The organism is Lacinutrix venerupis, assembly GCF_003663945.1.
Classification (GTDB): domain Bacteria; phylum Bacteroidota; class Bacteroidia; order Flavobacteriales; family Flavobacteriaceae; genus Lacinutrix; species Lacinutrix venerupis.
In genome coordinates this window covers 57,672-173,014 of record NZ_RCCH01000001.1, presented here as the reverse complement: position 1 = coordinate 173,014, position 115,343 = coordinate 57,672, and the positions used below count along the sequence as shown (strand labels likewise).

The window sequence follows — 115,343 nt, the reverse complement described above, 5'->3', positions numbered from 1 at the left end:
CCCATATTCGTTTAGACTCGTAATTATCTTTATTAAATTTACCTCCTAAAACTTCTTGTTCTTTTTTTATTGTTTTTACTTTAGTTTTAAAATTATAATCAATAACAGAACTTGGTGTGGTTAAGCCATTATAATTATAACGTAACTCTTCACTATTAAAATCTGGATTGTTACCTAAATTTGCTGTATAGGTTTCGCTATGAAATGGCAAGTAATAATCCTGATCTCCGTTCCAGCTAATAATTCTAATCTTATTGAGTCCGTTTTGTCTTTCGTTTACTACAAGATAATCCTTAAAAATCTCTATATCTTCTAATAAAACATCATTTCTATGAGGTAAAACATCTATCCAATTCTCTTTTGTTGTATTACTTTCGGCTGTTTTTTGTAACTTAAAATTAGTAGCATTGTCTTTATTTGTAACAATATAGAAACTATCATTATAGTGCGCTATAGAATATTCTAATTCACGAACACGTTCTTGGAATACTTTAAACTCTCCATCTGGATTATTTGCTTCTAAAATTCTATATTCTGAAGTTAATGTGCTCGATGAACCAATAACTATATATTTTTTAGATTTTGTTTTATATACAAATGAATTAAATGTATCATCTTTTTCATGATATACTAAAATATCTTTTGAGGTATCGGTATTTAATTGATGTTTGTATATTTTATCTGACCTTAATGTTACATCATCCTTTTTGGTATAAAACAAAGTTTTGTTATCATTTGCCCAAGTAGAACTTCCTGTGGTATTTTCAATTTTATCAGAAAACAACTCTCCAGTTTTTAGATTTTTTATTTGTATGGTATATTGCCTTCTACTTACCGTATCTACGGCAAAGCTAGCCATTGTATTATCTGGACTTATAGCAATTCCTCCTAATTTAAAATACGAATAGCCTTTAGCCATTTCATTACAATCAAAAATTATTTCTTCCTCTGCTTGTAATGAGTCTTTTTTTCTTGTGTAAATTGGATAATCTTTTCCTTTTTCAAATTTCGTAATATACCAATAACCGTTTAATTTATAAGGAACCGAGCTATCATCTTCTTTTATTCTACCTTTCATTTCCTCAAATAAATCTTTCTGAAATATTTCGGTATGTTTTAAAACTAAACTGGTATATTCATTTTCTTTATTTAGATGATTAATAACATTTTCATCTTCTCTATCATTCATCCAGAAATAATTATCTATTCTAATATCTCCGTGTTTTTCAAGAGTTTTCTCAATTTTCTTTGCTATTGGAGGATTAACTGTTATTGTTGTTTCAGACATTTTTAAATTTTGTTAAAGGAAATAACAAAAATAAGCCATATAACTAAAACTGGTGTAATAATTTTCATAATAGATAATATTTTGGTTATTATAATTTCTATTTAATAAATTTGTAAAATACAATTTAAAATAAAATTATGTTTGGAGATTTAGCAGGAATGATGGGTAAACTTAAAGAAACCCAACAAAAAGTAGAAGATACTAAAGAAAGATTAAACACTGTTTTAGTAGACGAAAAAAGTAATGACGGATTATTAAAAGTTACACTAACAGCTAATAGAACTTTAAAAACAATCGCTATAGACGACAGTTTATTAGAAGATAAAGAGCAATTAGAAGATTATTTAATAATAACTTTAAACAAAGCTATTGAAAAAGCAACAAAAATTAATGAAGCAGAATTAGCCGCAGTTGCTAAAGACGGTATGCCTAATATACCTGGAATGGATATGTTTAAATAATTTATTTTAAACAATTATTAAAGCCTCCTAAAATTATAAAATTTTAGGAGGCTTTTTAATTTATATTACAAACATAACGTATAAAACAAAAAAAGAAGCCCGAAGGCTTCTTTTTATATAAATGAAATAAGAACTTAAATCTTAGTTAGCGTCAATTACTCTAAACTCTGTTCTTCTGTTTTGTAAGTGCTCTCTTTCTGTACAAGAAACACCATCTGAACATCTGTTAGCTAATCTAGCTTCTCCATAACCATTAGAAACAATTCTTGAAGAGTTGATTCCTTTAGAGATTAAGTAGTTAGTTACAGCTTGTGCTCTTCTTTCAGATAAAGATCTGTTAGATGCAGCTGAACCTCTAGAATCTGTGTGAGAAGCAATCTCTACAGAAACACCGTTTTGTAATACTGGTAATAAAACTTTATCAATTTCAGCTTTAGCCGATGGAGTTAAAGTTGCAGAACCTAAGTTCCAGTTTATGTTAAGACTGTTGTACTCAACTAACTTACAATCAACTTCTGCCCAAGTAGTTAAACCACCTTTTTTCTGTAAAACTTCTTTTGTTACAGTTTTATTTACAGCAGGAATAGTTACTTCATCTACTCTAGCATCGCTAGCTAATACTGTAGTTTTTAAAGTAGCTGTTTTTTGTGGTACTTCAATTACTCTAGTTGTAGGAGGAGTAGTCATTACTACACGCTTCATAGTTTTTGTTACAGCAGGAATATCTACAGTTCTTGTAGTTTCTGGAGTAAGTACAGTCTTTCTAATAGTTGTAGACTTAGAAGGTATATCGATAGCTCTTGTAGTTGGAGGTGTTGCCATTACAGTACGCTTCATTGTTTTTGTTGTAGCAGGAATTTCTGTTACTCTTGTTGTAGCAGGAGTTGCTAATACAGTACGCTTCATTGTTTTAGTTACAGCAGGAATTTCAATAACTCTTGTTGTTGGAGGTGTTACCATAACAGTTCTTTTTACCTCTTTAGTTACAGCAGGAATATCAATAGCTCTTGTTGTTGGAGGTGTTACCATTACTTGTCTAGTAACCTCTTTAGTTACAGCAGGAATATCTATTACTCTTGTTGTTGCTGGAGAAACTAATACAGTTTTCTTAATTGTCTTAGTTACTGCAGGAATAGGGATAGATCTTGTAGTTGAAGGCTGAGTCATTACTGTTCTTTTAACCTCTTTAGTTACAGCAGGAATATCTATTACTCTTGTTGTTGCTGGAGTTGTAACTACTTTTCTAGTATAAGTTCCCATACCACAATCAGACTCGTTAGCATTAGCTGTATCACAACCAGGAGTTGTAATTACAGAAGCATCATTAGTTAAAACAGTAGTGTTTACAGTAATGTTTTGAGCTGGTACATTTTTATAACACCAGTATCTACAATCGTTAGGATCGCTAGAAGCACAATCTGCAGCAGGAGTATCACTCATTCCCCATTTAGCAGTTGCTGGCTTAGTTTCGATTACTTGGTAATCTGTAGAGAAACTTGCAGGAACAACTTTTAAAGTATTTCCATATTCTCTTTTCTTATAAGTTAAAGTTTCAGTTCCCCAAACAGCTGGTATAACTTCTAATCTTTGGCTAGCTTCTTTAACTACAACAGTTTCTGTTTCTGTTCCGTATTGAGCTGGTACAATTTCTATACGAGAAGATGCTGGTTGAACAACAACTTCTACATTCTCTGTTGCCCATTTAGCAGGAACAATTTCCATACGCTGTCCAGCTTCTGTAACAACAACAGTTTCTGTTCTTGTTTCATACTGTGCAGGTACAGTTTCTAATTTTTGGTAAGCTTCTTGAACAACAACAGTTTCTGTTCTTGTTTCATATTGTGCAGGTATTACTTCTAATCTCTGGCTAGCTTCTGTAACAACAACTTCAAAAGTTTCTGTTCCTAATTTTGCTGGTACTACAGATAAAGTTTGTCCTCCTTCAGAAGTTGTAACTTCAAAGTTTTCTGTTGCATACTTAGCAGGAATAACTTCTAATTCTTGGTATGCTGGCTGAATAATCATTTCCTCAGTAGTAGTCTCTGTTGAACCTGCTACTTTTTCAAGTCTTTGAGAAGGACCAGTTACAGTTACTTCAAAATTTTGAGTTTCATATTGTGCAGGTACTACTGATAATTCTTGACCAGCAGATTGAACTACTACTTCAACATTTTCAGTTCTGTACTGTGCAGGTACTACTTTTAATTTTTTGTAAGCTGGAGCAACTTGGATTGTTACATCTTGATTTACCCATACGTCTGGCGTAACACAACGCTTATAACATTTACCTGGATCAGGATTTGTTGGTAAATCTTGTGCAAAAGCGACTGTGCAGACTACAAAAGATAAGATTGTTAGTAATGCTTTTTTCATTTTTTTGATAATTTTAATGGTTATTTAAAGATTATTTTGAACTTAAAAATAATTAAGCCCACGTTCTAATTTCGGGTAAAATTAATTGTTATCAAACTTTAACTATATTTAATTATACGATTTTACACGATAATTCGACGAAATGCAAAAAACTCCGTTTAACATTTATTTAACATTTTTTTTAACATAAATAAAAGCAATAATACTGTGTGTATTAAAGGTTTAATAAAATGTTTAATAAACTCTCATGCATTTTTAAGTTATAATCTAAATGTGTTACTATCCTTAATTTACCTTGTCCCATATTGCTAATAAATACATTCTTACTTTTTAAAGTTTCTAAAAAAATATCATCTGAAAATCGATTATTTAAGGTAAATATTACAATATTAGTTTCAACCTTCTCAACCTTATCTACATAATTTACTTTATTTAAAACCAATGCTATTTCTTTTGCTTTTTTATGGTCTTCTTTAAGCAAGTTTATATTGTTGTCTAGTGCATATAATCCTGCCGCTGCAAGAAAACCAACTTGCCTCATTCCGCCTCCAAAAATTTTCCTTATTCTTATAGCCCTTTCCATTAGTTTTTTATCTCCAACTAATACGGAACCAACTGGGCATCCTAATCCTTTACTAAAGCACACAGAAATAGTATTAAAAATTTCACCATATTGTTTAGCGGTTTCATTTTTTTCTACCATAGCATTCCATAATCTAGCGCCATCTAAATGGTAACCTAAGTTATTGGTTTCACAAACTTTTTTAATTCTTTTTAACTCTTCTAAATCCCAGCAAGCTCCTCCTCCTTTATTTGTTGTATTTTCAACAGCTACTAAAGTGGTTAAAGGACTATGGTAAAAATCTGGTGGGTTTATAGCAGCTTCAACTTGTTTAGCTGTAAACATACCTCTTTCACCATCCAATAATTTACAACTTACTCCACTATTAAAAGATACTCCTCCACCTTCATAATTAAAAATATGTGCATATTTATCGCAAATTACTTGGTCTCCAGGATTGGTATGTAATTTTATAGCTGCTTGGTTTGCCATAGTACCACTTGGAAAAAATAGTGCATGAGACTTCCCAAATAATTTAGCAACTCTTTCTTCAAGTTTATTTACAGTCTCATCTTCCTTATACACATCATCTCCTACTTTAGCTTGCATCATTGCCTCTAACATGCCTTTAGATGGTTTTGTTAATGTGTCGCTTCTTAAATCAATTTTCATTATTTCTTTTTAAAAGTTTATAATAATCAATACTCAGCAAATATAGTATTGGTTTAGTCTATGTTTTAAATTTATATGTCTAAATCTATAAAATAAGTGAGCAATAATTTCTAATTCGTTGTATAAATTCTATTTTTGTTTTAAACACTTATATAATGATAACACAAGATCAAATAAAAGATCTCTCACAACGCCTAACTAAGTTAAGGCAATATCTTTGACATAGATGCTAAACTTATAGAAATTAGTAATGAAGAAGAACAAACCTTTTCTCCTGATTTCTGGAACGACTCTAAAGCAGCCGAAATTATTATGAAGTCTCTTCGAGAGAAGAAAAAATGGGTTGAAGACTATAAGTCTGCTAATACCTTTGTTGAAGATTTAGAAGTTATTTACGATTTTTTTAAAGAAAAAGAAGCCACTGCTACAGATGTAGAAAGCAGGTATACAAAAGCGCAAACCATAATTGAAGATTTAGAATTTAAAAATATGCTTTCTGAAGAAGGAGATAGTTTAAGCGCTGTGCTTCAAATTACTGCGGGAGCCGGCGGAACAGAAAGTTGCGATTGGGCACAAATGCTTATGCGTATGTATTTAATGTATGCAGAAAAAAATGGTTTTAAAGTAAAAGAACTTAACTTTCAAGAAGGTGATGTTGCAGGTATAAAAACTGTAACCATAGAAATTGAAGGCGATTATGCTTTTGGGTGGCTTAAGGGTGAAAATGGTGTACATAGGTTAGTACGTATTTCTCCTTTCGATAGTAATGCAAAGCGCCACACTAGTTTCGCTTCGGTTTACGTATATCCATTAGTAGACGACTCTATAGAAATTGAAATTAATCCAGCAGACATAGAAATTGTTACTGCTCGATCTAGTGGCGCAGGAGGACAAAATGTTAACAAAGTTGAAACCAAAGTACAATTAACACATAAACCTACAGGTATTCAAATTTCTTGTAGCGAAACTCGATCTCAGCACGATAACAGGTCGCGAGCTATGCAAATGTTAAAATCGCAATTATATGAAATAGAATTGCAAAAACAACTAGCTCAACGCGAAGACATTGAAGCTAGTAAAATGAAAATTGAATGGGGAAGCCAAATTAGAAATTACGTTATGCATCCATATAAATTGGTGAAAGATGTTCGTACTGCTCACGAAACTGGCAATGTTGATGCCGTTATGGATGGAGATATTACACCATTTTTAAAAGCATATTTAATGATGATGGGACAGCAAACAACAGAAACAGACCAACTTTAAATATTTAAAATAATGATTAAAATTTACCATAATAACCGTTGCAGTAAATCTAGAAGCGGATTAGAAATTTTAAAAAACTCGGGTAAAGATTTTCAAATTGTAAATTATTTAGAAAATACACCTACACAAGCAGAGCTTAAATCAATTATTAATTTATTAGGCATTAAACCTATAGATTTAGTTAGAAAAAATGAAGCCATCTGGAAAGCTAATTATAAAAACATAGAGCTTAACGACGATATTATAATTAATGCAATGCTTGAAAATCCTAAATTAATAGAGCGTCCAATTGTTATAAACGATAATAAAGCAGTAATTGGTAGACCACCAGAAAACATATTAAATATTATTTAAATAAACTTTAAAGACTTCATAAAAATGAAGTCTTTTTTATTTTAACAAACCTTTAACCAATCACGTTTAAACCTTACGGTATTTTTGCAATCCTATTATTAAACCATAAGATATGCGCAAAATTATTATTACCAGTTTTTTAACCATTTTTCTATCCTTTTTTGCATTTGCTCAAAAAGAATTTACCGTTTCAGGTAAAATTTTTGAAGAAGGCACAAACATTCCCTTAGAATGGGCTACAGTTGTAGTAACAAACCCATCCGATGGTAAAATTGTAAACGGTGGTACAGCCAACGAAAAAGGAGTTTTTAAATTTAACGTTAATGCTGGAACATATAATTTTTCTTTCGATTTTATAAGTTTTAAAAAGGTTACAATTAATAATAAAACCATAAGCGAAGATTTTAATTTCGGAACGATATATTTAAAAGAAGACACCACTACTTTAGAAGAAGTAGAATTAATTGCCGAAAAAACTACTGTTGAAATTAAACTTGACAAAAAAGTTTATAATATAGGTAAAGACCTAACTACAGCAGGAGGAACTGTAAGCGACGCATTAAATAACGTACCATCTGTAACTGTAGATGTTGAAGGCGCTATAAGTTTAAGAGGTAACGAAAATGTAAGAATTTTAATTAATGGAAAACCATCTGCAATGGCTGGTTTTGGAGACAGTAATATTTTAAGTCAATTACCAGCAGAAGCTATAGAACGTGTAGAGGTAATAACTTCTCCTTCTGCAAGATACGATGCAGAAGGTACTGCCGGAATATTAAATATAATTCTTAGGCAAAAAGAAACTTTAGGTTTCAATGGCTCTGTAACTTTAACAGCAGGAAACCCAGATAATGTTGGTGTTTCTGCTGCATTAAATTTTAGAAGAGAAAAATATAATTTGTTCTCAAACTTTGGATGGAGATATTTTGATGCTCCACGTACTTCTTTTTTAGATGTTAATTATTTTGATACCACAAATGATGATGGCACGATTAACGAACCTCAATTTAGAAGAATTGTAGAAAATCAAGAAGTTGAGCGATTAAATAGAAATTATAATGCTAACATTGGTATGGAGTATTTTCTAGACGATACTTCTTCTATTACCGGTAGTTTATTTTATAATTTTGGTAGCGATGCCGATGTTTCTTTAAACGAAAGTGAGCGTTTAAATAACAATGTTATTGTTGAAGAAACTTTAAGAAGAGAAAAAGAAACAGAAAAAGATAATAGTTACCAAATTGCACTTAATTATGTAAAAACATTTGGTGATGATAGAGACCATAAATTAACAGTAGATTTTCAATACGAAAACGATAATGAAGATGGATTTACTTACCTAAACGAAGATTACGTTTTTACAAGTCAAACCAATCCAGAGGCATTTCAAATTGAACAAGAGTTTACAGACGAAAAACAAAAAGAGTACTTAGTTCAAGCAGATTATGTTTTGCCATTAGGAGAAGATTCTCGTTTTGAAGCTGGTTACCGTGGCAATTTTGAAAACAGCGTTACAGATTATCAATTAGACCAAGAAAATTTACTTACTGGAGCATTAGAAATCAACGAATCTATTTCTAATATTTTTGACTATACAGAAAATGTAAACGCTATTTATACACAGTACGGTTCTAAACTTGGTAAATTTTCATTTTTATTAGGATTAAGATTAGAAAACACTCAATTAAAAGGAAAAATTGACTCTCGTTTAACAGAACAAGAATTAAATGAAAATTTTGGTTTTCCTATAGATACAGATTTCGATAACAATTATTTAGGTCTATTTCCTACTGTAAACCTTATTTATAATCTTAACACAACAGAGTCTGGAGATGAAGAGAGTATTACTCTTGGTTATAACCGTAGAATAAATCGTCCTCGTGGATGGTTTATAAATCCGTTTCCATCGCGTTCTAGTAGAACAAATATATTTCAAGGAAATCCAAATTTAAATCCTGCATTTTCTAGTACTTTTGATTTAGGATATTTAAAGCGTTGGGAAAAATTAACTTTAACTACATCTGTTTATTACCAACATGAAACCGATTCTTTCGAACGTGTTCAAGAAAATACAGGACAACAAACTACAGATGGTATTGATATTATTAGAACCATTCCTATAAACTTATCTACAAACAAACGTACTGGTGCAGAACTTGGTTTAATGTATAATCCAGAAAAGTGGTTACGTTTAAATTCTAGCGTAAACTTTTATCAGTTTGAAACCGAAGGCGAATTTAATGGTGTAGACTACGGCGCTAAAAACACAAGTTGGTTTGCTCGTTTTAGCTCTAAAATATCTTTACCTTTAGAAATAGATTGGCAAACAAGTGCTTTTTATAGAGGAGCTGTACAAGATGCACAGTCTGATACTGATGGAATCTTTTCACTGGATTTAGCATTTAGTAAAGAAATACTTAATAAAAATGCCACTTTATCTTTTAACGTTAGAGACTTATTAAATTCAAGAAAACGTAAATCTACAACAACTACAGATTTCTTTGAGCGTTATAGCGAGTTCCAATGGAGACAACGCCAAATAAACGTGTCGTTAACTTACAGGTTTAACCAAAAGAAAAAGCCACAAAGAAATGGTGGATTTGATGGTGGTGACGATGAATTTGAAGGATAATATTCTTTAGCGCAACTAAGCGACAAAGCAATAAAATGTGACCAATTTTAAAGTGTAAAATACATATTAAAATTGGTAACAATTTTTTTATTTATTAAGATGATGACAACAAAAAAGGGAAACTTAATATTAAGTTTCCCTTTTTTTATTCTTGTAAAAAGTTAATTAAGCATTACGCTTAGCCTTTTTTTCTTCTTTAATTTCGTTAAGACGTTCAATTAAACTTCCGCCAATCCAATAAGGAACTACAAAAGTTACTAAAAAAATCATTAACCAAAATCCTATGGTTAAGATAGTTAAGAATGCTAAAAAGCCTAAATATTGGTCGAATTCGAACATAATTATGTGTGTCTTGTTTTAAATATAAAGCAAATATAAGTTAAACTCTTTTTTTAAACAATATAATATTTGAAATTATTAACAGATTTATTAACCAAAATAATTTTTATAAAGCTTAAGATTTTTTCTTTTCTGCTAAATTTCTTTCTTCTAAATCTAAAATTCTATCTTTTGGATCTTTTTTTAACTTTAACGGTAAATCTTCTTGGCCACCGTACAATTTAATTTCGGTTATATTTCCTGGTAAAATAAATTTAGCTTCAATAAGTGCTTCTATTACTTTTTTAATTACTTCGCCACGCAGTACTCTAGAAGAGACTCTATAATCTACAGTATGCACCCAAAAAAATACTTTTAAATTTATGGTACTTGGTCCTAATTCGTTTTCTATAACAAAACTTTCATGCTCCTCATCTTGTACAACACCATCATGGTTTTTTAAAATATTAATTATTATTGCTTTTACTTTTGCTATATCATCTTCATAACCAATACCAACAACAAATTCATTTCTATAAAAGCCATCTGCTGTATAATTTTCTACAGGCTTTGTTAAAACATCACTATTTGGTATATAAATATCTCGTCCATCGCTAGTTTTAATGTGTGTATATCTAAAATTTAATGCGCGTACTTTACCAAAATGACTATCAATCATAATTGTATCGTTAACATTAAAAGGTCTGCTAAAAGCTAAAATAATACCAGCAAGAAAATTTTTACCTATATCTTGAAATGCAAATCCTAATACAATAGCTCCACCACCAACAGCCGTTAATAATCCTGTAGCAATACCATTAAGTCCTGCTACTTGTAAAGCAATTATTATGGCAATAGCTATTAGTGTTATTTTAATTGTTTGTGCTAGAAAACGAGCCATTAATGGATCTTCAGCTTGTTTTAAAAAACGTCTTTTGTAAAAATTTGTAATTAATTTAGATATTAAAATTCCTGCTACAATTATAAAAATTGCTAATGCTATTCTTGGTAAGGAAATTAAAAGTTTATTATAATAAGTATCTATAGAATTAATAATAACTTCTGTTGGGTTATTATCTTGGTATATTGGTAAAAGATTAAATAATAAAAACATTCTGTTTATGTATTAGTTACAGTAATTCTTTTAATATAGAATTTTTCTTTACATAAAAATAAAGATCCTCAATTAATTATTATTTAAACTCCAAATTAGGGCTTTTTCTTTAGTTGCTCTAAAAATGGTGTTATGCTTTTCGTTTGGCTCATCAGAATATTTATATATTAAGTTTTCTGGTGCATTATCTTTAAAGCTTTTGTAAATGTTTCTTGTATGTGTAGAAATATCTTCGGTGTTAGAGCCTGCAAACCAAAGTTTTATTTCTTGTTCTGGAAATTCTTTTAAAAATGAACTTGTATTTTGCTCTAAATAATGATTATTCCACCATAACGAAGGATCCATGGCTATATAAAAATTAAATGTTTCTGGTGTTAAAAAGAAAGTTTCCATAACAAATAATCCTGCTAAGGACTCTCCTATTATTCCTTTTCTATTTGTGGTTCTATATTTTGTGTTTATTTCTGGTATTAACTCATTAGTTATAAATAAGCGAAAGTCTTTTGCACCATCGGTTAACGGACAATATTGTGCATCATCTTTTACGCTAGAGAAACCTGTTAAATCTCTTCCTCTTTCTGTATTTTCTATACCGACAAGAATTATTGGCGGAATATTTTTATTGTTAATAAGCTTAGCTAAAGTATTAGCTATATGGTTAAAATCTTCTTTAATACCGCCATCTGGCATATACAAAACAGGAAAACTGTCATTACCATCTTTGTAACTTTTAGGTGTCCAAACATTAATCACTCTATCTTCATTTACCATTTTTGAAACTATTGTTAAACTATCATGTTCTGGAATAGAATCTATATTTTCAGGTGCTTTTTTACACCCTAAAAAGAAAATAGAAAATATTAAAATTAGTAGCGATTTTTTCATTTTAGATATTTTAATAGAGGATAATAAATTATTTGAACTAAGATATATTTATTTTAGGTACTATTTAAAATTCTCATAAACATTCTTAAAACTCTTTATAAATAAAATGCGTAAGTAATGTTATGAACAAACACCTAATAACACTACTTTTTTTATTTCTTACTCTAGCTTTGGCAAATGCTCAAAAAATAGACAATATGGTCTCTTTTAGAGATATTAACAGTAATTCTTATTTCAGAATTAATTACGAAAACGACTATTTTGCAGCTACCGATGAAAATTACACACAAGGCTACAATTTTGAAATGTTTTTAGACCGTTTAGAAAAAAATCCAATAAACCATCTCTTTTATACGCCAGAAAATAGCTTGACTAAATATGGCTTATCTATAGAACATATTGGTTTTACACCTAACGATTATGTAAGTGAAGACATTCAATTTGGAGACCGTCCTTTTGCCTCTGCCATTATGCTTAAAAGCATGCAAATTGCAGTTAATACAGAAAATAAAACACGATTTACTTCCTCTTTTAATTTAGGGCTTATAGGTCCTGGCGCTTTTGGTAAAGAAATGCAGGTTGGAATCCATAAATGGACCGGAAACAAAATACCTAAAGGTTGGAAAAACCAGATTAAAAATGATGTGGTTATTAATTACGAATTAGGTTTCGAAAAGCAAATTTTAAAATACAATAATTTGTTATCGTTACAACTTATTACTAATGCAAAAGCTGGTACTTTATTTACAAATGCTTCCGTAGGTTTTAATACAACTTTTGGTATTATAGATACTCCATTTGCTACAAAAGAAAATAGAAAAAGAAACTTTAAACTGTATGCCTATTTTCAGCCAATGGCTTCTGTAATTGCTTACGATGCAACATTGCAAGGCGGATTATTTAATACCAAAAGCCCATACACTATTGCTAATAATAATATTAAAAGACTAACAGCACAATACCATTACGGTATAGTACTTAAAACAAAAACTTTATATTTTGAATATTCTCGTGCAGTTATTACACGCGAATTCTCTACTGGAAGCGCTGCTAAATATGGTGGTGTAAAAATTGGATTTACTTTTTAAGAAAAATTTTCAAGTTAGCTTATCGTGTTTGTATATGGTTTGTTGCGTGGTTTAAGCACCTAATTTAGCAAATAAAAACCGAATAGAAAATCCTCGCGGATTTTCGTAAGTAGGCTAGAACTAGCAATAAATTATATACGGTGTTGGCAGTTCGTGTTTTATTATCAATAGAACTACGAGCCAGCCATAAACTCTTCAAGAGTTTTAATGTTTTTACTTACTTGTTTCATATCCATAATTTTAGAACCAATTTCTACCGCTTGCTTGTAAAATGGTAAAATTATTTTAGGAAAATTTCTCTGTTTATAACCATTCTTTTCTGCTATCATTTTTTTAAGTCGAATATCACCAAACTTGACAAGTAGGTCAGTAGCTCTATAGATTTCCGTAGGATTGTTTCTTTCGACAATTTTGTCTACTATATTTTCAAATTCTAAATCACTTCGTTTAATATCTTCTTTATTTTCATACCTAGTAAGGGAATCATTGATTTCTATTGTTTCAATATCAGCATGACTCATTCTAATATTATGGCCTGCCCACATATCATATTTCTCATCATACCATACACCAGAGTCATGCCATTTACCAAAAAAATTAACTGCATTTTTTATTCTAAATCCTTTCAATCCATCTTTAGAACCTAATATGGTAGCTTTACATGGATTTGGATAAAATGCATCAACTTCTTTATCATCTTGATAGGAATCAAAACTATCTAAATATAATTGCTTAAATGTGTCAAAAAACTGAATTACGTTTTCAATTTTTGGATATAAGAATTCTTTAACATTAAAACGATATGTTCCAACTCCATCAATTACAATTGGGTCTGAATCGTGAAGAAAATAATCTTCTTCACTTAATGAATAAGCAGAATGAAAAAACGTATTCCTTATTTCTTTAAAATGATTCTCGGTAAAAAATGAAATCATATTTTGTTTATCAGCATCTTCTAATAATTCAAGCAAGAATTCTTTTTTCTCACCAATTCCCAATAGCCTTTCGTATTTTTTAGTTTTCCAGAAAAGATATGAAGAGCCTCTGTATCCTAATTTGATTTTGCATAGACTTCCAAGAATATTATAAAAGTCGCTATTTTCAAAGAATGTCGAGTAAAGCAAAAGTCCAATTCTGGTTTTTTCTTTATTTGTTTTTGAATAATAAATTTGCTTGTAAAATTCAATAGCATCAAACCACTCATGTAGATTGGTAGAAAGTTCTTTAGCTCCCATTCCCTTATAGTTTATAAGTGTTTGGACAAATTCAAATTCTATGTTGGCTTTTGCTTCGTCAAATAATGTAGAAAGTTCGTTAATTGTGTTTTTCATTTGGGATTACTTTTCATTCGAAGCTTACATGACTGCCAATGCTTCGTTGATATGAAATCGTTTTAATGTTTTATATCAAACGATAAGCTAAGTTAGTTTTATAAAATTTTATAATCAAGTTCAACTTGCTTAAAGCTATAAAAACTTATAAACATAGGTTTAAGAAAATCAATCTAAATTTTGTAATTTTACAATCCTAAAATAAACCAAAATTTCATGGAATACAGAATAGAAAAAGATACAATGGGCGAGGTTAAAGTACCTGCTAATAAACTTTGGGGAGCACAAACCGAACGTTCAAGAAATAACTTTAAAATAGGAACGCCTGCCTCTATGCCATTAGAAGTAGTTTACGGTTTTGCATACCTTAAAAAAGCGGCTGCTTTTACTAATGCAGAATTAGGTGTTTTAGATAACGAAAAACGTGATTTAATTGCACAAGTTTGCGACGAAATTTTAGATGGCAAACACGACGACCAATTTCCATTAGTAATCTGGCAAACAGGTTCTGGAACACAGTCTAACATGAATGTAAATGAAGTTGTGGCCAACAGAGCACACCAAATTGCTGGAAAAGTTATTGGTGAAGGCGAAAAAACTATACAACCTAACGACGATGTTAACAAATCGCAATCATCTAACGATACATTTCCTACAGGTATGCACATTGCTGCCTATAAAAAAATTGTAGAAAACACAATACCTGGCGTTATAAAATTAAGAAATACACTTAACGATAAAGCGCAGGAATTTAAAGATGTAGTTAAAATTGGGCGTACGCATTTAATGGATGCTACACCACTAACTTTAGGTCAAGAGTTTTCTGGTTACGTATCGCAATTAGATCATGGTTTAAAAGCCTTAGAAAATACTTTGCCACACCTATCTGAATTAGCTTTAGGAGGAACAGCTGTTGGTACTGGTTTAAATACACCTAAAGGATACGATGTTTTAGTTGCTAAATACATTTCAAAATTTACAAACTTACCTTTTGAAACTGCCGATAATAAATTTGAAGCTTTAGCTGCACACGATGCTATTGTAGAGTCTCATGGTGCTTTAAAACAATTAGCAGTGTCTTTAAACAAAATTGCTAACGATATACGTATGATGGCTTCTGGACCACGTTCTGGAATTGGAGAAATTATTATTCCTGCAAACGAACCAGGAAGTTCTATTATGCCAGGAAAAGTAAACCCAACACAATGTGAAGCTTTAACAATGGTTTGCGCACAAGTTATGGGTAACGATGTTGCAATTACTGTTGGAGGTACACAAGGACATTACGAGCTTAATGTTTTTAAACCTATGATGGCTGCAAACATTTTACAAAGTGCACAACTAATTGGTGATGCTTGTGTAAGTTTTGAAGAGCATTGTGCTGCTGGTATACAGCCAAACCACGATGTTATAAAGGAGTTATTAAATAACTCGTTAATGTTAGTAACTGCTTTAAATACCAAAATAGGATATTATAAAGCTGCAGAAATTGCAAATACTGCGCACAAAAACGGTACAACTTTAAAAACTGAAGCTGTAAACTTAGGTTATGTTACTGCTGAAGAATACGACGAATGGGTAAAACCAGAAAATATGGTTGGTGCTTTAAAATAATTTTAACCCAAATTTTAATTAAAAAAACCGATTAGCATTACGCTAATCGGTTTTTTATTTTTAGTTAGTTATTTAAATTTTTAAGGGAATTTTTTTTAACTGATACAAGTCTAATTAAATACTTTTATAAAATCATTAACATATGTTAATACCATAAAAATAATTATTATAGCTAAAACTTTAAAGCGTAGCTCTAATTCTACTTAATTGTACCGGTGTTATACCAATTGTCGCAGCTATTTGGTATTGAGGTATAATATTATCTAAATCTGGAAGACGCTCTCTTAATAAAAGATAGCGTTCTTTTGCACTATTAGATGTAAACTCTAAAAAGCGCTCTCCTCCTTTTAATACTAAATACTCTAAAAATTTACTGTAAAATGTCATTAATTTTAAGTCCTTTTTGCAAAGGTTGTAAAATGTTTTAAAATCAATTTCAAAAACATGAGATTCTGTAAGAGTTTCGTAAATTAAATTGTTTGGTTCGTTTTTAATTAAAGCTTTAAATGGTGCAAAAAACATAAACGCATTAAATAAATTAGTAGTAACCTCTTTACCACTAGAAAGTGTAACATAAGACCTTACAACACCATGTGTAATAAAATAAATTTTTTGTGGAATAGTACCATAATCAAGAAGCTTATCTCCTTGTTTAAAGGTTTTTAACTTTGCTATATTATATAAAACATCAAACTCTTCTTCTGTGAGTTTTTGAAACGAATTTATGTACTCATGTGCTTCCTTATAGTAGGTTCTCATATAGTATTTTTAGAAAAAAGAATTGGGTATCTATTTCTGGTTCAACAATTACAGTTGAAATGTATCAATATATATTTTACGAAATTTAATTTTTCGTTATAAACATAACATTAAACGTTGTAAAACTTACAAAAAATTATTACTCAGCCTTATGCATTTTATCTATATTTGACCTATGATTTCAATATTAAACAACCCTAAAAACAATATTATTGCAGTAATTATTGTAGAAATAATTACGTTATCAATTTCATTTTCAGCAGACTACTCTGGAGCTGGAATGCTAGCTGTTATTTTAAAATGGATACCAGCTTTAATTGGTATAACTACACTTATACTCTATTTTGTATCTCGTTTACTAATAAAAAAATACAATTGGATAGTTACCATTATAGGAATAATTTCTATGTTTATTGCAGCCTATAATCTTTACATAACCGATTTTTCTCAAACAGTATAATATGCCTTTATTAATAAAAAACATTAAAGAATTACTACAAATTAGAGAACCAGATATTTTAAAGATTTCTGGTGCAGATATGAAAACTCTACCAACAATTAAAAATGCATATCTGTTAATAGAACACGATACTATTGTAGATTTTGGGAGTATGGAAAACTGCAATTATAGCGACGTCGATCAAGTTATAGATGCTACTGGAAAAATAGTATTACCAACTTGGTGCGATTCTCACACACACATTGTTTATGCTGGAAATCGTGAACAAGAATTTGTAGATAGAATAAATGGGCTGTCTTACGAGGAAATTGCAAACCGTGGTGGCGGCATTTTAAACAGCGCAAAAACCTTAGAAAATACAAATGAAGAAGACTTATATAAACAGTCTATAGAACGTGTTAAAAAGGTTATTAAGCTAGGTTCTGGAGCATTAGAAATAAAATCTGGTTATGGCTTATCTACAGAAAATGAAATTAAAATGTTACGTGTTATTAAGCGTATAAAAAAAGAATTTCCAATAAAAATAAAAGCTACATTTTTGGGAGCTCATGCTTTTCCAAAAGAGTTTAAAGATAATAAACAAGGCTATTTAGACTTGATTATTAATGATATGTTACCCAAAATTGCTAAAGAAAATCTTGCACATTATGTAGATGTTTTTTGCGAAAAAGGTTATTTCTCGTTAAATGATACCCAACAAATTCTTGAAGCTGCAAAACAGTATCACTTAACACCAAAAATACATGTTAATCAATTTAATGCATTTGGAGGAGTCGAGTTAGCTGTAAAACACAATGCTTTAAGTGTAGACCACTTAGAAATGTTAAATGAAAGCGATATTAATGCTCTTAAAAACAGTAATACTATGCCTGTTGCTTTGCCTTCGTGTTCTTACTTTTTAAGCATACCTTATACTCCTGGTAGGCAAATTATTGATGCTGGATTACCTTTGGCATTAGCTACAGATTTTAATCCTGGTTCTACGCCATCTGGTAATATGAATTTTGTGGTTAGTACCGCTTGTATAAAAATGAAATTAACTCCCGAAGAAGCTATAAATGCTGCAACTATTAATGGTGCTTATGCTATGGGAATTAGTAATCAATACGGAAGTATAACAAAAGGAAAAAAAGCAAACCTTATAATTACAAAACAAGTACCTAGCTATAATTATTTACCATATGCGTTTGGAGAAAACAATATTGATCAAGTTATTATAAACGGTACGCTATATTAATATTAACTATTTTAAAATAAAAACGCCTGAAAACTTTCGTTTTCAGGCGTTTTTAATATTGTATTATTTACAATTACTTCATAGTAAATTGAGAGCTTGTTACTAACTCGTTACCGTTAAAAACGTTTACTTTATAAGTACCTTTTTCAAAGTCGTCTTTTTTATCTTTTTTTGCAATGTATTCGCAAATTGGTAAACTTTGGTTTTCGTAGTTAAACTTACTTACTAAACTGTAGTTTAAAGTTTCTTCACCAAAAGCAACCTGCTCATTTGCTCCTAAAATATTGTTTTTTGGATCTATTACCTGAACAAATAATTCCTTATCTCCAGCTTGTACTAATTTATTTTTAGCGACTGTAAAACATACTCTAATTTTATCGCTACGTCTTGCACGTTCTGTAGGAATTAATTTTCCAGAAGTACGCTCTATAACACCAGAAACATTCATACTATTTGCAGATAATACAGCTGCGCTTTCAACAACATCTGCTAATGCTGTATTTTGTACTAAAAGAGAATCTGTAAACACAGAACGTTCTACTAATTGAATTTTTGTACTATCTAAAGTTGTAGCTAACATTTGATTTTCAACCTTAAGTTTATCATTCTCTGTTAAGATATAATCCATTTCTTTTTGTAATGATAAATACTTCTTTTTGTATCTCCATAAACTCTTAACGTTAGTTTCAGATACTTGTAAAGAATCTATTAAACCTTGAATACGTTCTTTAGCTTCAACTAAATTTTGGTTAACAATGGTATTGTCATTCATGGCAACGTCATATTGTGCCATCATTTGATTAAGCTCATCTAAAACCTTTGTTTTTTCACTTATTAATACTTTTTCATTTTCTTTTTTCTCTTTATATAAAGAAGAAGAAAATACGCCTAATCCTATAAATAAGGCGATTGCAATTCCTAGAGCTACTTTTAAGCCTGTGCTTGCTGTGTTATTTGCCATAATTGTTTATTTTTTTAGAGATTTAAATAATTTTATTTTAATTGATAAACTGTAAATTATTTACTTTTAAAACACTAATTTTAATTTTTAAACACTGTAATACACATTATGAATAAACTTATTTTAATGTCCAAATCTAAAATCGAAGAACTTGTTGCTACACGTTCTGGTGAAACTAAATTTGGTGAAAAAGTAACTTTACTTCCATCAATTACAAATATATACGAAGACTTAATAAATTTAGACGTTAAGTATGTTTTAATTGGTTTACCCGAAGCTATTGGTGTCTTTGCAAACTACGGTAAAATAGGGACTAGCAAGGCTTGGGAGGCAACAATTAAAGTTTTGTTAAATACACAAAACAGCGTTTTAAACCAAGCAAAAAAAATGTGTATTTTAGGTTATTTAGATTTTACTAAAGAAAACGAACAGCTTTTAAAATGGGATCAAAAAAATGAAAAACATATAAAAAAAGCACGAGCATTAGTTGAAGAAATAGACAAAGAAGTATCTAACCTAATATATAACATTGTAAGAGCAGGTAAAATTCCTATTATTATTGGCGGTGGTCACAATAACGCTTACGGCAATATTAAAGGTTCTTCGTTGGCTTTAGAAAATAAAATAAACGTTATTAATTTTGATGCGCATACAGATTTTAGAGTAATTGAAGGTAGGCACAGTGGTAATGGCTTTAGTTATGCATATAATGAAGGATTTCTAAACAGGTATTTTATTTTTGGAATACATAAAAATTACAATTCGGAAACCGTTTTAAACAACGCTCTTAATAGCATAGAAAATATTAAGTACAATACATTTGAAGCTGTAGAAATTGAAAAAAACTCAAAATTTAAATCTGAAATGAAAAAAGCTTTAGAGTTTGTCTCTAAAGATAATTTTGGTATTGAAATAGATTGCGATGCCATAGCAAATATACCTAGTAGTGCACAAACACCTTCTGGATTTTCTGTAAATCAAGCAAGGCAATTTGTGCACTTTATGGGAAGCCATAAACATGCTAAATACCTTCATATTTGTGAAGCTGCTCCAACCAAAAAAACAGCTACACAGGTTGGAAAACTAATCTCTTATTTAATAACCGATTTTTTAAGAGCTAATGAAAGTTAATATAATAGGTTTTGACAATAAACACTCACTAGATTTTTATAGTTTAAATATTGAATGGCTTCAAAAGTATTTTGAAGTAGAACCTTTTGATGACGAGGTTTTAAGTAAACCTGAAAACTATATTATTAATAAAGGAGGTTATATTTTCTTTGCAAAAATTAATAATACTATTGTTGGTACTTATGCTTTAATGCCATTACCCAAACAAGAAGCTTTTGAGCTTACTAAAATGGCTGTTTCACCAGATTATCGTGGACAAAAAATAGGACAAAAATTATTACAACATTGCATTAATTTTGCTAAAGCAAGTCACTTTAACAGACTACTACTCTACTCTAGCCGAAAGCTTGAAAATGCCATATATTTATATAAAAAATTTGGGTTTATGGAAATTGAAGTTGAAGATAATTGCCCTTATAAACGATGTGATATTAAAATGGAATATTTTTTAAACAAAACTCTTTAATTAGTTTAACATAACATGTTTAGATGTAAAAAAAAGCGACACTTAATTGTGTCGCCTTTTATATTATTATTTATGCAATGGCTTGTAAAGCCGCTTTCTTTTTAATTTCAAATTGATTAGAGGTATTATTTTTTCCACCTGCTTTTAATGCTTTTTCACCTGCAAAAAATGTTTTATGATCATCTCCAAGGTCAGATCCTGCCATTCTTTGGTGTTTTACACAAGCAACTCCTTTTCTAATTTCTTGACGTTGGACACCTTTTACATAAGCTAACATACCTTCATCTCCAAAATAACCTTGTGTTAAATCATTCATATGCAATGCTGTAGTATGATATGTAGGTAAAGTAATTAAATGATGAAAAATACCTGCCTCTTTTGCTCCATCCATTTGGAAAGTTTTAATTTTCTCGTCTGCTCTAAAACATAACTCGGTATTATCATATTCAGCATCCATTAAATTGTTTCTATCATAAGCTGTCATGTTTTCACCTTCTGCAAGCATTTCATCATAAGCTTGATTTCTAAAATTTAACGTCCAATTAAAAGAAGGAGAATTATTATAAACCAATTTAGCATTTGGTACAATTGCCTTTACTCTATTAACCATATGTGCTATTTGTTTCAAATTTGGTGTTGGTGTTTCTATCCAAAGTAAATCTGCTCCATTTTGTAGGCTAGTTATACAATCTAGCACCACACGATCTATATTTGTACCTTTTTTAAATTTATATAAACCGTTTGGTAGCCTTACAGGACGAACCAATTTGCCTTCTCTTTTTAAAAGCACGTCGTCTTCTTTGGCTTCATGAATTGAAATTTCTTTGGCTTCAACAAAAGCTAAATATTGCGAAGCTAAATCTCCAGGTTCTTTACTTACAGGAAGTTTTTGGGTTAAACCTGCTCCTTCAGAGTCGGTTCGTGCTACAATAATACCATCTTCAACTCCTAATTCTAAAAAGGCATATCTAACTGCATTTAATTTGGCAATAAAATCTTCATGTGGAACGGTTACTTTTCCATCTTGATGTCCACATTGTTTTGCATCCGAAACTTGATTTTCTATTTGTATTGCACAAGCTCCTGCTTGAATCATTTTTTTTGCTAATAAATACGTTGCTTCTTCATTTCCAAAACCAGCATCAATATCTGCTATAATAGGAACAATATGAGTTTCAAAATTATCTATTTCATCTTGTACGTTTTCTCCATTTTCTAATCTTCTAAACAAATCGTTTAACGCAATAGCATCTGCCTGACGTAAAAAATCATAAATCTCGGCAATTAAACTAGGTACGGCAGTTTTTTCGTGCATAGATTGATCTGGAAGCGGGCCAAATTCTGAGCGTAAAGCAGCAACCATCCATCCAGAAAGGTACAAATATCTTTTACTTGTAGTTTTGTGATGTTTCTTAACCGAAATCATTTTTTGTTGGGCTACAAAACCATGCCAGCATCCTAAAGATTGTGTGTATTTAGAATTATCAGCATCATATTCTGCCATGTCTTTGCGCATAATTGCTGCTGTATGTTTAGCTATATCTAATCCTGTATTAAAACGGTTTTGAGCAACCATTCTGGCTGCACTTTCTGGGTTTATAGCATTCCATGTATTTCCATACTTTGCTTTAAGATTTCTTACAACTTCAAGTGCAGAACCATAATTGCTTTGTGCTAAATTTTTCATAATTTTGTGTTTAATTATTAAGGTTATTCAATATTTTGATAATTAAGTCTCGCAAACTATTGCAGTAGTTGCGAGACATTTTTTTATATGTATTGGTAAGCAGGAAGCGTTAAAAACTCTTCAAATTTTTCTTGAGTTACTAATTTTTCAAATAAATTAATGGCTAGTTTAAATTTGGTATTAGAAATTTTACTTTGGCTAACTTCTGTAATTATTTTCTCAATTTCTTCATCAAAAATATCGTTAAATAATTCTCTTGTAAAATGTCTTCCGTCTTCTAATTGCACTTCATTTTTAAGCCATTGCCAAAGTTGTGTTCTCGATATTTCTGCAGTAGCAGCATCTTCCATTAAATTATACAAAGCCACCGCTCCATGACCTCTTAACCATGCTTCTGTATATAGAATCCCTACATTAATATTTTTTCTAACACCAGCTTCGGTTACTGTACCTTCCGGAATTTCTATCAAATCTTTTTCGCTAATTTGAACATCTTCACGAAGTATATTTAATTGGTTTGCTTTTGGCATATGTTTATTAAACTCTTGCATCGCTATAGCCACTAAATCTGGATGCGCAACCCAAGTACCATCGTGTCCATTTTTTACTTCTCGCTCTTTATCTTTTCGTACTTTTTCTAATGCATTTGCGTTAGCCGCTTCGTTGTTTTTTATTGGTATTTGTGCAGCCATTCCACCAATTGCAAGAATTCCTCTTTTATGACAACGTTGGATTACTAGCTTAGAATAGGCATCCATAAAAGGCGAAGTCATTGTTACTTGGTCTCGATTAGGAACTACAAAATTAGGATGGTTTCTAAATTTTTTGATGTAAGAAAATATATAATCCCAACGACCGCAGTTTAAACCAACAATGTGCTCTTTTAATTCATAAATAATTTCATCTAATTGAAAGCTTGCTGTAATAGTTTCAACTAAAACTGTTGCTTTAAAAGTGCCCTGAGGAATATTTAAATAGTCTTGCGCAAAAGCAAAAACTTCATTCCACCAGCGTGCTTCTAGGTAATGTTCTAATTTAGGTAAATAAAAGTAAGGAGCTGTGCCATTGCTTAACATTGTTTTGGTATTATGAAATACATATAAACCAAAATCAACCAAACTTGCTGAAGCTTCTTGTTCACGAATTAAAAGGTGTCTTTCATTTAAATGCAAACCTCTTGGTCTAACTAATAAAACAGCAGTTTTATGGTTTAATTTATATGATTTGTCTCTTTTAGAATCATAAAAGGAAATTGTTTTTTTATTAGCATCAATAAGGTTTTGTTGACCTTCAATAGAATTTTGCCAAGTAGGCGAATTACTATCTTCTAAATCCGCCATAAAAGTTTTCGCTCCAGAATTTAAAGCATTAATTATCATTTTCCTGTTTACTGGACCAGTTATTTCAACTCGTCTATCTTGCAGGTCTAAAGGTATTTTTCCAGCAGTCCATGAACCTTCTCTAATTTTTTTTGTTTCACTTGGGAACTGTGGAAAGTTACCAGAGTCAAAAAAAGATTGTTCCTGTTCTCGCCTTTTTAAAAGCTCTAATCTTTTAGGGTTAAATTTTTCATGCAAAGCAATTAAAAACTGTAAAGCATTATCTGATAAAACTTCTGGATAATAGTTTTTAACCTCTTTAGCAAATTGAATTTCGGTGTGATTTAATACATTGTTTTCCATGTTATTATAATTTTACACTACAATATTAAAACAAACTTTTTTAAAAAACAAGCGAACGTTCGCTAAATTTTTATTTTCGCTTATTTATAAATATTCGCAAAATTTATTATATTTGAATTTGTAATTATGGAAGAAGAATATATAAAGCTCATATTTGGCTTAAAACTTAAGCAAATACGTACAGAAAAAAATTTATCATTATTTGGTTTATCTAAACTCTCTGGATTATCTAAATCCTATTTAAACGAAATTGAAAAAGGTAAAAAATATCCAAAACCAGATAAAATAGTTATTCTATCTGAAAAATTAGATGTACCATATGACCAAATGGTTTCATTAAAACTAGACAAGAACCTAGCTCCTATTGGTGAAATTTTACAATCTAAGATACTAAAAGAGATACCGTTAGAAGTATTTGGTATAAAAGAAAGTAACTTAATAGAAATTGTAGCAAATGCTCCTGCAAAAGTAAATGCATTTATAAGTACAATTATTGAAATAGCTCAACATTACAATTTTAGTAAAGAAAGTTTTTATCTAGCCTCTTTACGATCTTTTCAAGAAGCTAATAATAATTATTTCGACGATTTAGAGTTAAAAGTGATTGCTTTTGCAAAAGCCTACCACATAGACTTAAGTAAACCAATTAATTCTCAAGACCTTGAAGAAATTTTAGTAGAAGAGTTTAATTATACGATACACAACAATGAATTAGATAAACATAAAAGTTTAGACAGTTTGCGGTCTGTTTTTGTACCAAAAAACAAAACTTTATTATTGGCAAGTGAAATAGATGATGCGCAACGCACATTTATTTACGCAAAAGAACTTGCTTATAATTATTTAGAATTAGAAGATAGGCTTTATACTTTTTCTTGGATAAAATTTGAAAATTTTGATCAAGTTTTAAATAATTTTTATGCTTCTTATTTTGCTGGAGCCATAATCTTACCTAAGGATTTAATAACAAAAAAACTTTCGAAAATATTCAAGAAAAAGACATTTGACACTTCTCTTTTTTTAGAGACAATGCAATGCTTTAACGCATCTCCAGAATCCTTTTACCAACGATTAACTAATATTTTACCTAAAGAATTTAACATTCAAAATTTATTCTTTTTAAGGTTTACACATAAAGCTGGATCAGGTAAATTTCATTTAAAAAAAGAATTACATTTATCGCATCAACATTCTCCACATTCTAACGAAACTAACGAACACTATTGTAGACGTTGGGTTTCATTAAACGTTTTAAAAGAAATTAGTACAAATAATAATAAACACGTATTTAATATGCAGGTTTCTAATTATCCAAGAGATAATATGAAGTACTTAGTATTATCTAGCGCTACTAAAGATCCTTTTAAATACAACCATTATAGAAGTATAAGTGTAGGCTTACTAATAAATAAACAGCTAGAGAAAAAACTTAATTTTATTGAAAACAACAACACTAATATACAAGATGTTGGTGTTACCTGCGAACGCTGTTCTATTAAAAATTGCCTAGAAAGAAAATCTCCTTCTGTTTTATTAGATAGATTTGCTAAAAACACTAAAATCGAAAACGTAGTAGCCTCATTAACTAAAAAATTCTCTTAATTTTATTTAATAAATTTAAAACTATAACTTTTTTTTATTTTTTATTATTAAAACCTATTTAACGTTTGTTATCATGACTACCCAAAAAAATGAATTGTAATTATTGATTGTCTTTTCTTTTATGATTTTTCAGCGTCAGGACCATTGAAATAATAACCAATACACTAGAAAAAATACTTAACCAAAAACTTTTATCGATTATATCTGTTGAAGCTATTTCAAACACTATTAATATTGCACTAGCAACTATTAAAAATACAGGTAATTTCTTTTTCATATTATAAATTTTTCAAAGAGTCTAACTCTCGTTTTAAACGTTTTATTTCTTCTTCTTTTTTAAGCTGTTTTAAAGAATCTACTTGACGTTGTAACTCTTCAACAGATAATTCTTTTTTAGTTTCCTCATCAATGGGACTTATGGTAACACTTTTTAAATCATCTCCAACCACATCAATAATTTTGGTGTCTTCAACAAAATACTCTTCAATTCCTTCGCTAGAGCGCCAAGCTTCGTTTAATTGATTGTAAACTTCTTTTTCCCAACCACTTGGATGTTTTACATCTATCCATACAACGTCACGATATTCACTATCTATTAATGCTAAATCTGGTGTTGCAGAACCATCAAAATTATCTGATCCTTCACGAATTGCAGCTATTGTTCCTAAAAAAAACAGTCGTTTTCTTCCTGCAATATTCTTAATATATGGTCTAAATTCTACTGGTTTATTTACAGACCAATCAAACTCTTTACGAGATTCAATTACTTTTAAAGGCATCGCCGAAACTCCTGCATATCCTTGTTTTTTTGCTGCGTGATCGTAGTAGTATAATTTATCTGTTCCATCTGCCGGAATAAAAACACTATAAGTTAAACTTGTACGCTCATCTCCTACTGGCTCTAAACCAAACCAATGGTATAAACCACTATAAGCATCAATTTTGGTATCTTCAAAATTAAAATCGGTTACAAATGGTTGTTGGTTTTGGTCGTCTGCTAAATCTGGAATTTTTACTGCTGTTTCCATATTCCACGGTAATGGATCGCTAAAACCACCTAAAAATTTAAGCGATTCTGCTTGAAGTCTTGACACTTTTTCGGCTAAAGTATTTTGTTTTGTTAGGTATGGATAGTTTTTCATTTCCTCTGGAGCAATATATTCTCCTTTACCAATTGTTATACGCTCTAAGTAATCGCTGGCATCATGCTCCCCATTTTCTATAACCATAACTCCTCCAAAACTTGGATACGGAAAAAAGAAACCTTTCCATTTTATTAAACTCACCACTTCAACCCATTGGCCAGTATCGTTTTTCATGTAATACGTATCGCTTGGCTCATAATTTACAAGCATCCAAGGATTAAAACGTTGTACAACGGCATTGTAAGTGTTTCTGCTAAATTTTAACGATTCACCAATAGAAAATGTTACTGGTATTCTATTTTCGTTAGAAAAACGCGGAAATGGTGTTGTACTTGAAACGGCAAAAACCTCTTCGGTATTATCGCGCATACCTTGCCAGTAGTACTTTTCGGTTGGTTGTATTGCCATAGTCCATTTATTTTCTCCATCAACTCTTACTAAATGTGGCAACGAAACATCTTTAGTTTCACCAACACTTTCGTTTCCCATAGAATGGATGTTTTTTAACGGTTGTATACGTTCGTTTTGTGTTAGTGGCAAATCGTGTATTTCAACTTTATTTAAGTCGTTAAACACGTTATAAGTTTTCATATAATCATACAATTCCATCTTCCAACCTACAAAATATAAAGCGCCAAAAAATACTGCTAGAATGGCTAGTATTAATATTCGTTTTCCTGTTTCGGCTTGCTTTCTAAATGTTTTTAACCCAAAAAACAACACGATAGCACAAAGTAATATTATGAAAATAAATTTTCTAACAAACAGTAGTGCTGGTTGATAATCGTCACGCATAAAGAATAATAATGCTATAATTATTATACTTAGTATAACGACAATTCGTTTTTGTTTTCCGCCTTTATTCCAGTAATTTTTTATCATAATATTTTCCTATGTATGCAGGAATCTGTTTAGTTGTTATTTAATTTCTATACGTTAAGAATCATGTACAGAATTACAAATGTCCTTTATCTTTTAATCGTTGCCTTGCACTTTTTTTAGGTGGTTCTGGCTCTTCTTTTATTTCTTTTTTTGCTTCTTGTACCGCCTTAGTGTCTTTAGTTTCAAGATCTTTAATATAATCTTTTCCTTTCTCAACTGTATCTTTCATTACATCTACTAAAGAGTCGCCTTGCTCGTCTATAACTTGGGAAGATTTAAAGACAAAATTTGCTAAATACGTTCCTATTAAAGTACCTGAAATACTAGCAATAAATAATTGTATCGTGTACATATCTATTGGAATTATTAATCTTAAAACTAATACGCCAATTAAAAACAAAACTCCAATGTAAACCAAACGCATTAAGAACGATTGCTGATATAAAAAACCTTTTTTACTATCGTCTTTCATTTGAAGCTCTTTAGAATAAAACAGCTTATTGAAAAATTTATAAACTTTATTGCTTTTAGATTCTCTCCAATACAGCAGTATTCCAAAAAGTATTGATGCGATGAATACTATTATTTCTATTGTCATTTGAGTAGTTTTTTATGATTTTAAGTTTTGTCATTCTACGCTACGACGCAGCGTCTATTTTACTATTAGTAACCATTTTTTTAATATTGTTACTAATTTCCTCTATTACCCAATCTTTTAAAGAGTCGCTCCAAGACTCATAGGTTTTATAAAATTGTTCTTTATCATACCAATATAAAAATAAAACATCTTTAGCAGAAACATTAATTAATAGCTTCCATATTAAATCTTGGTGCTTTGGATCTAGCGATGAATGTGGTTTATGTAGCGCTTCAAAAAACTTAACATCTACAATATCTGCAATTTTAAATTCGTTGCTTACTTCTAGTTTTTCAAGATAGCGCTCCACACTCATTACGCGTTTTCTGCTTTCAATATCTAGTTTATTTAAATAACTTTTATATAGCACTTTATCGTTTAAAATATTATTAAACGGATGTTGGGCTTGTTTTATAGCTTCAGCAAATACATACTTTTTTATACGCTCGTATCTTGGTGTTTTAACTTCATCTTCTAAATCACATTCAATTATAATATGATCTCTCAATTTATCCATTAATTCTGGCTGAGAAATATGATAAATTAATACATCGTGAGTTGTATCTTTTATGGCTTCTTTATGCCATTTTTCATCTTCAAAAACCACAATTTCCTTAATAAAATCTCGTAGTACATAAACGCCTCCAAATGCCTTTGTATAAAATGAATTTGTTGTATACTGGAGTTCGTGCAACTTTAAATCTCGCGTTCTTAAATCGCCATATTTTTTAGCTGATTCTAGTAATTGTGCATGAATATCTTCATCTATAAAATTATTACCGTGCTTAAACTTAGCCACAAGTTCTAATTGTTCTTTTTGAATTTGATCTAAATTATCTATTAAATGAAAATTAATAGTAACAACATCATACTTTAAAACATCTAAAGGTTCGTAAAAGGCATCTATGTTTTGGTCGAAATCTAAACATATGGCACTATCACGAGTAATGTTATTTATTTTAGCTTCGTGTGTTTTAAACACGTATTGCATCATTTCACGGTCAAACGTGTGAAACGGAACATACACTGGTTTTCCTTTTTGTAAAGGTGAAATTATTATGGCGTGCATGTTTGCTTCACCATTATTTAGATAATGTAAATCTTGTTTTTCTTCTGCTATTTCTGGACTCCAACCTTTTCCATCTATAGAAAATGTAGTTAGTGTGGTTGGTAAAAAACCAAGTTTTACTAAACATTTATTATAACGCTCAACTAACTTTCCACTAATAGGAATTAGTTCGCTTCTGTAAAGGTTTGCTTGTTTTAATTTATCCATTACACCAAATTATTTATTTGTAAATACTGTAATAAAATAATGGTTTTAGCATCTGCTATTTCTCCAGTTTCAATGCCTTGTAATGCTGTTTTAAAAGGCATTTCTATTATTTCTATATCTTCTTGTTCTGTGTCTACGCCACCACCAGAACTTACTTTCATCTCGCTAGTGTATTCTCCAACAAAATAATGCAGCTTCTCGGTTAATGCGCCTGGCGACGAATAGGCATCAAATAGCTTAGTGACTTTAGGTAATTTATAACCAGTTTCTTCTTCTACTTCTCTAATAATACAGGTTTCTGGACTATCATCATCTAACATTCCTGCGCATGCTTCTATTATAAAACCTGTTTTATGTTGGTTTAAATATGCCGAAACTCGAAATTGTTTAACTAAAATTACTGTTCCTTTTTCTTTATTATACAGTATAATTGTTGCGCCATCACCACGATTGTAAGATTCTCTTCGTTTATCTGTCCAGTTTCCTGCACTCATTTTATAATCGAAAAATATCTCGCTTAATGTTGCCCAACCTTTATGTAAGGTTCTTTCGGTTATATTTTTTATTCTATTTCCCAAATTGTTCTCTCGCTTTTGTTTCAATATTTAATTGATTAATGCGTGCATCTACTTTTCGTTTAAAATCGGTATCTGCAATAGTTGCCACATTATCTAAATAACGTACAACTTCTTGTCTTCTAATTTCAGAAAAATTTAAACCTTTCATGTTTTGCTTCATTAATTCCTGAAGCATATTTAATTTGGTATTGTAATCTTTTTTGAAATAAATTTCTGGATTATCGAACCAATCTTGTTCTAAATCAAAATCTGTTAAACGCAGTGAAATTGCCGATTGTATATTTCTAACATCTCTTGAAGAAAAGAATGGAAATATCTTCTGAATTTCTAAATATAAATTAGCAAAAAACTCATGCTCGTTAACCTTGTTTAATTTTTCAGCTTTATGGTAAGCTTCTAAAACTCTAGCTTCGGTTGGTTTTTCGATATTGTTTAAAATATCTCCCATATTTTTTGCCAAGCCTTGCGCTTTTAAATATTGGTAATCACTTGGGCTTTTCATATTAATAAATTCTGGCATCGTTTTTTCTAGTTTTCGCCACCATAAATGGTCTTGATCTAAGAAATCGTGTTCTGTACGTGCTCCATCAATTTTAAATCGACCTTGCACACGAGAGATTACTGCTTTGTCTAACATTTCTGGTAAATTGGTAAATAACCCAATTGAGCTATTACCATAATTTACTGCATAAGCGCCTTCGGTATAACGTAGAAAAACGCCAATAACTTCTTTTACACCTGCTGAAACACCTTGTGCAGTACGTTCTTGTAAATTATTTTCGGCATCATCTATTGGTGCAAAAATTAATTTTGAAGGATCTTGCATTGGTTTCATCCATTCTACCATTTTTTCGGCACTTCCTCCTTGAAATGTACTTATTAAAGTATCTGGCATGGGATGAAACAAAAACGGAATATCTAAATTATCGCAATGTTCTTTTAAACGTGTTGCAATGGCTGCAATAAGCATACTTTTTCCTGTTCCTGGAATACCATAACCCATAAAAACAGGCATAAAACCACCTAGTTCTTGAAACGGATTCTTTTTTGCCTCGAAATCGTAGCTTAACATACGTTCTGTTAAACGTCTTGCAAAGTGTTTTGCATCTCTATTTCCTACTATTTGTTCGAATTGAATTTTATTAAACTCAACGCTTTTTGCTGTTCCTGCAAATACATTGTCCCAACCGGAAATAGCAAAATCGCTATTTTCTAGTTTGTATGTTCTATCGACAATGGTTTCGGTATATTCTAAACTGCTTTTACGTAGTTGAATTTCGTTTATTAATGCTTCGAAATAAACCACTGTAAAGTCTATTACATCTTTATCGGTTTTTATAATTTCTGGATGCCCTAAATATTTATCGTAATAAAATAAACTGCATGCAATCCCTTTTAAAGGTGTCATGAAAGACACTTCTGGAAGTCCAGCGAATTTCTGTTTCATAACAGATAAATCGTCTGATGCATGTGGTTTTAAATTATGCAACACATTGTAAGCCATAGAAAACAACATAAATGCTGTTGCTGTATGCATTTTACTTTCGTATTCACGTTTTCCGTTAGAATCTAAAGCACTTCTACGTTCGTGTAAACCAGATAATCCTGATGCATCGTAATAACTATCTTTTACCCAAATACCTAATGCAATAGCTTCTTGTACGGCATAAAGTGTTTGATTTAAATGTACAGGAATTGCTATAGAATCTGGCAATAATCGCTTTTTTAATGCTAATATAGTTTTTGATACCGAAGTAATTTCAGTAGCTCCACTTCCATTATTTGCACGAGATAAATACAATAATATAGATTCGTCTTTAGCGTCTTTATCTTTGTTTTTTGCTCTTGCGCCTTGTTCCCATTGTATACTTTTAAGATATCCACTGGCTTCATCGCGAAGCATGTTTAGTTCGTTTTGTTTTATAGGAAAGGTTGAGTTGTGTTCCATTATTTTTAAGTCTTCAGTAAGCAATATTCAGTTTGCAGTTATTACTCTGCTAGCTTACACTTGCCTTTATTTATTCTATTTTGACTGCCAACTGCATACTTTTGACTGCCCACTTTTTTACTTCATTTTTAAATCTGCTACCTGAAAAGGTGGCTTTGCCAACTTGTTCATAATTTCAGGATTTTTGTTGTATAATAATTGAATGATACGATGTGGCGCAAATACATAATTTTGCTTTATAACATCGCTCCATTTCTGTAAGGTTTGTTTACTAAAATAGCCACCTTCTTTAAATTCGCTACCAGATAAAACCTCATCGACTTTAAATGATAATGCGTAAGACTCTAAAGGCACTTCTTTTTTTGCTATGCTTTCTAGTATACTGTGTGTTAAAATATTTTCGTCTTTGGCAAATATGTTATGGAATGGTCCTAAATCTATTCGTTTTATGTGTTTAGGTTTTATATCTTTTAATCGTCTGTCTATTCCATATGCCATAGTGTCTAACGGCATTTTACGGTCTGCTACATTTTTTAAAGTATCGTAGAGTTCTTCTTTTATACTTTCTGGATTTTTACCATCGTAATTAAAATACATAAAACAGATAAATGGTCTATTTAATCCAACGTCATAAAAACTCCAGCTTACCATATATTCTGCTTGATTTCCTGCTTCTGCTTGTGTTATTTTACCTTGTACAAAACGGTTGAAAATATATTTTTGTTCTACGGAAGTGTAATAAACTATAGATGCTGCTTGAAAGAGTTTGTCGCGTCTTACTGGTTCTTTTTTATGCATTAATTGCGTTAAAAATTCTTCTTGCAGCTCACTTACGTCTTTTAGTTTATTTAGGTAGTTATCGCGTAAGGACAAATCGTTATACAGATAACGAAACTCTAAGTAGTTTGGGAAACCAGAATCGGTTAAATCTACCTTCATATTATCTTCGTCATCGTACATATATTTTACACGCATGGCTTCGATAGAATATAATAGCAGATCGCAGTATTGTTTAAAATACGTCATTTCTTGTACTGTGCATAATTTATTGAATTGCACGCTTGTAATGAGTTCTTTTAAAGCAAAATCTACTTTTTTATGATAGAACACGTATTGGTCTTTACTGTCTAAAACAGCTGAGTCTAATGGTGTTACTATGTGGTTTATTGACATGTTTTAATACTTAATGTAAGTCTTTAAATATTACTGTTTACTTAATTACTTTTTTGGGTAATTATTTTAAATATTTCAAAAAAAATAAGAGATCCAAAGAATATTATATTTGCATATCCTATTATTTTTCCCAAATTCGACGAACTAATATTTAATATATATATTCCTAATAAGACAAATAAAAACGCTATACCAAAGGCTTTTAAGGGCTTAAATTTCTTTTCATAAAATTAATATTATATAGTTTAAGTAGATATTTGAGTGAGCGCGTTAAGGATTATTCGTCTATTATTATTTTTATAAAGTTGAACTCATGAATGCACAGCATTTGAAACGGTTTGTTTGAGCTCCTCGCAGAGAGCGAGTAGTGAAAGCCTGACCTACTTTTGCCATTAAAAGCAAAAGTAGGAAACGCCATCATTATTTTAACTTAGTAAATCGTCGTTGCTTGTGTCTTCTTTTTTTGGTGCTGGAGCATTGTCTCCATCGCCTGAAGGTGCGTTTGAGTCTGCTGCGTAATAATCTTCGAAAATTTCTTTCATATCTATACCATAACGCTCTGCAAAATTCTTTTGGATGTCTACATCTTTTGCACGAATTTCTTGTAAAGCTTCTGCATAGCTGCTGTAAACGCCTTGCATTACTTTTTCGTGAACTGGAATGTTGTCCATCATTTCTTGTCTTGCTTTTGCGCTTGCTGTATGCATAGATGCAAGTGTTTCGCCAATATGCTCATCGGTTTTTACACCTAAATGTTCTAAAATCGCTGCAAATTCTTGGTCTGTTCTTGCTTTTAAAGCGACTACGTAACCATCGTAATATTTTAGACGCTCGTCTGTATCACTTTTTAATTTTGCACGATGCGTTTGTAGGTTACTACGTAAAGATGTTAGTACTTTAATGGTTAAATTATGCTTGTGTACAAAACTGTCTTTTGATGCTGCTAGTGTTGTGTAAGCGTTTTTAAGTCCTTCTAATTCTTCTACCTTTTGCTCTAAAGTGGTAACTTTTGATAAGGCTTCTGAGTATTCTGCAGATTGTTTATCTGCTACTTCTTCTAATGCTTGACGTGCTTGTTTTAGTAGTGCGTATTGCTCTTCTAGTTTTGCTTCTGTTTCTTTCTTTTTCTCTAAGGCTTTTGTATGATTTTTAGACGCTTCTACTATGGCATCTTTTAGCTTTTCTTCTACTTCTTTAATTTCTACCTCACGGTTTTTTAATCGTGTTACTGCTGCCTGAGATTTGTATGATAATTCGCTTAGTAATGTTTGTACATCTGCGCTTTCTATACGCTCTTGAAACATTGCTTTTGCTTTATTGTCTGCTCCTGCACGCACTTTTTCGGCATCTTTTAATGCTTGTTCTGCTTTTGCGATTTTGCTTTTGCGTCCCCAAAGGTTATTCCACCATGTGTCTGGTTTGTTTTTGGCATCTTCAAGTTCAACTTTAGCACGTTCTAATGCTTTTTGTGCATCGTCTATTACTTTTTGTTCAGTTTCGTTTAGTGATGAAAAACGCTCGAATAAAATACCAACCTCATCTTGATAATCTGTTAAATCCTTAATAGCATCAAGTAATGTTGTACGGTCTTTTTCTGCCATGTCTACAACATCGTCTAATGTTGCATTAAGAATTTTTTGACGACTTTCTGGATCGTCTTCTTGAGCAAGCTTAGATTTCATAGTATCTATAGCTTTTCCCCAATTAACATCTACTTTTTCGGTTTTCTCGTTTGCGTTTGTTTCTAGTAAGTCAAAATCGTCAGACATGTGGTATTATGGTTTTAAGGTTGTACGTTTTATGCTAAGCAATTTCGTTAAAAAAATCTACTTTTAAAATAAAATTGCATACTTATATGTATTAACTTTAATTTAAATGTTACAATTTTATATTATGAAATAAAGAAATTACCTTTAACCAAAATTTAATACTATAAACTATGAAAATAAAATACTATCTAATTCTTGCTTTAGCTATTAGTTTAACTGCGTGTAAAAGTGATAAAAAAGAAACTATAGAAATTGAAGCTCCTGAAAAAGAAATTGCTGAATTAAAAATAACACCTATTGAGCATGCTGCAATGGTTTTAAATTATGGTGGAAAAACAATATATGTTGATCCAACTGGTGGCAAAGAAGTTTTTGAAAAATTTTCTAAACCAGATTATATTTTAATTACTGATATACATAGCGATCATTTACATTTAAATACTATTGAGGCTTTAGATTTATCTAACACTAAAATTATTGCTCCAGAAGCTGTTTATGAATTACTTCCTGAAAATATAAGAAGTATTACTGCTACAATGATTAATGGTGCTAAAGAAGACTTTAAAACATTTAGCGTTGAGGCAATACCAATGTATAATTTACGTAAAGAAGCTTTACATTTTCATCCTAAAGGTAGAGGAAATGGTTATGTATTAACATTTGGAAAAGAACGTGTTTATATTTCTGGTGATACTGAAGATATTCCAGAAATGCGTACACTAGAGAATATTGACAAAGCATTTATTTGTATGAACTTACCTTATACAATGACTGTTGAAAGCGCTGCAGATGCTGTTTTAAGTTTTAAACCAAAACAAGTTTATCCATACCATTTTCGCGGTACTGAAGGCTATAGCGATGTTGAAAAATTTAAATCTATAGTTAGTAACAAGACTAAGAGTATTGAGGTTGTACAATTAAATTGGTACCCAAATACCAAAGAAAATTAATATATTTACACCTAAATAATTTTAATATATGCCTGCCCTAGCTATAGAAACAATCTCAACACTTTTAATTATCGGTGTTTTAGTATTAGTTATGATTCCTTATATATTGCAAAGGATAAAATTAAAAAAAGAAGAGACATTACTAAAAGAACAAGATAAGAAATTAGAAGAAATGCTAAATAGGCAAAATAAAAGTGCTAAACCAGAGTATGATGATTTTACTAATGGTCATTTATACGAATAAAATATTATTATATTCATAAAAAAAAGCAGTCTAAATGACTGCTTTTTTTATGCTTTAATATACTTATTATTATCTAATAAGTTTTTTATACTTAATACGCTTTGGCATTAAATCTCCACCAAGACGTTTCTTTTTATTTTCTTCATATTCACTAAATCCACCTTCAAAGAAATAAACTTGACTATCGCCTTCAAAAGCTAAAATGTGAGTACATATTCTATCTAAAAACCAACGGTCGTGACTAATTACTACTGCACAACCAGCAAAGTTTTCTAAACCTTCTTCTAATGCTCTTAAAGTATTTACATCTAAATCGTTTGTTGGCTCATCTAACAACAATACGTTTCCTTCTTCTTTAAGAGTCATTGCTAAATGTAAACGGTTACGCTCACCTCCAGAAAGTAACTCTACTTTTTTGTTTTGCTCTCCTCCAGAAAAATTAAAGCGACTTAAGTAAGCACGAGAATTTACTTGCTTACCTCCCATCATTATAAGTTCTTGCTCATCACTAAAATTTTGCCAAATTGTTTTACTTGGATCTATGTTAGAATGTTTTTGGTCTACATAAGCAATTTTAGCTGTTTCTCCTACCTTAAACTCTCCTTTATCTGGTGTTTCTTCACCCATTATCATTCTAAAAATAGTGGTTTTACCGGCTCCATTTGGACCAATAATACCAACAATTCCTGCTTGAGGTAAATTAAAGTTTAAATCGTCGTATAATAATTTATCGTCGTAAGCTTTGGTTACGTTTTTAGCTTCTATAACATTAGTTCCTAAACGTGGCCCATTAGGGATATAAATTTCAAGTTTTTCGTCAAGTTGTTTTTGATCTTGACTCATTAACTTATCGTAATTTTTTAAACGTGCTTTTTGTTTTGTTTGTCTTCCTTTTGCTCCTTGTTTAACCCATTCTAACTCACGCTCTAATGTTTTTTGTCTTTTAGAAGCCGATTTGCTTTCTTGAGCTAATCGTTTAGATTTTTGGTCTAACCATGAAGAGTAATTACCTTTCCATGGAATTCCTTCTCCTCTATCAAGCTCTAAAATCCAACCTGCAACATTATCTAAAAAGTATCTATCGTGTGTTACTGCAATTACAGTTCCTTTATATTGTGCTAAATGGTGCTCTAACCAATGTACAGATTCTGCATCTAAGTGGTTAGTAGGCTCATCTAGTAATAAAACATCTGGTTCTTGTAATAATAATCTACATAATGCAACACGACGTCTTTCTCCTCCTGATAACACAGATATTTTTTTATCGCCATCTGGTGTTCTTAATGCATCCATTGCTATTTCTAACTTTGTATCTAACTCCCAAGCATTGGCTGCATCAATTTCATCTTGTAATACAGCTTGTCTTGCCATTAGCTTTTCCATTTTATCTGGATTGCTATAAACTTCTTCTAAACCAAATTGATCGTTAATAGAATTATACTCATCAAGAATAGCAACTGTTTCGGCTGCACCTTCTTTAACAACTTCCATTACCGTTTTATCTTCGTCTAACTTAGGTTCTTGTTCTAAATAACCAACAGAGTAGTCTTGTGAAAAGACAACATCTCCTTGATAATTTTTATCTACTCCTGCTATTATTTTTAATAACGTAGATTTACCAGAACCGTTAAGACCAAGAATTCCAATTTTAGCTCCATAAAAAAAACTTAAATAGATGTTTTTTAAAACAGGTGTGTTAGAGCTTTTAAATGTCTTGGTTAAACCAGACATTGAAAATATTATTTTTTTATCGTCAGACATATTTTTATTTTACGTGTATTATTATTTATTACAAAAAGATTATACTCTTCCTTTTAAAGCATTAAATACCCAAGCAATTGCAAAAAAACCTATTCCTACAGTTGCAAATCCCCAACCAGCTACATCATCGTATTTATAGGCTCCCATTAATATTAGAACTATTCCCATAACAATCATTAGCATTGTTGCCCAAGCTAATACTGTATTTTTATTCATTGCCATAATTTTTTATTTTTTTAAGCGAATTACAAATATCGCTTTTTTAGAAAAAAAACCTCTTAAGTATATGTGTTTTTTTTAAGTGCAATAGTAAAACAAAGTTCTTATATTATAAATACAGTAAAATATGCGCTTAAATTATAAAGATTTTTCAATTAACTTTTTATTAGTACTTAAAATTGCCAATAAACATATTATAGCATCTATTTTTGTTATCTTTTTTATAATATACTTTGTTAATGAATCGAGCATTACTATCACTCGCTATTGGAGGTTTTGGGATTGGACTTACAGAATTTGTAATTATGGGCATATTACCTGATGTTGCAAATGCTTTTAGCGTTAGTATTCCTGTGGCTGGACATTTTATATCTGCTTATGCTTTAGGTGTTGTAGTTGGAGCTCCTATACTTACTGGTTTGGGAAGCAGATTTTCCGCTAATAAGGTTTTACTAGGGTTAATGGTTTGGTTTACAGTATTCAATACACTTTCTGCTTTTGCAAATAGTTACAATTCATTTATAGTTTTAAGGTTTTTATCGGGTTTACCTCATGGTGCTTTTTTTGGTATTGGAGCCGTAGTTGCAGGCAAATTATCTAAACCAGGAAAGGAAGCACAAGGTATAGCTATAATGTTTAGCGGTTTAACTTTTGCTAATTTATTAGGTGTTCCTCTAGGTACGTATTTAGGAAAACATTTTAATTGGAGTATTTCCTTTTTAATGGTTGGTGCTGTTGGTATATTAGCCGTTTTAGGTGTAAAATTATGGATGCCTTTATTAAAACAATCTTCGGAAAATAGTTTTTTAAGTGAATTTAAAATATTTAAACGATTAGAGCTTTGGTTAATTATAATACTAACCACTATTGGCACTGGTGGTTTTTTTGCTTGGTATAGCTATATCGCGACTTTAATAACCGAAGTTGCGGGACACCCAAGTAGCATGGTAACTTATGCTATGGTATTAGCTGGGTTAGGTATGGTAATAGGTAATTTTGTTGGTGCAAAATTAGCTGAGAAATTTTCTCCAATATATGCCGTAACATTAGTGCTTATTATTATGGCTATTAGTTTAATTATTAATACTTATTTAGCTTCTGATAAGGTGTTTGTTTTAGTAATGACCTTTATAATAGGCATTGTTTCTTTTTCTATTTCTACACCAATACAATTATTAATAATAAAAGCCTCTAAAGGTTCTGAAACTTTAGGCTCCTCTTTAAACCAAAGTGCCTTTAATATTGGTAATGCTAGTGGAGCTTACTTTGCCGGAATACCAATTGCCATGGGATTAGGTTATACTTCTGCAGATTGGGTTGGAGCAGCTATGGCAGGTATAGGAATTTTATTAGCCTTGGTGATAATACTTATTAGAAAAAGAAAATAATTTTAGTTTAAAAATTTAGTGGAACCTCAATAAAAAGAATTTCGGATGTTGCTTTTGCTGTTATTTCAAAACTATTTGTTTCTGAAACTTCAATAGCATCTCTAGTTTTAAGAGTTTTAGAATCTAATATAAACTCTCCATAAATATTCATTACATAAACACCATGGTTTTTACTTTTTATAGTGTAAGTGAAACTATTTTTCTCGTTAAGGTTTATTCGAGATATTCTAGCATCTTGATGTATTTTTAGACTTCCACTTTTGTCTTCATCTATAGAAGATACTAAGGTTTGTAATTTATTTTTTCTTTCGTTTTCGTTAAAGAGTTTTTGATCGTATCTTGGTGTTACATTTTCTTTATTCGGTATAATCCATATTTGAAATAAATTTAAATGCTCATCTACAGAGCCATTAATTTCAGAATGCTCTACTCCTATTCCTGCAGACATTATTTGTACCTCTCCTGTTTTAACTTCTTGCCATTGCTTATGCATATTATCTTTATGCTTAAGAATCCCTTTTAGTGGAATAGATATAATTTCCATATTGTTATGTGGATGCATACCAAATCCCATTTTAGGAGCTATAACATCATCGTTTAAAACTCTTAGTGCACCAAAATGCATTTTGTTTTCGTTGTAATAATTAGCAAAACTAAAAGAGTAATTTGCTTGTAACCAACCATGGTTTGCAAAACCTCTTGAATCTGCTTTGTGTAATACTAATTTCATATTTCAATGTTTATATAATTACCTTATTTTATCTAATAAATAACTAAGTTGCTCTGCTTCTTCGTCGTTTAAATTTTTTAAAAATTTTGGTTCCCATTTATCGTCTATTTTAGATAATAAATTTAAACCATCTTCTGTTATAATAATATTTACTATTCTTCTATCTACTTTACTAGGAATTCTATTTATAAGCTTTTTAGCACATAATTTATCCATTAATCTTGTAATATTTGGAGCACGTTGTATCATTCTGTTTTTTACAGTTTGTACTGTTAACTCCGTTTTTGCTCCACGTAATATTCTTAGAATATTGTATTGTTGTGGCGAAATATTAAATGGTTTTAAAATTTCTAACTCTTTACTATAAATCCAATTTGCGGTAAATAATATATTTATGTAAGCTTTTAAATCGTTTGATGGAAAATTAGATTTTATATCTTTTGAAAGGTCTCCCATTTATATATTATTTTTAAATGTTTCAACAGCTTGATTTAGCGCTTCATTTAAAGCATTATCTTGAATACCTTTATCTGAAAAATTATTAAAAAATGAAGGCAATGAAAAAGTAGCAACAATATTTGCATCGTGTCTTGGAAATCTATCCTTAGCCATTTCTAATACAGATTGTCCACCTCTTGCTCCTGGTGAAGTAGCCATTAATAACATAGGCTTATTATACCAGTTTTTTTGCTCAGCTCGAGATAACCAATCAAAAAGATTTTTAAATGCAGAAGAGTAAGCTCCATTATGCTCGGCTAAAGAAATAATAATACCATCTGAAGCTTTAATATGTTCTAAAAATAGATTTACTTCTTTTGGGATACCTTTTTCATTTTCTAAATCAACACCATATAATGGCAAATTAAAATCGTTAAGATCTACTATATTTAATTTAACATCTTTAATTAAAGACGCTGCAAAAACTGCTAATTGCTTGTTAATTGATGCCTTACTGTTACTTCCTGCAAAAACTAAAATATTTTTCATAATAAATGTTTATTTTAAATCAAATATAAAAAAAATAGTTTCCATGGAATATATTTCATAGGAATTTAATAAATGATTAACTAATTTATCTTTTCTAAATTGAAATTAAACTTTGTATTTTAGCTTAAAAATTATTTTAATGGATATCAACTTCAACAAAAACGAAGATTATAACAAACTTTTATTATCTAATTTACGCAGTAAGTTTGCTCAAGTTAAACTTGGTGGCGGACAAAAACGTATAGATAAACACCATGAAAAAGGAAAGTTAACTGCCAGAGAACGTATTGATTATCTTTTAGATAAAAATAGAAAAAGTATTGAAATAGGTGCTTTTGTTGGAGATGGCATGTACGAAGAGCATGGCGGATGTCCGTCTGGTGGTGTTGTTGTAAAAATGGGCTACGTAAGTGGCAAACAGTGTATTGTTGTAGCAAATGACGCTACAGTTAAAGCTGGCGCTTGGTTTCCTATTACAGGAAAAAAGAACTTACGTGCACAAGAAATTGCTATAGAGAATAAATTGCCAATTATTTATTTAGTAGATAGTGCTGGAGTGTATTTACCATTGCAAGATGAAATTTTCCCAGATAAAGAACATTTTGGTCGTATTTTTAGAAATAATGCTATAATGAGTAGTATGGGAATTACTCAAATTGCAGCTGTTATGGGAAGTTGTGTAGCTGGTGGAGCATATTTACCAATTATGAGTGACGAAGCTTTAATTGTAGATAAAACTGGTAGTATTTTTCTAGCAGGAAGTTACCTTGTTAAAGCTGCAATTGGAGAAAGTATAGATAACGAAACACTTGGTGGCGCAACAACACATTGTGAAATTTCTGGTGTTACAGATTATAAGGCAAAAGATGATAAAGACGCTTTAGATACCATAAAACGATTGGTTGATAAAATTGGAGATTATGACAAAGCTGGATTTAATCGTGTAGATGCAAAAAAACCTAAGGATAATCCTGAAGATATTTATGGTATTCTACCTAAATCTCGGGCAGACCAATATGATATGCTAGACATAATTTCAAGATTGGTAGATAATGGAGAGTACGATGAGTATAAAAAAGGCTACGGACAAACCATTATTACTGCCTATGCGAGAATAGATGGCTGGGCTGTTGGTATTGTTGCAAATCAAAGAAAATTAGTAAAAACTAAAAAAGGAGAAATGCAATTTGGTGGTGTTATTTATAATGACAGCGCAGATAAAGCTACACGTTTTATTGCCAATTGTAACCAAAAGAAAATTCCTTTAGTATTTTTACAAGATGTTACTGGCTTTATGGTTGGTAGTAAGAGTGAGCATGGAGGTATTATAAAAGATGGTGCTAAAATGGTAAATGCAGTAAGTAACTCTGTAGTGCCAAAATTTACTGTAGTTATTGGTAACAGTTATGGTGCAGGAAATTATGCTATGTGTGGTAAAGCTTACGACCCAAGATTAATTGTTGCTTGGCCTAGTGCAGAGTTAGCTGTAATGAGTGGAAATTCTGCTGCTAAAGTTTTACTTCAAATAGAGAAAGCTTCATTATTAAAAAAAGGTGAAAAAATTACTCCTGAAAAGGAAGAAAAATTATTTTCTAAAATAAAAGATAGATACGACAATCAAGTATCACCATATTATGCTGCTTCTCGTTTATGGACAGATGCAATAATAGATCCTTTAGATACAAGAACTTGGATTTCTATGGGAATTGAAGCTGCAAACCACGCACCAATAGAAAAACCTTTTAATATGGGTGTTTTACAAGTATAATTAATATTATAAATAATAAAAAAAGGAACGTAATTACGTTCCTTTTTTTATTTAAAACCTTTTACAATTATTTATTTAATGTTTTTACCAACCTAATAAACTCTGCTCTATAACCATATTCGTCTTCTCCTCTTCCACTTTTTGCTAATGCAATAACATCTTTACTATTTGTATTATTATAATAACTGGAAGCTCTTAATTGCATGCCAAATAATGCAACTGCAGATGCAAATTTTAAATCTTTAGATGGTTCGTTTATTTCATCTTTTTGAATATGCACCATTTCTATACTCTTTTTACCTTCTGGCTTTTTATACCTAAACTTAACAGTTAGCAATTCATCTGAAAAATCATTATTAGTTTCTGTATTTGTATATTTTAAATCTGAAACATTTTTTAAAAATTCGTTTTGTACTCCTACAGGAATTACTTCATATAATGCTGTAACTGTATGACCACTACCTAGTTCTCCGGCATCTTTTGTATCATCTATAAAATCTTCATCTTCTAGCAATCTATTTTCGTAACCTATTAATCTATACGCTTGTACTATATTAGGATTAAATTCCACTTGAATTTTAACATCTTTTGCAATAGTATATAGTGTGCCTCCAAATTCTTTTCCAAATACTTTTTGAGCCTCTTGCATGGTGTCTATATATGCATGATTTCCGTTACCTTGATCTGCTAAAATTTCTAATTTAGAATCTTGATAATTACCATATCCAAAACCTAAAACAGATAAAAACACTCCAGATTTGCGTTTTTCTTCTATAAGTTTTTTCATGCTTTTATCGCTAGATTCTCCAACATTAAAATCGCCATCAGTTGCAAGTATTACACGATTATTACCATTCTTTTTAAAATGTTGCTCTGCTAATTTATAAGCAAGATTAATACCTTTTCCACCGGCAGTAGAACCTCCAGATTGCAAGTTATTTAGAGCTTTTAAAATCTTCTTTTTATTGTCTCCAGATGTTGGTTCTAAAACAACTCCTGCAGCTCCAGCATACACTACTATAGAAACTTTGTCTTTTGCTCTAAGTTGATTTACCAATAACTTAAAAGCAGATTTTAATAATGGTAATTTATTTTGAGCACTCATAGAGCCTGAAACATCTATTAAAAAAGTAAGGTTAGATGGAGGAAGTTCTTCATTATTATATGTTTTACCTTGCAAGCCTATTTTAACTAATTTTGTTTGTGTATTCCATGGTGTGATAATTAGTTCTGTGTTTATTGAAAAAGGATGATTATCTTTAGGTTGAGGATAATTATAATCGAAATAATTAACCATTTCTTCAATTTTAACAGCATCTGGATATACTTTTTGCCCATTATTAATCATACGTCTAACATTACTATACGACGCTTTATCTACATCTATAGAAAAAGTTGATAACGGAGAGGTTTTTACTGTTTGAAAACTATTCTCTACAATCTCCACATATTCATCTTTAGCTTTTTCTGGAGTTATTAACTTAGGTTTTGGTTTGTTTGCAATAGCTGCTTTTACTTCTTTAGAAAGCTTGTAGTTTCCTTTTTTAGTTTGTACTATAATAACACCATTTGAGCCTTGAGACCCATATAAAGCGCTGCCTCCAGCTCCTTTAATAACATTTGTTGATTTTATTTTTTTGGGATTTATATTAGCCAGTTCTTTTGCTGTTGTAATTTTTCCATCTACAACAATTAAGGCTTCGTTTGTTCCGGTAACAGATCTATTGCCTCTTAAAACAATACGCGTTGATTGATTGATTCCATTATTAGTGGTATTAATACTTAATCCTGAAACTTTTCCAGATAAAGACTGTACAACGTTAGGATTACTTGGTTTAGAAAATTTTATAGTACGAACATTAGTGTTTGTATTACCTATATTTTTTCTTCTAGTAGATAGTTTTTTAAAATTAGGTTTCTTCTTTACGCCTAATAAGGTCACTACAACTTCTTCTTTAGCATTTTCTGGCATTGTAAAGCTAATTACACTTTCTGCTCCAACGGTTTTTTCTACTGTATTACCTACATAACTATATACTATAATATCTCCAACTTGAGCACTAATTGTATAATTACCATTAAAATCTGTTATTGTGCTATTAGTTGTTTCTTTAACTAAAATATTAACACTAGGTAATGGCAAACTATCTCTATCTATAATTGTTCCTGTAATATTTTTTTGTTGAGCTTGTATTTGTATTGAAGTAAAGGCTACAAATAATAAGAGTAATAGATTTTTCATAATTTTGGTTTTTAAGTTTAGTATAAAACTATAACCAAAATCTATGTTATAAAATGTAGAATGAGTAAACAGTGCTTTTGAGTGAGTGAACTCTAAAAACAAAAAAGGCTGAGAAAAACACCCAGCCTTTTTATGTAATAAATTATATAATAATTCTATTTAATTTCTGTAGCAAATGGAAACATAAGCTGTACTCCTTTTTGCTTAGTCATTGCTTTTACTTCTTGGAGAATTTTATAATTTTCGTCACCTAATTCTTCTTTTATTAAATCTTCTTTAGATTGTATTAAGCCAAAACCTTGTAGCATTTTGTCTAAATCTTTTTCAAATATCGGATATTCGGTGGTCATGTAATCTTCTATTTCAACAAGCTTTGCAGCATATTTTATAGCTTCGTCTAAACCTCCTAATTCGTCAACCAAACCATTAGTAACTGCATCTACTCCTGTCCAAACACGACCTTGAGCAATATTATGTACGGCTTCTTGACTCATGCCACGACCTTGTGCTACTCTATTTGTAAACAAATCGTAAACAGAACTTATACTCTCTTTAATAAAAGCACGTTGTCCATCGTCCATTGGTTCGAAAAAGCTGTAAGTAACTGCGTTTTTATTTGTAACTACTTGCTCTGCATTAATTCCCCATTTATCTGCTAAGCCTTTAACATTTGGCAAGGTGCCAAATACACCTATACTCCCAGTTATTGTTGTAGGTTCTGCAAATATTTTATTTGCATTACACGCTATATAGTAACCTCCAGAAGCAGCAACATCTCCCATAGAAACTATAACTGGTTTTACTTTTTTTGTTAAGTCTACCTCTCTCCATATAAGTTCGCTGGCTAAAGCACTTCCGCCAGGAGAGTTTACTCTTAAAACAATAGCTTTAATTTTATCGTTATTTCGTGCTTCTTCTAACGCTTTATTTACAGCACCTTGTCCCACATAAGTTTCGTCTCCTTCTCCATAAAAAATTTGACCTTCAGTATAAATTACTGCTATTTTATTTTTTATTGAATATGGTTTTTTATTGGCTGCATAACTAGCATAATCTTCAATTTCTACAGTATTTAACTCATCATTATTATTTATTCCTATATTATTTTTAATGCTGTTTAAATATTCGTCGTGATATGCAATTTTATCTATTAACCCAGATTTTAAGGCTAGTTCTGGTGTTCTTGACTCTAAATTTTCTGCGATAGTGTTTAGGGTTTCTGTAGAAATATTTCTGCTAATTGAGATATCTTTTTTTATTTCGGTCCAGATACCATTTAAATAGGCGCTTATTTGTTCGCGATTATTGTCGCTCATTTCATTTTCAAGATACGGCTCGACAGCACTTTTATATTTGCCTAATCTTACAACTTCCATTTTTATTCCAGATTTTTCTTGAAAATCTTTAAAATATAAACGCTCTGTAGATAATCCTTTAAACTCAATTAAACCAACAGGATTTAAAAATAACGTATCTGCTACAGAATTTAAATAGTAATCTTTTTGAGAATAAATATCTCCATAAGACATTATAAATTTTCCCGATTCTTTAAATCTTACAAGAGCATCTCTTAATGCTTTTGTTTGCGAAACACCTGCCATAATAAAATTATTATCTATAGAGATTCCTTTAATTTTAGCATCTGTAGCGGCATAATCTATGGCATAAATTAAATCGAAAAGGCCATTTTTTTCGTCTGTATCTAAAAATGGATATTCTTTAAAAGTTGTTTTTGCTGCATAATCTTTTATTGGAAAATCGAGTTTAAGCTCTAAAATAGAATTGTCTTTAACAACCACAGCCTCTTTTGAAGATGAGCCAAAAAGCATTCCTATAATTATTAGAAAACCAAAACAGATAAATAGAAATACAAATATTCCAATTACTGTAGAGAATACACGTTTTATAAAATTCATAATTATTAATTTTTATACATTAGTCCAACCTTTAATTAGATTGTTACAATTTGAAGCTACTTTTTAATAACTGTAATGTTTTTTTACGTTGAATTTTACCTGAAGAAGTTTCTAAAAACTTATTTATAAAATAGATTTTTTTGGGTTTAGAATAATTTTCTAAATCGTTAAACATAGTATCTTTAAAAACAATCTCTTCTCCTTCAACAACAATAATTACACGTTCTCCTAAAATATCGTCTTTTTCTGAAGCTATAAAAAAGCGTCTGTTAATTTTATTACTTAGCTTGTTTTCTACCTGCTCAGGAAACACTTTAACTCCACCAGAATTTATAATATTATCTGCTCTACCTAACCACTCAAAAGTTTTGTTAGAATGTAATTTAACAACATCGTTTGTTATAATTTCAGAGTCTGATAAAAGTGGTGCGTTAATTATTAAGCAATTATTATTAGTAGTAGTTAGTGTAATAGATGGTAATGCTTTAAATGCTTTACTTTGAGAAATATTAGGCAAGAAATTGTTAAGTTGCTTAACTGCAATATGCGAAACAGTCTCAGTCATACCATAAGTTTCGAATATTGTAGTTTTTAAATCTTGTATTTTAAATATTAAATTTTCTGAAACCTTTGCTCCACCAATTATTAGTGTTTTTATATTGGAAACAATATCTAAATTTGCTTTTAACTGTAAAGGTACCATAGCAGAAAAATGGTATGTTTTAGATTGATTTATTTTTAATTTTATTTTAGGTTCTATACAATCTAACTCTAAACCAGTGAGCATTGCACGAACTAACATCATTTTACCTGCAATATAATGTGCTGGTAAGCATAATAAAGCTTTGTCTCCTGGTTGTAATTTAAAAAAAGATTTTGTTGCAAAAGCAGAATTAACCATTCTTTGTTTGCTAAAAGTGATTGTTTTAGGTTTACCTGTAGATCCTGAAGTTTTTAAATTTATACTCTCCTTATCGTTAAGCCAATCTTTTAAAAAATTTCCTATATGATTTTTAAATTCTTTATCCGAATTTATTAAGGTTTCACTAAGTTCTTTAAGCTCATTAGAAGTATATTTTTTCCCATTGAACTTAAAATTACTATGTATTTTACTATAGTGTGGAATCAATTTAGTCTAAAATTTTATAGTTTTCTTTAACAGGTTCTTCTATTTTACCAAATAGTTTTTGGTTCCAGTTTTTCCATTTATAAACTTTAGCAAAAATTAGAATGAAGATTGGAAAAATTATAAATACTGGTAAAACAATATCATAAAATCCAATTCCTGGATCTGATACATCTTTAAGTATAGAATGTGTTTGTAATACTGTCCAATCTGCCGAAACTAATAATGCTCCAAATAAATTATTTGCTGCATGAAAACCCAATGCTAGCTCCATACCTTCGTCCATAAGTGTAATAATTCCTAAAAAAAAACCGGTACCAATATAATATACCATTACAGTGTAACCTAACTTACTTACTTCGGGATTAAAAACATGCATACCACCAAATATTAAAGAAGTTAATACTAATGGAAACCACCTGTTTTTAGCCAAAGCTCCAAAACCTTGCATTAAATAACCTCTAAAAATATATTCTTCTGTACTTGTTTGAATAGGTATTAAAAGTATTGCAATTACTACTAAAATTAAAAAACGTTTTAATTCAAAATTCCAAACATAATCTTCGGGTGCTGAATAATAGTCTAATAAAACCATTCCAGACGATATAATACCCCAAAAGAAAAAGGCAAACAAAATGCGTTTAAAATCTATTTTTTTTCTAGCTGTAGTTAACTCTTTAATAGTTTGTTGGTGTAAATATTTAACAACAATAAATAATGCTACCAAAGCAAACCCAAAAGAAAGTAACAATAAAAATAAATTTAGGTTTGGTTCTAAAATTGTCATTAAATCTGATTCTGTCATTTCAAAAACAGAACCACCGCTTTTCATTGCTTTAAATAGTGCAGCTAATGTAAAAGGAATTTGACCAATAACTGAAGCTATTATAACAATTACAGATCCTACTATATATCTCCAAAAATCATGTTTAACTTTAAAAACTTGTTGTATATAATTCATTTTTATAACTTAAAATTCCATTTATTATTATTACTATTATTGTATTCTAAAGTACCATTAGTTACATTTAGAGGTGATTGAAAGTTGTTAGTAAATAAACTTCCAGTGCCTAAACCTTGAGGCATTTTATTTTGCTTTAAATATGTGTATTGGGCAATTGCACTTAAACCAACATTGCTCTCTAAAGCACTTGTTATCCACCAACCTATATTTTGTTTTTCTGCGATACTTATCCACTCATCGCTACCTGAAAAACCACCTATAAAGCTAGGTTTTAAAATAATATATTGTGGTTTAATTGTTTGTAATAATGTGTGCTTTTTATTTATTGAAAATACGCCTATTAATTCTTCGTCTAGCGCTATTGGCAATGGAGTTTCCTCGCATAATTTAGCCATTTCGTGGTATTGTTTTGGCTTAATAGGTTGCTCTATAGAATGTAGTTTAAACTCACTAAGTTTCTTTAATTTTTCTAAAGCATGTTCTGGACTAAAAGCTCCATTAGCATCGACACGTAATTCTATATCAGTTTCACTAAAATGATTTCTTATCCCTTTTAATAAACCTAACTCTGTCTCAAAATCTATTGCACCAATTTTAAGCTTTATGCATTTAAAACCGGCTTTAATTTTATCTTGAATTTGTTGTTTCATAAAAGCTTCATCACCCATCCAAATGAGTCCATTTATAGGGATTGATGCTTCATTTTCTGTAAATTTAGAAGGAAATAAGTTAAAGTTATCTTCAGCATTATAAGATTTAAAAGCCATTTCTAAACCAATTTGTATACTTGGAAACTCAATATTTTTATCTAATAAAAACATTAATCCTTTATCTATGTTTTTACAAGTATACTTAAGTTGAGCTTCGTAATCTGGTCTGTCATCTACAGACAATCCTCTTAAAATACCACATTCGCCAATGCCATAATTATTTTTGTCTTCAATAATTAAAAACCATGTTTCTTTAGTTTTTAAAATACCTCTAGATGTACCGCTAGGCTGTTTAAAATTGAGAATATATTTTTGATAGGTTGCCTTCATTTACTTTTAATAATTAGAAAAATAAAGCTATTATTTAATTTATACATTAATATACACCATTATAACTAATGGTATTTAATATATAAAGTAAATGTTTTACAATAAATGTCCGATACCTAATAATAAAGCAAAAAGCACTGTTGATAATGCCAATTTTTTTAATTCAGGATCAAAATCTTTTAAATTAGTAATATTATTAACTCTTTTTAAATGTAGTATTAATGGAATATATGCTACAAAAAAGATTAAGTTAAATACTGAAACATAATATAATATTCCAAATATAAATGAAGTGATAATAGCTGTAATTATTAAAAAATTATGATATTTTTTAGCTTTAATTTTTCCTAATTTAACAGCTGTAGTTATTTTATTACTTTTTAAATCGCTTTCAATATCCCTCATATTGTTTAAATTTAAAACACCTGCACTAAATAAACCTATAGAAATTGCTGGTAAAAATGTAACATGATCTATTTGTTTTGCAAATAATATATAACATCCTAATACACTAACAATTCCAAAAAATAAAAACACATAAACATCTCCTAATCCTCTATAACCATAAGCTTTACTACCCATTGTATATTTAATTGCAGATCTTAAAGCAAATACAGCTATACCAAGAAACAATATTGCTAGCAATAAGTGTTTTGAGCCAAAAGCAGAGATTATTAGTCCCACTGTAAGACCTATACTAATTAAGATGTTTATTTGTATAGCATGAAGCATTTTTTTAGGAGAAATATTTCCACTTTGTATTGCACGTTCTGGTCCTATTCTATCTTCATTATCTGTTCCTTTTTCTGCATCACCATAATCGTTTGCTAGATTGGATAATATTTGAAAACTAATAGTTGTAGCAATTGCTAATAAAAATATTTGCCAACTAAAAAAACCATTATATTCTGCTAGACATCCTGCAACAATGATACCTGCAAGAGAAAGTGGCAATGTTCTTAACCTAATTGCAGATAACCAATTTGTAATATTCTTCATTAATATATTTTATGGAATCCACTGTTTTGGGAAATTAGGCTTTCTTTTTTCTAGAAAAGCATCTCTACCTTCTTTAGCCTCATCTGTCATGTATGCTAAACGTGTTGCTTCTCCAGCAAATACTTGTTGTCCAACCATTCCATCATCTGTTAAATTCATTGCGAATTTAAGCATTTTTATAGATGTTGGAGATTTTGCTAAAATTTCTTGAGCCCATTGGTAGGCTGTAGTTTCTAATTCTTCGTGAGGAATAACAGCATTAACCATACCCATTTCGTATGCTTCTTGTGCAGAATAATTTCGGCCTAAAAAGAAAATTTCTCTAGCCTTTTTTTGACCTACCATTTTAGCTAAATATGCAGACCCATAACCTCCATCAAAACTTGTTACATCTGCATCTGTTTGTTTAAATATAGCATGCTCTTTACTCGCTAAAGTTAAATCGCAAACCACATGTAAACTATGTCCGCCACCAACTGCCCAACCTGGTACAACAGCAATTACTGCTTTAGGCATAAAGCGAATAAGACGCTGTACTTCTAAAATATTTAATCTATGGTAACCATCTTCTCCTACATAACCTTGATGTCCACGAGCTTTTTGGTCTCCTCCAGAACAAAAAGAGTAAATTCCATCTTTAGTAGATGGACCTTCTGCAGATAATAAAACAACACCAATATTTGTATCTTCTTGAGCATCGTAAAATGCATCATACAATTCTTTTGTTGTTTTTGGTCTAAATGCGTTTCTTACATTTGGTCTATTAAAGGCAATTCTAGCAACACCATTACTTTTATTGTATGTTATATCTTCGTAGTCTTTGGCTTTAACCCATTTTATTTCACTCATAATATGTATTATTCAAAATTTTTTAAAAATACATAATTTTACGTAGTCTAAGCACTCGTTTAATTACATAATTAATTAACAAATATAACTTTTTGAATATCAATACTATAATTTAAAATCTTATAAATAAATTGAAATTTACGTAAGAAAAAACTTTCTTTTATTGTTTTTAAACATTATAAAATTACACTTAAACCTTAATGGTGATTAATAATTATTAAAAAAGTAGAATTTTAAAGCTTAAAAATACATTTGTATTGTTATTAATCTATAAATTTCTTTAAAATGAAAATAACCGACTCTCCTTATTATAAAAAAGTGGTTGAAACCCATCATCTTGACATTGGCAATTTTTATTTTTTTGAAAATATGGCAGTCTCAGAAGTTAATGAAGGTGCTCATTTAGATTTATCTAATACTCAAAAGTTACTAAAAATTACTAATTCTTTTTATAAAGGGAAACCTTTTAGTCACGTTTCTAATAGAATTAATAAATACTCGGTATCCCCAATAGATTTTGCTAACTACTGCAAATCTTTAGAAAATGTCGAATCTTTTGTTGCTATTATTTATAATAATTATTTTGATGAAATGAATGCCCAAATAGAAAAACATTTTATTAAAAAACCATATTACGTTACAGATAATTTAAATGATGTTTTTTTATGGAAATCAAAGAATTTAAAAAATTTAAGCGCATAAAGTTTCCTAAACTAAACTAGCAAAAACTGTTATTCTATTAAAAAAATGGTTAGCAGTTAAAAAATATAACCAACTAAAAATCAAGAAACTAATTGTTTTTAGATTAAGTATTAATTAAAAACTATAAAAGACAACACATTTATAATAATTGTATAATAACTACTATATATAACCCTTAAATCTATTTTAGTAGAAAGCTGTTTTTGTTTTAACTAACAAAACAGCTTTTTTTAGTTTAAGAGAAAATTTAAACTAAACGAATACCTTCATTTTCTATAGTAATTTGCTTTTGCTTATAAAGTGTACCAATAGCTTTTTTAAAGTTTTTTTTGCTCATTTCTAAAGTTTCTCTAATTGCTTCTGGTGAAGATTTATCGTGCAATGGTAAGAATCCCGAATTATCTTCTAATACTTCTAAGATTTTTTTTGCATTAGGCTCTATATTTCTATATCCTATTTGGCCTAAAGTAATATCTAATTTATTACCAGGACGTATTTTTTTAACAATACCTTTAATATGGTCACCAATACTTAATTCTTGAAAGATATTATCTTTAAAAATTAAGCCAGTATGTTTATTATTTACAATTACATTCATACCAAAATCACTAGGATGCGACACTATTAAATCTACCTCTTCAAACTCACTAACGGTTAGTTGCTCGTTACTTAAAAACCTATTAGTTTTACTTGTGGCAACTAATCTTTCGCTTTTTTCATCTAAATAGCAATGCACTAAATACCAACCTCCTTTTTTCATAGGAAAAGCTTGTTCTTTAAATGGGCAAAATAATTCTTTTACCATTCCCCAATCAAGAAAAGCGCCAAAATCGTTTACTGCATTACATCTTAAAACAGCAAATTCTCCTTTAGTAATATATGGTTCGTCTGTTACTGCAACCATACGTTCGTTATTGTCTAAATAAATAAACACTTCTACGTCATCACCAACTTTAAAAACGTCTTCAACATAACGATTAGGTAATAAAACTTCATTACCTTCTTCATCTCCCAAAAACATACCTGGCTCGGTATCTCTAAGTATTTCTAACGTATTAAATTCTCCTATATTTATCATATTGCAAAAGTACTAATATTAATAGTTATATATTTTCTTTTATTTAATAAAGTGAATTTATATTATTAAAATTCTAAAATAATTTACAAAAAAAAGCACTACAAATATATTATAGTGCTTTTAGAATTTTATTGAAAAAAAATCTATTTGTAAACAGATTCTTTTTTAAAATGTTTAGCTAGTAAATAGTAAACAACTGCTCTATATTTATTTTTATTAGAACGCCCATAAGTTTCCATTACAGAATCTATAGCTTTATCTAAATCTGCAGAATCGCTTAAACCTAATTTTTTGATTAAAAAATTGTTTTTTACTGTATCTAACTCGCTTTGATCCGAACCAGATACTGTTGCCGCGTCTTTATTGTAAATAGAAGGTCCACAACCAATTGTAACTTTTGTTAAAAAATCCATATCTGGAGTTGTACCACATTTGTCTTTTAAATCTGCAGCATACTTAGCTATCAAATCGTCTCTTTTGCTCATAATTTTAGTTTTAAGTTGTATTAATTTCTTTTTAAATATACGTTTTTTTTAAACCAATAAAATTAATGGCTAAACAAAAAATTATTAAACTATCGATAAACGGAAAAAACTATCGGTTAATTACTTTATTGCTTTAAAATAATTAAGAAGGATATCATCGTTTTTTGTACTAGGTGTAAATACTTCTAACAATTTTGGTTGTCTTGTTTCGCTATAAAAATTATCTAACGCTATAGACAGCTCTCTTTCGTTTGTTGCTTTGGCATAATTTATACCATACATATTGCATAATTGCTTTGATGTGAGCTTGTGTTTTGTTTCGAAAAAAGTATCAAAATTAGTAGTGTTTTTATGGCCTGGAAGAATTCTAAAAATACCTCCTCCTCCATTATTAACAACTATAATTCTAAAATTATTTGGAATATAATTATTCCATAAGGCATTACTATCGTAAAAGAAACTTAAGTCGCCTGTTATAAAAGTAGTTTGCTGCTTAGATGCTAAAGCTGCACCTATTGCTGTACTTGTACTACCATCTATACCACTTGTTCCTCTGTTACAAAAAACATTTATATCATTTTTTAAATCGAAAAGTTGCATGTATCTAATAGCAGAACTATTTCCTACTTGTAATTGAGAATGATTTGGGACGGCTTTTAATATTATGTCGAAAGCTTTAAAATCACTAAAAGGTATATTTTTTATATATTTTTCATGATTTTCTCTTCTACTATTAAAGGCTTCTAACCATAAAGCATTGTAATTACCTTCTACTTTATTTGTTAAGGGTAAAAACGTTTTAAAAAATGTATTTATAGGTGCAGAAAACACTTTTTGCAATGCAAAAAAAGTATCGTTTGCATTATGCTCTCCAATATGCCAATGTGCTTTTAAATTACAATCGCGTAAGAATTTTTTAATTTTTTTAGATACTACCAATCCTCCAAAAGTTAATAGTATATCTGGTTTTAATTGATTAAGTTCTTGAGTATTTAAAGCTGCTATTAATTTATCTATTCCTGGAATAAAACGTTCGTGATGAATATTTGAAGTTGTTTCGGTAAGTACTAAAACGCTATCATCTTGCGCTAAAATGTCTAAATATTTTTGTTCTACTGTATTGGGCTGGTTTACACCTACTAAAACTAACTTACGTTTTGAAGAATTCCAGAGCGAAATATAACTACTTAAATCTTCTATTATATTTTCCTTTTTCTCTAAAGAAAACGCTTTTGGGTTTACCGATGGTTCATCTACTATATCGTATAAAGGCTCATTAAACGGAATATTTATATGTACTGGTCCTTTTTGTGAAACAGAAATATTTATAGCCTTATTTATCTCTTCTTCATTATATTCCTGTATTTTTTCCTGTAAAACTGTATAGTTTAGAGATTTTTTATCAGTATTTTTTAATATTGGTAACTTCTCTTTTTGCAGTGCATTATCTTCAGCTAAATCTTCTTTTAAATTTGCAGAATATAAAATATGATTTTTATAAATATTCTCTTGATTTATTGTTTGCCCATCACCTATTCCTATTAAATACTTTGGTCGGTCTGCACTTAAAACAACTACAGGAATATTACTATAAAACGCCTCTGCAATAGCAGGATAATAATTTAACAAAGCACTTCCCGAAGTACAAACAACAGCAACTGGTTTTTGTATTTGCTGAGCAATACCTAATGCAAAAAAAGCAGCACACCTCTCGTCTACAATACTATAACATTTAAAAAAAGGATCGTGTGTAAAACCTATAGTTAATGGTGCATTTCGGCTACCAGGAGATAATACAATATGTTGTATATTTTTAGCTTTACAAAGCTGAACAACGGTTTGAGCGAGTGGAATTTTTGGATGTTTCATCTAAGGTACAAAAATACAAAATAGGCTTTTTAAATAGAATTAAAATAAGACCTTTTTCATTGTTTGAGCTTTATTTACAGTTTCTTCCCACTCATCTACTGGAACAGAATCTTTTGTTATTCCGCCTCCAACATAAAGTTTTGCTTTAACATCTGTTAATTGCATACAACGTAAATTTACATATAAATTTGTTACTGTTTTTATAGATGTATAAACGTTATTTTCAACATTTCTACGGTTAGTATTTCTTGATGTTTTTTCTTTATTATTTATTTCTCCTAAAAAACCGGTGTAAAACTCACGATTATAATTTTCGTTTTCCAAAATAAACTTTTTGGACTTTTCTTTAGGCAGACCACAAACGGCTGGTGTAGGATGTAAAGCATTAACTACCAATTTTAAATTAGAATTTAAAGTTCCAGATATTTTAGTTTGTAAATGCAATAATTTTCCTGCCTTTACAGTCTCTACATCTAATACTTTTAAGCTACTAACTAACTTATTTAAATTATCTACTATAAAATTAGTTACTAATTGTTGTTCTTCCTTTTCTTTTGGCTGCCAAACAGGTTTTAAATTATCTGCATACTTTTGTGTTCCTGCTAATGCCATTGTGGTAAATCTATTACCTGTTACTGTTAGTAGAGTTTCTGGAGTAGCGCCTAACCATAAGCCTATTTTTGGGTGATACCAACAATATACAAATGCAGATTTATAATGTGATAATAGTCTTTTAAATAATTGTATAGGATTACTTTCTTTAAGTAAAAATTCTTCTTCTCTAGAAATTACAACCTTTGTTAAGTGGTTGCTTTTTATAGCTTGTATTGCTTTTTCAACAAGATTAATATGAAAACTTTTTGTTTGAGGTAAAGTTTCTAATTCTATTTTATTAGAATATTCTTCAGGTTTAAGATCTATAAAATTAGATTGAAGTGCTACAGACTCTAAAAAAGGAATTAAAACTGTTTTTTTCTCTGAATTAAAAGGCGAAAACACGAAACCATTTTCTGTTAAATTTTCTGAAGTGTAAACTGTATCGTTATTTTGAAACAAACCTTTTACAACCAAAGTATTTGGTTTTCGATATATTACAAATGGTAAAGCATCGTCAAATTGATTTTGAGCAGATTTTAAAAACTCTTCTTGAGACATTTACTACTTTTTTTTGGGTAATGAAATTGTAGAAAGTCTACAAATAGAAATTAAATTATCGGCCTCATCTGTTACCCTAATATCTAATAATTGTGTGGTTCTGCCTTTATGTAAAAAGGTGGCTTTTGCGTAAACAAATCCTTCTTTTATACTTTTTAAATGGTTTGCCGTAATTTCTAAACCACGCACAAACATATTTTCTGTATCTGTAAAAATATGAGATGCAAAACTACCTACACTTTCTGCCAATGCTGCGGTTGCTCCGCCATGTAAAACACCGTCTGGCTGATGCACCTTAGGTGTTACAGGCATTCTTGCAACAAGAAAATCTTCACCAAAATCTATCATTTCTATATCTAATGTTTCCATCAAGGTATTTTTACTTGCACTATTTGCTTGAGCTAGCATTTCGGTTTTAGTAAGAGTCATCTATTTACTGTATTTTTATAGCTTCAAAAATACGAAACAAAACACGCAATGCAATCTACCCAAAAGGAAATATTTTACACTACTACAAAACCTTATTCTACTTTAAATAAACTTACAGAAAAAACTAAAAACGTTTGGTTTGTTTGCCATGGTATGGGCTATTTAAGTAAATATTTTATTAAATATTTTAAAAATTTAAATACTGAAGAAAACTATATAATAGCACCACAAGCACCAAGTTTATATTACCAAAAAGGTTTTAAGCATGTTGGTGCCAGCTGGTTAACTAAAGAAAATACTTTAACTGAAACAGAAAATATAATGAGTTATTTTGATGCTGTTTTAGCTGAAGAAAAAATACCTAACCATATAAATCTTATTGTTTTAGGTTATTCTCAAGGTGTTAGTGTAGCAACTCGTTATATAAAAAACAGACAATTACATTGTACGCAATTAGTTTTACATTCTGGCGGAATACCAAAGGAGTTAGTTGCTAACGATTTTAAACATTTAAAAGCGAAAGTATCTTTAATTTATGGTACTGAAGATGAATATTTAAATGAAGAACGTATTGCTTACGAAACAAGTCGTGCATATGAGTTGTTTGGAAAAGATGTAAACATTATTCCTTTTAATGGAAAGCATGTTGTAAATGTTGATATTATTAATGGATTGGTTTAGTTGGTGTTTTTAGAAAGTTTGTTTAACGTGTTTGTGTATGGTTAGTTGCGGTTTTGTGAGCGAGGATTTTCCGAAGGAAAATCAGAAGCTAGCAAACGAGCAACTAACATTGGTTTAGTATAAAACTAGCATTTTTTTATATACGGTGTTGCCATTTCGTTATTTTTTTTCTTACAGTTTTGGTCAGTCGTTTTTCAGTTCCGCAAACTTTTTGAAATCCGTTTGAGTGATAAAATCCGATTATTTATTTTCTTTGATTACTGAATTATAAATTGGTTTTAAAAGTCCAGTTATTGTAATAAATCCGATTACAACAATTAGGCGATGTTCTTTAAAAATATTTTCTGAATATAAATCAGTTAATGAAATTATTAAAACAGCTAAACTTGAAATCCAAAATAAAGCAATGATAATTAGAATAATTTTTTTCATAATAACGAGTTGTTTTTAAATTCAGATTTAGAGTGCGTTCCGCAATGAATGACAATGTTCCGCCTTGATATGAAATCGTTTTAATGTTTTATAACAGACGTTAAACAAAGTTAGCTTAATGATTTGAGAAAGTAAAATCTTAATTACAATCAAAACATTGCAGGAGTTCCTTTGGTAAGGCTAAATCTTCAGAGCCTTTTAATGCTTCGGTTAGTAAACCTTTTTCGTCTATTATTTTTTTAAATGCCTTAGCATAGTCGACTAAGTCTGTGCGTCTTGCTTTAATGGTGTTAATAATATCTTGTCCATCTAACGCTCTAATGTTTTTAGGCCAAACATTTAGCGCTTTATTTAGCACATCGTCGGTTAATAATTCTTGAAGATTTTTTGCTTCAGTTATAAATATATCTTCATTTGTGTTGAAAAGAAAATACCTATCGAAAGGATATACTAATCCTGGTAAAAAATCGATTTCTTTTTCAAAATCTTGTAATTCTGGAATAACATATTTATTAGATAAAATGGAAGGAATTAGTCCTTCACTTTTAAAAAAAGCATTGTCTCTATCTCCTGCCAGTGGTATTGCTGTGTAATTATTATTGTTTTTTTGTAAAATCCATCCATATTGTTTTGCATGCCTGTCCCAATCTCCAATTAAAAAATCGAATAAGCGAACACGAATTAAAACTGATTTGTCAATTACAATACTGTTTTGAGATTTTAGTTTTAGTTCTTGTAAATTATCTGTTTCTACAATTTCGCTTACATTTTTATAATTTGTCCAGTTTGTTTCTCCTTCTGTTTCATATTCTAAAAGATACAAACGGTTTCCATATTTTAAATTAAATGTTCCTAACGCTTCTTGTTTAGGAACAAACACAACTTGAGGTTCTGTACTTAGTATTTTAGCTTGTTTTGCTAATGCTGCAGATAAAATAGAACCATAGGGATGTTGTGCAGAAATTCCATCGACAATAATATTTTCTAACCCAAAGGTTTTTGCAAATTCTGGAATTAATTTTTTTGGATCTTTATTAATTCCTCTTAAAGTATATTTAGTTCCATTTTTAGAGAGCAGTTTTATAGAGTGTGTTTGCTTTCCTCCTCCTTCTTTTAAAATTTTTAAACCGCCTTTTAAAGAATCTAAAAAAACTACTGGCACTTTTATAGGTGCTTCCCATGCTCTTCTATATTGTTCGCCTTGCATGAGCGTTTTAATATTATTAGCCTTATATAATGTACTTGCAGAAATTAAAACAGAATCTATACTTTTAAAATTAATAGTTTCAATATTATTAATATTTAAAAGTTCTCCTTTTTTAAAAGTTTTTTCTGTACTAGACAACGACCAATAAAGTAGCGATATAAATATTGCCACTAAAACTATAATACCAATTCCTATTTTTTTCATTTTTTATTAGAGGTTTCTCTAGCTACAAAATAAAAAATAATACAAAAAGAAAGCTTGTTTTTTACGTTGTGTTTTTAACTTAAAGAAATTAATTAACCAACTTAGCTATAATAGCTTTTACCGGTAAAATGGCTTTTGTATGTTCTATACTTGGTCCTGCAACCCAAACCGTTTTGTAGGTGGCTTTTTTAGCTGCTTTTTCTGTGGCTTTCATTCCTATTGAGAAACGAATCATTTTAACCCACTTTTTAAGTTTTTTATTTTTGTTTAAAAGAGATTCTATCCAAGATTCTTTAGTGCCAATTTTCTGTACGTATGGTGTATTAATAACAGTACAAGGTGTTCCAGAAATTCGCTGTGTCATTATAATATCTTTTGCACCATAATCTACACAAGCTTGCTTATACTCGTCTGTTACATTAGCTTCTACAGATGCTATAAATGGACTTCCTACGCTAACTCCTTCTGCTCCATAACTTAACATTTTATCTATATCTGCTTTACAACCAACACCTCCAGCTGATATTACAGGAATACTTAATGCTTTACTTAATTGGTTTGTTAATTCTTGCGGAGATAAATTACCTCTGTGACCTCCTGCTTCGTTATTAACTGCAATGGCAGCATCTGCACCAAGACTTTCTACTTTTTTTGCAAAACGCAAATCTGTAACATCACAAAACACTTTAATTCCTGCTTTATGTGCTTGTTTTATTGTTTCTTCTGGACTACCTAAAGAGGTTATAATAAAATCGCAACCTTCATTACAAATCACTTCTAATTGTGCTTTATATTTTGGGTTAGATTTATTTACAATTAAATTAAAGCCAAAAGATCCTCCTTCTACTTTATTTGCTTTTAATTGTTTTATTGCATCTCTTAACTCTTCTAATGTTCTATAATTAAGCGCTGGTATACAACCTGCAATTCCTCCTTTCATTGCTTCTGTAACCATTGCTACATTAGAAACCAAAAACATTGGTGCTTGAATTATTGGATATTTTATATTTAGAATTTGTGTGAGTTTAGTTTGCATTTTAAAATATTGTTTAAACAAATATAACTATTAATTTATTATGCGTGCATAGTTTTTTTAGATAAATTATACTTTTAATATTCTAAAAATTTAAAGGTATTAAGAGAATTCAGTTTTATTATTAAAAGGATATTTTAATTCTAGTTTTGTGCCTTCACCAACTTTAGAAGTTAAATTGTAAGTGGTATTAATTAATTCTGCACGGCTTTTCATGTTTAATAATCCTGAACCTTTTTTTACCGAATCCATATCGAAACCTTTACCATCGTCGCTAGCAATAATATTAAGGTAATTGTTTGAGTAGTCTAATTTAACAATTAGATTTTTAGCTTCTGAATATTTTACGGTGTTCGAAAAAAATTCTTGAAGAATTCTAAATACTATTATTTCGTGCTTTTTATTTTCGAATGGAATTATTTCTCCTTTTACAAGTAGTTTTGCTGTGGAAAATTTCATTTTCTTTAATCTATTTAATTCATTTTCAATAGATTGCTCGAAACCAATATTTAAAATCACTTCGTTATTTAAACTTCGAGATAACATTCTTACTTCTTTTAAACTCTCTTTAACGGTACTTGCAGCCTCAGAAAAGTTTTCCTTTATATCATCTCCAATCATGGTTTTTAAAATGTTCATTTGCATACTTGCTGCTGCTAACATTTGTCCTACGTTATCGTGTAGCTCCCAACCTATGTTTTTTAGAGTTTGTTCTTGTATTTCTGTTTGTGCATTGGAAAGTTCTGCATCAAAAGCTTGTTGTTGTTTAATTTTATCTAATAATAATTTATTTTTTCTTTTTTGAAATATTATAAAAAATAATATTATTAATGAGGTAACTATAACTAAAACACCAATCATGTAAATTAGCAAATAACGTTCTGCCGCTGTAGTTTTTTTTAGCTCTTGAAATATTATATAAACAAATAGTTGATTACTCATTTTTAGGTTTTATTTTATATTCTCTTGGTAAATTAAATATTAGCAAAAATTTGTGCTTAAGTATTTATTTTAATAGTTCTAGTAAAAATTTATTTATTTTTTAATTGATTTATATTGCTTTGTTTTAGAGACTATTAAACCTAAAGTAAATGTGGTATACATAAACACTATTGCAAATAGATATATTTGCCATTTTAAAACTATAAACTCCCAATCAGCATCATAAAAATAAATCTCATAAAATGTCATAGGCGTTATTATTAACCAAAATAATAAAACACCAATACTTATATAAAAACTAATTGATCTATAAAAATATAGTATCTGGTTAGATTTTAAAAGTTCAAAATAATAACTAAAAACTAAAAATAGTATTAAAGCTAAACTAAGTAAATCTATTATTTTAATAAATCCGTATTTAAGAGAATTCCAATTAAAAATTAATAAAAAGAAAGAAAATATAATAAAAAGAAAAGTGAGTATTTTTATATATTTTTTAATAGTTAAACTGTTTGAAATTTTAAAAAAATAAAATGAAAAAAAAATTGGAGCTCCTATAATCCAAAAAATTTGATACCACCAATAATTTTTTACAAATACAGTATTTTTTAAACTATTTAAAAATGAATGAAAAAAATTATTATTAATTAGCTTTGTATAATTGCCAAAATTTTCAACAAATACTGCATATAGTAAAAAATAAATAAAAAATATTGCAGCTGTACCTTTATATTTTTTATAACAAAAAATACCTGTAACAGCTGCTATAATTTCTACTCCTTTTGTAATATTACCAAAATTATTTTGAATAAATGATTCCATCTAAGTTTTACTGAGGATAGTTTCCTCCTGGAGGTGTACCATTCTGTCCCATATTTAAAGGATCTCCACCTGGGATATCTCCACCGTTACCAGCTCTTCTTGCCGAACCTCCTTTTATAGAATCCTGCTCAATTTCACTAGATGTTGGCACCATAAACATAGTTGTGTAACCTACTACTCCATTTTCGGTTTTATAAGCACCTAAATATACACGTAAACCATCCATAGTGTAACCTAATTCTCTACTTTGGTTTTCGGCATAATCTAAATAGTTTCTTATATCTTCTAAAGACCACCAAGATGAGCGATTATCTGAACGATCTACTATTGAATCGCTAATAAGCGTATGTCTAGAGTTGTATTGTTCGTCTAAAATAGCGGCTTCTGATGGTGTTATTACTCCTCTAGGTTTTGTTATTTCAACTGCACCTAAATTTTCTGTTTTACAGCAAAAAAAATACATTATTAATGCTCCAATAATTAAGCCTAATACTAAGGTAAATAAGTTTTTCATTTTTAGTTTTTTTAAGGTTAGATTTAGCAAAAGAATTTTACTAATTTTTAATTTGTATTGTTAAGAATAAATACAAGATTACATGATGAATTTAGTTTTATAAGTTAATAGCGCACTAAAAGTAACAAAAAAAAATGATTAAGTAATTTTTTCTGGTTCCGAGACTATAAAACCTATTATAAAAAGTGTATACATAAGAAAGTTTACAAACAAATAAATTTGCCATTGCAAGAATATAAAATTCCAATCTGAATTATTAAAATACAAATCGAAAAAAACTAAAGGAGTAATTATTATCCACCACAAAAATATACCGATGGTAATGTAAAAATATATAGATTTAAAAAAATATATTATACGATTATTTAATAACAACTCTAAAAAATATAGAATACAACAAAGCAATATTATAAGTGCTCCAAAAATTTGAACAACAGGTAATAATTGGTTAAATAAAGCCTCTAAATTTAAAGCTGCATAACAAAAAGAAACAACTGCAAACACCCACGTAGCATACTTTAAAATTCTTTTAAATTTTAGACTAACTAGTATTTTTTGATAAAAAATTGAAAATAAAATAATAACAACTATATCGTATGCAATAGTAAACCACCAATAATTTTTTCTAAATATTGAATTGTAAATTGGCTTTAAAAAATTAAATGTATTATAATATAATGGATAACTGCCAACATACTCTATAATTAATAAACCAATTAAAATTTTAATAAAGAAAGTAACTGGAGTGTTTTTAAATTTTTTATAAGATAAAATCCCAGCAATTACTGCTGCTATAATAAGTAGTTTTATTATAAGAATATAGTTATTTATTAAAAAAAAATCCAAATCTGTTTAATTTGGATATCCCTGATTAGGAGGTACACCTACTGCACCTCTATCCATACCATCTGCTTCTGGTATATCTTGGTTATTACCTTTACCATCATCTTTGGTTGGAACCATAAAAATTGTTGTTAAACCTTTTTTATCTTCTTCTGTTGTTTCAACTCCTAAATAAAAACGTACTCCATTTACATTAGAGTTATCTTCTTTAATTTGCTTTAGAAAATTTTCCATATCTTCTAGTGAATACCATGATGAGCGGTTGTCTGGTTTACCTGCAGCAGTTTCATTGGCATCGGCTCTTAAATTTGTCCAATTATCGTTTAATTCTTTAGCTTTTACAGCTGTAATCATTCCTTTTGGTTTAGGCATAATTTGTTAGTTAAGTTTTTTGTGATTTTAAAATTTAAAGGAAATATTAATATAATGTTCTATAAAAATTATCGTTTAGTTTAGCCTAGCCAGCCTTCTCTATCTAAGCTTCTGTATTGAATGGCTTCACTAATATGGCTTCCGTTTATTTGTTTTTTACCTTCTAAATCGGCAATTGTTCTAGATACTTTTAATATTCGATCGTATGCTCTAGCCGAAAGGTTTAAACGTTCCATAGCTGTTTTTAATAGCGTTTTAGAAGCATCATCTAGTTTGCAATGAGCTCTAATATGTTTTACATGCATTTGTGCATTATAATGTACTGTTTCTGAGTCTTTAAAGCGCTCTGTTTGTATTTCTCTTGCTTTAGTTACACGTTTTCTAATATCTATAGATGCTTCTCCTTTACGCTCATCGGATAATTTTTCAAATGGTACAGGAGTTACTTCTATATGTATGTCTATTCTGTCTAATAAAGGTCCAGAAATTTTGCTTAAATAGCGTTGCATTTCTGCAGGACTTGAGGTTACAGGAGAGTCTGGATCGTTAAAATAACCACTCGGGCTTGGATTCATGCTAGCTACCAGCATAAAAGAAGAAGGATAGGTAACAGTAAATTTTGCTCTAGAAATAGTAACTTCTCTGTCTTCTAATGGCTGTCGCATGACCTCAAGAACTTCTCGTTTAAATTCTGGCAACTCGTCTAAAAATAAAACACCATTATGGCATAACGAAATTTCACCAGGTTGCGGATAACTTCCGCCACCAACTAAAGCGACGTTAGAAATTGTATGGTGTGGACTTCTAAAAGGCCTTTGTGCCATTAATCCAGAATCTGCTTTTACTCGCCCAACTACAGAATGTATTTTAGTGGTTTCTAAAGCTTCTTTTAAAGACATTGGTGGTAAAATACTTGGTAAACGTTTTGCTAGCATTGTTTTTCCAGCTCCTGGAGGACCAACCAAAATTATATTATGTCCGCCAGCTGCTGCAATTTCCATACAACGTTTTATTCCTTCTTGACCTTTAACATCTGCAAAATCAAAATCTGGATAATCTAAATTTTTATAAAATTCTTCGCGTGTATTAATTATGGTTTGCTCTATCTCTTCTCCTTTATCAAAAAAATTAATAACCTGTTTAATATTTTCAATACCGTAAACTTTTAAATCGTTTACAATAGCAGCTTCTTTTGCATTTTGTTTTGGTAAAATAAAACCTTTAAAACCTTCTTCTTTAGCTTTTATTGCTATTGGCAATGCACCTTTTATAGGCTGTAAACTACCATCGAGAGATAATTCTCCCATAATTAAATACTCTTCTAAGTTATTTGCTTGTATTTGTTTTGATGCAGCAAGAATACCTACAGCTAAAGTTAAATCGTAAGCAGATCCTTCTTTACGTAAATCGGCAGGCGCCATATTTATAGTAATTTTTTTTCCAGGAATTTTATATCCATTATTTTGTAATGCTGCAGCAATACGATAATTACTTTCTTTTATAGCATTATCTGGAAGCCCGACAAGATGATAACCTATTCCTGAATCTACATTTACTTCCACAGTTATTGTGGAAGCTTCAACGCCAAATACAGCACTTGCGAAAACTTTTTTAAGCATAAAATGGTTGGTTTAGGTACTAAATGTAAGGAAAATTCTTCCAATCTATTATAGTTGAAAGATTTAAACTAGTAATTACAACTATTTTAAATTGTTAATAAAGTAATTTAGGTACTATATAAATTTATAATTCTCGTATAAACTCAAGCATTCTTTTTTCGGAGTAATAAATATTGTTAATGTCATAAAATCCTACGTGCCCACCATATTTAGGCATTTCTAAATGTAAATATTTATTTTCTTTTGCAGCTTCTATTGGGTAACATTCTTTAGATAGGAAAGAATCATTTTGTGCATTAATTAACAATGTTGGTGTTTTTATGTTTTTTAAAAATTGAAGACTACTCGATTTTTTATAATAATCGAAGGCATCAATAAAACCATGCGCTCTTGAGGTATAAATATCATCAAAATCCTGAAGCGTTTTTACAGATTTTAAATCTTCATCATTAATATTCTCTGGAAATAGTTTGTGTTTTTCCTTTAGCTTATACCTTAAATCTTTTAAAAATTTATTAGAATAAAAATAATTCTCTTTAGACATTAAACGCTTTAAAGAACCTTTTAAATATACAGGAACTGAAACCGTAACTGCTCCTTTTACTGCTTTTGGAATTTGATTATTTTCTCCTAAGTATTTTAATATTACGTTTCCACCAAGACTAAAACCGTTTAAAAAAATAGTATCGTAATTAAATTGATGTGTTATATGTTTTATTACCGAAGCTAAATCATCGGTTTTACCAGAATGATACGATTGAAAATTAGTATTAACTTCTCCACTACAACCTCTAAAATTAACACAAACAGCATCTATATTATTTTTATTTGCCAATTTAGCAGAGCCTAACATATAATGGCGTTGGGCATTTCCTTCTAAACCGTGTAAAACAATTAACAGTTTGTTTGTTTTCTGTTTTGCATAACTCCAATCTAAGTCTAAAAAATCGTTATCTGGTAATGTAATTCGTTCTCGTTTTTGAGTTATACCATCTACTTTTCTTAAAAGTCCAGAATATATAGTAGAAATATGTCCATTTCTAAATATAAATTTAGGCTTATATGTTGTGCTTAGTATAGGCATTTAGCTTACTTCTAGTTTTGTAAACTTAAAATTTTTACCGTTAAATAAACCTTTATCACTCAACTTTAAAGCAGGAATCACCAACAAAGCCATAAAAGATAATGACATATAAGGTGCATTAAGTTTACTACCCATTTGCTTTGCCATTTTATCGAGTTGAGCATACTGTTTACCAATAGTTTCGCCATCTTTATCGCTCATTATTCCCGCAACTGGTAGCGCTACAGTTTTCTCTCTGGAAGTGCTAATTGCACATATTCCACCTTTAGCGTTAACAATAGCATTTACTGCTTTACAAATGGAAGCATCATCTACTCCAACTGCAATAATATTATGTGAATCGTGACCAACAGAACTTGCTATTGCTCCTTCTTTTAATCCAAAGTTTTTTATAAAAGCAATTGCTGGTTTTGCATTATTATAACGGTTTACAACCGTCATTTTTAAAACATCGTTGTCTGTATTAGAGATTAAGTTTCCGTTTTTAATAAGACTGTCTGCAATAATCTCATTGGTTACTAACTCTCCATCATTACATTCTATTACACGAATTTTTTGTGCTGAAGATTCAAACCTAAAATCTGAAACTTCTTTTTTATTACAATTAAAATTATTTAAATTTTTAAAAGTGACATCTTTAATATTTACTTTACCAAAGTCGTAAACCAACTCACCATTAATATAGGTTTGCAATGTTTTAAAGTGTTTTAAATCTTCTACAATAATACAATCTGCGTCATCTCCAATTTGTAAAGTACCTACATCTAAATTATAATGGTTTACAGGATTTAAACATGCAACTTGTAGCACCTTAAAAACATCTAATCCTCTTGCAACTGCTCTGGCGCATAACTGATTAATGTGACCTAAAAGCAAATCGTCTGGATGCTTATCGTCACTACAAAACATCATATTTTCAAAATGTTCTGGTAATAAATCTATTAAAGCATTAAAGTTTTTTGCAGCACTTCCTTCGCGAATAATAACTTTCATTCCTTTTTGAAGCTTTTCTAAGGCTTCGTTATAAGTAAAACATTCATGATCTGTAGAAATACCTGCAGCAATGTATTTAGTAATATCGTCTCCTCTTAGTCCAGGTGCATGACCATCAATAGGTTTATTATTATGTTTTGCCCAAGCTATTTTTTTAAGTACTTCTTCGTCATCAAATAGTACTCCAGGATAATTCATCATTTCGGCAAGATATTTTATATCGGGATTTGCCATTAATGTTTTTATAGCTTCACTATCTATTACAGCTCCAGCAGATTCAAAACTAGTTGCAGGAACGCAAGACGGTGCTCCAAAATTAAACTTAAATGGTGTTTGCTTTCCGTTATCAATCATAAATTCTACACCTTTAACACCAAGTACATTTACTATTTCATGAGGATCACTTACTGTTGAAACAGTTCCATGACACACAGCAAGTTTGGCAAACTCACTTGGTACCAACATAGAGCTTTCTATATGTATATGAGCATCTATAAAACCTGGTAAAATATAGTTGTTATTGCTATGGTTTTTTTCTGTTATAGCAACAATTTTTCCGCTTTCTATTATTATTTCACCTTTATATATACGCTGCTTTTGTATATCTACTATGTTACCTTGAAGTTTCATATTACTATAATGTTTATACTAAAATATTAAATATGCAAAAAAGGAATCTACTATATATTTTTAGATTCCTTTTTGTAAACTTGTCTTTATAAACTCTTGGTTTTACAAGAGTTTAATTAATTTTTAAAATTTGAAATACCTGTTTTTAACCAATTAAGGTATTCGTTTGCATCTGGAGTATATGCAACTGGAGTTATTAGGTTTTCTTCTTTATGATCCATTAAAACATAATACGGTTGAGTATTAGATTTGTACTTTATAGTTTGAAATTCACTCCATTTCTGTCCTATATATTTTAGCTTTTTGCCTTCTCTAAGTTTGGAGTCTATTACCTCGTTGTCTTCAAGTGGCCTTTTATCATCCACATAAAGAGAAATTAAAACAACATCATTTTTTAGAGCACTTAAAATTTCTGGTTTCGGCCATACATTTTGTTCCATTTTTCTACAATTTACACAAGCCCAACCTGTAAAATCAATCATTACTGGTTTGTTTACTTTTTTGGCATAAGCTAAACCTAAATCGTAATCGTTAAATGCTAAAATATCGTGTGGAGCTAATAAATGAGCTCCTTCTGGCAAGTCTCTATGATTAGAGCCTACAACGCCTCCACCTGTTTTAGAGTACCCAACACCGTATGGAGACTCACTATAATCTAAAGGTGGCGGAAAGGCACTTATTAAATTTAATGGTGCTCCCCAAAGACCAGGAATCATATATATTGTAAAAGATAATACTACTAATCCTAGACTTAATCTACCAACAGAAATGTGTGTTAATGGAGAATCGTGTGGCAATTGAATTTTACCAAAAAGATAAAGTGCCAATGTTCCAAAAATAGCAATCCAAATTGCTATAAATACTTCTCGTTCTAACAGGTGCATTTGTAAAACTAAATCTGCTTGCGATAAAAATTTAAATGCTAATGCAAGTTCTAAAAATCCTAATACAACTTTTACTGTATTTAACCATCCTCCAGATTTTGGTAAAGAATTTAACCAACCTGGAAATGCTGCAAATAAAGCAAAAGGTAATGCTATTGCTAAAGAAAAACCAAGCATACCAATAATTGGAGCTAAACCTCCTTTTGAAGCAGCTTCTACCAATAGTGTACCTACAATTGGTCCTGTACAAGAAAAAGATACAATTGCTAAGGCCAAAGCCATAAAGAAAATACCAATCATGCCGCCTCTATTGGCTTGAGAATCTACTTTATTTGCCCAAGAGTTAGGCAACATAATCTCAAAAGCTCCTAAAAATGAAAACGCAAATACTACTAATAGAATAAAGAAAATAATATTAAACCAAACATTTGTAGCTAATGCATTTAAAGCATCTGCACCAAAAATTCCTGTTACTGCACTACCTAAAAGTACATAAATTACGATTATGCACAACCCATAAATAATAGCGTTTTTAATACCTGCTGCTTTAGATTTACTTTGTTTGGTAAAGAAGCTTACCGTCATAGGTATCATTGGGAAAACACATGGTGTTAACAGCGCAGCAAAGCCTGATAAAAAGGCTATAAAAAAGATACTCCATAAACCTTTATTACCTCCATTTGTTGAAGTAGTTTCTATAGGTGATGCTTCTTTTGGTGTTGCATTTGCTAAACTTGTTTCTAAATCGAAAAACGCTGGAGCTAGACATTTTTCGTCATCGCAAGCTTGATAATAAACTTCTGCTTTTATTGATTTAATGTCTAAATTTAATACTTTAATTCTTTGTGTAAACGTAGCTTCACCAGAAAAGTATTTTACATCCATATCGAAAGCTTTTTCAAACTTCTTAATACTTTTAGATTCTTTTACTTCTCCTATTAACTTGTAGTCTTTATTATCGTTTTTAAATTCAAATTCTGTAGGTATTGGACCCATTGGATCCTTATTATTTTGAGAATATATATGCCAATTATTATCTAAAACTGCTGTGTAAACAATCTCAAACTCATTATTCCCTAAAGAATAAGCAGTCGATGTCCATTTTACTGGATCTAAAATTTTACTTTCTTGTTTTTTATTTTCTTTAAGCTTAAATTCTACAACTTTACTTTCAAAAATACATTTTGCATCATCGCAGGCTTGATAACTAATTTCTGCTTCTATACTAGTTAAATCTTGATTTAAAACTTTTATTTTTTGAGTAAATGTAGCTTGATTGTCAAAAAATGTTAAATCCATTTCAAAGACTTTATCAAACTTTGTAATACTTTTACTCTCTGTTGTTTTACCTAACAATTCAAAATCTTTTGATAATTGATTTTCATTGTAAATAAACTCTGTTGGTATTGCTCCTCCTTCTGGTAAATTTTGAGAATACAAATGCCAATGATCATCAATTTTTGCTTCGTAAATTAAATTATATTCGTTTTCTGATAGTTTTTCAACTTTACCATTCCATTTTACAGGCTCTAATAATTGAGCAAACATGGTTTGCATTGAAAATATTACGAATAAAAAAGCTAAGATTTTCTTCATTTTTTAAATGATATTTTTAATATTTTTTTAGTGTTTTCGGTTACTTTAAAACGCTCATCTGCACGATAATTTATAACCCAAACAACTTTATTTGCATTACACAATAGAAAACATTTTTCTTTATCTAACAAAGATAGTTTTTCATCTTTAAAGTATTTACTTAATTTCTTTTTTCCATTACCTCCTAATGGATAAAAGTAGTCACCATCTTGCCACTTTCGTACAGTAAGCGGATAAGTTAGTGTTTCTTCATCTACAAATATTTCATTATTAAACGCTTTTTTAACTTCTTTTACTTTATCAAAAAATAAAATACCGTTTTGTAATGTAATATCCTTAACGTCTTGTGTAATTGTAAATATTTTATCGTCTTGTTGAACAGGTAATGCTGTTAAAATTATTTGTGTTCTGTCTTTTATTAACCTATGTGTTTCAGAAAAAATCTGTTTCCCACTTTGTGCAGATAATAAAGTTTCAATATCATTAAAAGCTGTAAATCCATATGGTTTAAAGATTTCTACTAAGTAAGCTTTTTTGTTTTTTAGTTTACTAAGTTCTGAAATTTCGTAAACAACCTCTCCATTCTCTGCGCTACTTATGGCTTGTTTTAAAACGGAATTAACACTACTTTCTATAATACTTGAAGCATCTTTTAAATGCTCTAAAGTATTATCGAAATTTTGAAGCAATTTAGGATTTGTTTCCTTTAATTTTGGAATAATTTCGTGTCGTAATTTGTTTCTTAAATATTTGGTTGAAGCATTACTACTATCTTCTCTCCATTTAATATTTTCTTGTTTTGCAAAATTCTCTATACGCTCTCTTGAAAACTTTAACAGTGGTCTTACAATGTTTCCATTAGTTTCTGGAATACCTGTTAAACCAGACAAACCTGTTCCTCTTGTTAAATTTATAAGAAAGGTTTCTAAATTATCATCGGCATGATGCGCTGTTAAAATATAATCGAAATTTAAACGCTCTGTCAAGTCTTGAAACCAATTATAGCGCAAAGTTCTTGCTGCCATTTGTATGGACAAGTTATTTTCTTGAGCGTAGCTTGTTGTGTTAAAATGTTGAGTAAAAACCTCTAAATTTAATGTTTGCGCTAAATTTAAAACAAAGGCTTCATCTTCATTACTTTCTAAATCTCGAAGGTTAAAATTACAATGTGCTAAAGAGATGTTTAAATTTTCTGCCTTACATAAATGTGTAAGCACAACACTATCTAATCCTCCAGAAATGGCGATTAATACTTTTTTTTCTTTTAGAAAACTGAAATGATTGTTTAAATATTTTTGAAAGTGTTTTTGCACACCGTAAATGTACGTTTTTTGAATAATTTTTAAAACGAATTGTGATGGTTTTAAGACTCGTGAGATTTAACCTTTTTTAAATCTTATTTTTAATTTTCTAAAACCTCACGCATGGCTTTTGCTTTAATTAAACATTCTTCATATTCGCTTAACGGAGTGCTTTTTGCTGTAATAGCTCCACCAACGGAATACGATACATATTGCTTTGTTTCGTTATACAAAATACTTCTTATAACAACATTAAAATCGAAATCTCCTTGAGGTGAAATATAACCTACACTTCCAGAATATAAGCCACGTTTGGTTTCCTCTAATTCTTCAATAATTTTCATAGCTGAAATTTTTGGTGCACCAGTCATGCTTCCCATAGGAAAAGTTGTTTTAATAATATCTATCGGGTTTGTACTGTCTTTAACCTGCGATACCACTGTAGAAATCATTTGATGTACTTGATCGAAACTGTATATTTTACACAACTCTTCTACTTTTACACTACCTCTAGTTGCTGTTTGAGAAAGATCGTTTCTAACCAAATCTACAATCATAATATTTTCGCTTCTTTCCTTTTCGTTATTTAGCAAATTTTCTTTTAAAATGGCATCTAATTTATAATCTTTATCGCGTTTGGCAGTACCTTTTATAGGTTGAGAAATAACTTTACAACCTTCTTTTTTAATGTACCGTTCTGGAGAAGCAGATAGTAAATAATTATCTCTAACTTTTAAAAATGTAGAAAATGGAGCATTTGAAATTTTATTAAGCTTATTGTAAGTTTCTAAAGGTTCTATTTTAAAGTCTTCTGCATAAAATTCTTGACAAAAATTAGCTTCATAAATATCGCCTCTGTGGATGTGAGATAATACTTGTGTTACCTTATTAAAATACTCGTCCTTATGGATTTTTAATTTTATTTTAATAGAGTTCTCACTATCATTTAATATATTCTCATACTTTGTTTCCTGAAAATTTATTGCCTTAAAATCATCTTCCAACTCATCATCTACAGCCTTTAAATAATGAATTTCAACTGTGCTTCCTTTAATAAAAAACACTTTTTTAGGTTGAAAAAAAAACAAATCTGGGAATGCTAAACCATCGTCATTATTTGAGTGCAAAGCCTCAATATCATTTTTTAAATCATAAGTTAAGTAACCAAATATCCAATCGTTAGTTGTGGTATAATATTCTTTTAATTTATCGAAAGCATTATAATAATCTGTTTGTATAGCAGTAAAAGCATCTACCGCCAAAACAGCATCGTAATTAGAGTACTTTTGGTTATGGTTATTAGAGTCTAACCAAACTACATCGTCGTATTGTTGCGCCCAAGACAATAGATTTTGCTTGAATGCCTCAGGATGAGTTAGTTTATGTTTTTGTATTGTTCTCAATCTAAAAAATGTTTTGTAAAGTTAAGCAGAATTGACAAAAAAACGATTAATTTAGTAATGAGATTATACAAAAATTATGTTCGAATTATCTAATAGTATTTTAAAAATTAAGGTAAAACCTAAAGGTGCAGAACTTTGCGAAATAGCTGCTGTAAAAAATAATAATGAATTTATGTGGAATGCAAACCCAGATGTTTGGGGTAGTTATGCACCAAATTTATTTCCAATTATTGGAGCTCTAAAAAACGATAGTTATTTGTATGATAATAAAACATACAGTTTAGAAAAACACGGTTTTGTAAGAAACAATAAAAATATAAAACTTTTAAAACAAACTGAAAACAGCCTTGTTTTTAGCTTAATATATAATGACGATTTATTAAAAGTTTATCCATTTAAATTTGAGTTTATTATAATCTACACTTTAATTGACAATGTTTTAGATATTGAATATTGTATAAAAAACTTAGACAATAACACTATCTATTTTTCGGTTGGAGGACACCCAGCATTTAAATGTCCTTTGTATAAAGATGAAAACTATTCAGACTATAATTTGGTTTTTGAAACCCAAGAAACCTCTAAAACCTATATACTTAATTTACAAAGCGGATTAGTTACCAACAAAACAAAGCCTATTTTTAACACTAAAAATAGTATACAATTAACACCAAATTTATTTAATGAAGATGCTCTAATTTTTAAAGATTTAAAATCTAGAAAAGTAGCGCTGGTAAGCGATTTACATGGCGAAATACTTAATGTAAGTTTTAAAGATTTTAGCTATTTAGGTATTTGGGCAAAACCAAATGCTCCTTATGTATGTATAGAACCTTGGTTAGGCATAGCAGATTCTGAAAACACAACACAAATTCTAGAAGAAAAAGAAGGCATTATTAAATTACCTGAAAATGAAACTTTTACTGCAAATTATAGCATACAAATACATGAGCATCATTTAGGGTAAACAAAATATAAATGGTAATTTTGCCACTTAAATTATACATTTTGACTTTTAGAGATTTAAACTTAAATACACCATTATATAATGCGCTTGACGATTTAGGCTTTTCAACGCCAACTCCTATTCAAGCCGAAGCTTTTAACGTTGTTGCCAGCGGTAAAGATATGGTTGGAATTGCACAAACAGGAACTGGTAAAACGTTTGCCTATATGCTTCCTGTACTTAAAAATTTACCATTTTCTAAGCAAGATAATCCTAGAGTTTTAGTTTTAGTTCCAACGCGAGAACTTGTAGTACAAGTAGTAGATGAAATTGAAAAATTAACAAAATACATTAATACTCGAGTTTTAGGTGTTTATGGAGGTACTAATATTAATACACAAAAGCAAGCTATTGCTCAAGGTATTGATATTTTAGTAGCAACTCCTGGACGTTTATACGATTTAGCTTTAAGCCATGTATTACAATTAAAATCTATACAAAAGTTAATTATTGATGAAGTCGATGTTATGCTGGACTTAGGGTTTAGACATCAACTCATTAATATTTTCGATTTATTACCAGAACGTCGTCAAAACATTATGTTTTCTGCGACTATGACTAATGATGTAGACGATTTAATTAAAGATTTCTTTAAATCTCCGCAAAAAGTATCTATTGCAACTTCTGGAACTCCTTTAGAAAACATAAAGCAAACACGCTATAAAGTTCCTAATTTTTATACAAAATTAAATTTATTAAAGCATTTACTTCAAGACGAAGAAACTTATAATAAAGTTTTAATTTTTGTTGCTTACAAAAAAATGGCCGATCGCCTTTTTGAGGCTTTAGCAGAAGATTATAACGATGAGCTTTGTGTAATCCACTCTAATAAAACACAAAACTATAGACTACGAAGTATCGAGCAGTTTCGCGAAGGTATTAATAGAATATTAGTAGCTACAGATGTTATGGCACGTGGTTTAGATATAGACAATGTATCTCATGTTATTAACTTTGATACACCAGATTTTCCTGAAAATTATATGCACAGAATTGGTAGAACTGGTCGTGCAGAACGTGAAGGACACTCTCATGTTTTTACTACAGATAAAGATAACCACGCCATTGAAGATATTGAATCTTTAATGCAAATGACTATAGATATTGAAGAGTTACCTGCTCAAGTAGAAATTTCTACAGAGTTAATTGAGGAAGAAAGACCACAAATTAAAGAACGTAACAACCCGCATAAACGCAAAAAAGATGAAGATGCTCCAGGACCAGCTTTTCATGAAAAATCTGAAAAAAATTCTAAAGAAAATTTAGGCGGTTCTTATAAATTTAAAATTGCAGCTAAATACAAAAAGCCAAAAACACGCGGTGATAAAAATTATAACAAGCGTAACAAAAGAAAATAATTTACATTAAAATTGTTAAAAATTTAAATAATTATTTTTTGTAGAGCATTCTAATTCAATTTGTTTCGAGATAAAATATTATCTTTAGTATTTCGTTAATATTAAAACGCTGTAAAAACTAATTAATGTCTGCTTCAATTTTTAATTTATTACCCAACTTAAAACCTTTTCATCATGAAACACATTATGATGATTTATTTTTAAATCAAAATTGGGTTTTGGTAAATGGTATATCTAAAAAGAAAGCTATTTATGTTTTTAAAGATGAAAATACCCTACAAATTTCAGAAAGTAAAACAACTACAGAAACATCTTGGTGTATTGAAGCAAAAAACACATTCTCTATAGTAACTGAAGACGGAGAAACCTCTGTAAAAGCTTATTTTAAAGATGATGACGTTTTGGTTTTAACTAAAATTAAAACAGATGATTATGCCATTTTTATTAATGAAAGTAGTTATTCTGAATCCTTAAACTCATTAGAAGATGTCCAACAATTTCTTCATAATAAATATAAAAATAAGGCTACTAGTTTAATTTACGATCATGAATTTTATTACATCGAAAAATCTAAAGAGTTTGGACCGTTTACAGTTGAAGAATTAACAAAAAAAGTAAAAGAAGAAAGTATTAGTCCATATTGTTTTGTAAGAGACTTAAACGAACACGATTACAGTAACAGACTTAGAATAAGAGATTTAATAAAAGAATTATAAGTTATATCTTAATAAAAACACTTAAACTCCAGTTATTTTTAAATTTATAGCTTGCAATTATATGTTGTGTGATACTAATCTCTGTCCACAATTTCGTCTTTAGACATATATTCTAAAACAATTTTTCTCATTTTTAAAGCGTCATTTCTATTCATTTTAAAATCATTACGCTTTAAATTATGATTTCTGGATAACCAATTTTTAAAATTTATGTACGCACTTTTTCTTTTATTTTGATAAGCTGTGTAGCCTTTATTACGTTCACTAATTATCTTTAAAATTTTTCCTTTGGAAAGTATAAACGTTTTTTTGCTTTTATATGGTAGTTTTCCTAATAGTTTATCTAAATCTGAATAATAAGTAGAGTTTACAACTATTTTATTTTTAGTATCACTAATAATTTCTATTTCTTCATAATCTTGCATTACAGAACTCCATGAGTAATAATTAGAGTACTCTTTTTTATTTTTATAGACTTGTAATGTATTCCAATACTCTGCAAAATTTTTATGCAATGCATCTAGTGTTGCTATAGAGTCTTTTTTATTAAAATTCTCTATAAAATCTTTAACAATTTTTGTGTTATTATTTTGAGAATTAGAAAAAGATAAAAATAGGCAAAAGACAAAGGTTAAGTAGGTGATTTTCATTTGTTAATAGTTTAAGTTTGGGATATTAAAAATACACAAAACTCGTTTAAAAACAAATAAAAACGATAAAACGATTGTTTTTTTAACATTTTAAAATAAAAAAACGAGTTCAAATTGAACTCGTTTTTTTTAAATATATAAGTTATTCTTAGCTTAATATAGCATATTATACGTGCAAAGCACGATCTTCAGTAGCAGCTAAAGCGGCTTCTTTTACTGCTTCTGCAAATGTTGGATGTGCATGAGACATACGTGAAATATCTTCGGCACTTGCTCTAAATTCCATAGCAACAACGGCTTCTGCAATTAAGTCTGCACAACGTGCACCAATCATATGTACACCAAGAACTTCGTCTGTTTTTTCATCTGCAAGGATTTTTACAAATCCATCAATATCTCCACTTGCTCTAGCTCTTCCTAATGCTCTAAAAGGAAATTGGCCAACTTTATAAGCTACTTTTTCTTCTTTTAATTCTTCTTCAGTTTTACCAACTGCCGCTACTTCTGGCCATGTGTATACAACACCTGGAATTAAGTTATAGTCGATATGTGGTTTCTGTCCTGCTAATGTTTCGGCTACAAAAACTCCTTCTTCTTCAGCTTTATGAGCTAACATTGCTCCTTTTATAACATCTCCAATAGCATAGATATTACTTGCAGAAGTTTGTAAATGTTCATTTACTTCTACTTGTCCTCTATCGTTAATTTTTACTCCTGCTGCTTCTGCGTTTAAACCATCGGTATAAGGGCGACGTCCTACAGAAACTAAACAATAGTCTCCTTTAATTTCTACATCTGCTCCTTTTTTGTCTTTTGCTTTAATAATTACCTCGTCTCCATTACGCTCTACAGCTTCTACTTTGTGAGATAATAACATTTTACATTTGGCTTTCTTAAAAACTTTATTTAATTCTTTAGACAAGCCAGCATCCATTGTAGGTATAATTCTGTCCATATATTCTACAACAGTAACTTCTGAACCTAATCTACGGTATACTTGACCTAGCTCTAAACCTATTACACCACCACCAATAATAACTAAATGTTTTGGTATTTCTTTAAGTTTTAAAGCTTCGGTAGAAGTAATTACACGTTCTTTATCTATAGTTATAAATGGTAAATTAGAAGGTTTAGATCCTGTTGCTATGATGCTATATTTAGCTTCTATTTCTGTACTCTCTTCTCCTTCTATTTTAATATGTGTAGCATCTTTAAAACTACCAACACCTGTAAAAACATCGATGTTGTTTTTTTTCATTAAAAAATCTATTCCTCCAGTAGTTTGGTCTACAACTGCTTGTTTACGACCAATCATTTTTTCAAGATTTACTTTAATATCGCCAGGAATTTCTATACCATGCTCCTCGAAATGTTTTGTTGCTTCTTCGTAATGATGCGAAGAGCTTAATAATGCTTTACTTGGAATACAACCAACATTTAAGCAAGTACCTCCTAAGGTAGAATATTTTTCAATTATTGCTGTTTTCATGCCTAGTTGTGCACAACGAATAGCTGCTACATATCCTCCAGGTCCTGAGCCTATTATGGCTACATCATATTTACTCATAAAAAGATTTTATTTTATTAATAAGATTCCTATATAAATAAGGAACGACATTATAATTACAAAAATACAATTTTGTAAGATTATCTACTAAAGAGTTTAACCTAATTTTTGAATAAATAGGCCATAGAAAATTGAAAAACCCTATTCTGATTACTATAACTTACAAAACCTTGTTCCTTATTTAAATTAGACAAGCCGAAATAATACCTAAATCCAATAATAAATCTAGAATCTGTTTTAAAACCCATACCAACATTAAGACCAAAATCTGTTTGATTAATATTAGGTATATCATTATCAATGCTACTAGAACCAACAGTTCTTACGGCTCCCACAGAAAAAGCTGCCTGCGGCCCGGTTTCTAAATAAAAATTAGATGCTGGATAAAACTTTAAACTTAAAGGTACAGAGATATAATTTAATACTACGTTTTCCGCACCTATGGATGAAAATAATATTTCTGGAGCTAATTGTAATTTTTCATTAATTTCAATCTCTCCAGTTAAGCCAATGTGAAAACTAAATCGAGAATTAAAGTCTTTAGAAAAATCACCTGATATTGTTGATGAGTTTACTCCTGCCTTTATACCAAAAAAGGATGGTTTATCTATATTTTGTGAGAAACAAATTGTAGTAAAAAGAAATAGAAAGAAAGTGTTTTTTAATGCCATAAATGTATAATAATACAGACAAAAATAAACTAATTAAAAACAAAAAAGCCTAATTTAAAAATACATCTAAACCAGGCTTTAATATAAATAGAATTGATTAATAGCAATGCGAAGTAAATTAAATTTTAAAAAAGCCACAATACTCAATTTGAGTATTTTAAACTTAAATTAAAGTTTTATTTAATTTTAGCATTCCTATTAACTCTCCTGTTGAAGATATTTTAAGTTTTTTCAAAATATTACGTCTATGTGTATCTACGGTATGCGAACTAATATTTAGTAGGTTTGAAATTTCTTTACTTGAGTAATTTAAAACTAATAATCTTATAACATCGCGTTCTCTATTACTTATTCCAGATTGTAATAATTTTTGTGAAAAGTTATTATAATATATGGTTTCGTATTCGTTTTGTTTATTTAAAAGTTTTGCTGTTGCAGTAACTGGCATTTTAATATTATCGGACAAAACAGTGTAATGTGCTAAACCAATAATTGGCTTCATACTAGCATCAAATGCTAAAGGCGTTGTATTTTGTATAATATTTACATAATTGCCTTGTGCGTTTTTTAATCTATAATTCCAAGTGTAATTAGAACTAGCTCTGTCATTTTCAGAAATTTCAGAAAGTGTAAACTCCATTAAATGGTTTAATGCAGCTAACCATACTTCTATATCTTCTGGGTGTATTAAACTCCAAAAATATTTCATGCCCTTAGCTTTTAAATCTTCTGCATCAAAACCTAAACAGGCATTAAAATTTTTGCTTATATATTCAAACTTTAATTCTTGAGTGTTTGTAATGCAGAAATAAGTAGAACTGTAAGGAAGAAATTTATCGAGTTCTATTATTTTTTTAATGTGAGTTTCTAAAGATGGTTTACTGTAAGATTTAAAAATGGATTTATAAATCTCTTTTATATCATGATATTTCATACGTAATTGTAATAGCACGAACAAAATAGTAATTTTAATAGAGCTAAAAAAATTTATAGCGTACTCTAAAGCTTTAACTAGGAAAACCTAACATCTCTCCCATTCCAACGGTAAACAACCAACATCCATAAATAGCATGTTCTATAGATACTAAAAGCGTAGATTTTGTTTTTTTATAAGTAAATGCAAAAAGTAATCCTCCAAAAAATGTAAGTATTATTACCAAGGTGTTTTTAAAAAATAAATGCGCCAATGAAAACAAAATAGCATTAATAAAAATGAATAGTTTTTTATTATGAAATAAACTTTCGTAACGTTGAAAATAAAAGGTTCTATAAATTAACTCCTGCGGATAAACAGAAAAAATAGAGTAAACAAATAACAATATTAACCACATTATAGGCTTATTAATAACAACTTTAAAAAGGTTTTCTTTATCAAAAAAGTAAACAAATGCAATAGTAAGCATAGTTATAACAATTAGCTTAATTATTGTAATTTTGAAAAAGAGTTTCCACTTTAAGTCTTTTGCTATTTTAAATTTATTTTTCTCAATGTTTAAAAGCACATATATTATATAAACAAAGCCTATAATTGCAATAACAGCCTTAATCCAAAAGGAAAAACTTAATGTAAAACTCACAGGAATTACAACAAATATTGTAAAAAATTCTATAAGCTTATATCTAGTTGATTGCAACATTGTTTTAAATAGAAATTGCTGTTGTATGTTTTACTTCATTAATCATAAACATACTATGCGTACTACCTATATGGTTAATATTAGTAAGCTTATTTACCATAAATTCTCTAAAGGCCTCCATATCCTTAACTAAAACTTTAAGCAAATAATCGTAATCACCACTTATATGAAAACACTCTAAAACCTCTTCAAGTTTTGTTACTTCTTTCTCAAACTGAATAACATATTCTTGAGAATGCTGAGTTAATTTTATATGACAAAAAGCTACAAAAGACTTTTCTATAGCTTCTTTTTTTATAAGCGCCACATATTTATCTATTACTCCATTATTTTCAAGCTTTTTAATACGCTCGTAAACTGCTGTTATAGATAAATTTAACTTATTAGAAAGTTCTTTATTTGTTTGTTTACAATCTTCTTGAAGTAATTTAATTAATTTAGAATCTATGGCGTCAAAAGTCATTATCGAAAAATTTTCAGTTTAAGTTATAAATTTAATAATTATAAATTAATAAAAACTAAAAAAATAAACTTATATAGTTTTAAAAACTAAATTTATAAGCATATATTGATTATTAATCTAATTTATTTCAATTTTACATAATAATAATCACATACCCTAACATTATAGTTATAAAATTATGAAATTTAAACCAGCAAACAACATCCAAGACTTACAATATTTTGGTGAATTTGGAGGAGTAAATCCTTCTATTTCAGACTCTTCAACTTACACTTTTCTTTCTGCCAAAACAATGTTTGATACTTTTGAAGGCAATGCAGATGGTTGTTATTTATACTCTCGTCACTCTACTCCTTCTAACTTATATTTAGGCGAAGCGCTTGCAGCTATGGAAGGTACAGAAACAGCAAATGTAACAGCTTCTGGAATGGGAGCAATTACACCTGTAATAATGCAATTATGTGGTGCTGGAGATCATGTTGTTTCAAGCAGAACAATTTATGGCGGAACTTATGCTTTTTTAAAGAACTTTGCACCTCGCTTTAATGTCTCGACATCGTTTGTAGATATTACCAAACTTGATATAGTTGAAGCAGCTATAACAAAAAACACAAAAGTATTGTATTGCGAATCTGTTAGTAATCCTCTGTTAGAAGTTGCAGATATTGCTGGTTTAGCCAAACTTGCAAAAAAATATAATTTAAAATTAGTAGTAGATAACACGTTTTCTCCATTATCTATCTCTCCTGCCAAATTAGGTGCAGATGTTGTAATACACAGTTTAACAAAGTTTATTAATGGATCTAGCGATACTGTTGGCGGTGTTATTTGCGGTACTCAAGAATTTATAAACGATTTAAGAAGTGTAAATGATGGTGCTTGTATGTTATTAGGTTCTACTATGGATAGCCTTCGTGCTGCTTCAGTTTTAAAAAACTTAAGAACATTACACATTAGAATGCAACAACATAGCCATAATGCTACTTTTTTAGCCGAAAAGTTTCAAGATTTAGGTTTAAAGACTGTATATCCTGGCTTAGCATCTCATCCTTCTCATGATATATTTAAATCTATGATGAATGATAAATATGGATTTGGCGGTATGCTAACTATAGATGTTGGCTCATTAGATAAAGCAAATGCCTTAATGGAACTAATGCAAGAAAGAAACTTAGGTTATTTAGCCGTAAGTTTAGGCTTTTACAAAACTTTATTTTCTGCTCCAGGAACATCAACATCTTCTGAAATACCTGAAGAAGAACAAGCCGAAATGGGATTAAGCGACGGTTTAATACGTTTTTCTATAGGATTAGATGCAGATATTGAACGTACATTTAATATGATGAAAACCTGCATGATTGATTTAGAAATACTTAAGCCAGAATTGGTTTAAAAAAATAAATCTCTTAATAAAAAATAAAAGGCTTGAAGCATTTCAAGCCTTTTTTCTATTTGCATAACATCGTACAAAATCGTAACATTACATTCAATTAAAATTAAACTAATAGTAATACTAAATGGAAAGCCAAAATATTAAACCATCAGTACCACAAGACGAAAATATTATTGAAAACAGAGAATTAAACATTTGGGAAGCATTAATTCCTGTAATAGCTTTAGTTGTTATGTTATTTTACAATGTATTTTTTGTTTATGGAGATGATGCTTTAAGTGGCAGTAACCAATTTATTCTACTTTTAGGAGCAGCCGTTGCAGCCGTTGTAGGTTTTTACAATAAAGTATCTTACAAACAAATGTTAGATGAAGTCGCAGAGAATGTAAAATCAACCTCTGGTGCATTATTAATATTACTTATGGTTGGTGCACTTGCCGGCACATGGTTAATTAGTGGCATTATTCCTACCATGATTTACTATGGGTTACAAATTTTAAATCCAACTATATTTCTAGCAGCATCTGTAATAATTTGTGCTATAATTTCTATCGCTACAGGTAGTTCCTGGACCACTTCTGCAACCGTAGGTATTGCATTAATTGGTATTGGTGAAACGCTTGGCATATCTTTAGGTATGACAGCTGGAGCTGTTTTATCTGGCGCCTATTTTGGTGATAAAATGTCACCGCTTAGTGACACAACAAACCTTGCACCTGCTATGGCTGGAGCTAGTTTATTTTCGCATATTAAATACATGGCGTACACAACAGTACCTACCATAATTGTAACTTTAATTGTTTTTATAATTATTGGTTTAAACATAGATACTACTGGAACACCAGATATATCAGACAAGTTAAATGCCATTAGTGGTGCATTTAATATTACACCTTGGTTATTTATTGTACCAATAGTAGTTATCTTTTTAATTATTAAAAAAACTCCACCATTAGTTGCTTTACTTGTAGGCACTCTTTTAGGCGGGATTGCAGCTATAATTGCACAACCAGAAATAGTAAAAACAATTGCTGGAGCAGATAGTTTAACCTTTCAATCGGCATACAAAGGAGTTATGAATGCTATGACCGTAGATGTTGCTGTAGAAACTTCAAGCGAAGAATTAAACGATTTATTTTCAGCTGGAGGCATGTCTGGAATGCTTGGTACCATTTGGTTAATTATTTGTGCTATGGTATTTGGTGGCGTTATGGATGCTATTGGCGCATTATCTAGAATTAGTAGAGCATTACTTAGTTTAGCTTCTACAACTTTTGGTTTATTTGCCAGCACTGTAGCTAGTTGTTTAGCTTTAAATGTAACAGCATCAGACCAATATTTAGCACTAGTAGTACCTGGAAAAATGTTTAAAAAAGCATACGAAGAAAAAAATCTTGCGCCAGAAAATTTAAGTAGAACTTTAGAAGACTCGGGAACCGTAACATCTGTATTAGTACCATGGAATACTTGTGGTGCATACCAATCTGGTGTTTTAGGTGTACCTGTTGCAGATTATTTCTTTTACGCCATTTTTAACTGGCTAAGTCCATTTATGACCTTATTATTTGCAGCTTTCTCTATTAAAATAAAACAACTATCTTCTAAATAAGAAATATCTATTTTATTTAAAAAATACAATAACTAAAAACTATAACCTTATAAGATTAAAAAATTTTATAAGGCTTGTTTTTTTAGTCTTCACCTCTATCTTTGCAAACTCAAAAATGAATCTAATAATTAATAAACTTTAACAAATGGCAATAGTAGGAAAACAATTTCCAGATTTAAATGTAGACGCAATGAACGAAATGGGTGACACCTTTAAATTAAACGTTCTTGAAGAAGCAAAAAATAACAAAAAGAAAGTATTATTATTCTGGTACCCAAAAGATTTCACTTTTGTTTGCCCAACAGAATTACATGCTTTTGAAGCTGCAAAAGAAGAATTTGCAAAAAGAAATACAATTGTAATTGGCGCTTCTTGCGACACTCCAGAAGTACACTTTGCTTGGTTAAATACACCAAAAGATAATGGTGGAATTGAAGGTGTTACATACCCAATATTAGCAGATTCTAACCGTAACCTTGCTTCTACTTTAGGTATTTTAGACATCACTAACGAAAAGTACAACGAAGAAACTGGAGTTGTAACAGTAGAAGGTGACAATGTAACTTATAGAGCTACTTACGTAATAGACGAAGATGGTATTGTACAACACGAAGGTGTAAACAATATGCCAATAGGTAGAAACGTAAACGAATTTTTACGTATTATCGATGCTTTAACTCACGTACAAGAAAAAGGTGAAGTTTGTCCTGCAAACTGGGAAGAAGGTAAAGACGCAATGAGTGCAAATAGATTAGGTACTGCAGAGTACTTAGCAAACCACGTAAACTAAAAAAATCATGGTTCAAGAATTAAGTCAAGACAATTTAAGCGAAATAATTGCAGCTAACGATACAGTAGTTGTGCAATATTCTGCAACTTGGTGTGGTAACTGTCGTATTATGAAACCAAAAGTTAAGAAATTAGCTAGTGAGTTAGAAAATATAACATTTGTTATCGCTGACGCGGAAAAATTTCCGGAATCTAGAAAATTAGCAACAGTAGATAATTTACCTACGTTTGCTACTTTTAAAAATGGAGATTTTGTAAACCAAACACAAACAAATAAATTCGACGTTTTAAAAGAATTAGTAAACGAAGTCGCTTAATTTAAAGATCCGTTTTTCGTTAAAGCGAAAAATAAATACAATTATCAATGAAATTACCAGTAATAAAACATTTAGCTCAATTTATAGAAGACAATGATGAAGACTACATTGTTGAAACTATTGAAACTCTAGAAGCCTTAACCGAAGTTCCTTCTCTTAAAGATGAAGAATTAGACGTAATTGGAGAATTAATCTCTAATATGTATGGTGCAATTGAAGTTAACAAAATGATTAAAGAAGGTACACCAAAAAAGGAAGCCGTAAATAACTTTATGAAACGTGTTTTAGGTTCTATTGATAAATAGATTTAATACAATTAAATTTAATAAAAAAACCACTTTGCGAAAGCTTAGTGGTTTTTTGTTTCTATTTATTTTCTTATCCAAATGCAATTTGTAATCCCATTAACACAAACACAAATCCGCTTATTTTATTAAGCCAAATCCCTGAGTTTGGATTGCCTTTAATTTTAGTTGAAAACGTACTAGCAAACAAGGTCAAAATCACATACCAAATCACACCAATTATTGCAAACGTAACACCCAATAAAACAAAAGGAATAGGATCTTCTAATTTTGAAGGTGTAATAAACTGCGGAAAAAATGCCAAAAAGAATAATGCAACTTTAGGATTTAAAGAATTTGTAAAAAATCCAGACCAAAAGTCGTTTTTAGAGCTGTTTTTAACTTCACTTATCGTGTTTTCTGTAAATAAAACTGAAGAATCCGTATACTTTTTCACACCAATATAGACCAAATAAGCTGCACCAATATACTTTATCACCATAAAGGCTATTGCAGATTTTGCAATTAAAACCGTTAAACCAATTGCAGACAAAAACGTATGCGTTAAAATACCTGTATTAATGCCCATTGCTGACACTATTCCAGATTTACGACCTTGACCAATAGATTTATTTAATACAAAAACCGTATCAATTCCTGGTGTCATTATAAATAATAAAGCAGTAACTATAAAGGTTATAAAATTTTCAATTCCTAACATACTATTTCAGTTTACGGGTTATAAAAAATATTACACAAAGAAACTAGGATTGAAACTGCTAAAAAATACATATTTTTGTTTCAGTAATGCAAAAAACGCATTAGTTATGACAACACAACAAATAAAATACTTTTTAGTTTTAGCCAAAGAGCTTCATTTTTGGAACACTGCCGAAAAAATGTTTATCTCACAATCCTCATTAACAAGACAAATTCAAGCTTTAGAAGACGAATTGGGTTTTTCACTTTTTGAAAGAAACAAAAGAAACGTAAAACTAACCGATGCTGGTAAATTCTTGCAACAGCAGTGGAGCAAAATTATGAGTGAATTAGACCAAATACAGCGTCAAGCAAAAAAAATAGATCAAGGAGATACAGGACATGTATCTATCTCCTATCCAGGTTCTATAACCTTTAGTTTTCTACCCAATTTTTTAGAAATAATTAAAACTAATCTACCTGATCTAAAGCTAGAATTAGCAGAGCTTACCGATGAAAACCACCAAAAACTACTGCTAAACTACGATACAGATATTGCCTTTAGTCGCGATAATATACAGCATACAAATATCCAAACTATAAAACTTTCTACCGAGCCTATTTGTATTGCTGTACCTAGCAACCATTGGCTAGATAAAAATTCTATTAATAATATTGATAAATTGCAAAAGGAAAACTTTATAATTACTGGTTTGCATCAAACCACATTTTTTTCGTCTTTATTACGCAACTTATTCAATCAATTAGGTTTTGAACCTAAAATTAGCATCGAATCAGATTTTGGTGGTATGATTTTAAATCTTGTGTCTAAAGGACTCGGTATTTCTATTCTACCAAATTCTTTTAAACATTCAAATTTTAATAATGTACGTTTTATAGATTTAGACCAAACTATAGATTTATATATGCATTGGCGAAAAAATGAAGTTAATAAAACTATTGAAAAAGTTATAGACTGTGCAAAACACATGGACACAAGCATCTATTAGACAATAAATTACTATCCAAAAACTTTAAATAGCATTAAACCTTTTACATTAATCAATAAAATGAATGCGGACTTTTTGTAATATTTATAAAAAGTAAAACTTAAAACCACTTAGCGAAAACTAGGTGGTTTTTTTATAAGTAAAATTTAAAAACATACAAAAACCAAAAAGTATACAACATTCGAAAATGTGTATAAGAACTTTACTCCTATCCTATCCGACCTTTGTATTATTCTTTTAAACAAAAAAATAAGTAATAAATGAATACAAATCAATTTGAAAAAAAAGGCTGGACTCCAAACAGAATTGGAGACTTAAGTAGCAAAGTATATGTAATAACAGGCACTACAAGTGGTACAGGATTTGAGGCAGCAAAAATATTGTTATCTAAAGGAGCTAAAGTTATTATGCTTAATAGAAATCCTAAAAAAGTAGAAAACACCATTGCTACCTTAAAAAAAGAACTAGGCAATAATATAAATGTAATATCCATAAAAATGGATTTATCTGTACAAGCTTCTGTAAAAAAAGCTGCACAAGAAGTAATTAAAACTGTACCAAAAATAGATGCATTAATTTGCAATGCCGCAATTGCGCAAGTACCAAAACGAACACTTACTGTAGATGGTTGGGAAAGCCAAATGGGAACAAATCATTTTGGAAATTTCACGCTTCAAGCTTTATTATTTCCTCTTATTGAAAAATCAAAAGGAAGAATTGTAACTGTAGGAAGTATGGGATATAATATGGGCATTAAAACTATAAAATTTGATGATTTAAATTGGGAAGAAAATTACACACCTAATGATGCTTATAGCCAAAGTAAACTAGCACAAATTATGACTGTTTACGAACTTCAAGACAAGTTAAAAGCCGCAAATATAACGCATGTTAAAGCATACGCTTGTCATCCAGGTGCTTCAAGAACATCTTTAATTAAAACAAGCGGAAGTTTATTAACACGCTTTGTGTGGCAAATTATGAAATTATCACCATTGGTTCAATCTGCAAAAAAAGGTGCCTATCCTCAATTAATGTGTGCTACAGAAGAAAATTTAGACCAAAGTAAATTTTACGGTCCAACAGGCAGAAATAATTGGACAGGACCGGTTGACGCTCATAAATTAGAACCACACGCTAAAAATAAAACTGTTGCCTCTAAACTTTGGAATATATCAGAAAAAGCAGCAGGTTTTAAGTGGAATTTTTAAACCTAGATATTAAACAACTAAAATAAAAAAGTAATGAGCTTATTAAAATTCACTAGTGTAATATTTATATTATTAACCTCCTTATTGGTTAACTCTCAAGATAGAAATTGGACTATTAAAGAGTCTAAAGATGGTAAATCTAAAGTAAAGTACGATTTGGTAAAAGAAGAGCAAGGCACTCATTTTTACTATATTGCTGAAACGACAGCAAATGTAACCTTAGATGAATTAGATACTTATTTTTCAAATACTTCTAATCACAAGTTTTTTTTAGAAAGTACACCAGAAACCAAAGAAATTAAAAAAATATCTGATAATGAATGGCTAGCTTACTACTATTTTAATGCGCCTTGGCCATTAGCAGATAGCGATATAGTAATTAAGTTTAATCGCACTAAAAAAGAAAATAAACTTATTTTTACTGCAAATGCTACGCAGAGTGATTATAATAATGCAGATGTTGAAAGAATGACCACTTATAAAGTAATTTATGAATTTGAAAAAATAAATAATACAACCACAAAAATCACCTACAATGCAGATTATATTCCTGTTGGGAATATTCCAAAATTTTTAATAAAAACCTGGTTTCCAAAAGGTCCTATAAAAATAGTTAGTAAATTAGGTTCAAGAAGTCAATCTTAAAATATTAGCAAATTAATATGCAACATTTTAAAACATTATCATCGTATTTAAGTTATCTAAAACTGCCTAGTCCAGAGCATCCTATGTTGAGTGTTTTTAACTCAAAAGGAGATGGCTACCTACCTTGCCCAAGAGAAAGCTCGCCGCCAATAACTAACGATTGCTACTCCATAAGTTTTAAAAAATATGTGGAAGGCGATTTAAATTATGGACGCACAAACTACGATTTTACAAATGGTGCTTTAATTTTTATTGCACCAAGACAAGTATTACAATGGGATAGTAGTGTTGTTTTTGAACAGAAAGGATTTTCTATAAATTTTCATGAAGATTTTTTAAAAGGAACAGAATTAGCACTTCAAATAAAAAAATATGGATTCTTTTCTTATTCGGTAAACGAAGCGTTACACCTTTCTCCAAAAGAAGAAAAACAAATAGAGTCTATTGTAGAAAATATTGAAATTGAATACCAAAACAATCAAGATGAATTTAGTAAAGAAATAATAATCTCTCAACTAAGTACACTTTTAAAATACGCTAACCGTTTTTACGAAAGACAATTTTTAAACAGAAAAGAATTATCAACCAATTTGCTAGAACAATTCAACACGCAATTATTAGCGTATTTTGAATCTGGACAAATACAAGACAAGGGCATTCCAAGTATAGAACAAATAGCAAATAAAATGTCGGTTTCACAGCGTTATTTAAGCGATACGCTAAAGAAAGAAACAGGTAAAACCACAACCGAACACTTACATTTAATTTTAATTAATGAAGCAAAACATATTTTATTACAACCTAATAAGAGTATTTCGGATGTTGCTTTTGAATTAGGATTTGAATACCCACAGTATTTTTCAAGATTATTTAAAAAAAAGGAAGGCATTAGCCCAACAAAATATAGAGAATTATATAAACTGAATTAATTTTTATAATAATCCAACTAACGATAGAAAATTAAAATAGTAATACAATAATTTAAAAATATGGATATATTAAAAACATCAATAAATTGGGCAAAAGCCGAGCTATTTTCAACACCTTTTTTTATACTGTTTGGACTCATATTTATTGCAGCAAGTATTGGTTTTTGGCAATTAGGAAAAACAGATGTCGCTAAAGCATATATTATTCCCACCTTAGTAGCAGGCATACTACTTACAACTATAGGAGTTGGTTTGTTTTTTACTAATAAATCAAGAATTAATCAATTTAAAACAGCATACACTACTAATGCACCAGCATTTGTAAAATCTGAAATCACTCGCGCAGAAGCCACACTTAAAGAATATAATACTGTTGTTTTTAAAGCCATTCCAATTATAATTATTGCAGCAGCTCTATTAATTATTTTTATTAATACACCAACATGGAGAGCAATTAGTATTACTACAATTACAATGTTGGTAGTAATTTTATTAGTAGACGGAACTGCTTATGCAAGAATGGATGCTTACTATAAAGAACTAAAATTAGTAGATATGGTATATGAAACTAAAAATTAGTAAATCTTAAAAAAACTCTTCAATAAAATCCAATCTCAAAACAATATAAAATCCCAAACTGTAATCAACCAATCCTAAAAGAGACTAACACACACCATTAAATATGTAACTTTGTACGTATGGCAAATACAAATACCGAAAATAGAATTGTTGAATATCATTTAAACAGGCATCAACCAGATAAGCCACAATTAGCCATACACGATTTAAACGAATACATTACCAAACATAAAGGCCATACTACCAAACCACATATACATAGTTATTTTCAAGTTATTTGGTTTAAGCAAGGTAACGGAAAACATTTTATAGATTTAAATACACACAATGTTACCGATAATACTATTTTGTTTGTCGCTAAAAACCAAGTGCATTATTTTGATGACAATACTAATTACCAAGGTATTTTATTGCATTTTAATGAGACTTTTATTGTGCAAAAAGACAATGAAACCGACTTTTTTTTAAAGTGTAACCTTTTTAACAATCCGTACCTTCAACCACTTTGTCCTTTAAAAAAGCCAACTGCTATTATATTTGAAGAGTATATTGCGCAAATAAAACGCGAGTTTAATAATCCTGACCAATTTGGTAAAGAAGAATTATTAAAGTCGTATTTAAAAGCATTTCTTATACAAATACAACGTGTAAAACAAGCCTGCGAGCAAACCGAAGAACAAACTAATACTTTATTTGACGATAAAAAATTACAGCTTATAAAGTTTATAAATCTTATAGACGAAAATTACACCAAAGGACTTTCGGTTTCAGAATATGCTAAACTGTTATTTATATCTTCAAGAACATTGTCTGATCTTACTAATTTGCAATTAAACAAAACACCATCGCAAATAATACAAGAACGTATTGTGTTAGAAGCGCAACGTTTGTTATTGTATTCCGAACTAAACGTGAACCAAATTGGCTATCGTTTGGGTTTTGATGATCCGTCGTATTTTGTAAAATACTTCAAAAAACACACAAACCTCTCGCCTTTAGGCTTTAGGAAGTCCGTTTCCTAAAAGTACCATTCCTTTTCGTTTTTGTCCATCGTATACTACTGGAGTTATCTTGAACTTTGCAGTGTAATTAAAAAAAAGTATATCATGGAAAAAACACAAGCACTTATTATTGGCGGAACTACCGGAATGGGAAAAGCCACAGCACAACTTTTACTTGAAAAAGGTATTGAAGTTACTATTGTTGGTAGAGCTAACAAAAATCTAGACACTGCAAAAACAGAATTAGCTACTTTTGGGAATGTAAATACCAAAGCAGTAAATCTTTTTGATATGAATGAAGTAAAAGCATTTGCTTCAAATGTATCTAAAGACCTACCTAATTTAAAATACTTGGTGAATTCGGCAGGCTATTTTAGTCCGAAACCTTTTTTAGAGCATACTGAAGCAGATTACGACATTTACCATAATTTCAACAAAGCATTTTTTTTTATCACACAAGAAGCAGCCAAAGTAATGGCTAACAATGGTAGTGGTTCTATTGTAAATATAGGATCTATGTGGGCAAAACAAGCTATAAAAGCCACACCATCTTCGGCATATTCTATGGCTAAAGCAGGTTTACACAGCTTAACACAACATTTAGCAATGGAGTTGGCAGAAAGTAATATTCGTGTAAACGCAGTATCTCCTGCAGTAGTAGTAACACCAATTTATGGTTCGTTTATAGAAGAAGATAAAATTGAAGAAACCTTACAAGGTTTTAACGATTTTCACCCTATTGGACGCATAGGAACATCACAAGACATTGCCAAAACAATCGCCTTTTTATTATACGAAGATAGCGCTTGGGTTACAGGTGCAATTTGGGATATTGATGGAGGCGTAATGGCAGGAAGAAATTAATAACAATTAAGAGAAATTAAAATGACAAAAGCATATTTAGAAATCAGTCTTAAAATAAACGATGCAGACAGAGCAAACGCAGCAGCTGTGTACAGCAAATACAAAGCACCATTTTTAGAAACCGTTACAGGAGCAACATCTAAAGACCTTTTAATTAGAGATGAAGATGTACAAGTGTTACATGGTTTTAAAACCACAGAAGATGCGCAAAATTACTTAACAACAGCCTTATTTACTAACGATGTGGTAACTGGTTTAAAACCGTATTTACAGGAAAATCCAGAGGTAAGAATTTATACAGTAGCTTAATTACAAACAGGTTACTAGGTTTACAAAAGAAGCTTTATTGGTTTAAAACAAGGCTTCTTTTTCATCTTTAAAACATTTAAAATTATGGAAGCAAGTTTTTATTTTTATACCATTTTAGCAGCATTAGGTTACCTTTTAATAGAATCACTATTCATGGTTGGCGTATGGATTTCGGCAAAAGGCGGAACAGAAAAAATGCCTAACGGAAAGGATTATGATAGTGAAATGATTTTATATCCATTTAAAAAAAGGGTTATGAAATCTACCAAAGAGATTGTGTTTTATAAAGCTGATTTTTTGGAAGCACTAGTTAAAAAAATTCGTGTACAACTACCTGAAATAGATTTTAAAACCTCTAATACTGAAATACTTTTAACTAGAAAGGATAGTGATTTTGTAGCGTTCATGAATTTATTAAACGAACGCATTAAACGTATTGACCCTAATATTGTGATAACCTTATCGGAAACTGGAATTCAATTTCACAAAGAATATATACAGTACAAAGTGAATAAATACTTAAGAAAACCTATAATTCAATGTCCTATTTGTATGTCGTCGTTTTGGAGTATTTTCACCTATTGGATTCCTATAATTTACTGGTTTGGTTTTAGTTGGCCAATTGTATATTTAGGCATTGCAAACACCTGTATTTTAGCTTGTGTAAATTGGTTGATATTTTCTAGCAGACCTCAATAATATTAATAAAGTAAAAGCTATTGTAAATTTACAGTAGCTTTTTTTTCGACTTAAAAAATTAAAAATGCAGTAGTAATCTTTCAAACTTTAGCAAATCTTTAAGGTAAACAATGTACTAAATTGGGTAATTTTGTTAATAATAAAAAACAGATTCATGAAAAAAATAATAACACTCTTTTTAGTGATTATAGCAACACAATTAAGCGTTGCACAAACAGACGAATTGCAATGGTTAGATATACAATTATCTAATTACCAATATCCTTTTGCGGTGTCAACATTACAATTAAATATACAGAACCAAGATTTAGAAATGGCGTATATGGATGTTAAACCAGAAAACTACAATGGTAAAAACATTGTATTATTTCATGGTAAAAACTTTAATGGTGCTTACTGGAAAACAACTATAGATGCATTAACTAAAGAAGGTTATCGTGTTATTGTACCAGACCAAATTGGTTTTGGTAAATCTAGTAAACCAGAACATTTCCATTACACGTTTCAGCAATTAGCACAAAACACAAAAACGTTGTTAGATACTTTAGGTGTAAATAAAACGTCGGTTTTAGGACATTCTATGGGAGGCATGCTAGCCACAAGGTTTGCGTTAATGTATCCAGAAACTACCGATAAATTTATTTTAGAAAACCCAATTGGTTTAGAAGATTGGAAACTAAAAGTGCCTTACAAACCTGTAGAATGGTGGTATGCAAACGAGCTTAAAAAAAGTTACGAAGGCATTAAAAAATACCAATTGGTTAATTATTACGATAATAAATGGAAACCAGAATACGACCAATGGGTAAACTTATTAGCAGGTTGGACCTTAAATTCAAGCTATAAAACTATTGCTTGGAACAATGCCTTAACTTACGATATGATTTTTACACAACCTGTTGTATACGAGTTTAAAAACATAACAGCTCCTACTCTATTAATTATTGGAACCAGAGATCGTACCGCTTTAGGAAAACCTTTAGTTAGCGAAGAGGTGAGAAAAACAATGGGTTTATACAGCCAATTGGGTAAAACCACACAAAAAGCCATACCAAATGCAAAGCTTGTAGAAATTGAAAATGTTGGGCATTTACCACACATTGAAAAATTTGATAGTTTTATAAAACCATTAATTGAATTTTTAAAATAAGAATTAAAAAAAATATCCGAATAAAAAAAAAGACACTTTACTATAAAAGTGTCTTTTTTTTTAATGCAATCTTTTTAATTATTTTAATAAAGAAACTATTTCTGTAAACTTTTTATCTTGAGCGTAATCTAAAGCAGTTTTACCGTCATTGTCTTTTATAGTAATATCTGCGCCATGGTCAAGTAATAATTTTACAATCTCAACTTTATCATATTGCGTAGCAAAAGTTAACGCTGTAGTGCCATTATTATTAACTTCATCTAAATTAGCTCCATTTTCAATTAAAAGTTTTGCAAATTCTACATTTCCTTTAAAACTAACACCTATTAACGCAGTGTTACCAGAAGCATCTTTGTCGTTTATTGGTGCATTATGTTTTATTAAAGTTTTAGTTGCAGCTTCGTTATCAAAATACGTTGCCAAAATTAATGGTGTAAATCCACGTTGGTCTTTAGCTTCTGCTAATTTTGGGTTTTCGGTTAAAAGTGTATTTAATGTTGCGTTATCTTTATTTCTAATACTATTAAATACTTTATCTATATTATCCATTTTTTTATGTTTTTAGAGCTTTAATAAGTTCATTTAAATGATTTTTTACAATAAAAAAGGAATGAATTTTAGGTAAAAAACATTCCTTTAAATTATATGTTAACCTGAATTATTTCACGTCAAAACGATCTAAATTCATCACTTTAGTCCAAGCTGCAACAAAATCTTTAACAAATCTGTCTTGACCATCACTTGCACCATAAACTTCAGCTATAGCTCTAAGCTCTGTATTTGATCCAAAAATTAAATCGGCTCTTGTGCCTTTAAATTTAAGTTCTCCTGTATTACGGTTTCTTCCTTCAAAATATCTATCGTCTTCAGATGTTGCTTTCCAAGTGTAAGTAAAATCTAATATATTTTTAAAGAAATCGTTAGTTAAGCTTCCAACGTTGTCTGTAAATACGCCATAATTAGAACCATCGTAATTAGCACCTAATACACGTAAACCACCAACTAAAACGGTTAATTCTGGTACCGAAAGTGTTAGTAAATTAGCTTTATCTACCAATAAATCTTCAGCAGCAATTTTTAAATTATCTTTAATATAGTTTCTAAAACCATCTGCTAATGGCTCTAAATATCCAAACTGCTCTATATCTGTTTGCTCTTGCGTAGCATCACCTCTACCTTGAGTAAATTCTACTGTATGATTGTATCCTGCATTTTTTAATCCTTTTTCTACGCCTACATTTCCTGCAAGTACTATTAAATCTGCTAAAGAAACTTCACCATTAAATTCATTTTTAATACCTTCTAAAACCGAAAGTACTTTATTTAATTCTTCTGGATTATTAACTTCCCAACTACGTTGTGGCTCTAAAGCAATACGTGCGCCATTTGCACCACCACGATTATCAGATCCTCTAAATGTTGAAGCTGAAGCCCAAGCTGTAGTTACTAATTGCGATACTGTTAAACCAGAGTCTGAAATTAAACCTTTTAATGTTTCAATATCGGTATCGCTTAAAGTATAATTTACAGTTGGAATTGGATCTTGCCATAACAACTCTTCTTGTGGTACTTCTGGTCCTAAATAACGCGATGTAGGCCCTAAATCACGATGTGTTAATTTGTACCAAGCACGTGCAAAAGCATCTTCAAAAGCTTTATGATCTGCATGAAAACGTTTAGAAATTTCTAAATATTTAGGATCTGTTTTTAAAGCGATATCTGCAGTCGTCATCATTAAATCTTGTCTTTTACTAGCGTCACCAGCCATAGGTGCTTGTCTAGCTTTAGAAGCTTCAGTTGGTTTCCATTGGTGTGCGCCTGCTGGACTTTTTGTTAACTCCCAATCGTAATTTAATAATACATCAAAATAATCTGCATCCCAACGTGTTGGATTTGGTGTCCACGCACCTTCAATACCACTAGTAATCGTATCATCTAAAACACCTGTACCGTAAGAATTTTTCCAACCAGTACTCATTTCTTCAATAGATGCACCATGTGGTTCTTTACCAACATATTTATTTGGATCTGCTGCTCCATGCGCTTTACCAAAAGTATGACCTCCAGCAACTAAAGCTACTGTTTCTTCATCGTCCATTGCCATTCTACCAAAAGTTTCGCGCACATCATGTGCAGAACCCATTGGATCTGGATTTCCGTTTGGTCCTTCTGGATTTACATATATCCAACCCATCATTACAGCTGCTAAAGGATCTTCTAAATCACCTTCTTTATATCTTTCTTCGTTTGCTCCCCATTCTGTTTCACTTCCCCAATAAATATCTTGCTCAGGCTCCCAAACATCTGCTCTACCTCCTGCGAAACCAAATGTTGGAAATCCCATAGACTCTAAGGCACAGTTTCCTGCTAAAATCATTAAATCTGCCCAAGAAATTTTGTTACCATATTTTTGTTTTATAGGCCATAATAATAAACGAGCCTTGTCTAAGTTACCGTTATCTGGCCAACTGTTAATTGGTGCAAAACGTTGGTTTCCTGCTCCTGCTCCACCACGACCATCTCCAACTCTATATGTTCCTGCACTATGCCAAGCCATACGTATCATTAATCCTCCATAATGCCCATAATCTGCAGGCCACCAATCTTGAGAGTCTGTCATAAAAGCTGTTAAGTCTTTTTTTAATGCATTATAATCTAAACTTTTAAAGGCCTCTGCATAATCAAAATCGTCTCCCATTGGGTTTGATTTTGATGCATTTTGACGTAAAATATTTAATTTTAATTCGTTTGGCCACCAGTCGCGATTTTTTACACCACCACCAGAAGTTTGTTTAACGGTTCCACTTAAAAAAGGACATTTAGCTGCACTTTCGTTAATATCGAAGTTTTTTCCTTGTGGAGCACTTGCATGAGGATTGTTTTCCATAATAATAAATTTTTAGTTTTTTAATTCGGAATAAAATTAATTATATATCCCCTAAAATTAAGATTTAAAAAATTGATTGTTACTATTTAATTATAGTTTTAGACTATTGTTTTTTAAAAACTAATAAATCTAAGTTATTAAAAATAAAAAAAGCCACTTCTAAATGAAGTGGCTTTTTTAAGCGTCTTAATAAATCCCTAGTAAATTAAGACTTAGGTAATAAAACTGTATCAATTACATGAATAACACCATTAGATTGATTAACATTAGCAATAGTTACCATTGCAGAATTTCCATTTGCATCTGAAATGTAAATGTCCTCTCCTTTTAACCAAACTGTAATAGTTCCTCCACTTACGGTTTTAATTTCGGCCTTTCCATTACCTCTTTTAATCATTTTTAAAACCTCTTTTGTATTCCATTTTCCTTCAACTACGTGGTATGTTAAAACAGTTTGTAATGCTTCTTTATTTTCTGGTTTTAGTAAAGTGTCTACTGTACCTTCTGGTAGTTTTGCGAATGCTTCGTTAGTTGGTGCAAAAACGGTAAAAGGTCCTTCTCCTGCTAACACATCTACCAATTCTGCAGCTTTTACAGCCGCAACCAATGTTGTATGATCTTCAGAATTTACAGCATTTTCGACAATGTTTTTAGAAGGATACATTGCTGCTCCACCAACCATTACGGTTTTTTCTTTCATCATTTTCTCTTTCTTCATTTTCTTAACAGCATCTTTTCTCATTACTTTTTCTTGTGCAAATACTCCAACAGTTATTAATAAAGAAAGTGCAAATATTCCAGTTTTTAAATAATTTTTGATTTTCATAATTTTTAGTTTTTAAGTTTTTTTTAAACTCTTAGTTGCTTTATAAACGTTGAAAATTCCTCTACGGTTTTTTTACTTATTGCCTTTAACAATTAATTAACTAAATTGACATATTGTAAATAAGGAAATCGTTTGTTAAAAAAATTAATACTTTGTTAAGTATATATTTATTTAAGAATGTCTACTTTTATCAAACCAAAAAAATATTAAAAATGGCAACAATAACATTAGGCGGAAAGCCAATTGAAACTTTAGGAAGCTTACCAAATATTGGAGAAAAAGCTCCTGATTTTACTTTGACATTAAGTGATTTATCTACAAAAAACTTATCTGATTTTAAAGGACATAAGGTTTTATTAAATATTTTCCCAAGTGTAGATACTGGAGTTTGCGCTCAATCTGCCAGATCGTTTAATAAAGAAGCTGCTGAAATGAATAATACTAAAGTATTATGTATTTCTAGAGATTTACCATTTGCACAAGCTCGTTTTTGCGCTGCCGAAGGTTTAGATAATGTATTAATGTTATCTGATTTTAAAGATGGAAGTTTTGGAAAAAATTATGGCTTAGAAGTTTCTTCTGGTTCGTTTGCAGGTTTACATTCTAGATGTGTAATTGTTTTAGACGAAAATGGTGTTGTAAAATATACAGAACAAGTTCCAGAAATTGGAGAAGAACCAAATTATAAAGCTTCTTTGTACGCCTTATTAGATGAGTAAAAAAAAAGACTCATTTGTTGTTAATAGAATTAAAAGCTTAGGTTACGCTTTTAAAGGCGCATACCTATTAATTACTACAGAAGCCAGTATAAAAGTGCAATTTTTTATTGGTGTTATAATGACTATTGCCGGAATTTACTTTAATCTTACCGCCACAGAATGGTGTATACAAATTTTGGTTATCGCTTTAATATTAGCAATTGAAGGTGTTAATACAGCTATTGAAGAAATAGCAAACTTTATACATCCAGACCATCATCCTAAAATAGGTTTAATTAAAGACATAGCCGCAGGTGCTGTTTTTATTGTTGCTATCGCAGCTATAATAATAGGTTGTATTATTTATTTACCAAAGATTTTTTAAAATAAAAGCAAATAAAATTTACGTTAATAAAATCTTTAATTACAGATTGTATTCATCAAAATAATAAATTGAATTTGTTTATTTTTACGCAATCTAAAATCCTAAAATGGCGAAAGCAAAATCTAAATCAAAAACTAAAGCAACTAAAAAAAAGTTTAGCATAAAAAAGCCTAACTTAAAGCTAACAAGTCAACAAAAATTAATTTTTGGCAGTCTTTTAGTGCTTTTAGGTGTTTTAATTTTTATTGCTTTTTTATCTTTTTTATTTACAGGTAAAGCAGACCAAAGTGTTTTAGGTGAGTTTCCATCTAGAGCAGTTGAAACAAAAAATTGGGCTAGCCAAAGCGGAGCTTGGATTAGTGATTTATTTATACAACGTGGATTTGGTATTGCTTCCTTTATTTTTTCTGGATTAATTTTTTTATCTGGAATATATATTCTTTTAGATTTAAAAAAGGAAAAACTTTTTAAGCATTGGTTTTGGGGAACCATTATAGTTATATGGACATCTACACTACTTGGCTTTTTAGCTCCACAAACTGGAGTTCTAAGCGGCACAATTGGTTTTGAGCTTAATATTTTTATTCAAGATTATATAGGTAAAATAGGTGTTGTTTTATTATTAATTTTTGGACTTATAACTTATTTAGCCATTAGATTTGGTTTTACTCCAGAACGTATTGCAGCATTATTTAAAAGTGCAAAAAAAGATATAAAATCTGAATTTGAAGACGCCTCAAAAGAAAGTAGTGTTCCTATTGATAATACTTTAACCGAAGAAGCTGAAGCTATAAAAACAGCTTTCGATGTTAAAGAAGAAACAGAACCAACTATATCAAATCATTCAAAAATTACCGAATTAGTTGTTGAAGAAAAAGAAAAACCATCAACTAATTTTGAAATAGAAATTGCTAAAGAAGAGGAAGAAGAAATAGAAATTAAAGTAGAAAAAGTTGTTGAAGAAAAATCTGAAATTGACAACCTTTCTGATAAACTAGTTGCCGACTTTGGACAATTTGATCCTACTCTAGAATTAAGCAATTATCAATTTCCTCCTTTAGATTTATTAAAAAAATATGATAACGAAGGCGTAACTATTAACCAAGAAGAACTTGAGGCAAACAAAAATAAAATTGTAGATACCTTAAATAATTATAAAATTGGTATTGCAAGTATTAAAGCCACTATTGGACCAACAGTTACACTTTACGAAATTGTACCAGAAGCTGGAATAAGAATTTCAAAAATTAAAAATTTAGAAGACGACATTGCGTTGTCACTATCAGCATTAGGTATTAGAATTATTGCTCCAATTCCAGGAAAAGGAACTATAGGTATAGAGGTACCAAATACAAATGCCACTATAGTATCTATGCGTTCTGTAATTGCATCTCAAAAATTTCAAAACACTAAAATGCATTTACCAATAGCTATTGGTAAAACCATTAGTAACGAGACTTTAGTAATAGATTTAGCAAAGATGCCACACCTATTAATGGCCGGTGCAACAGGTCAAGGAAAATCGGTTGGTTTAAATGCTGTATTAACTTCTTTACTTTACAAAAAACATCCTGCTGAAGTAAAATTTGTTTTAGTAGATCCTAAAAAAGTAGAACTTACTTTATTTAACAAAATAGAAAGACATTATTTAGCAAAACTTCCTGATGAAGCCGAAGCTATTATAACAGATAATACTAAAGTTATTAATACACTTAACTCTTTGTGTATTGAGATGGATAATCGCTACGAAATGCTTAAAAATGCATTATGTAGAAACATTGTAGAGTATAACAAAAAATTTAAAGATCGAAAATTAAACCCCAATGATGGTCATGCGTTTTTACCATATATAGTATTAGTTGTTGATGAGTTTGCAGATTTAATTATGACTGCAGGAAAAGAAGTTGAAACTCCTGTTGCACGTTTAGCACAACTTGCACGTGCTATTGGTATTCATTTAATTATTGCTACGCAACGTCCATCGGTTAATGTAATTACAGGTATTATAAAAGCAAACTTCCCAGCAAGAATAGCATTTAGAGTTTCTAGTAAAATAGATTCGCGCACCATTCTAGATGCTGGAGGAGCAGACCAACTTATAGGTCGTGGAGATATGCTATATACACAAGGTAACGACATGATTAGAATACAATGTGCCTTTGTAGATACGCCAGAAGTAGAAAAAATAGTAGATTTTATAGGTGCTCAAAAAGCTTATCCCGATGCTTATTTACTACCAGAATACGTTGGTGAAGAAGGTGGCACGAGTCTTGATATAGATATAGACGATAGAGATAAATTATTTAGGGATGCTGCCGAAATTATTGTAACAGCTCAACAAGGTTCAGCCTCTTTATTACAACGTAAATTAAAATTAGGTTATAATAGAGCAGGTAGAATTATAGATCAATTAGAAGCTGCTGGCATTGTTGGAGGTTTTGAAGGAAGTAAAGCAAGACAAGTTTTAGTACCAGATTTAATTGCTCTCGATCAATTATTAGAAAATGAAGGTCAATAAAATTTAAATTTTAAAAATGAAAAAAATATTATTAGTATTAGCATTAATTATTTCTAGTATAACATTTGCTCAAAATGATGCAAAAGCAAAAACACTTTTAAACGAAGTTTCTACAAAAGTTAAAAGTTATCAAAATATTGCTATAGATTTTAAATATGTTTTAGATAATGCATCAGAGAATATTAAGCAAGAGACGCGTGGTGATGTTATAATGCATGGTGACAAATACAAATTAAATATTCTTGGTGTAACAAGAATATTTGATGGAAAAAAACTATACACTATTAGTCCTGAAGACGAAGAAGTTACTATTTCTTCAGATAACGATGAAGATGAAAACACAATTACACCAAGTAAGATGTTATCATTTTACGAAAATGGTTTTACTTACAAAATGGATATTGTTCAAAATGTAAAAGGAAGAAAGATACAATATGTAAAACTAACGCCAATGGACTCTAATGCTAGTATGAAATATGTTCTTTTAGGAATAGACGCAGAGACAAAACATATTTATAACCTTATTGAAATAGGAAAAAACGGAACAAAAACAACACTTACTGTTAATTCTTTTAAAACAAACGAGCCTATATCGAAAACCTTGTTTACTTTTGACGAAAGTAAGTACAATGACTACTTCATCAATAAATTAGATTAATAGTATTAGTGAAAATATTAGATAGATACATATTAACTTCTTATCTAAAAACTTTTATCAGCGTGTTTATAATACTCATGCTGATTTTTGTATTACAAGCTATTTGGTTATATATTAAAGAATTAGCTGGTAAAGATTTAGATGTTATAACAGTTTTAAAATTTCTGTTTTACATTACTCCTACACTAATACCTTTAATTTTACCACTTACAATACTGCTAGCATCTATAATGGTTTTTGGAAATTTTGCCGAAAACTATGAGTTTGCAGCTATGAAATCTACAGGTATTTCATTGCAACGTGCCATGGCTAGTTTAAGTGTTTTTATAGTGTTTTTAAGTATACTAACCTTCTTTTTTAGTAATAACATTATTCCAAAGGCAGAATACGAAAGCTTTAATTTACGAAAAAATATTGCCAAAATGAAACCTGCAATGATGATTGCTAAAAGTCAATTTAATCAAATTGGTGATAATTTTAATATAAGAGTTGCAAACAAAACAGGTGATCGTGGTCAATTTTTAGAAGATGTAGTTATACACAGAGGGCAAGTTAAAAAACCAGGAAATTATGTTACAATAATTGCTGAAACAGGAGAATTAGTAAGCTCTGAAGACTCTGAAGTACTAAAACTAATCCTTTTTGATGGTTATTATTACGATGATACTCCACCAAATAAACATAAAGAAAAACAAAAAAAACCTTTTGTAAAAAGTATATTTAAAGAATATACAATGAATATAGATTTATCTCAACTCAATGCGGTAGATTTAAACGAAAAAAACACAGACAATAAGTATTCTATGCTTACTGTTAACGATTTAAAATACACCACAGATTCTTTAATAGTTGAACACAAAAAAGAATACGATAAATTTGGAACCACATTATATAATAGAACTAATGCTGCTACAATAAATATCTCTGTAGACACAAAAAAAGACACAACATATACTGGTAGCATTTTAGATTTATATAATACTAAACAAAAAGTACAATTATTAGACTATTCTATTAATTCTATAAATAGTACAAATCAAATAGTTGCTGCGATAGATTACAATTTTAAAGTAAAAACCATACTACTAAATAAACATATAATGGCTTTGCATGAAAAATTTGCATTAGCTATTGCTTGTATTATTCTATTTTTTGTTGGTGCTCCATTAGGTGCACTTATTAGAAAAGGAGGTTTAGGACTACCAATGGTTATTGCAATTGTTATATTTTTAAGCTATCACTTTATTGGAATTTTTGCAAAAAACAGTGCAAAAGATGGTACTTTTAATCCTGTTTTAGCCTCTTGGTTCTCCACATTAATTATGCTTCCTTTAAGTATCTATTTAACAAGTAGAGCTACTAAAGATCGTGGCCTTTTAGAAACCGATGGTATACTAGAGCCACTTAAAAAATTCTTTAAAATTAAAACTAAAAAAATAGAGTCTACAACAAAGGTTTTTAATGTAAATTCTAATGAATATATTTTGTTTAAAAATTTAGAAAACAATAAACTTATTGATATTGTTAGAGACTACAGAGATCACGATTACACAGTACAACATAAAAATACTGCTATTTCAGTATTAACTTCTAGAGGTATTACAAGACAGGAACTTAAAATGGCAGGCCATTTAAATAAAGATTTTTTAGAAGAAGCTAAGGCACTTAAAAACGCTTATGTAGAAGATTCTAAACTGGCATTTATAATGTACGCTATTGGTGTTGGCTTAATATTATTAGGAAGAATTTTAATTAATAATAATTTTCCTCTTATTGGAAATATACTTTTTGTTATTGGAATTATAGGATTTATAATTTTTCTATTTGCTTTAACACAATCATTTTCTAAGCATACAAATTTATATAAGCACTTAGACAAGAATAATGGAATAAACGGTATTTTATTTTATGTTTTTGGCCTTCCTTTATATTTTATAATCTTTTTTATTCAAAAATCTCAAATTAAAAAAGAATTACACGCAATAGAATTTGACACTAAAAATAACATTACAAAAGAAACAGATATTGAAACAGAAAATAAAATAATTAAAACTCCTCTTAATAAAGAGAGTAAGCTTTTAATTAAATTTTCTGTAAGCACTGTTATTCTAGCAATAGTAATGTTTGTACTTTACTTTGTATTTGCAAATAATAAATTACCACAGTATGCTTCTGCTGCAATACAATTAAGCTGTATATCATTAATAGTATCTCTTTTTTATTATATAAAATCTTCAAAAGTAAAAAAGGATAACATAAGTGTTTATTCAAAAAAAGAAAATAAATCTAAAGCTGTAGAAAAAACAGTTATACAACCGTTAAATAAGAGCTTTACTACACTTTCAATTTCAACAACAGTTTTAGCTGTAGTATTATGTATACTCTATTTTGTATTAAACAATAATAAACTACCTCAATTTGCTTCAGCTGCAATTCAACTAAGTATTATTTCTTTTATAGTAAGTATTTTTTACTTTATTAAAAGCAAAATAAAATAGTATAATTATTAAGTTATTTTTTATCTATTAAGAAATAGACAAATCAAATATCAATTCAAATAAAATAATCGTAAATAAGCAATATATTTGTTGCACAAAGCATAACTATGATTACTAAAACCGAACCTAAAGTGGAGTTTAAACTAAATACAATACAAGAGGCTATAAACGATATTAAAGCCGGTAAAATTATTATTGTTGTCGATGATGAAGACAGAGAAAACGAAGGTGATTTTTTAGCTGCTGCAGAGTTAGTTACTCCCGAAATGGTAAATTTTATGGCAACTCATGGAAGAGGTTTAATTTGCACACCTTTGACTGAGGAGCGTTGTAAAGATTTAGGTTTACATATGATGGTTACTAATAATACAGATCCTATGGAAACAGCGTTTACAGTTTCTGTAGATTTAAAAGGACAAGGTGTAACTACAGGTATTTCTGCAAGTGACCGCGCGTTAACAATAAAATCTTTAGTTAATAAAAACACAAAACCGTTTGATTTAGCAAGACCAGGACATATATTTCCTTTAGTAGCAAAAGAAGGTGGCGTATTACGTAGAACAGGACATACAGAAGCAGCTATAGATTTTGCTCGATTAGCAGGCTTAGAACCAGCTGGTGTTATTGTTGAAATTATGAACGAAGATGGCACAATGGCTCGTTTACCACAACTTGTTGAAGTTGCCAAAAAATTCGATTTAAAACTAGTTTCTATTGAAGATTTAGTTGCTTATAGAATGGATCATGATTCTTTAATAGAAAAGAAAGAAGATTTTAATATTGAAACTCGATTTGGGAGTTATAGATTACGTGCCTACCAACAAACAACTAACGACCAAGTACATATAGCACTTTCTAAAGGTACTTGGGCAACAAACGAACCAGTATTAACTCGTGTAAATTCAACATTAGTAAATAATGATATTTTAGGTACTTTAACTAATAACGCAGATAAAAAATTGGATGATATGTTTCGCGTTATTAACGAAGAAGGAAAAGGTGCTATTTTGTTTATAAATCAGCAATCGCAATCCTTAAATTTATTAAAACGTTTAAGTATTTTAAAAGAAAAACAAACTGAAGGACAAATTACAAAAGCACCAGCAATAGCTATGGACAGCAAAGATTTTGGCATTGGAGCACAAATTTTACATGATTTAAACATACATAAACTAAAATTAATCTCTAACTCGCAACAAACCAAACGTGTTGGGATGATTGGCTACGGATTAGAGATTGTAGATTACGTTAATTATTAATTACTCAGCATAAGTAACTTTTACGCTGCAAATACCAAAATCTGTTGTTCCCCAAGTAGAAGTTGGCCTCACTCTAATAATATATTGTCTGTTACTTCCAATTGTAAATGGCGTATTATGAGTTAATGTCATACCTGAACTTGAACCACCAAAGGTTGATGTAGTAAGCACCGAGCTAAATATTGATGCGGTTTGAAAACCAGATAATACCGCACATTCTAAGTTTACATTACTTGCATTACTTGAATCTCTTAAATAAAAAGTCATAGAAGTAACTGTAGCTCCTTGTGGTAAAGTTAAAGGTGCAATTAGAAAACCATTACTCGATGTTTTTTGGGCAAACGCACCAAAATTTACATAATTAACATGTGTAGAATACTGGTTAGATGTAAAAGCTACTGCAGGAATAATTATAGTTTTCTCACCATTTGCAGACACCGCACTATCTACATATTCTTTTACAGCCTGTTCAGTAGGTACTTTATTATCACTATTATCTGCAAATGTGCCATCCGTAGAAAACTCATTAATTCTTGTTCCGTTTTGTAGTCCTAATCCCAAATAAGAAAGTGTCATTAAATTTTCATAGCCTGTTGCTGTTGTTAAATCAGAATCGATTTCGAATCTTAAAAAATCATTTCGGTTTTCAATTTTATAGAAACTATGTGAACCTGTTTCAGCACCATTTCTAAACTCAATTTTAGATCTATCACTAAAAGAGGGAACCACGAGTTTGATACCTGCACTATCTGCATCATTAATTTCTAAAAGTTCGGTTGGAGCACTTGTACCAATACCTACATTTTTAGATATTACGTGTACATTATCTATTTCACTTTCCCAAGATTTATCTCCAGAAGTAATTGCATAAGGCACAGCTTTAAATTCTGTTGTTCCCATATCTACAAGCCCATCACCAATATTAATTAATACTTGTAAGAAATGAGAATCGCTTGCCCAATCTATAGTATTATAAGTAGGACTACCAGATGTTGGTGTTCCTTCTCCAATATTAACTATAATAATTCCATTATCATCTGTTGTAGGTGTATGGGTTTCTGAATATACATTAGTTTGCGCTACACCTTTTAAAATATTAAATTGTACTTGGATAAGGTCGTTAGAAATTAAAGTACCATTACCATCTTTTACTACTGCTTTATAATTAATACTTTGCGCGTGGGCAATCGAAAATAATGCTGAAAACCCAAATATTAATATAGTTGTTATTTTATATAAATAATTCATAATTGTAAGTTTTATTGTTTTTATTATTCTTTAATAATGCGCTTTATAGCCGTAGATAACTCTGTTTCTAATTTCAATATATAAACACCAGAAGGCAAACTACTTAATGATATTGTTAGAGGATTATTAACCTCCATAACTAGTTTACCTGTTATATCAAAAAGTTTAGCTAAGTGTATTGTTTTTTTAGATTGTATTGTTATAGAATCTTTAGTAGGATTAGGAAAAACTTTTGTTATTAAATCTATCTTTTCATCTTCTCCAACGCTTAAAGTATCAAACATTATTGAGGTTAATCCAGGTTCGTAACCTGCAAAATAGTCTTGTGTTGTTGTAGCGTCTATATTAGAATTATAGAAACTATCCAAAACACCTAATGCTCCTACAGCAACAGGATCTGTATTGTCTAAAAATGTCATTTCGCCTGTCATTGGCATATTTGTAACAGAAAAAGAAACCAAATCTATATGCTCACCACTTACATGAGAAATTAAAGATTGTCCTGGCGGATTGTTAAATTGAAAAACATCTCTACTTCCATCTCCCAAACCTTGACTTGTTAAAAAAGCTGCATCGTATTCTTGCAAACTCCAAACACGTCCAGGTAGCAAGCTATTAGCATTAATTAAATCTGCAGAACCAGCTGGCATTGTTAATGTAAAACCCATATCTGATGCGTCTGTACTTGCATCGAAATCTGGAATAGCTACAATTTTAAAATTATAATTATCTGTATTTACTATACCATAAGTATAGGATTGTGCATTACAAATCGAAAAAAATAGTAATGCTAAAATTGAGTAAAAAGTTTTCATGATTTTTGTTTTTATTGAATTGATTAATAGTATTTTTTGTTAATTAATTTCCCTCAGGAATTGTTGTATTTATTGTAAATGTTGGTGAGTTAAAACCATTCTCTGGATGCTGTAATACGTTATCTTTAATAATATTGCTATCGTTATCCGAGCCAGAAAAACGTCCACCTCCAGACATATCTACATCTATAAGTAAATAACCAACAGATGTATAGGTAGCAGAATTAAATCCATTTAATGGATCGTTTAATATTTCATCTTTAATAATATTTGCGTCGTTACCTGGACCAGAAAAACGTATTTCACCATTAGAATTAGTATCTCCTGCCCATAAGGCCAAATCACCATTTGATAAAACAATTTGAGCATTAGCACCATAAGTAGCTGTTGTGCTTGAGGTGAAGTTTATAGCTGTACCAGTTTCTGTAACAGAAACAGGATTTGCACTCATAACACCTAAGTGATTTCTATGTTTTAAAACGATATAATAATTGTTTGGAACAACACCTAAAGTTATATCCGAAACGCCATCTAATGCAACAACATCTCCATCACGTTGTAATAATGCAGATGTACCTTTTATTACATTAGAAACATCCATTTCATCTCTAAATTCTAACCAAACCCAATCTACTATATCATCTTCGAAAGCACCAAGACTAGATGTTCCTCCTAGGTTAAATACACTTATATCAACGGTTTTTCCATCTCCAAAAGGAGAAGCTATAGGTAATAAACCAAGATCTCTTAAATCATCATTCATCAATCCATTAGTTTCTGCATTTATTGCTGCTCCTTGCAAAAAGACTTTTGGGTTAATTTTAATTTTTATAAATCGAGATAAAAAACCTTCAGAAATTTTAATAGTTGCACTATTACGCTCTGCAACATTTACCTCTCCAATGGTATATATAATACTAACGTTTCCATTTGTTAAGTTTGCACCTCCACTATCGATACTAAATTTATCGATACTTTGAGCTGTACTAATTACATTGCAACTCAAAATGAGTAATACGAATAAAATTGACTTCATAATTTTAATTTTTAAATGATTATTATTTATAAGTTATAAATTGAAAATTGCCTTGAATTAAAGCACCTGCAGAGTTATAAAGGTAGACTAGCAAGTTATTATTAGAACTACTTACTCGAATATTGCTTATAGCAGAGCTGCTACTTGTAACATTAGTGGTGTAATGCGACCAAAAATAATTCTCTCCATAAATTGAAATTTCATATCTACTATAAGCTGCATCCCATACAACAGTAAAATTGTTAGAACCAGATGAAACTACACTAGAGCTTTGTACAAAACCATAAGCAACAGGACCAACCGCTGCGGTTGTTTGCACAGAAGTATCTTCAAATTGTATAGATTTAAATTTTGCTGAACCATCACTATTTATAGCAGCCACAATATTACTACCATTTTGCATTTCTATAAACTGAGAACCAGAAGTGGAACCAGCAGGAACAATAAGTTCTACTAAATCTTTTCCTGTAGGATGATCTTGTGTTTCAATTCGAACAGTATTATTTATGCCTATTGGTTGGAGTACTGAAAAAGTATTAAGTGGCGCATTAATTCCAATACCTACATTACCTTCACTATAAAAAGTATTATTATCATTAATATTCCAAATTGAATTTTCTACATCTTTAGCTACTAATGCATAAGGCACAGCATTAAATTGTGTTGTTCCTAAATCTACTAAACCAGATCCAGTATTTAACTGTACGTTAAGAAAATGTTCATCGTCTTGCCAATTTATAGTAGAAAAATTGTTTGCAGTGACACCTTCACCAATATTTACTATTATAATACCATTATCATCGGTATTAATTGTGTGGGTTTCTTGATAAACATTATTAGAAAGTGCTGCTCCTTCATATATTATAAACTGAATACTTACCGGTTGAGATTCCATTATATTACCAGAAGCATCTTTTATAACTGCTTTATAATTTATACTATTTTGAGTATAACCACTTAAGGCAAATAAAAGAGTAATTAATATTGTAAAAATAAAATTACTCTTAACTTTTTTTAGTTGCTGATTAGCGCCTGAATAATTCATAATTTTTGGTTTTTGTTGAAATGATTAATAGCTATTCATTTCTTATTTATGTCACAAAAACCAAAAGGTTAACATTTATATTAAAAAAAATAAAACAAAAAAAATCCCTTTTAAGCCAACGCCTAAAAGGGATTATATAATAATTTAAAATAATTTTATAATGAACTTAATATTGCTTCTTTCATTTTTCTTGCTCGACTTCTAACCTCTTCTTCTGTCCATGATAACTTGATAAGACAAGAAATATTTCTTCCAATATAGTGATCACTTTGAGTAAATGTTTTTTTACTAAGCAAGTTTAATGCGCCTTTAATATCTTTAGATAATGGATATAAAGATTTAGCGTCTTTTAAATGATTCCATTTTCTAACATAATGCCAATTATTATCAAAATAATTCCAACAAGCATCAACTCCGTGATCTTTAAAAGCTTCTATAGTTTTTCTTGCTATTTCTACATCTGGCATAAAGAAATTAAAAAAAGCATAGCTCTCCTCTCCTCCCTTAGGTACAGTTCTAAAGGTAACTTCTGGAATTTCAGATAACGTTTCCCTAAGTATTGTATAGTTTTTTTTCTGAACTTCTAAAAACTCTGGCAATCTCTTAATTTGAGCTAAACCAACAGCTGCATGTAATTCCGAAATTCTAAAATTATACCCTAAAAAAGGATGTGTTTCTGCACCTCTATCATTCCCTTCATGATCGTGGCCATGATCACTAAAATGGTCTGCATTTATGTAATATTCTTTATTGTTGGTTATTACTGCTCCTCCTTCTCCACAAGTAACGGTTTTTACAAAATCGAAAGAAAAACAACCTAAATCACCTATACTACCTAATGGTTTATCATTATATCGACCACCAATAGCTTGGCAAGCATCTTCTACTAATAATAAATTATGCTTTTTACAAACTTGTGAAAGTGCTGTCATATTTGCCATACTACCACACATTTGCACCACCATAACAGCTTTAGTTTTTGGAGTAATGGCCTTTTCTACAGCTTTAGCATCAAGACCTAAAGTATCATCTATATCAACTAAAACAGGTATTGCTCCAAGTAATAAAATGGCTTCAAAACTAGCTACAAAAGTAAAAGTTGGCATAATAACTTCATCTCCAGCACCAACTCCAGCACTTGCTAAAGCCACAGAAACTGCAGAGGTTCCATTAGACACCAATTGAGCGTAATCGCACTCTAACGAAGTTTTTAATTCCTCTTCAAGCTCTTTTGCTTTCCAATGCCCATTTCGCATTCCATCAAAACCATAACGCATTAAAACACCATTGTCTAATACATCTTGTAATTCCTCTCTTTCTAAATCTCCAAAGCGTTCAAATCCTGGCATATTTCTTTTTTTAATTCGGTCAAAAATAGTTGAATTAAAGCAAAAAAAAAAGCCTGCTAACTCAAAGTTTAAAAGGCTTTTAAATTTCTATAATACTTTCAATATCATTTAATAAATCCGTCTATAAATGCGAAATGCCTATCTGTTTCTCTTAAAAATGTATAGCCTGTTAATTCACCTATAACATCTAATTTATTATTTAAAACTACTAAATTGGGGTAACCTCCTTTTTTATTATATTTTTTTACTAATATTTTATTTTTCTTCTTTTGCTCTGGCGTTATAATATCTAAACGTCTTGGCATGTCTACCTTCAATAAAATAAAATTTTCTGCTTTTTTTTCAAAAGACTCAGTATTAAAAAAGTCTGTTTTAAGCATTTTACAAGGGCCGCACCAATCACTGCCAGTAAAATACATTAGTATAGGCTTATCTGATAGATTAGATTCTTTTTTTGCCTTTTCGAAATCTGTTAACCAATTAAGATTAGGGTAATCTTCATCTTGAGAAAATCCTTGAAAAGAAATACATATTAGGAATAAAAAAAATAAGTTTTTCATAAATACTTTTGAGACTTAAATATTACACTATAAATATACAATATACCAAGAATCTTGCCAAAAAAATGTATTATGTAAATAACACACTAGAGTTAATATCTTTACGTACTTTCTTAAGCTTAGACATAAAATCATTTTCAGCTCTATAACCTATTGGTAAAACTAAAACAGATTGTAATCCTTTAGATTTTAATTTTAAAATTTCATCATATTTACTAGGCTCAAAACCTTCCATTGGGCAAGCATCAATTTTTTCTAAAGCACAAACGGTTAATAAATTTCCTAATGCTAAATATGCTTGTTTTATACTCCATTCCTTAATTTCCTTTTCTGTTTTTCTTTCAAAATCATCAATTAAAAAATTTTTAAAAGGATTTAATATTTCATCTGGTGTATTACGAGTAGATTTTACTAATTTAAAATAGTTTTCTATAAATATCTTATCTATTATAGTTTCTATACAAATAACAAAAACGTGAGATGCTTGAGCAATCTGTTCTTGATTCATAGAATAACTTACTAAATCCTTTTGCAATTTTTTATTATCAATTACAACTAACTTAATAGGTTGCAGTCCATAAGAAGTTGCTGTTAAATTAAAGGCATTTAAAAGAATATCTAATTTTTCTTTAGAAACTATTTTATCTTCATCAAAAGATTTAGTTGCGTAGCGCCATTGTAAAGCTTCGATTACGTTCATATATTTATATAATAACTTTCTGCAAAAATAGAATTACATTCGCAATAAAGACAATAAAGTCTAATAAATTAAAATGATATAACTATAGATATGAAATCTAAAGAAGAATTAATAAAAGAATCTGAAACAAGAATATTTAAAGCAATTTTTCCAAATACAACTAATCACTATAATACTTTATTTGGAGGTACTGCTTTACACATGATGGATGAAGCTTCCTTTATTTGTGCCACAAGATTTAGTAGAAAAAAAGTAGTAACAATATCTACAGATAAAATAGATTTCGAAAAACCAATTCCAGAAGGAACAATTGTAGAATTAGTTGCAAGAATTTATAAAGTTGGAAACACAAGTTGCACCGTAAAAGTCGATATTTTTATGGAAAACATGTATAATTATAATAGAGAATTAACAGTCACAGGATACTTTAAGTTCGTGGCAGTCAACGAACAAATGAAACCTATCCCAATTTTAAATTAATTTTTTTAAAAAA

107 protein-coding genes (1 of these 107 only partly in view) are annotated in these 115,343 nt (G+C 30.0%); 42 read left to right on the top strand and 65 right to left on the bottom strand.

Annotated elements, in window-relative coordinates; translation table 11 throughout:
- Positions 1-1,288 carry the 5' portion of a S9 family peptidase gene (locus CLV86_RS00835; RefSeq protein WP_121048513.1) on the bottom strand. It extends 782 nt beyond the left edge of the window, so 1,288 of the gene's 2,070 nt are visible here — the first part of the coding sequence; its start codon is at positions 1,286-1,288; its stop codon lies off the left edge, out of view.
- Between the two features lie 137 nt (positions 1,289-1,425).
- Here CLV86_RS00835 and CLV86_RS00830 point away from each other — a divergent pair, with 137 nt between their 5' ends.
- A complete protein-coding gene (locus tag CLV86_RS00830; protein ID WP_076733297.1) occupies positions 1,426-1,749 on the top strand; it encodes a YbaB/EbfC family nucleoid-associated protein in 324 nt (107 codons plus the stop codon).
- A gap of 141 nt (positions 1,750-1,890) precedes the next feature.
- Here the strand turns inward: CLV86_RS00830 and CLV86_RS00825 are convergent, their stop codons facing one another.
- On the bottom strand, positions 1,891-4,122 hold the full coding sequence (locus tag CLV86_RS00825; protein WP_121048510.1) for an OmpA family protein: 2,232 nt from the start codon (positions 4,120-4,122) through the stop codon (positions 1,891-1,893).
- A gap of 214 nt (positions 4,123-4,336) precedes the next feature.
- Positions 4,337-5,356: a threonine aldolase family protein gene (locus tag CLV86_RS00820; RefSeq protein WP_121048507.1), complete on the bottom strand. Its 1,020-nt coding sequence runs from the start codon at positions 5,354-5,356 to the stop codon at positions 4,337-4,339.
- 155 nt (positions 5,357-5,511) lie between these two features.
- On the opposite strand from CLV86_RS00820, the gene prfB reads away from it, so the two are divergent.
- The 3 genes from prfB (at position 5,512) to CLV86_RS00805 (ending at position 9,608) form a co-directional block, all read left to right on the top strand.
- Positions 5,512-6,622 (top strand): peptide chain release factor 2 gene (gene prfB, locus CLV86_RS00815; RefSeq protein ID WP_121048503.1). Its coding sequence is split into 2 segments (ribosomal slippage): positions 5,512-5,574 and positions 5,576-6,622, totalling 1,110 coding nucleotides; the frame shifts between segments, so codons are not numbered across the junction.
- Between the two features lie 12 nt (positions 6,623-6,634).
- A complete protein-coding gene (gene arsC / locus CLV86_RS00810; RefSeq protein ID WP_121048500.1) occupies positions 6,635-6,976 on the top strand; it encodes an arsenate reductase (glutaredoxin) in 342 nt (113 codons plus the stop codon).
- Between the two features lie 112 nt (positions 6,977-7,088).
- Entirely contained in the window at positions 7,089-9,608 is a 2,520-nt protein-coding gene (locus CLV86_RS00805; RefSeq protein WP_121048497.1) for a TonB-dependent receptor, read from the top strand.
- Positions 9,609-9,773: 165 nt separating this feature from the next.
- Here CLV86_RS00805 and CLV86_RS14180 read toward each other — a convergent pair whose 3' ends face one another.
- The 3 genes from CLV86_RS14180 to CLV86_RS00795 all read right to left on the bottom strand — a co-directional run bounded on the left by CLV86_RS14180 (position 9,774) and on the right by CLV86_RS00795 (position 11,925).
- The gene (locus CLV86_RS14180) at positions 9,774-9,947 is read right to left on the bottom strand and encodes a hypothetical protein (protein WP_170148497.1); all 174 of its coding nucleotides are present in this window, start codon (positions 9,945-9,947) and stop codon (positions 9,774-9,776) included.
- Positions 9,948-10,062: 115 nt separating this feature from the next.
- Positions 10,063-11,040, bottom strand: coding sequence for a mechanosensitive ion channel family protein (locus CLV86_RS00800; protein WP_076733302.1), 978 nt, complete (start codon positions 11,038-11,040; stop codon positions 10,063-10,065).
- Positions 11,041-11,112: 72 nt separating this feature from the next.
- The gene (locus CLV86_RS00795) at positions 11,113-11,925 is read right to left on the bottom strand and encodes an alpha/beta hydrolase (protein ID WP_121048495.1); all 813 of its coding nucleotides are present in this window, start codon (positions 11,923-11,925) and stop codon (positions 11,113-11,115) included.
- 122 nt (positions 11,926-12,047) lie between these two features.
- Here CLV86_RS00795 and CLV86_RS00790 point away from each other — a divergent pair, with 122 nt between their 5' ends.
- The gene (locus CLV86_RS00790) at positions 12,048-13,013 is read left to right on the top strand and encodes a lipid A deacylase LpxR family protein (protein WP_121048492.1); all 966 of its coding nucleotides are present in this window, start codon (positions 12,048-12,050) and stop codon (positions 13,011-13,013) included.
- Between the two features lie 173 nt (positions 13,014-13,186).
- Here CLV86_RS00790 and CLV86_RS00785 read toward each other — a convergent pair whose 3' ends face one another.
- On the bottom strand, positions 13,187-14,344 hold the full coding sequence (locus CLV86_RS00785; protein ID WP_121048489.1) for a hypothetical protein: 1,158 nt from the start codon (positions 14,342-14,344) through the stop codon (positions 13,187-13,189).
- A gap of 216 nt (positions 14,345-14,560) precedes the next feature.
- Between CLV86_RS00785 and fumC the strand changes: the two genes are divergently transcribed.
- Positions 14,561-15,958: a class II fumarate hydratase gene (fumC, locus tag CLV86_RS00780; RefSeq protein ID WP_121048486.1), complete on the top strand. Its 1,398-nt coding sequence runs from the start codon at positions 14,561-14,563 to the stop codon at positions 15,956-15,958.
- A 180-nt stretch (positions 15,959-16,138) separates the two neighbouring features.
- Here fumC and CLV86_RS00775 read toward each other — a convergent pair whose 3' ends face one another.
- Positions 16,139-16,717 carry a Crp/Fnr family transcriptional regulator gene (locus CLV86_RS00775; protein WP_076733308.1) on the bottom strand — a complete coding sequence of 193 codons (579 nt, stop codon included), beginning with the start codon at positions 16,715-16,717 and terminating at the stop codon, positions 16,139-16,141.
- Positions 16,718-16,892: 175 nt separating this feature from the next.
- Here CLV86_RS00775 and CLV86_RS00770 point away from each other — a divergent pair, with 175 nt between their 5' ends.
- Both CLV86_RS00770 and hutI read left to right on the top strand, forming a co-directional pair.
- Entirely contained in the window at positions 16,893-17,177 is a 285-nt protein-coding gene (locus tag CLV86_RS00770) for a hypothetical protein (RefSeq protein ID WP_121048483.1), read from the top strand.
- Position 17,178: 1 nt separating this feature from the next.
- Entirely contained in the window at positions 17,179-18,414 is a 1,236-nt protein-coding gene (gene hutI / locus CLV86_RS00765; RefSeq protein WP_121048480.1) for an imidazolonepropionase, read from the top strand.
- 73 nt (positions 18,415-18,487) lie between these two features.
- Here the strand turns inward: hutI and CLV86_RS00760 are convergent, their stop codons facing one another.
- Positions 18,488-19,375, bottom strand: a complete 888-nt coding sequence (locus tag CLV86_RS00760) for a chromosome partitioning protein ParA (RefSeq protein ID WP_121048477.1) — start codon at positions 19,373-19,375, stop codon at positions 18,488-18,490.
- 126 nt (positions 19,376-19,501) lie between these two features.
- On the opposite strand from CLV86_RS00760, the gene CLV86_RS00755 reads away from it, so the two are divergent.
- Both CLV86_RS00755 and CLV86_RS00750 read left to right on the top strand, forming a co-directional pair.
- Positions 19,502-20,506: a formimidoylglutamase gene (locus CLV86_RS00755; RefSeq protein ID WP_249037433.1), complete on the top strand. Its 1,005-nt coding sequence runs from the start codon at positions 19,502-19,504 to the stop codon at positions 20,504-20,506.
- Positions 20,496-20,972 carry a GNAT family N-acetyltransferase gene (locus tag CLV86_RS00750; protein WP_121048471.1) on the top strand — a complete coding sequence of 159 codons (477 nt, stop codon included), beginning with the start codon at positions 20,496-20,498 and terminating at the stop codon, positions 20,970-20,972. The genes CLV86_RS00755 and CLV86_RS00750 overlap by 11 nt, the downstream gene beginning before the upstream one ends.
- A gap of 70 nt (positions 20,973-21,042) precedes the next feature.
- Here CLV86_RS00750 and CLV86_RS00745 read toward each other — a convergent pair whose 3' ends face one another.
- Together CLV86_RS00745 and aceB are read right to left on the bottom strand one after the other, a co-directional pair.
- Positions 21,043-22,659 carry an isocitrate lyase gene (locus CLV86_RS00745; protein ID WP_121048467.1) on the bottom strand — a complete coding sequence of 539 codons (1,617 nt, stop codon included), beginning with the start codon at positions 22,657-22,659 and terminating at the stop codon, positions 21,043-21,045.
- An 83-nt stretch (positions 22,660-22,742) separates the two neighbouring features.
- Positions 22,743-24,341, bottom strand: a complete 1,599-nt coding sequence (gene aceB, locus CLV86_RS00740; protein ID WP_121048464.1) for a malate synthase A — start codon at positions 24,339-24,341, stop codon at positions 22,743-22,745.
- Between the two features lie 126 nt (positions 24,342-24,467).
- Here aceB and CLV86_RS00735 point away from each other — a divergent pair, with 126 nt between their 5' ends.
- A complete protein-coding gene (locus CLV86_RS00735; protein ID WP_121048461.1) occupies positions 24,468-25,943 on the top strand; it encodes a helix-turn-helix domain-containing protein in 1,476 nt (491 codons plus the stop codon).
- Between the two features lie 100 nt (positions 25,944-26,043).
- On the opposite strand, the gene CLV86_RS14175 is transcribed toward CLV86_RS00735, so the two are convergent.
- From CLV86_RS14175 to CLV86_RS00700, 8 genes are all read right to left on the bottom strand, one after another.
- Entirely contained in the window at positions 26,044-26,220 is a 177-nt protein-coding gene (locus CLV86_RS14175; protein ID WP_170148496.1) for a hypothetical protein, read from the bottom strand.
- A gap of 1 nt (position 26,221) precedes the next feature.
- Entirely contained in the window at positions 26,222-27,970 is a 1,749-nt protein-coding gene (locus tag CLV86_RS00730; RefSeq protein ID WP_121048457.1) for a bZIP transcription factor, read from the bottom strand.
- Positions 27,971-28,043: 73 nt separating this feature from the next.
- Positions 28,044-28,568 carry a stage II sporulation protein M gene (locus tag CLV86_RS00725; protein ID WP_121048454.1) on the bottom strand — a complete coding sequence of 175 codons (525 nt, stop codon included), beginning with the start codon at positions 28,566-28,568 and terminating at the stop codon, positions 28,044-28,046.
- Positions 28,569-28,608: 40 nt separating this feature from the next.
- The gene (locus CLV86_RS00720; RefSeq protein WP_121048451.1) at positions 28,609-29,883 is read right to left on the bottom strand and encodes a DUF6638 family protein; all 1,275 of its coding nucleotides are present in this window, start codon (positions 29,881-29,883) and stop codon (positions 28,609-28,611) included.
- Positions 29,883-30,461: an NUDIX domain-containing protein gene (locus CLV86_RS00715; RefSeq protein WP_121048448.1), complete on the bottom strand. Its 579-nt coding sequence runs from the start codon at positions 30,459-30,461 to the stop codon at positions 29,883-29,885. The genes CLV86_RS00720 and CLV86_RS00715 overlap by 1 nt, the downstream gene beginning before the upstream one ends.
- Entirely contained in the window at positions 30,451-32,409 is a 1,959-nt protein-coding gene (locus CLV86_RS00710; protein ID WP_121048445.1) for an AAA family ATPase, read from the bottom strand. Before CLV86_RS00710 ends, CLV86_RS00715 begins: the two co-directional genes overlap by 11 nt.
- A gap of 117 nt (positions 32,410-32,526) precedes the next feature.
- Positions 32,527-33,582, bottom strand: coding sequence for a hypothetical protein (locus CLV86_RS00705; protein ID WP_121048441.1), 1,056 nt, complete (start codon positions 33,580-33,582; stop codon positions 32,527-32,529).
- Positions 33,583-34,007: 425 nt separating this feature from the next.
- Complete coding sequence (locus CLV86_RS00700) at positions 34,008-35,351, bottom strand: coiled-coil domain-containing protein (protein WP_121048439.1); 1,344 nt, start codon at positions 35,349-35,351, stop codon at positions 34,008-34,010.
- A 170-nt stretch (positions 35,352-35,521) separates the two neighbouring features.
- On the opposite strand from CLV86_RS00700, the gene CLV86_RS00695 reads away from it, so the two are divergent.
- Both CLV86_RS00695 and CLV86_RS00690 read left to right on the top strand, forming a co-directional pair.
- Positions 35,522-36,301, top strand: coding sequence for an MBL fold metallo-hydrolase (locus CLV86_RS00695; RefSeq protein ID WP_121048436.1), 780 nt, complete (start codon positions 35,522-35,524; stop codon positions 36,299-36,301).
- Between the two features lie 28 nt (positions 36,302-36,329).
- Complete coding sequence (locus CLV86_RS00690; protein WP_121048433.1) at positions 36,330-36,545, top strand: hypothetical protein; 216 nt, start codon at positions 36,330-36,332, stop codon at positions 36,543-36,545.
- A 69-nt stretch (positions 36,546-36,614) separates the two neighbouring features.
- Here the strand turns inward: CLV86_RS00690 and ettA are convergent, their stop codons facing one another.
- Positions 36,615-38,306: an energy-dependent translational throttle protein EttA gene (ettA, locus tag CLV86_RS00685; protein WP_121048430.1), complete on the bottom strand. Its 1,692-nt coding sequence runs from the start codon at positions 38,304-38,306 to the stop codon at positions 36,615-36,617.
- A 39-nt stretch (positions 38,307-38,345) separates the two neighbouring features.
- Complete coding sequence (locus CLV86_RS00680) at positions 38,346-38,528, bottom strand: CAL67264 family membrane protein (protein WP_076733325.1); 183 nt, start codon at positions 38,526-38,528, stop codon at positions 38,346-38,348.
- A 236-nt stretch (positions 38,529-38,764) separates the two neighbouring features.
- On the opposite strand from CLV86_RS00680, the gene CLV86_RS00675 reads away from it, so the two are divergent.
- Positions 38,765-39,913 carry an MFS transporter gene (locus tag CLV86_RS00675; protein ID WP_121048427.1) on the top strand — a complete coding sequence of 383 codons (1,149 nt, stop codon included), beginning with the start codon at positions 38,765-38,767 and terminating at the stop codon, positions 39,911-39,913.
- Between the two features lie 7 nt (positions 39,914-39,920).
- Here CLV86_RS00675 and CLV86_RS00670 read toward each other — a convergent pair whose 3' ends face one another.
- The 3 genes from CLV86_RS00670 to CLV86_RS00660 are packed head-to-tail and all read right to left on the bottom strand — an operon-like array spanning position 39,921 to position 41,630.
- A complete protein-coding gene (locus CLV86_RS00670; protein WP_121048424.1) occupies positions 39,921-40,643 on the bottom strand; it encodes a pirin family protein in 723 nt (240 codons plus the stop codon).
- Between the two features lie 18 nt (positions 40,644-40,661).
- Complete coding sequence (locus CLV86_RS00665; RefSeq protein WP_121048421.1) at positions 40,662-41,099, bottom strand: MarR family winged helix-turn-helix transcriptional regulator; 438 nt, start codon at positions 41,097-41,099, stop codon at positions 40,662-40,664.
- A complete protein-coding gene (locus CLV86_RS00660) occupies positions 41,100-41,630 on the bottom strand; it encodes an NADPH-dependent FMN reductase (protein ID WP_121048418.1) in 531 nt (176 codons plus the stop codon).
- A gap of 139 nt (positions 41,631-41,769) precedes the next feature.
- Between CLV86_RS00660 and CLV86_RS00655 the strand changes: the two genes are divergently transcribed.
- Positions 41,770-43,398 (top strand): acyl-CoA carboxylase subunit beta, encoded by a 1,629-nt coding sequence (locus tag CLV86_RS00655; RefSeq protein WP_076733330.1) that lies wholly within the window; start codon positions 41,770-41,772, stop codon positions 43,396-43,398.
- 67 nt (positions 43,399-43,465) lie between these two features.
- On the opposite strand, the gene CLV86_RS00650 is transcribed toward CLV86_RS00655, so the two are convergent.
- The 7 genes from CLV86_RS00650 to CLV86_RS00620 form a co-directional block, all read right to left on the bottom strand.
- Complete coding sequence (locus tag CLV86_RS00650; RefSeq protein ID WP_121048414.1) at positions 43,466-45,640, bottom strand: VWA domain-containing protein; 2,175 nt, start codon at positions 45,638-45,640, stop codon at positions 43,466-43,468.
- A 155-nt stretch (positions 45,641-45,795) separates the two neighbouring features.
- Complete coding sequence (gene sppA / locus CLV86_RS00645) at positions 45,796-47,556, bottom strand: signal peptide peptidase SppA (RefSeq protein WP_121048411.1); 1,761 nt, start codon at positions 47,554-47,556, stop codon at positions 45,796-45,798.
- 43 nt (positions 47,557-47,599) lie between these two features.
- The gene (locus CLV86_RS00640; protein WP_121048409.1) at positions 47,600-48,685 is read right to left on the bottom strand and encodes an AMP-binding protein; all 1,086 of its coding nucleotides are present in this window, start codon (positions 48,683-48,685) and stop codon (positions 47,600-47,602) included.
- A 1-nt stretch (position 48,686) separates the two neighbouring features.
- The gene (locus CLV86_RS00635; RefSeq protein WP_121048406.1) at positions 48,687-49,643 is read right to left on the bottom strand and encodes a CPBP family intramembrane glutamic endopeptidase; all 957 of its coding nucleotides are present in this window, start codon (positions 49,641-49,643) and stop codon (positions 48,687-48,689) included.
- Positions 49,644-49,645: 2 nt separating this feature from the next.
- A complete protein-coding gene (locus CLV86_RS00630) occupies positions 49,646-50,686 on the bottom strand; it encodes an o-succinylbenzoate synthase (RefSeq protein ID WP_121048403.1) in 1,041 nt (346 codons plus the stop codon).
- Positions 50,687-50,782: 96 nt separating this feature from the next.
- Positions 50,783-51,685, bottom strand: a complete 903-nt coding sequence (gene menA, locus CLV86_RS00625) for a 1,4-dihydroxy-2-naphthoate octaprenyltransferase (protein ID WP_121048400.1) — start codon at positions 51,683-51,685, stop codon at positions 50,783-50,785.
- Positions 51,686-51,694: 9 nt separating this feature from the next.
- Positions 51,695-52,534, bottom strand: a complete 840-nt coding sequence (locus CLV86_RS00620) for a 1,4-dihydroxy-2-naphthoyl-CoA synthase (RefSeq protein ID WP_076733336.1) — start codon at positions 52,532-52,534, stop codon at positions 51,695-51,697.
- A 285-nt stretch (positions 52,535-52,819) separates the two neighbouring features.
- Between CLV86_RS00620 and CLV86_RS00615 the strand changes: the two genes are divergently transcribed.
- The gene (locus tag CLV86_RS00615; protein ID WP_121048397.1) at positions 52,820-53,236 is read left to right on the top strand and encodes a hypothetical protein; all 417 of its coding nucleotides are present in this window, start codon (positions 52,820-52,822) and stop codon (positions 53,234-53,236) included.
- 247 nt (positions 53,237-53,483) lie between these two features.
- On the opposite strand, the gene CLV86_RS00610 is transcribed toward CLV86_RS00615, so the two are convergent.
- The 5 genes from CLV86_RS00610 to CLV86_RS00590 form a co-directional block, all read right to left on the bottom strand.
- Positions 53,484-54,314 carry a CvfB family protein gene (locus tag CLV86_RS00610; RefSeq protein WP_121048394.1) on the bottom strand — a complete coding sequence of 277 codons (831 nt, stop codon included), beginning with the start codon at positions 54,312-54,314 and terminating at the stop codon, positions 53,484-53,486.
- Positions 54,315-54,457: 143 nt separating this feature from the next.
- The gene (locus tag CLV86_RS00605; RefSeq protein ID WP_076733339.1) at positions 54,458-54,799 is read right to left on the bottom strand and encodes a DUF2853 family protein; all 342 of its coding nucleotides are present in this window, start codon (positions 54,797-54,799) and stop codon (positions 54,458-54,460) included.
- A 120-nt stretch (positions 54,800-54,919) separates the two neighbouring features.
- Positions 54,920-56,668: a 2-succinyl-5-enolpyruvyl-6-hydroxy-3-cyclohexene-1-carboxylic-acid synthase gene (gene menD / locus CLV86_RS00600; protein WP_121048391.1), complete on the bottom strand. Its 1,749-nt coding sequence runs from the start codon at positions 56,666-56,668 to the stop codon at positions 54,920-54,922.
- Positions 56,669-56,707: 39 nt separating this feature from the next.
- On the bottom strand, positions 56,708-57,823 hold the full coding sequence (locus tag CLV86_RS00595) for a chorismate-binding protein (protein WP_121048388.1): 1,116 nt from the start codon (positions 57,821-57,823) through the stop codon (positions 56,708-56,710).
- A gap of 3 nt (positions 57,824-57,826) precedes the next feature.
- Positions 57,827-58,252: a PaaI family thioesterase gene (locus CLV86_RS00590; protein ID WP_121048386.1), complete on the bottom strand. Its 426-nt coding sequence runs from the start codon at positions 58,250-58,252 to the stop codon at positions 57,827-57,829.
- A 48-nt stretch (positions 58,253-58,300) separates the two neighbouring features.
- Here CLV86_RS00590 and CLV86_RS00585 point away from each other — a divergent pair, with 48 nt between their 5' ends.
- On the top strand, positions 58,301-58,933 hold the full coding sequence (locus CLV86_RS00585) for an alpha/beta hydrolase (protein ID WP_121048383.1): 633 nt from the start codon (positions 58,301-58,303) through the stop codon (positions 58,931-58,933).
- Positions 58,934-59,173: 240 nt separating this feature from the next.
- On the opposite strand, the gene CLV86_RS00580 is transcribed toward CLV86_RS00585, so the two are convergent.
- The 12 genes from CLV86_RS00580 to CLV86_RS00515 all read right to left on the bottom strand — a co-directional run bounded on the left by CLV86_RS00580 (position 59,174) and on the right by CLV86_RS00515 (position 74,812).
- Entirely contained in the window at positions 59,174-59,365 is a 192-nt protein-coding gene (locus tag CLV86_RS00580; RefSeq protein ID WP_076733344.1) for a hypothetical protein, read from the bottom strand.
- A gap of 139 nt (positions 59,366-59,504) precedes the next feature.
- On the bottom strand, positions 59,505-60,776 hold the full coding sequence (locus tag CLV86_RS00575; protein WP_249037432.1) for a hypothetical protein: 1,272 nt from the start codon (positions 60,774-60,776) through the stop codon (positions 59,505-59,507).
- 88 nt (positions 60,777-60,864) lie between these two features.
- Entirely contained in the window at positions 60,865-61,812 is a 948-nt protein-coding gene (locus CLV86_RS00570) for an NAD(P)H-dependent flavin oxidoreductase (protein WP_121048380.1), read from the bottom strand.
- A 99-nt stretch (positions 61,813-61,911) separates the two neighbouring features.
- Positions 61,912-62,751 carry a sensor histidine kinase gene (locus tag CLV86_RS00565; protein ID WP_121048377.1) on the bottom strand — a complete coding sequence of 280 codons (840 nt, stop codon included), beginning with the start codon at positions 62,749-62,751 and terminating at the stop codon, positions 61,912-61,914.
- Between the two features lie 829 nt (positions 62,752-63,580).
- On the bottom strand, positions 63,581-64,087 hold the full coding sequence (locus tag CLV86_RS00555; RefSeq protein WP_121048371.1) for a hypothetical protein: 507 nt from the start codon (positions 64,085-64,087) through the stop codon (positions 63,581-63,583).
- 852 nt (positions 64,088-64,939) lie between these two features.
- Positions 64,940-65,302 (bottom strand): hypothetical protein, encoded by a 363-nt coding sequence (locus CLV86_RS00545; RefSeq protein WP_121048366.1) that lies wholly within the window; start codon positions 65,300-65,302, stop codon positions 64,940-64,942.
- Between the two features lie 80 nt (positions 65,303-65,382).
- Complete coding sequence (locus CLV86_RS00540; protein ID WP_121048363.1) at positions 65,383-66,921, bottom strand: YifB family Mg chelatase-like AAA ATPase; 1,539 nt, start codon at positions 66,919-66,921, stop codon at positions 65,383-65,385.
- Positions 66,922-67,045: 124 nt separating this feature from the next.
- On the bottom strand, positions 67,046-68,005 hold the full coding sequence (locus CLV86_RS00535; protein WP_121048360.1) for a YheT family hydrolase: 960 nt from the start codon (positions 68,003-68,005) through the stop codon (positions 67,046-67,048).
- Positions 68,006-69,628 (bottom strand): adenine deaminase, encoded by a 1,623-nt coding sequence (gene ade, locus CLV86_RS00530; protein ID WP_121048358.1) that lies wholly within the window; start codon positions 69,626-69,628, stop codon positions 68,006-68,008.
- A 116-nt stretch (positions 69,629-69,744) separates the two neighbouring features.
- Complete coding sequence (locus CLV86_RS00525) at positions 69,745-72,108, bottom strand: protein-disulfide reductase DsbD family protein (protein ID WP_121048355.1); 2,364 nt, start codon at positions 72,106-72,108, stop codon at positions 69,745-69,747.
- Entirely contained in the window at positions 72,105-73,421 is a 1,317-nt protein-coding gene (tilS, locus tag CLV86_RS00520; protein WP_121048352.1) for a tRNA lysidine(34) synthetase TilS, read from the bottom strand. Before tilS ends, CLV86_RS00525 begins: the two co-directional genes overlap by 4 nt.
- A gap of 89 nt (positions 73,422-73,510) precedes the next feature.
- Positions 73,511-74,812: an anthranilate synthase component I family protein gene (locus CLV86_RS00515; protein WP_121048349.1), complete on the bottom strand. Its 1,302-nt coding sequence runs from the start codon at positions 74,810-74,812 to the stop codon at positions 73,511-73,513.
- Between the two features lie 76 nt (positions 74,813-74,888).
- On the opposite strand from CLV86_RS00515, the gene CLV86_RS00510 reads away from it, so the two are divergent.
- The 3 genes from CLV86_RS00510 to CLV86_RS00500 all read left to right on the top strand — a co-directional run bounded on the left by CLV86_RS00510 (position 74,889) and on the right by CLV86_RS00500 (position 77,892).
- On the top strand, positions 74,889-75,779 hold the full coding sequence (locus tag CLV86_RS00510) for an aldose 1-epimerase family protein (protein WP_121048346.1): 891 nt from the start codon (positions 74,889-74,891) through the stop codon (positions 75,777-75,779).
- A gap of 41 nt (positions 75,780-75,820) precedes the next feature.
- Positions 75,821-77,176 (top strand): DEAD/DEAH box helicase, encoded by a 1,356-nt coding sequence (locus tag CLV86_RS00505; protein ID WP_121048343.1) that lies wholly within the window; start codon positions 75,821-75,823, stop codon positions 77,174-77,176.
- Positions 77,177-77,301: 125 nt separating this feature from the next.
- Positions 77,302-77,892, top strand: a complete 591-nt coding sequence (locus CLV86_RS00500; RefSeq protein ID WP_121048340.1) for a hypothetical protein — start codon at positions 77,302-77,304, stop codon at positions 77,890-77,892.
- A gap of 74 nt (positions 77,893-77,966) precedes the next feature.
- Here CLV86_RS00500 and CLV86_RS00495 read toward each other — a convergent pair whose 3' ends face one another.
- The 6 genes from CLV86_RS00495 to CLV86_RS00470 all read right to left on the bottom strand — a co-directional run bounded on the left by CLV86_RS00495 (position 77,967) and on the right by CLV86_RS00470 (position 82,880).
- Positions 77,967-78,542: a hypothetical protein gene (locus CLV86_RS00495; protein WP_121048337.1), complete on the bottom strand. Its 576-nt coding sequence runs from the start codon at positions 78,540-78,542 to the stop codon at positions 77,967-77,969.
- 166 nt (positions 78,543-78,708) lie between these two features.
- Positions 78,709-80,109 (bottom strand): dihydrolipoyl dehydrogenase, encoded by a 1,401-nt coding sequence (lpdA, locus tag CLV86_RS00490; protein ID WP_121048334.1) that lies wholly within the window; start codon positions 80,107-80,109, stop codon positions 78,709-78,711.
- A 101-nt stretch (positions 80,110-80,210) separates the two neighbouring features.
- Positions 80,211-80,780: a porin family protein gene (locus tag CLV86_RS00485; protein ID WP_121048331.1), complete on the bottom strand. Its 570-nt coding sequence runs from the start codon at positions 80,778-80,780 to the stop codon at positions 80,211-80,213.
- Between the two features lie 163 nt (positions 80,781-80,943).
- Positions 80,944-81,714 carry a LuxR C-terminal-related transcriptional regulator gene (locus tag CLV86_RS00480; RefSeq protein ID WP_121048328.1) on the bottom strand — a complete coding sequence of 257 codons (771 nt, stop codon included), beginning with the start codon at positions 81,712-81,714 and terminating at the stop codon, positions 80,944-80,946.
- 73 nt (positions 81,715-81,787) lie between these two features.
- Positions 81,788-82,183: a CPBP family intramembrane glutamic endopeptidase gene (locus tag CLV86_RS14325; RefSeq protein WP_241828200.1), complete on the bottom strand. Its 396-nt coding sequence runs from the start codon at positions 82,181-82,183 to the stop codon at positions 81,788-81,790.
- Between the two features lie 238 nt (positions 82,184-82,421).
- On the bottom strand, positions 82,422-82,880 hold the full coding sequence (locus tag CLV86_RS00470) for an Lrp/AsnC family transcriptional regulator (RefSeq protein WP_076733364.1): 459 nt from the start codon (positions 82,878-82,880) through the stop codon (positions 82,422-82,424).
- 178 nt (positions 82,881-83,058) lie between these two features.
- On the opposite strand from CLV86_RS00470, the gene CLV86_RS00465 reads away from it, so the two are divergent.
- The 5 genes from CLV86_RS00465 to CLV86_RS00445 all read left to right on the top strand — a co-directional run bounded on the left by CLV86_RS00465 (position 83,059) and on the right by CLV86_RS00445 (position 87,293).
- The gene (locus CLV86_RS00465) at positions 83,059-84,273 is read left to right on the top strand and encodes an aminotransferase class I/II-fold pyridoxal phosphate-dependent enzyme (RefSeq protein ID WP_121048325.1); all 1,215 of its coding nucleotides are present in this window, start codon (positions 83,059-83,061) and stop codon (positions 84,271-84,273) included.
- Between the two features lie 124 nt (positions 84,274-84,397).
- Positions 84,398-85,882 (top strand): Na+/H+ antiporter NhaC, encoded by a 1,485-nt coding sequence (gene nhaC / locus CLV86_RS00460; RefSeq protein WP_121048322.1) that lies wholly within the window; start codon positions 84,398-84,400, stop codon positions 85,880-85,882.
- Positions 85,883-86,027: 145 nt separating this feature from the next.
- On the top strand, positions 86,028-86,672 hold the full coding sequence (locus CLV86_RS00455; RefSeq protein WP_076733367.1) for a peroxiredoxin: 645 nt from the start codon (positions 86,028-86,030) through the stop codon (positions 86,670-86,672).
- Between the two features lie 7 nt (positions 86,673-86,679).
- Complete coding sequence (locus CLV86_RS00450; protein WP_076733368.1) at positions 86,680-86,988, top strand: thioredoxin family protein; 309 nt, start codon at positions 86,680-86,682, stop codon at positions 86,986-86,988.
- A gap of 47 nt (positions 86,989-87,035) precedes the next feature.
- Entirely contained in the window at positions 87,036-87,293 is a 258-nt protein-coding gene (locus CLV86_RS00445) for a DUF6952 family protein (protein ID WP_076733369.1), read from the top strand.
- Positions 87,294-87,366: 73 nt separating this feature from the next.
- On the opposite strand, the gene CLV86_RS00440 is transcribed toward CLV86_RS00445, so the two are convergent.
- On the bottom strand, positions 87,367-87,993 hold the full coding sequence (locus tag CLV86_RS00440; RefSeq protein ID WP_121048319.1) for a LysE family translocator: 627 nt from the start codon (positions 87,991-87,993) through the stop codon (positions 87,367-87,369).
- Between the two features lie 106 nt (positions 87,994-88,099).
- On the opposite strand from CLV86_RS00440, the gene CLV86_RS00435 reads away from it, so the two are divergent.
- The 10 genes from CLV86_RS00435 to CLV86_RS00390 all read left to right on the top strand — a co-directional run bounded on the left by CLV86_RS00435 (position 88,100) and on the right by CLV86_RS00390 (position 96,368).
- Positions 88,100-88,981 (top strand): LysR substrate-binding domain-containing protein, encoded by an 882-nt coding sequence (locus tag CLV86_RS00435; protein ID WP_121048316.1) that lies wholly within the window; start codon positions 88,100-88,102, stop codon positions 88,979-88,981.
- A gap of 260 nt (positions 88,982-89,241) precedes the next feature.
- Positions 89,242-90,192 (top strand): SDR family oxidoreductase, encoded by a 951-nt coding sequence (locus CLV86_RS00430; protein ID WP_121048313.1) that lies wholly within the window; start codon positions 89,242-89,244, stop codon positions 90,190-90,192.
- 33 nt (positions 90,193-90,225) lie between these two features.
- Positions 90,226-90,837 (top strand): SRPBCC family protein, encoded by a 612-nt coding sequence (locus tag CLV86_RS00425; RefSeq protein WP_121048310.1) that lies wholly within the window; start codon positions 90,226-90,228, stop codon positions 90,835-90,837.
- A 17-nt stretch (positions 90,838-90,854) separates the two neighbouring features.
- Entirely contained in the window at positions 90,855-91,766 is a 912-nt protein-coding gene (locus CLV86_RS00420; protein ID WP_121048307.1) for a helix-turn-helix domain-containing protein, read from the top strand.
- Positions 91,767-91,826: 60 nt separating this feature from the next.
- On the top strand, positions 91,827-92,345 hold the full coding sequence (locus tag CLV86_RS00415) for a hypothetical protein (RefSeq protein ID WP_121048304.1): 519 nt from the start codon (positions 91,827-91,829) through the stop codon (positions 92,343-92,345).
- Positions 92,346-92,464: 119 nt separating this feature from the next.
- Positions 92,465-93,367 (top strand): AraC family transcriptional regulator, encoded by a 903-nt coding sequence (locus tag CLV86_RS00410; RefSeq protein WP_121048301.1) that lies wholly within the window; start codon positions 92,465-92,467, stop codon positions 93,365-93,367.
- An 84-nt stretch (positions 93,368-93,451) separates the two neighbouring features.
- The gene (locus tag CLV86_RS00405) at positions 93,452-94,210 is read left to right on the top strand and encodes an SDR family NAD(P)-dependent oxidoreductase (RefSeq protein WP_121048298.1); all 759 of its coding nucleotides are present in this window, start codon (positions 93,452-93,454) and stop codon (positions 94,208-94,210) included.
- A gap of 21 nt (positions 94,211-94,231) precedes the next feature.
- Positions 94,232-94,519, top strand: coding sequence for a hypothetical protein (locus CLV86_RS00400; RefSeq protein WP_076733385.1), 288 nt, complete (start codon positions 94,232-94,234; stop codon positions 94,517-94,519).
- A gap of 84 nt (positions 94,520-94,603) precedes the next feature.
- Positions 94,604-95,218 (top strand): hypothetical protein, encoded by a 615-nt coding sequence (locus CLV86_RS00395; RefSeq protein ID WP_121048295.1) that lies wholly within the window; start codon positions 94,604-94,606, stop codon positions 95,216-95,218.
- Positions 95,219-95,372: 154 nt separating this feature from the next.
- Positions 95,373-96,368 carry an alpha/beta fold hydrolase gene (locus tag CLV86_RS00390; RefSeq protein ID WP_121048293.1) on the top strand — a complete coding sequence of 332 codons (996 nt, stop codon included), beginning with the start codon at positions 95,373-95,375 and terminating at the stop codon, positions 96,366-96,368.
- 78 nt (positions 96,369-96,446) lie between these two features.
- Here CLV86_RS00390 and CLV86_RS00385 read toward each other — a convergent pair whose 3' ends face one another.
- The 3 genes from CLV86_RS00385 to CLV86_RS00375 all read right to left on the bottom strand — a co-directional run bounded on the left by CLV86_RS00385 (position 96,447) and on the right by CLV86_RS00375 (position 100,081).
- Positions 96,447-96,917 carry an ankyrin repeat domain-containing protein gene (locus CLV86_RS00385; protein WP_076733388.1) on the bottom strand — a complete coding sequence of 157 codons (471 nt, stop codon included), beginning with the start codon at positions 96,915-96,917 and terminating at the stop codon, positions 96,447-96,449.
- A 109-nt stretch (positions 96,918-97,026) separates the two neighbouring features.
- A complete protein-coding gene (gene katG / locus CLV86_RS00380; protein WP_211330588.1) occupies positions 97,027-99,255 on the bottom strand; it encodes a catalase/peroxidase HPI in 2,229 nt (742 codons plus the stop codon).
- Positions 99,256-99,460: 205 nt separating this feature from the next.
- On the bottom strand, positions 99,461-100,081 hold the full coding sequence (locus tag CLV86_RS00375; protein WP_121048290.1) for a fasciclin domain-containing protein: 621 nt from the start codon (positions 100,079-100,081) through the stop codon (positions 99,461-99,463).
- Between the two features lie 212 nt (positions 100,082-100,293).
- On the opposite strand from CLV86_RS00375, the gene tpx reads away from it, so the two are divergent.
- The 6 genes from tpx (at position 100,294) to ribB (ending at position 108,097) form a co-directional block, all read left to right on the top strand.
- Complete coding sequence (gene tpx / locus CLV86_RS00370; RefSeq protein WP_121048287.1) at positions 100,294-100,800, top strand: thiol peroxidase; 507 nt, start codon at positions 100,294-100,296, stop codon at positions 100,798-100,800.
- Positions 100,793-101,164, top strand: a complete 372-nt coding sequence (locus CLV86_RS00365; RefSeq protein WP_076733390.1) for a diacylglycerol kinase family protein — start codon at positions 100,793-100,795, stop codon at positions 101,162-101,164. Before tpx ends, CLV86_RS00365 begins: the two co-directional genes overlap by 8 nt.
- Positions 101,165-101,270: 106 nt before the next feature.
- Positions 101,271-103,682 carry an FtsK/SpoIIIE family DNA translocase gene (locus tag CLV86_RS00360; protein WP_121048284.1) on the top strand — a complete coding sequence of 804 codons (2,412 nt, stop codon included), beginning with the start codon at positions 101,271-101,273 and terminating at the stop codon, positions 103,680-103,682.
- 16 nt (positions 103,683-103,698) lie between these two features.
- Complete coding sequence (lolA1, locus tag CLV86_RS00355; RefSeq protein WP_076733392.1) at positions 103,699-104,340, top strand: outer membrane lipoprotein periplasmic chaperone LolA1; 642 nt, start codon at positions 103,699-103,701, stop codon at positions 104,338-104,340.
- An 8-nt stretch (positions 104,341-104,348) separates the two neighbouring features.
- On the top strand, positions 104,349-106,838 hold the full coding sequence (locus tag CLV86_RS00350) for an LptF/LptG family permease (RefSeq protein ID WP_282956971.1): 2,490 nt from the start codon (positions 104,349-104,351) through the stop codon (positions 106,836-106,838).
- A 107-nt stretch (positions 106,839-106,945) separates the two neighbouring features.
- Positions 106,946-108,097 (top strand): 3,4-dihydroxy-2-butanone-4-phosphate synthase, encoded by a 1,152-nt coding sequence (ribB, locus tag CLV86_RS00345; RefSeq protein WP_076733393.1) that lies wholly within the window; start codon positions 106,946-106,948, stop codon positions 108,095-108,097.
- Here the strand turns inward: ribB and CLV86_RS00340 are convergent, their stop codons facing one another.
- The 7 genes from CLV86_RS00340 to CLV86_RS00310 all read right to left on the bottom strand — a co-directional run bounded on the left by CLV86_RS00340 (position 108,098) and on the right by CLV86_RS00310 (position 114,850).
- A complete protein-coding gene (locus CLV86_RS00340) occupies positions 108,098-109,345 on the bottom strand; it encodes a hypothetical protein (RefSeq protein ID WP_121048282.1) in 1,248 nt (415 codons plus the stop codon).
- 23 nt (positions 109,346-109,368) lie between these two features.
- Positions 109,369-110,160 carry a T9SS type A sorting domain-containing protein gene (locus tag CLV86_RS00335; RefSeq protein ID WP_121048279.1) on the bottom strand — a complete coding sequence of 264 codons (792 nt, stop codon included), beginning with the start codon at positions 110,158-110,160 and terminating at the stop codon, positions 109,369-109,371.
- A 43-nt stretch (positions 110,161-110,203) separates the two neighbouring features.
- Entirely contained in the window at positions 110,204-111,196 is a 993-nt protein-coding gene (locus CLV86_RS00330) for a hemagglutinin protein (RefSeq protein ID WP_121048276.1), read from the bottom strand.
- Between the two features lie 22 nt (positions 111,197-111,218).
- Positions 111,219-112,241, bottom strand: coding sequence for a hypothetical protein (locus CLV86_RS00325; RefSeq protein ID WP_121048273.1), 1,023 nt, complete (start codon positions 112,239-112,241; stop codon positions 111,219-111,221).
- Between the two features lie 155 nt (positions 112,242-112,396).
- Positions 112,397-113,590 (bottom strand): DegT/DnrJ/EryC1/StrS family aminotransferase, encoded by a 1,194-nt coding sequence (locus CLV86_RS00320; protein WP_121048270.1) that lies wholly within the window; start codon positions 113,588-113,590, stop codon positions 112,397-112,399.
- 104 nt (positions 113,591-113,694) lie between these two features.
- The gene (locus tag CLV86_RS00315) at positions 113,695-114,150 is read right to left on the bottom strand and encodes a thioredoxin family protein (protein WP_076733399.1); all 456 of its coding nucleotides are present in this window, start codon (positions 114,148-114,150) and stop codon (positions 113,695-113,697) included.
- 70 nt (positions 114,151-114,220) lie between these two features.
- Entirely contained in the window at positions 114,221-114,850 is a 630-nt protein-coding gene (locus tag CLV86_RS00310; protein WP_076733400.1) for an NAD(P)H-dependent oxidoreductase, read from the bottom strand.
- A 90-nt stretch (positions 114,851-114,940) separates the two neighbouring features.
- Between CLV86_RS00310 and CLV86_RS00305 the strand changes: the two genes are divergently transcribed.
- Positions 114,941-115,330: an acyl-CoA thioesterase gene (locus CLV86_RS00305; RefSeq protein WP_076733401.1), complete on the top strand. Its 390-nt coding sequence runs from the start codon at positions 114,941-114,943 to the stop codon at positions 115,328-115,330.
- Positions 115,331-115,343 lie beyond the last annotated feature (13 nt).

Bases quoted from the DNA above. Each gene is read 5' to 3' on its own strand.
- CLV86_RS00830 (WP_076733297.1), top strand. From the start codon at position 1,426: ATGTTTGGAGATTTAGCAGGAATGATGGGTAAACTTAAAGAAACCCAA.
- CLV86_RS00825 (WP_121048510.1), bottom strand. From the start codon at position 4,122: ATGAAAAAAGCATTACTAACAATCTTATCTTTTGTAGTCTGCACAGTC.
- CLV86_RS00820 (WP_121048507.1), bottom strand. From the start codon at position 5,356: ATGAAAATTGATTTAAGAAGCGACACATTAACAAAACCATCTAAAGGC.
- arsC (WP_121048500.1), top strand. From the start codon at position 6,635: ATGATTAAAATTTACCATAATAACCGTTGCAGTAAATCTAGAAGCGGA.
- CLV86_RS00805 (WP_121048497.1), top strand. From the start codon at position 7,089: ATGCGCAAAATTATTATTACCAGTTTTTTAACCATTTTTCTATCCTTT.
- CLV86_RS14180 (WP_170148497.1), bottom strand. From the start codon at position 9,947: ATGTTCGAATTCGACCAATATTTAGGCTTTTTAGCATTCTTAACTATC.
- CLV86_RS00800 (WP_076733302.1), bottom strand. From the start codon at position 11,040: ATGTTTTTATTATTTAATCTTTTACCAATATACCAAGATAATAACCCA.
- CLV86_RS00795 (WP_121048495.1), bottom strand. From the start codon at position 11,925: ATGAAAAAATCGCTACTAATTTTAATATTTTCTATTTTCTTTTTAGGG.
- CLV86_RS00790 (WP_121048492.1), top strand. From the start codon at position 12,048: ATGAACAAACACCTAATAACACTACTTTTTTTATTTCTTACTCTAGCT.
- CLV86_RS00785 (WP_121048489.1), bottom strand. From the start codon at position 14,344: ATGAAAAACACAATTAACGAACTTTCTACATTATTTGACGAAGCAAAA.
- fumC (WP_121048486.1), top strand. From the start codon at position 14,561: ATGGAATACAGAATAGAAAAAGATACAATGGGCGAGGTTAAAGTACCT.
- CLV86_RS00775 (WP_076733308.1), bottom strand. From the start codon at position 16,717: ATGAGAACCTACTATAAGGAAGCACATGAGTACATAAATTCGTTTCAA.
- CLV86_RS00770 (WP_121048483.1), top strand. From the start codon at position 16,893: ATGATTTCAATATTAAACAACCCTAAAAACAATATTATTGCAGTAATT.
- hutI (WP_121048480.1), top strand. From the start codon at position 17,179: ATGCCTTTATTAATAAAAAACATTAAAGAATTACTACAAATTAGAGAA.
- CLV86_RS00760 (WP_121048477.1), bottom strand. From the start codon at position 19,375: ATGGCAAATAACACAGCAAGCACAGGCTTAAAAGTAGCTCTAGGAATT.
- CLV86_RS00755 (WP_249037433.1), top strand. From the start codon at position 19,502: ATGTCCAAATCTAAAATCGAAGAACTTGTTGCTACACGTTCTGGTGAA.
- CLV86_RS00750 (WP_121048471.1), top strand. From the start codon at position 20,496: ATGAAAGTTAATATAATAGGTTTTGACAATAAACACTCACTAGATTTT.
- CLV86_RS00745 (WP_121048467.1), bottom strand. From the start codon at position 22,659: ATGAAAAATTTAGCACAAAGCAATTATGGTTCTGCACTTGAAGTTGTA.
- aceB (WP_121048464.1), bottom strand. From the start codon at position 24,341: ATGGAAAACAATGTATTAAATCACACCGAAATTCAATTTGCTAAAGAG.
- CLV86_RS00735 (WP_121048461.1), top strand. From the start codon at position 24,468: ATGGAAGAAGAATATATAAAGCTCATATTTGGCTTAAAACTTAAGCAA.
- CLV86_RS14175 (WP_170148496.1), bottom strand. From the start codon at position 26,220: ATGAAAAAGAAATTACCTGTATTTTTAATAGTTGCTAGTGCAATATTA.
- CLV86_RS00730 (WP_121048457.1), bottom strand. From the start codon at position 27,970: ATGATAAAAAATTACTGGAATAAAGGCGGAAAACAAAAACGAATTGTC.
- CLV86_RS00725 (WP_121048454.1), bottom strand. From the start codon at position 28,568: ATGACAATAGAAATAATAGTATTCATCGCATCAATACTTTTTGGAATA.
- CLV86_RS00720 (WP_121048451.1), bottom strand. From the start codon at position 29,883: ATGGATAAATTAAAACAAGCAAACCTTTACAGAAGCGAACTAATTCCT.
- CLV86_RS00710 (WP_121048445.1), bottom strand. From the start codon at position 32,409: ATGGAACACAACTCAACCTTTCCTATAAAACAAAACGAACTAAACATG.
- CLV86_RS00705 (WP_121048441.1), bottom strand. From the start codon at position 33,582: ATGTCAATAAACCACATAGTAACACCATTAGACTCAGCTGTTTTAGAC.
- CLV86_RS00700 (WP_121048439.1), bottom strand. From the start codon at position 35,351: ATGTCTGACGATTTTGACTTACTAGAAACAAACGCAAACGAGAAAACC.
- CLV86_RS00695 (WP_121048436.1), top strand. From the start codon at position 35,522: ATGAAAATAAAATACTATCTAATTCTTGCTTTAGCTATTAGTTTAACT.
- CLV86_RS00690 (WP_121048433.1), top strand. From the start codon at position 36,330: ATGCCTGCCCTAGCTATAGAAACAATCTCAACACTTTTAATTATCGGT.
- ettA (WP_121048430.1), bottom strand. From the start codon at position 38,306: ATGTCTGACGATAAAAAAATAATATTTTCAATGTCTGGTTTAACCAAG.
- CLV86_RS00680 (WP_076733325.1), bottom strand. From the start codon at position 38,528: ATGGCAATGAATAAAAATACAGTATTAGCTTGGGCAACAATGCTAATG.
- CLV86_RS00675 (WP_121048427.1), top strand. From the start codon at position 38,765: ATGAATCGAGCATTACTATCACTCGCTATTGGAGGTTTTGGGATTGGA.
- CLV86_RS00670 (WP_121048424.1), bottom strand. From the start codon at position 40,643: ATGAAATTAGTATTACACAAAGCAGATTCAAGAGGTTTTGCAAACCAT.
- CLV86_RS00665 (WP_121048421.1), bottom strand. From the start codon at position 41,099: ATGGGAGACCTTTCAAAAGATATAAAATCTAATTTTCCATCAAACGAT.
- CLV86_RS00660 (WP_121048418.1), bottom strand. From the start codon at position 41,630: ATGAAAAATATTTTAGTTTTTGCAGGAAGTAACAGTAAGGCATCAATT.
- CLV86_RS00655 (WP_076733330.1), top strand. From the start codon at position 41,770: ATGGATATCAACTTCAACAAAAACGAAGATTATAACAAACTTTTATTA.
- CLV86_RS00650 (WP_121048414.1), bottom strand. From the start codon at position 45,640: ATGAAAAATCTATTACTCTTATTATTTGTAGCCTTTACTTCAATACAA.
- sppA (WP_121048411.1), bottom strand. From the start codon at position 47,556: ATGAATTTTATAAAACGTGTATTCTCTACAGTAATTGGAATATTTGTA.
- CLV86_RS00635 (WP_121048406.1), bottom strand. From the start codon at position 49,643: ATGAATTATATACAACAAGTTTTTAAAGTTAAACATGATTTTTGGAGA.
- CLV86_RS00630 (WP_121048403.1), bottom strand. From the start codon at position 50,686: ATGAAGGCAACCTATCAAAAATATATTCTCAATTTTAAACAGCCTAGC.
- menA (WP_121048400.1), bottom strand. From the start codon at position 51,685: ATGAAGAATATTACAAATTGGTTATCTGCAATTAGGTTAAGAACATTG.
- CLV86_RS00620 (WP_076733336.1), bottom strand. From the start codon at position 52,534: ATGAGTGAAATAAAATGGGTTAAAGCCAAAGACTACGAAGATATAACA.
- CLV86_RS00615 (WP_121048397.1), top strand. From the start codon at position 52,820: ATGAAAATAACCGACTCTCCTTATTATAAAAAAGTGGTTGAAACCCAT.
- CLV86_RS00610 (WP_121048394.1), bottom strand. From the start codon at position 54,314: ATGATAAATATAGGAGAATTTAATACGTTAGAAATACTTAGAGATACC.
- CLV86_RS00605 (WP_076733339.1), bottom strand. From the start codon at position 54,799: ATGAGCAAAAGAGACGATTTGATAGCTAAGTATGCTGCAGATTTAAAA.
- menD (WP_121048391.1), bottom strand. From the start codon at position 56,668: ATGAAACATCCAAAAATTCCACTCGCTCAAACCGTTGTTCAGCTTTGT.
- CLV86_RS00595 (WP_121048388.1), bottom strand. From the start codon at position 57,823: ATGTCTCAAGAAGAGTTTTTAAAATCTGCTCAAAATCAATTTGACGAT.
- CLV86_RS00590 (WP_121048386.1), bottom strand. From the start codon at position 58,252: ATGACTCTTACTAAAACCGAAATGCTAGCTCAAGCAAATAGTGCAAGT.
- CLV86_RS00585 (WP_121048383.1), top strand. From the start codon at position 58,301: ATGCAATCTACCCAAAAGGAAATATTTTACACTACTACAAAACCTTAT.
- CLV86_RS00580 (WP_076733344.1), bottom strand. From the start codon at position 59,365: ATGAAAAAAATTATTCTAATTATCATTGCTTTATTTTGGATTTCAAGT.
- CLV86_RS00575 (WP_249037432.1), bottom strand. From the start codon at position 60,776: ATGAAAAAAATAGGAATTGGTATTATAGTTTTAGTGGCAATATTTATA.
- CLV86_RS00570 (WP_121048380.1), bottom strand. From the start codon at position 61,812: ATGCAAACTAAACTCACACAAATTCTAAATATAAAATATCCAATAATT.
- CLV86_RS00565 (WP_121048377.1), bottom strand. From the start codon at position 62,751: ATGAGTAATCAACTATTTGTTTATATAATATTTCAAGAGCTAAAAAAA.
- CLV86_RS00555 (WP_121048371.1), bottom strand. From the start codon at position 64,087: ATGAAAAACTTATTTACCTTAGTATTAGGCTTAATTATTGGAGCATTA.
- CLV86_RS00545 (WP_121048366.1), bottom strand. From the start codon at position 65,302: ATGCCTAAACCAAAAGGAATGATTACAGCTGTAAAAGCTAAAGAATTA.
- CLV86_RS00540 (WP_121048363.1), bottom strand. From the start codon at position 66,921: ATGCTTAAAAAAGTTTTCGCAAGTGCTGTATTTGGCGTTGAAGCTTCC.
- CLV86_RS00535 (WP_121048360.1), bottom strand. From the start codon at position 68,005: ATGCCTATACTAAGCACAACATATAAGCCTAAATTTATATTTAGAAAT.
- ade (WP_121048358.1), bottom strand. From the start codon at position 69,628: ATGAAACTTCAAGGTAACATAGTAGATATACAAAAGCAGCGTATATAT.
- CLV86_RS00525 (WP_121048355.1), bottom strand. From the start codon at position 72,108: ATGAAGAAAATCTTAGCTTTTTTATTCGTAATATTTTCAATGCAAACC.
- CLV86_RS00510 (WP_121048346.1), top strand. From the start codon at position 74,889: ATGTTCGAATTATCTAATAGTATTTTAAAAATTAAGGTAAAACCTAAA.
- CLV86_RS00500 (WP_121048340.1), top strand. From the start codon at position 77,302: ATGTCTGCTTCAATTTTTAATTTATTACCCAACTTAAAACCTTTTCAT.
- CLV86_RS00495 (WP_121048337.1), bottom strand. From the start codon at position 78,542: ATGAAAATCACCTACTTAACCTTTGTCTTTTGCCTATTTTTATCTTTT.
- lpdA (WP_121048334.1), bottom strand. From the start codon at position 80,109: ATGAGTAAATATGATGTAGCCATAATAGGCTCAGGACCTGGAGGATAT.
- CLV86_RS00485 (WP_121048331.1), bottom strand. From the start codon at position 80,780: ATGGCATTAAAAAACACTTTCTTTCTATTTCTTTTTACTACAATTTGT.
- CLV86_RS00480 (WP_121048328.1), bottom strand. From the start codon at position 81,714: ATGAAATATCATGATATAAAAGAGATTTATAAATCCATTTTTAAATCT.
- CLV86_RS14325 (WP_241828200.1), bottom strand. From the start codon at position 82,183: ATGCTTACTATTGCATTTGTTTACTTTTTTGATAAAGAAAACCTTTTT.
- CLV86_RS00470 (WP_076733364.1), bottom strand. From the start codon at position 82,880: ATGACTTTTGACGCCATAGATTCTAAATTAATTAAATTACTTCAAGAA.
- CLV86_RS00465 (WP_121048325.1), top strand. From the start codon at position 83,059: ATGAAATTTAAACCAGCAAACAACATCCAAGACTTACAATATTTTGGT.
- nhaC (WP_121048322.1), top strand. From the start codon at position 84,398: ATGGAAAGCCAAAATATTAAACCATCAGTACCACAAGACGAAAATATT.
- CLV86_RS00455 (WP_076733367.1), top strand. From the start codon at position 86,028: ATGGCAATAGTAGGAAAACAATTTCCAGATTTAAATGTAGACGCAATG.
- CLV86_RS00450 (WP_076733368.1), top strand. From the start codon at position 86,680: ATGGTTCAAGAATTAAGTCAAGACAATTTAAGCGAAATAATTGCAGCT.
- CLV86_RS00445 (WP_076733369.1), top strand. From the start codon at position 87,036: ATGAAATTACCAGTAATAAAACATTTAGCTCAATTTATAGAAGACAAT.
- CLV86_RS00440 (WP_121048319.1), bottom strand. From the start codon at position 87,993: ATGTTAGGAATTGAAAATTTTATAACCTTTATAGTTACTGCTTTATTA.
- CLV86_RS00435 (WP_121048316.1), top strand. From the start codon at position 88,100: ATGACAACACAACAAATAAAATACTTTTTAGTTTTAGCCAAAGAGCTT.
- CLV86_RS00430 (WP_121048313.1), top strand. From the start codon at position 89,242: ATGAATACAAATCAATTTGAAAAAAAAGGCTGGACTCCAAACAGAATT.
- CLV86_RS00425 (WP_121048310.1), top strand. From the start codon at position 90,226: ATGAGCTTATTAAAATTCACTAGTGTAATATTTATATTATTAACCTCC.
- CLV86_RS00420 (WP_121048307.1), top strand. From the start codon at position 90,855: ATGCAACATTTTAAAACATTATCATCGTATTTAAGTTATCTAAAACTG.
- CLV86_RS00415 (WP_121048304.1), top strand. From the start codon at position 91,827: ATGGATATATTAAAAACATCAATAAATTGGGCAAAAGCCGAGCTATTT.
- CLV86_RS00410 (WP_121048301.1), top strand. From the start codon at position 92,465: ATGGCAAATACAAATACCGAAAATAGAATTGTTGAATATCATTTAAAC.
- CLV86_RS00405 (WP_121048298.1), top strand. From the start codon at position 93,452: ATGGAAAAAACACAAGCACTTATTATTGGCGGAACTACCGGAATGGGA.
- CLV86_RS00400 (WP_076733385.1), top strand. From the start codon at position 94,232: ATGACAAAAGCATATTTAGAAATCAGTCTTAAAATAAACGATGCAGAC.
- CLV86_RS00395 (WP_121048295.1), top strand. From the start codon at position 94,604: ATGGAAGCAAGTTTTTATTTTTATACCATTTTAGCAGCATTAGGTTAC.
- CLV86_RS00390 (WP_121048293.1), top strand. From the start codon at position 95,373: ATGAAAAAAATAATAACACTCTTTTTAGTGATTATAGCAACACAATTA.
- CLV86_RS00385 (WP_076733388.1), bottom strand. From the start codon at position 96,917: ATGGATAATATAGATAAAGTATTTAATAGTATTAGAAATAAAGATAAC.
- katG (WP_211330588.1), bottom strand. From the start codon at position 99,255: ATGGAAAACAATCCTCATGCAAGTGCTCCACAAGGAAAAAACTTCGAT.
- CLV86_RS00375 (WP_121048290.1), bottom strand. From the start codon at position 100,081: ATGAAAATCAAAAATTATTTAAAAACTGGAATATTTGCACTTTCTTTA.
- tpx (WP_121048287.1), top strand. From the start codon at position 100,294: ATGGCAACAATAACATTAGGCGGAAAGCCAATTGAAACTTTAGGAAGC.
- CLV86_RS00365 (WP_076733390.1), top strand. From the start codon at position 100,793: ATGAGTAAAAAAAAAGACTCATTTGTTGTTAATAGAATTAAAAGCTTA.
- CLV86_RS00360 (WP_121048284.1), top strand. From the start codon at position 101,271: ATGGCGAAAGCAAAATCTAAATCAAAAACTAAAGCAACTAAAAAAAAG.
- lolA1 (WP_076733392.1), top strand. From the start codon at position 103,699: ATGAAAAAAATATTATTAGTATTAGCATTAATTATTTCTAGTATAACA.
- ribB (WP_076733393.1), top strand. From the start codon at position 106,946: ATGATTACTAAAACCGAACCTAAAGTGGAGTTTAAACTAAATACAATA.
- CLV86_RS00340 (WP_121048282.1), bottom strand. From the start codon at position 109,345: ATGAATTATTTATATAAAATAACAACTATATTAATATTTGGGTTTTCA.
- CLV86_RS00335 (WP_121048279.1), bottom strand. From the start codon at position 110,160: ATGAAAACTTTTTACTCAATTTTAGCATTACTATTTTTTTCGATTTGT.
- CLV86_RS00330 (WP_121048276.1), bottom strand. From the start codon at position 111,196: ATGAAGTCAATTTTATTCGTATTACTCATTTTGAGTTGCAATGTAATT.
- CLV86_RS00325 (WP_121048273.1), bottom strand. From the start codon at position 112,241: ATGAATTATTCAGGCGCTAATCAGCAACTAAAAAAAGTTAAGAGTAAT.
- CLV86_RS00320 (WP_121048270.1), bottom strand. From the start codon at position 113,590: ATGCCAGGATTTGAACGCTTTGGAGATTTAGAAAGAGAGGAATTACAA.
- CLV86_RS00315 (WP_076733399.1), bottom strand. From the start codon at position 114,150: ATGAAAAACTTATTTTTTTTATTCCTAATATGTATTTCTTTTCAAGGA.
- CLV86_RS00310 (WP_076733400.1), bottom strand. From the start codon at position 114,850: ATGAACGTAATCGAAGCTTTACAATGGCGCTACGCAACTAAATCTTTT.
- CLV86_RS00305 (WP_076733401.1), top strand. From the start codon at position 114,941: ATGAAATCTAAAGAAGAATTAATAAAAGAATCTGAAACAAGAATATTT.